Raw genomic sequence first — 113,798 nt, forward strand, 5'->3', positions numbered from 1 at the left:
CCTTTCAGTTGCATATTCTGGTCTAAAGTGACCCGGTGATTCTGGATCAAAGTGTCCCGATAGAGGCCTGGGACCCGCTTTGCGATCCTAAAAAGTTTGGAATTCTGATCGAAAGTGACCCAACTTAGCGCCTCGATCCTGCTGACATTCCGGCACAAAGTGACCCACCCGGGTGCGTACATTTTTAACCTTCCAGAGCTTTGGGACCTAAATCCAGAGCTATGGCCAATCGAGTTAAAGAGATGCAAACGGTACGCGCCATTCTTCAGTTGATGCACCGGCAGGTGTCGCTGAACAACATTTCCAAGCAATTACATCTTGCCCGGCGGACAGTGAGAAAATATGCGAAGATCGCCCGGCATTCTTCCTATCCGCTGGATGAGCTACTGGCATTGGATGATCCGTCTTTATGCGCGGTCATGTACCCGCCTGCGGCGCCGGTAGCGCCGGACATCAGCAGCCGGTGTGCCTATTTTCTATCCCGAATGCAGTATTATGCCGAAGAGCTGAAGCGAAGGGAGTGACCCGGCAGTTGCTGTGGAAGGAATACCAGCAGGATTATCCCGTGGGCTATTCTTATTCTCAGTTTTGCCATCTGCTGGCGCAGCATCAGCGGATTAAACAGGCTACGATGCATTTTGAGCACCAGCCGGCAGATAAGACCCTGCTGGATTTTGCCGGTGGCAAAATGCATTATACAGACTCCGGAAACCGGGGAAGTGAAGGCTGTTCCTGTATTGATCTGCGTGCTGCCATTCGAAGTGGTTATAGTTATGCCATAGCGTTGGCCGATGCCACCTTACACCGCTTGGCGGCAAAGGCCTGAACAAATGTGTCGCATGGTTCGGCGGCGTCACCCGGTATGCCAAGTTCGATAACCTGCGCGCAGGTGGTCAAAAGGAGTTGCCGGTATGAGCCCATTTTTACCGAGATGATCCAACAATGGGCCATGTACTATGGGATCAGGGCTATTGGCTGCGCGCGTTCGCAAGCCCAGAGATAAGCCACACGTGGAGAATGAGGTAAAACTGGTCTACCAGCAGGATCTATGCACCGCTGCGGGACAGGGTGTTCTTTTAGCCTGGCTGAACTCAATGCTGCTATTGAAGGGCAGCTTCACCAGCATCATAACGAACCCTTCCGGCAAGAGACCTTTAACCGTCGGCAATTGTTCGAGTCACAGGAGAAGCCGTTGCTGGCCGCACTTTCCCGCCACCTTGTACATGAGTTGAAGCACAAGGTCCAGGCGAAAGTATGCCAGGACTACCACGTCATTCTGGGAGAAGACTGGCATCACTATAGCGTTCCCTATCAATACATCGGCAAGCAGCTGGATGTTATCTACGACACCGATACGGTTGAAATTTATCATCTTCACCAGCGAGTGGCACTACATCGCAGGAGCTTTAAGCGACGGGGATGGACGACCCTGAAAGAACATATGCCGGAAGCCCATCAGAAAATACACGAGCAGCGTGGCTGGAACAAAGATGATTTTTGAAAAAAGCAGCCACCATCGGCCCGGATACCCACGCCTTCCTGGAAGCTCTTTTTCAATCACGCACCTTTACCGAACAATGCTTCCAGGCTTCCCTGGGCGTTATGCGCCTGGCTAAGATCTATGGCCCCAAGCGGCTGGAAGCCGCCTGCAGAAGAGCTATTGCTTTTGGTACGTATACCTACCGGATCATCCACACCATCTTGCATAACAACGTGGATAAGGAAGAGCTGCCAACTGTTCAAGGCAATCTTTTCCAGATACCGGAGCATGAAAATGTTCGGGGAAGTGATGCTTACGGATAGCCGTTACATGCAATGCAGCCAGGATCAGCAAGCTTTATTTATTTATCAATTAATCAATTTTTATGAACACCCAACACACGGTAGATCAGCTCCAGGAGCTTAAACTACATGGCATGGCCAGGGCTTATGAAGCCATCACCAGCCAACCCGTTCACCTGCATCCGGAAGCCCACGAAATGGTGGCCATGCTGACGGAAGCAGAACTGCAATCGAAACTACATTACCGGACCCAGCTGTTCCTGCGGCTGGCCCGTCTGCGATACGCCGTCTTGCCGGAACAGATCCAATGTTCTGTCGGACGTAATCTAACCAGGGGAACAGTTGCTGCTGCTCTGCGAAGGTGCTTTTATCCGCAGTGGAGAAACGGTCCTGATTACGCGGCGCCACCGGCTCCGGCAAAGAGCTATCTGGCCTGCGCCCTGGGACGACAAGCCTGCATCCTGGGCTATAAAACGCTCTACTACTCAATGAGCCGCTTTCTGGAAACGCTGGCTACCTCCCGAGTGGAAGGCTCCTACGTCAAGCTATTAAACTTGCTGGCCCGAATGCCGGTATTGATCTTCGACGACTTTGGTCTGCAAGAGCTTGATCACCCCGCCAAACTGGCCCTCTTACAGATATTGGAAGACCGGTACAGTAAAGGAGCGACGATCATTACCTCCCAATTGCCGATCAAAAAATGGTATGATTACCTCAATGACGCTACCCTGGCCGACGCTATCATGGACAGATTGTCAGCCGGGGTCCATAAAATAGATTTGAAAGGAGAATCACTACGAAAAGACAAAACGAATTAACTTTATCATCTACGCACCCACCGGTGGGACACTTTGATCCAGAACAACCGGGTCACTTTACTTCAGAATCTGCATTCAGTCGATATTTCGATAAGGAAGCGCTTCTATTCGCTGTCGGACGTCGAACAGGCAAAATGGCTAAATGAGAGCGAGTTGGTTCGAAGGTGTATAATTTATAAATTGCCATGGGAGGGAATTACTTGGGTGATGGACTTGCTTCCCGATCGTCCGACAAAAGCCGTCGAAACGATAACGAATTATATTGATGCGCATCGGCAATTCTTACCTGAAGAGCTTATCGACGGGATGGAGGATGCCAAGGATATTGTAGAGGCGAGATATTGCGATCGCGCACACCCGAGACAAGTCCTTGGCAATCTAAACTTGACCGAATTTGGATGCCTTGTCGCTGAGCTATATGAGAAAATGGGATTCGAAATTGCGTTGAATAAGGCATCAGATAAAGGTGACGTGTTAATCATAGCATCAAGAGATAATCCCGGCGATAAGCAGGTTATTGGAGTATTTTGTAATAACCGCAGAACTAGCGTCGGCGTTGACATATTTCAAAGAGCCAGCGACAAAATTGACGAATTGAAAGCTACAAAGGGTGTAATTGCTACTTCTTCCGGTTTTTCAAAGAAAGTTAGAGAACGAGTAGTTTCTAGGAATAATATTGAATTGTTTGACAACGAGGCGCTTGCAAAATTGCTCAATGAAAATTTAGGCTCAAATTGGCCGGAAAAGACGATCTACCTTCTTCGAAAATGGACGAGGGGAGGATGTCGGTTCTGACTTTAAAAACACTTCTTGCGTCGCCATAACTATGTAGGACTTTTTTGTTCATTTTAAGAGGCTAAAAAAGTTAGCAATGATGTCACTTTTTCCTACCTTTGGCAAAGATGGGTTACAAGCCTTTCAGCTAGCTGCAGAGGTTTTGGGTCGGATAGCGATCGATTATGTTGCTGTGCAAGAGGTGTCGGCTTCGAATCCTGGGGTGGTGGCATTAATACTTGATGAACTGAAGAGAAGCGAGCCGGTTCCTAGAACGATGGGGTTCATCCGAAACTGGATATCGTTCGACGGGATGTTCAAGCGCTTGCTGGAAGTGGGCGTCAAAGTCGGATGACAGGTTAGACTTTTATTCAACTTTCTCGACTAAAGTTGATAGGGCAGTAGAAATGCTGCCTTGATTGTTTGAGTCATCCTCTGATATGCTGTTCAGTAACATTACTGCGGCTTGTACATTTTTTTACCTAATTCCGTTAATTCGTATGAATATGGGATTGTCTTTTTCCCTTTTTGTTTCGTTTAACCAATCCCTTTTTTAGGTCCAGCATTTTGTTTTTTTGGCCGATCGATTGAGAGGACATATCAAGCTCCTCCGCAATCTCCCTTGCAACCATAGCATTTTCGCGACTTGCTAACTCCATAATGATGTCAATATCCTCAGGAGCTAATAGGTCCTTCGTTTCAATCTGCTTTAATTGATTTTGAATTTCGGTAGAAATGCTTTCAATTACAACTGGGCTGCTACACTTATTACACCGAAAATTGGCAAACTCAAGAAATTTTATTTGGTCTTGAGTAAATTTCTGATTGCATTCAATATTGCTGCAGTGAATAACTTTTGTTACTGCTAAGAATTCCTTTATTAGCGCACTAAAATTAAAAGGCCTTGCGATGAAGTATTTTCTATATTTTTTACCCTTCGCCTTACCCCATAATAAGTTGCTTTTAGTGGCTAATCCATAGTTTATGCAATAGATTGAAACTTGTACACCATCTTTATCACTCATTTCTCCATATTTACTGATAAAATAGTTAAGTTCCAGAGTTCTTATAAAATTTTCTAAATCTGGTAAAAAATGAAAATGGCTTGCATAAGGTTGTCCTGACAAATATGATTCTCCATAAAGCTCATTTGTAGATATCTTCCTTTTGTTTTCGTTTAGCTTATTCACGATTTTAAATAATAACTCCCGTAATTGAAGTATATCAATTTTTTCGTTCAGCGACAAAAGGGAATAGGTCGTCTTATGGAAAAATGGCTCAATCTTATCTTCGTAATATTTCTGAGCAGCAGACTCTATGTCTACCTTTAATATCTTTTTATCATAAATTATTTTACTTTGGTAGCAATAGGATAAAATGTAACCTATAATTCGAGGAACGTTCATTGAGCTTTGAAAAAGAAGCTCGTAATATTCTTCGATAGTCGATTTGGATAGATCAAAAAACTCCCCAGGGGCTTTTTTGTGAAATAGGAAATTCTTTTTTCGAGAAGTCTTTTTGTAAAGTCGATTGCGCCTTCCTCCATTCTATTTCTGTCAAAATCAGAGTAAAGGCTATAGAAATCTAAATTAATAGTGTCAATTTTTGTCGGATCGATCTTTCCATAGTAGACTCGATTAGGATACGCCGCCACTTTAAATTTTATGAATTCATCAGACCAATTGTTTAAGGGAGCCAAAAGTACCTCTACAAACGTCTCTATCGCTTGATCTTCAATTTCTGAAAAATCATCCAACAATACCACTATGTGCTTAACTTTTAGATCCTGTAAAATCTCCTTAATGTCAGATATGAAAGATTTGATTTGAAAGACTTGCAAAAATATTGAAGAGAAATTTTGTTCGTTCTCAATAGAATTAGACGTAGTCTCTTTGTCTAAATGTTTGGTTTCGTTTTTAAGAGAAACCGTCACCCCTTTCTTAGATATATTTCCTTTCAACTCTGATTTGGATTCATCCCCTCCCTTCACCTTCTTCCTAATATTGGCATTTCGTTCAATGTTTGAGATGCTTTTTATAATTGGAATTTCAATTTCTTTTAAAATTTCATTGTCCTCAATCTTTTGCTTCAATACAGATAATTTATTTTTAGCCTTCCGTTCTTTATCTCTTCCCAATGCCTTAAGTAACTTTTCGTAAAATCCCGCATATTTTAATTCAACTTCTTCAATTAATCGCTTAAGAACACTTTGCAAGAAGCTTCTTTCAATCAAGTATTTTTGCAGTGATTTCGGCTCCAAGTAATCAGATAGATAATCTAGATTTAGATACTCAGTTTGAGCTGATTCATAGACTGTCTTAACGTCAATATAACATGGCAAATATTGACTTGATTTTCTTAATTCTTGCTCTATTCTTAGAAAGATTGTTGACTTGCCAGTACCTTTTCTTCCGACCAAATAAGTAGTATGGTCCTTCAGTGATTTCTTAAGGATATAATCATCTGGTAGGAGATCAGTGTAAAGCTTCTCTAATAAATTTCTTCCTTTTTCATCGACCAAGTCTGCTCTTCGATATTTCTTTAGCGACTCTACCGCGTTAAAAAAACCTTCTTTATCAGTTTCTGAATACATAGAGTTAATGGTTAAGGGGAATTATTTAATATAAATTTCACAAGTAATACAAAATATCAATGAAAAGAAATAGTCGGTCAGAAAAATAAGTGTTTACACTTATTTTTTCTTTTTTACAATCTATAAGTCAAAATCGAATTTGTTCGTGGTCTCAATCATATGTAAACGTGGTCGCTATGAAAGATAAAAAGTTACAAGCGATTGTTCCTTCGATATTTTCTGATTTGCGAGAAGAACGAAAAGTGACAGTAGAAGCTGTATTATCTCCAGGGTATATGCCTGCCGGGATGGAACTATTTTTCAGCCGGCGACGAATCCCAACTCTTAGTTATAAATAGATGGATTGGCGAGTCAGACGTATATTTATTAATACTTTGGGGGCGAAATGTGGGGGAGCTGACAATGACAATTGGTGAAAAATCTCCTAGTATTTTCATTATTTCTATGTGGATAACGATTAAATAAAGTGCAAAACTATTTATTGTGATTTCCGGTAAAAAGCGTAAACAACCCAATTTTTATATTGATATTTGCAAAAAAGCTTGACAATGGTACTAATTTTATTAGTATTTTTGCGTAGGCATGCAATCCGAATGGACGATTAGTCTGATTTTTGCATTAAACCTGTGTACGTAAGTCCTTAAATTAATTTTTATATGGAGAATCCGCTCGCCATTGCCAATTATTTCATCCGTAAATCGATTGATAGCGGAGAAGAATTGACTTCCATGAAATTAATAAAGCTGGTGTATATCTCTCATGGGTTTTATTTAGCGTTGACGGGCAATTCGTTGCTTAACGAAGCGGTTCAGGCGTGGAAATACGGCCCGGTCGTGAAAAGCGTTTATCAGGAGACTAAAAAATACGGCAGCGGCCCCGTTACAGCATATTTTGTAGATTCTGCAAATAATGTCCCCTTTCCGGCAGACAAAACCATATATCCTTTTTTAGATAAGATTTGGGAGATATATGGGAAATTTAATGGTTTGCAGCTTTCGGCGCTTACGCACGAAAGCTGGTACTCCGTGGTTTATTACATGGAATGAAAAAGGGGTAGCAAATATAACTCAGTAGTAATTGGAAATGACCTAATTAAGGAGCATTATAAAACTAAACTCAACCCGGCTGTCAATGGAGCAACATCCAATTGATGTTTCAAGAATTAGCAACCCCCGCAACCACAAACCGGTAAAAAAGAAGAAAAGGAACAGCAGGCGCTTTTATCCGAAATGGATAGAGCGAATAAAATGAATGCCACTATTCATGCCTGCAAAAGAGTGCTTCTCGTGGTTAGTTTTGCCATTATTATTATCATAATTCTTATACGGGTATATGCTTTAGTCACGCCTCATTGCTGGCAATGGTTAACCGAAGAGCAAAATACCAAGATCGACGAGTTCTTCGTACATGGAACCATTGGGGCCATAATAGCTGGATACCTTGGCAAATATTTCAAAGAAAAAGAATAGTGCAGATTCTGAAGTAAAGTGACCCGGTTGTTCTGAAGCAAAGTGTCCCACCGGTGGGTGCGTAGATGATAAAGTTAATTCGTTTTGTCTTTTCGTAGTGATTCTCCTTTCAAATCTATTTTATGGACCCTGGCTGACAATCTGTCCATGATAGCGTCGGCCAGGGTAGCGTCATTGAGGTAATCATACCATTTTTTGATCGGCAATTGGGAGGTAATGATCGTCGCTCCTTTACTGTACCGGTCTTCCAATATCTGTAAGAGGGCCAGTTTGGCGGGGTGATCAAGCTCTTGCAGACCAAAGTCGTCGAAGATCAATACCGGCATTCGGGCCAGCAAGTTTAATAGCTTGACGTAGGAGCCTTCCACTCGGGAGGTAGCCAGCGTTTCCAGAAAGCGGCTCATTGAGTAGTAGAGCGTTTTATAGCCCAGGATGCAGGCTTGTCGTCCCAGGGCGCAGGCCAGATAGCTCTTGCCGGAGCCGGTGGCGCCGGTAATCAGGACCGTTTCTCCATTGCGGATAAAAGCACCTTCGCAGAGCAGCAGCAACTGTTCCCTGGTTAGATTGCGTCCGACAGAACATTGGATCTGTTCCGGCAAGACGGCGTATCGCAGACGGGCCAGCCGCAGGAACAGCTGGGTCCGGTAATGTAGTTTCGATTGCAGTTCTGCTTCCGTCAGCATGGCCACCATTTCGTGGGCTTCCGGATGCAGGTGAACGGGTTGGCTGGTGATGGCTTCATAAGCCCTGGCCATGCCATGTAGTTTAAGCTCCTGGAGCTGATCTACCGTGTGTTGGGTGTTCATAAAAATTGATTAATTGATAAATAAATAAAGCTTGCTGATCCTGGCTGCATTGTATGTAACGGCTATCCGTAAGCATCACTTCCCCGAACATTTTCATGCTCCGGTATCTGGAAAAGATTGCCTTGAACAGTTGGCAGCTCTTCCTTATCCACGTTGTTATGCAAGATGGTGTGGATGATCCGGTAGGTATACGTACCAAAAGCAATAGCTCTTCTGCAGGCGGCTTCCAGCCGCTTGGGGCCATAGATCTTAGCCAGGCGCATAACGCCCAGGGAAGCTTGGAAGCATTGTTCGGTAAAGGTGCGTGATTGAAAAAGAGCTTCCAGGAAGGCGTGGGTATCCGGGCCGATGGTGGCTGCTTTTTTCAAAAAATCATCTTTGTTCCAGCCACGCTGCTCGTGTATTTTCTGATGGGCTTCCGGCATATGTTCTTTCAGGGTCGTCCATCCCCGTCGCTTAAAGCTCCTGCGATGTAGTGCCACTCGCTGGTGAAGATGATAAATTTCAACCGTATCGGTGTCGTAGATAACATCCAGCTGCTTGCCGATGTATTGATAGGGAACGCTATAGTGATGCCAGTCTTCTCCCAGAATGACGTGGTAGTCCTGGCATACTTTCGCCTGGACCTTGTGCTTCAACTCGTACAAGGTGGCAGGAAGTGCGGCCAGCAATGGCTTCTCCTGTGACTCGAACAATTGCCGACGGTTAAAGGTCTCTTGCCGGAAGGGTTCGTTATGATGCTGGTGAAGCTGCCCTTCAATAGCAGCATTGAGTTCAGCCAGGCTAAAGAACACCCTGTCCCGCAGCGGTGCATAGATCCGCTGGTAGACCAGTTTTACCTCATTCTCCACGTGTGGCTTATCTCTGGGCTTGCGAACGCGCGCAGCCAATAGCCCGATCCCATAGTACATGGCCCATTGTTGGATCATCTCGGTAAAAATGGGCTCATACCGGCAACTCCTTTTGACCACCTGCGCCAGGTTATCGAACTTGGCATACCGGGTGACGCCGCCGAACCATGCGACACATTTGTTCAGGCCTTTTGCCGAGCTGCGGTAAGGTGGCATCGGCCAACGCTATGGCATAACTATAACCACTGAATGGCAGCACGCAGATCAATACAGGAACAGCCTTCACTTCCCCGGTTTCCGGGTCCGTATAATGCATTTTGCCACCGGCAAAATCCAGCAGGGTCTTATCTGCCGGCTGGTGCTCAAAATGCATCGTAGCCTGTTTAATCCGCTGATGCTGCGCCAGCAGATGGCAAAACTGAGAATAAGAATAGCCCACGGGATAATCCTGCTGGTATTCCTTCCACAGCAACTGCCGGGTCACTCCCCTTCGCTTCAGCTCTTCGGCATAATACTGCATTCGGGATAGAAAATAGGCACACCGGCTGTTGATGTCCGGCGCTACCGGCGCCGCAGGCGGATACATGACCGCGCATAAAGACGGATCATCCAATGCCAGTAGCTCATCAAGCGGATAGGAAGAATGCCGGGCGATCTTCGCATATTTTCTCACTGTCCGCCGGGCAAGATGTAATTGCTTGGAAATGTTGTTCAGCGACACCTGCCGGTGCATCAACTGAAGAATGGCGCGTACCGTTTGCATCTCTTTAACTCGATTGGCCATAGCTCTGGATTTAAGTCCCAAAGCTCTGGAAGGTTAAAAATGTACGCACCCGGGTGGGTCACTTTGTGCCGGAATGTCAGCAGGATCGAGGCGCTAAGGTGGGTCACTTTCGATCAGAATTCCAAACTTTTTAGGATCGCAAAGCGGGTCCCGGGCCTCTACCGGGACACTTTGATCCAGAATCACCGGGTCACTTTAGACCAGAATATGCAGAATAGCGCTATCATCAAATCACCGGCTTATATTTTCTGCCCTCCCGCGTGTAAATCGGTATAGTTGCCTTTAATTGTCCTTGAACTTCGTTTTGTATACACAAAACGGGCAAAGTACTCACTTTTACGACACAGCGGACAATCATTGGTCTTATCTAAGTTTTGGCAAAGTAATGGATCAGGTATTTTGAAGTTTATGAATGAGCGGCCGTTAGAGCAACACTTCCTCGTTATTCGGCTAACGGATAAACGTTCTTGGACGAATGCTTCCGTTAAACAGATACAAGCGGTGGCGGTATTTCTACAACTCCGCAGTAGGCGGGTTGCAATTAGTTGAGGATATCCTTTGCTGGGGCCTTCCGTTGGTATTTCGGAAGATATTCAGGACTGTTTTGTTCAGCATTATTGGCCGGTATTGTCAAAGAAGTGAACGTAAAATTCGAAGCCCTCGAGCGGGGCGACGATCGGCTCTTTGCCAATACTTTCTCTTCATTTATCAGAACTAAGGTCACCCGCCATTTTTCACCTTCACAATTAGTATTCTTGATAAGAGAGGCAACTGTCAGTCCTTGACTATTTAGAATGTTATATCGGTTGTCTCTTATTCTTGACATAACGTATTCCATCCAACAAGTGTCGGTAACAATTCTTATTGGAAAATTTCAGCTTTCATTGGCTGGTTAGCTATCATAGGAATTCAAAAAAATGCATGATCGTTGAAGGCAGCGAGTCTTCGACATGACGGGCCAGGTGCACGGATGGAAGGACAGCGGGGCAGTATGTCGGTGGGGCAAGTTATATCTGGATGGCTGCCGGGCCTGACTAATTAGGTGAGCCTTATACCGGGTAAGGGAATTACGGTGTATTGCATAAGTGTCTAGGCCGTGCCGTCCCTGAGATGGCTATTTTTTACTTTTCGCCCGCGGAGAGGAGATCGCCGGGATCGGGACGTTTGGGGTGAGCAGGAGGCTCCCACGCCAGGCCGGAACGGTGTAAATGGATAAAAAAGCCTATTTTGACATAATATTGCTGATAGAGAACTTGTCGGTTACTTGGGTGGATAGGCGGGGATAGCGAACCGGTACCGGTACCCCTTTTTTCAGAAATGCCGGATCCCTATTTCATTTATCATTGATAAATTTATTGGAGGAAATTCTTGCCATATGGTGAACGAATTAGTGATTCAATGTTATCGGGGCTTATTCCTGGAGATGTTTCCATTATCCAAATTCCAACCCCTTGTTGGAGATAGGAAGCGTGTTTATGCAGATCTAAAATCTATATTTACGCGCTTGTATCCATTTAAAAAATTAGTTGATAACGGAGCGATTATTAAGAAAGATAAGTTCATGCCCCTGCAAACGGAACTCTTTAATGTAGTGACAAGGCATTTTTCCTCCGGAATAATTAACCGTTTATTCCCCAAAGCCGAACGTATAGATCTTGATACTCCTGCTGGGAGGGGTACTTTTGTGGCACAGCTTCTTGGAGATGTATTGCAGGTTTTAACCGGTAAACAGATCCAAGATTTCGAAGAACAATACCAAGTGTTACATCAGTTGCTTCATTGCACCAGGACAATGGGCTTACACCCGGACATATTTAAGAGAGAAAGGAATGAATGGTTATATAATGTCGTATTCGAATTCCAGCATAACAACAAGACCGAAAGGGATCATAGGAGCGGATTGAGGGAAGAGGAGTTGTGTAACCTTGTTATAGGAATGCATCAAGATCAGAAACCAATCGTCTTCAACGGGCGAAACCTGGTTGTCTCCAAAATAGACCGGATGATCATTACGACGACGCCGTTGAAAGAGGAAGAAATCGTATTGTATAAGCAGAAAAAGAAAATTTGGACGGATCTTGCCTTCGTTATGCAATGTGATAATGTGACCAACCAAATATTGCATAAATATGAATCAGAGCGGCGTCAACGTGAAGATAAGAAGCCGCAGGTACCGAGAGAGCAAGTTCCTTTTATAGGAACCTTGATAAGCCAGCACCCTAATATAAGCAGGGTTGTGCTGGATGCCTATTATAACATGGTCCCACAGCCAAAATCAAAGGATGAAATTCCCGAAAATTACATTGGTCCCTTGCATTGGTATAATGCACCTTTTCGCATACGCATTCATGAAGCTTTTCCGCTGATGCCCTATTGGGAATTGCTGGATTATAACATCCAATCTGGCTATTTTCGAGAGAAAGGCATTAGTGATGAGGATATATGGCAGATTCATTTGAAACGATATTCAGATGGCTTCGAAGAAGGTTATTATTCCTTCGAAGAGGAATATCTCTCTCAGAAAACTGTGCTTTTTGGTGCCGCTGAAGATAAACAACGGTTTATCTATGATTTTGTAGTCAGTCCTTTTTTGGGGATTAGTGGTTTTCCAGAGACACACGGTACTGACAAAGGGTTGTTATCGGGTTATTTAGAGGCAGGAAAGATGGCAGGTTGGTTCTACCGGGCTTGGTATTTAATTATTGAGAATTCGCATCGATTCGAGCCGATGTTTAAGCCGGAGGAGAACCATACGTCCGAATTTATTCCTCGCCTGGCTCAAGCCATCGAAACATTGCAACGAAAATCCGATCAGCACAAGTTTATCCGGGAGTTAAAATCAAAAGTGTCAAAGGATGAATCTGAATTTCGCAACTTTATTCATAATAATTTCGACGGCGGCGAGTTCCACTTTATAGAGGCGGAAGGAGCGCATGGGTTGAAGCGGACCGATTTGAGAGTGAGGGATAAAAAGGGGCGGACGTATATTATTGAATTCAAGGGATGGTGGAATACGAAAGATCGGAAATGGGTGACCAGCCAAGTAGCGGATTACCTAACCGATTTTGAAAGTACCGGGTATGTTTTTATGGTCAACGATCTCAAAAAGGATATTTTATCCGATTATAAAAAGAATGTCGAAAATTCGGAAAACGGATATATAGTAGGCTCTTGGCAAGTAAAAAAAGTTGGGCATTCAGACTACGAATATTATGTTTCCCAACACAAACGTGGTAATAAGATTAAAACTATTTATCATTTTATCTATAGGGTATATCCCTAGTTTATATTTCATCTGTTATCAACTAGGCGATGACCGTTTTTGCTAAAGTGCAAGGCCGGGGAGTTATGTAAATCTTTCTATTGGTTCGTTAAGCGGCAACGGCGACAAATTGTCAGTCCATCCTCTTTCGAATAGTAATGGTGTAGTCAGTACCTTCGATTGCTAAAATTTAAACTGTATGCCCATCAGCGGTTCCGCATTGGGCATAGGAAGTCAAATACAAGACGCTCGAATTCTCGAATTATATGCCGAACAATTAAAGATACTATTTTGTGGCTATACCAAGTTATGTTAAGCAGGTGTCGGAGGAGGAAAAGTACTTTTTAGCTGCACCTGAATATATCACATTTGTAAAGGAGACTAATCCCTGGAAAATTGATACACGGAAGGACGAGATTTTACAGGCGACTAAAAGCTTTCTTTCATGGTATATTGGTTATAGTAGTGAAATATTGAAAGGAAAAGAGTACAAAATGGAGGGGTTGTTGCTGCAATTTTTAGATTAGAATTTAAGAAAAACGCTCACGTTACAGAATTTATACGTAAAAGTGTAAATTCCGGCGAACTTAACCCCCGTATTCCGGGCGATGTTGACCCCCACTTTGGAAGGTCTTCAGAGCAGCTAGGCAAAGAGCGTTTATTGCAGATCAAAAATAAGGTTTCAGATTTTACTTCGCTTTGCTTTTTCTTCTCAGAGACTCCCCCTTTAATTCGATCCGGTGAGCGCCGGCTGTCAATCTGTCCAGAATGGCATCGGCGATAGTAGGTTCATTGATGTACTCATGCCATGCGCCTACGGGTAGTTGAGAAGTAACGAGGGTGGCTTTTCGTCCGTGCCGTTCTTCGAGGATCTGCAGGAGTGCCAGTTTTACGTCCTGTTGCATGGGTTGCAGACCGAAGTCGTCCAGGATGATCAGGGACTGGCGTTCCAGGTGGTTGAGCAGTTTCAGATAACTGCCTTCTAATTTGGACAGCGTGATCTTCTCGATAAACCGGTTCATGCTGAAGTAGGTTGTTTTTCTGCCCTGCAGGCAGGCTTGGTGCCCGAGTGCACAGGCGAGATAGCTTTTTCCACATCCGGTTGCACCGGTGACCAGTACGTTCTCTCCCTGATCCAGGTAATTGCCTTCCAAAAGTGTACCGAGCTGTTCTTTGGTCAGGTTCCTTGCCGCTGAGCAGTTTACTTGTTGTGGTATCGCCGGCAGGCGGAGTTTGGCGAGTTTAAGGTAATAGGTCGTTTTTTCCTGGCTTCGGCTTAACTGTTCGGTTTGCACCAGGTGACCGATGAGATGATGGGCTTCCAGTTGCTGGTGCAGGGGAAGTTCCAGTTGCTGCTGGTAAGCATGGGCCATTCCGGAGAGCCGCAGCTCTTTCATTTGTTCTAACGTGGCGTTGGTGTTCATATGTGTGCTATAAATGATTACTGGTACTGTTGAGGGCCGCGGATGTTGGCATGGGTCGGCAGGGGACTTTGATGGGATGCAGGGATTTGCCTGTCGGTGCCGGCATGCAGGATATTCTTTATGAGGGTATAGTTGATCCGCATGCCCGTCAGGGCAAGGGAACAGGCGGTTTCCAGCCGATCTTTTCCGAAGCGCTTTTCCAACATAAGCATTCCAAAACAGGACTTGTAGTTTTGCTCCATGTAGATGCTATTGCCTAATATCTTCTCGGCCACTTGCGCGGTAGCCGGTCCAAGCCGGGCCGCTTTGATCAGTAACTCCTCCCGGGTCCAGCCTTTCATCTCCCGGGCTTGCTGATGATTGGGAGGCATATGTTCAAACAATGTAGTATAGGCCTGCCCGATGCGGCTGCGGGGATGCACAGCGATACGCTCATGATCGCAATACACCTCCACCGTTTTGGCATCATACCATACCTTGACCTTCTTGCCTACATATTGCCAGGGTACACTATAATACCGGCCTTCTTCCCGTAATTGGATGTGGTAGTTGCGTTGGACAGTCAGCACGACGCCTTTTTTGAGTAACAAAGGCGTCGTGGGAAGTTCCCGCAGTAAGGGCTGTTCGTAGGTGGCGAACAGGGATCTCCTGCTGAAGGAAGAGCCCTTGTAAGGCTGCAAATTCAATTTATTGACTTGGGTCAGGAAGGCCTGCGCGATCTCCTCGATGGAGCCGAAGACGCGCCGGCGAAGCGGAGCATAAACATTCCTATAGACCAGGCTCACCGCTTTTTCCACCATGGCCTTGTCCCGCGGTTTGGCAGGCCGGGTAGCGCTAAAGGTCGTGCCATAATGTTCGCTCAGCTTGATAACACAGGTCGGTAAAGCCGGGCTCATAACGGTCGGTCTTAGTGACAGCTGTCCGCAGATTATCGCAGAGGATGGTCTGCGTAAGCCCACCCACATAATGAACCATGCGGTTGGAGGCGTCCAGGAAGTCGGCGGTTTTCTGCGAAGCAACGGGATAACAAAAGATCAGCCCGCTATAAGGCAGCGTTGCAACAAAAACTTCACACATAAGCAATTCACCTGTTTGCTTATCCACGTAAGGATACTTTTTTCCGGCAAAGTCCACCATGGTCTGCTCTCCCGGCTGATATTCCAGGTGCATCGTCACATCCTTTTTCGCCAGCAGTTGTTGCAAGTAATAGCAGTATTGGCTATAGCCATAGCCATCCGGATGCTGCTCCAGGTACTCCCGCCAAAGCAATTGCCGGGTCACGCCTGTTTTCACCAGCTCCCTATCGACGTCCTCCAGGTATTGTAGCAGTTGCTGATAGCGGATGCTCTTAAAAACGGACGTATCCTGGTCATATAGTTGAGCAGCGAGCTCTACATCCGTATGGATCACAGGATCGCTTCCCTGCTCCATTCCACGGGCAAGATAGGTTCTGACCGTATTGCGGGCAAGACCCGTCAACCGGGCTATCCCCTTTATCGACTGCCCTTCCTGGGCCAGACGCAAGACCTGCTTTAATTGCTCCATCGCGATCGCTTTAGCTGCCATCCTCAAAAGATTTAAGGAGGCAAGTGTACAAACGGGGCAATAAACGGCCTTGATCGCTCTACTCTCGACCCAAAAGGGGGGTCAACATGCGCCGGAATGTCAGTGGATAATTCGGCGGCGAGGGGTCAAATTGATCCGGAAAAACTCGGCCTTATACCGGTTAAAAACCCGGATCTAGTTCCAATATCCGATTGGGGTCAACATCGCCCGGAATACGGGGGTTAAGTTCGTCCGGAATGAGGGGGTCAAGATGGTCCGGAATCTACATAAAAGCATATATGTCTCAAAAAAATATGTAGAGCTCCTTTTGTCGAGCATATCGGATGTTAATATTCATAGATACCAGCACTCATTGGTTATGTTGGGGATTGACCTAGAGGAATTGATTTTGGAATATGAAGTTATTATTCGGAAGTCTATTCCGGAAGGGAAAAGACAGTCAGGACGACGAAAGGATTTGAGCACTATGGATCTTTGGTCGGCCGTGAGAACGATGTTTTGGATTGAGGAGCGGAATGGCGTTGAAGAGTTGTCCCTGAGGGATGTCAAGCCATTGGTGATTTTTCAAATACGGCAGCTCATAGAGATTTATGGTAAAAATTGTTTAGGGTTTTATGAGATACGGAACAGTAATGGATCGGTTAACAAACGGGTGACACAGGAAGCATGGAAATTTATTACTGATGAAGTGAAGCGTGCCGATTCTAGGATTTTGTTACCGTTCAACGTAGACATGATAAATCACGTCAATGACTGGGCCAATAACTTTGTCCATACGACCTCTCTATACAGTTCTTACATTCAATTCTATGCTTTGGAAGTTATATCATTGCTGTTTAAGACCCCTGATGTTGCAATACGGACGTATGACGGGAAGCTAAAGTATAAGGGGGGAATCGCCGGAATAGAAATTAGAAATTATAACTCATTAAAACGAGACTTTGAACGCTCTTTGTCAGAGAAGCTAACTAGCGAAGTTGTTGTCGATTGGCTTGATGTTGAAAAGGTTGGCGCTTATATAATCGACTTAGGCGCGCCAATATCTTCAAAGGAAAGTTGGGTAAAAAGGCTGGCTGCCAGAGCAAGGCGGTGGGCGATTGGTTTATATCGTGCAGCAGTAGGACGAATTAGGGCATATTGAACCGGCCCGCGGATTAATGGTTGTTATATCGTCTACGGCTTCCGATCAAATGTGAGCTCAACTGCACTTAGAATTAAAAGCGTAGAAGCTTTTTGGAAAGCATTTAATGTTCATGTCTTTAGGTTTAAAGCTGCGGATTACTTAGTAGGGTGGTAATCCTTTGTTTTCTCTGTTTAATGGACAAGCAGGTCAAGAAAGAGCAATCAATAGCGCTTTGATAAAGGCAATTAAAGTTGGCTGTTTGGATGAACAGGAGATTACCGGTTGAGACTACGAAAAGGATACACCGCAGTATTTGTAAACTTGTTTGGTTCTGGGTACGCAAATTAGTCCATACTCAAAAGATCGGTTTTACCGATCTCAGCCATTTTGATTTCTTGATTTTTTAAATATACCCTTCTTTTTATGCGGTCGGCTATTTTCGATTGAGACAATAGTGGACATCGGATAGGCAGTGGAACTTTTGATAGCAGAATTGTAAACGAATGCATATTTAGAGGTGTTTCCGATATAGTAAATATTTTCGTCTGAGACAATTGGGTCGGCGCCGTCTTTGAATACTATCTTTGTGCCTTTCGAAACGTGCTGGTTCTTGAGCTCATGCACGGTGTATTGGCAAAGAGATTTTGAATATAGCCATGAGAAAGAAAGGATCATTCCGATCATCAATAGTTGTTTGTCCATCTTGGGGTGCTGTTTCGCTATCCAAAATGCAAACAAACAAATGCCGGAATAAATTATCCCGGATATTATTACGTGAGACCAAAATGAGGTTATGCGCTTGCTCCAGTATAATAGGCCTACAATTGCTGCCATCGCAGACACTATACATAGGAGATTGCAACTCCACCCATTCAAAACCTCTTTAAGCCAATCCTTACAAAGGTAGGCGGAAATGGATGCGAACATAAACCAAGTCAGCCCATAAAGTTCATGTGCGATATTCACGGTAAGGTCAGTTAACTCCAGATAGTTGAATATATGACAGTTGAATTTCTCATAGACCAGGAAGAATCTGGCAACTGCAATAAAGACGATGACGCTTACGGCATAAGGAAAGAAAAGTTGAACGATCTCCATCGTTTTTGCATTTTTTAATTGTTAAAAGAAGCAGATTAGTCCGGCAGTCAGTGTTTCATCAGTGTTCAAATTTGAAATTGTTGGCTTCTATGCGCGAAAGGACTTTTGTCAACCCAAGCCGAAATACCGGTCCATATACATATGCATATACGCTCATTGCCATACTATGGTAATTTCCCGCGTTGATCCGAATTCCTGGATGGCTTGCATTTAGAAGTAGGCCAATTCTTACAAGATGATCCTCCCAGTGCTTCTTGGTCACGCTGCTAACATCTGGAGAAAACTTAGTATTTCTTAGGCCGAAGTTCTGGAGTTTGAAATATTTTATGGCGTGCTCATATTTTTGGTCGATTAACATCGGATGGTACAAATGATTGAAGAGGAAGATCAGATACAACTCAGTGTCCCTTTCACCAGCGAGGTACATTTTTTTGAGATCTTTGGCAATGTGCTTTGAATATACTCCTTCAAACGTTGGGCCGGAGTGAGCTTTTAATTCAATAAGGTATTTCGGGTGGTTCGCCACGTCAGTAACGGCAATATCGGTCCAGCCTCCTTTTTGGCTATTCCATTCCCGATGGACGAAAAAATCTTTTTTGATTTGACTATGCAGACCAAAAGCGATCCGGTCCCTGATCGGACCCTCTATTTTCCCTGTCGCTGCCAGGTAGGCCAACTCGTCGGGATGAAAAGTCCGTTCTAGCTCGGCCAGTATCTTGAGCAGATATTTGCTAAAAGTCATGCAAAGGAAGATACGTACTTTGTCCTCGACATTCGGCATTTTTCGACGTAATCGACCAAAAATGGGTGTTTTAACGGGGGCAATTGTTTCCCTTATTTGCGCGGAGTTCTCGGGACCAATCAGCAGCTAAACTGAGCCCGATAACGGTACTTTTCGCGGATTAGGGGAAGATAGGGAAAGGCTTCCTAGAATATGTCACGAAACTGTTCAATTTCAAAAGCCATTTTTGGGTTGAGGCCCAACCAGACGGCTTGGGTTGCGGATGTATTAATAATAATGATAATATTTTAGCAACTTCCGGACAGTGAAAGGCAAGAAAGTCTTCGCATGGATATGTGACATATGGACACTTTGTTATTCCTGCTATAATTCTTCATTCAATTTTCCCTGGGTGATATCTCCTAACCTTAAAAGTTCAGTCATTGGATCAAGTGGAAGCTTTTTTTCGAGATTTTTAACCATAATGGAATGAAAAATATCGTCGAAACTGGCAAGAGAGCCTAGAAGATCGCTAGGTAGACCTGATTTGCGATGTTTGCGGATACGGCCGTGGATAATGTTCCAATACCGGATAATACAATCCTTGATTTCTCCAAAGTTAGATTTGCGTATTGAGAGATAGAAAAGTATGTCCAGATTGATGAGGGTAACCGGCATGATGTCGAAGGCGCACCTGGCATCATCGCTCAATTTTTCCTGAAAAATGTTATTAAGGTATTGGTTAATGCCGGGCATGGTGAAATAATAGTCATCAAAACTCAGCACAGGAAAAAGCCTCTCTTTTTTCCACCCTTTGTTGGCTGGGTAGACCGATACCAGGACGTCTTCCCTTTTGCCATTAAATCGATCAGATGCGCCAATTGGGCCACACCCTTTCTTTCGCCATTGCTGTTTTGGACGAATCGTTCGTCGATATACCCCTTGAAACTATCAAAACTGGGTTTTTCCACCAATTTGTCGGGCATCATATAACCTTTGAATTCCCAGAGCATGCTTTGACGCTTGTGACAAGTGGAATGCATCTGGGGAGTTATCAGTTTTGTCGTCGAAATGGAGTTGTTCTATGGCGGTAGTTTTAAAGGTGCTCAGGATAGATTTGAAGCATCTTTTTCCAGAACATATTCGGCTATATCGCTATTGTATGCGCCGCCATCTATGGATGCCAGATCGCTTTTCGACCGAAGGTCAAATTGGGTACCTCGGTATATTTTCTTAAAATAAAATCCCTGATCGATCACTATATAGCCTTTTCCGGGCGAGAAAAACATCGGAAATTTCCGTAAATCCGAAATTTTTACGCCCTCTAAGACATTCAGATTGATGGCGGACGCCTTAAGATGAGTATCGTCAACCCCAGGTAAAGGATGATAGTATTTGAGGGAACGGAAAATCGGATCTTCGCCTGGCTGAATGGCACCTGTGGCGATTTGGGCAAAGCTCCCCATGAGTTGCCCGATGGTCTTCATTCCCATTTCGTTCAGGTATTGTTTTAGCTGCGGTCTAAATTTATCACAGGCGAATAGTAAAATGGACGCTAGCTTGTAAAACTCATAGGCGGGATCGGTTCTTTCCTGAAATTGGAATTGGTAAAGGAGCCCGGTCCAGACCATTCTGTATGCAAAAAGGTCGTCCTTAGTAGATTGGGCGGTCGCCAGCACTAAATTGCCTTGTTTTCCATTGACCTCTTCAATAATGAGGCTATATGCCATTAGAATGTTATATTCCTGCTGCGGGCCCAAATCGACCGGTTCAAAGACAGCATTGCGATTTAATTCGCGAACGACCATTTCCAAGAGGTACCAGCGCTCAAAAAAATTGTTATGATATTTTCCCTGTGTACGTGCTCTATATTGTTGAAAGGCATTAGAGATAGTTGTCCGCTGCTCATGAGTAAACCGCCAGGCGATTTTTTGGATTAGATTAGCTTGGACATGAGCGTCATGGCTTATGTCCAGTTCTCTGTTAAAAGTGATGGCTATAAGGGCTCCTAATGGGGACGGTATATTCTGCAGCCATTCTTCGTAAGATTGGATTGGCTCTCCAAAGAGGTCCCGGTATCCAGGTATTAACGCCATCTCCATACAGATCAATTGATTTCTGAATCTCAATTTACGATATTCTGCTTGTTTGCGCTTTTTAAGCTCTTACTCCTTCGGCCGGGCTATATAGCCCCGGAAATTCGACGAATGTGGCCGGTTTACGGATGCGGCCTGATACCCGGCATATCGTTCTCTTTATACTCGTCTCCCGAGTGGCCAATCCATTCGAAGTTTTTGCCATTGTAAGCGCCCATTAAAAGCGAGGCCAACGCACGGGTTTTGCATTTGACTGGGTGGAAAAGAATGGATATTAGAAGGAGCGATACTCATTGACAATTACAAGGAATTTAGTAACTTCACTAGAGTTCTTTGGGGAAGCCAGCTTTGATCAGCGAATGAACTATAAGTGACCTGAAAAATATATAGGAGCGGAAACGCCTATTTTAGGGGGTTTTTGGAGTAAGGTTCGAATCTCTTACTCTCCGCAAACTCAAATCCAAAAATGCCCAGCCTTTGGCTGGGCATTTTTTATAACCCTACCGCGGGCTTGCCCGGGTGAGGGGGAGTATACGGGACCGGTCCTATTTAGTCGTTTAGTCCGAGAAATGCTTTTACCGCAGTATAATCTGACCATTTTACATTACTACCCGTACTTGCCTTGGTATTGCCGGGCACGATCATATACCGATATTGCTGGATCTTCTTCCCATTGCTGGTTACAGTACTCACCTGCCCATTGGAATACAGCTGAATATTCTGCGCGTAGGCGGAAAGCTCTATATTAAGCCCCGATGTACCGGAATAAGGCAACGGGTAAATGAGCGGATTAGTTATATCACTGGTATTGATATATACTTTTACATCTGAATTACTCAACATCGCCGTAGTGAGTTTGGGCACGCTAATAATGGCATAGTAGCCAATCGTGTCGATCTTGCCCGCAGTATGAACGGTATCAGGCAGAAAGTTAACATCCATCCAATCGGAATAGATCACAGATCCCGATGCGGAATCGCCTTTGGGCCCGGCAGGCCCGGCAGGACCGGCGGGACCAGTGGCACCGGTTGCACCGGCAGGACCAGTGCCACCTTGTTTTCCGCAGGATACAATAAAAATAACAAGAAAAAGTCCGGACAGGACTAACGGGGATAGACAAAGTCTCTTCATAAATTGAGTCAGGTTTGACGTGTGAATGGTTAATGATTTCACACACGCTTCTGAGTTAGGGCGCGAAAGTACAGAATGCTGCCTGAATTAGCCGTCGAGCTGCCGAGCTTTTCCTCTTCGGGGCCGGCCAGCGAATCGTTGATCTCCTTCCTGTAAAAAGAAGGCGTCTTGCCGGTGATCTCTTTGAAGAATTTATTAAAATTCGTCATATTCTGGTAGCCGGACTGATAGCCCACGTCGGAAATGGACAGCTCATGGTTTTGCAGGAGCTTGCAGGCATGTCCCACCCTCAATTCGTTGAGGAAGCGGGAAAAGGATTTTTGCGTCCGCTTCTTAAAAAAGTTGCAAAAGGCGGGGGCGGAAAGGTTGGCAACCGCCGCGATCTCCGCCAATGTGATGGGTTCCGTGAAGTTTTGGATCAGGTACTGATAGACCGTGCTCATCCGCCGGGTATCCTTTTCATTGAATGAATGCTGATAGCCGATGGAAGCCAGACATTCGTATTCTGTGGCATCGAGGAAGAGATTGATGATATCGAGGAATTCGATCACCTTTTCGAGACCTTTTTTGTGAACGATGTTCTGTAGTCTGCGGATGGCATGCTGCTGTGTTTCTCCAAGGAACCGGATGCCCCTGCGTGCCTTGTCCAGGAGATGGGTGATCTTCGTCTTATACTGTTCTTCGTGGGTGAGATGTATAAGGAAACTGGGGTTGAAATAGGTGACGATCGCCTTTGCTGTGCTCCGGGAGGGATCTTTCAGGTAGTCGGGATCGTTATACCAGATATGGGGCAGGTTGGAGCTCATCAACACCAGATCGCCCGAGGAAAAGTTCGAGATATTGTCGCCGACGATCCTTTTGCCGGAGCTTTCCAAAACGAAATTCAGCTCACAAAGTTCATGAAAATGGAAAGGGGTGCTGAAATGATCGCAATCGAGCTGTTTGATAAAGAACGTCTGCTCTTTCTGCAATCCCACTTCTATCAGTTGCGCCTTCATGACAGTCAGGTTTGAATATGTAAAGTAACATTATTCCTGAGCCTGTAAAAGTATTTTCTTCATTTGGCTCCCCAGTCAGGTATAAAACATTAAAATAATTGCAATAGCTGTTAATGGAGTTGTAGATATGGCCTGGCGGCGAGTCTATCTTCGTATCGTTGATTGCTTCATTCTAACCTCTATCCAGTCGCCTGACTCCTATATTTTGTAACAATATTTTTTAAACGACCAACTGCTATTATGAAAAGAGAATTCAGGTTCTTCCTACCTCTTATTAAAGCGATCTGCTTTTAAGTCTCCTGTTCATCTGTGTCCAGCCCGCATCCGGCCAGGAGCCCGCGAGTACGGTGAACGGTGTTATTACGGACAGTGCCGGAGCCCCGATCCGGGGGCGAGCGTTCAGCTCCTGGGCAGCCAGAAGGGGACTGTCAGTGATGAGCGCGGCGGGTTTCAGATCAAGGTAGCCAACGGGGCAACCCTTGTATTTTCGATGTCAGGATACCGGACGGAAAAGATAGAAGCACGGACGGGCAAAGAAATGCGCGTTGTGCTGCTCCTGCAGGCGGGTGTACTCAACGACGTGGTAGTCATCGGGTATGGTACGCAGAAGAAGGCCGACGTGACGGGCGCCGTCGCCTCCGTGAAAGCCGCCGATATGGCTGACAGGATCACTTCCAATCCGCTGGAAGCGTTGTCCGGAAAGGTTCCCGGGCTCAGCGTGTATAGCAATTCGGGCCGTCCGGGAGGCGGGGTGAGCGTGAACCTTCGTGGTTTCAATTCCATATCCGCCTCCAATGCTCCCCTCTTTGTGATCGACGGGGTCGTGGGCGCAGATTTTCAATCCCTCAATCCGAGCGACATCGAAGCCGTGGATGTATTGAAGGATGCCTCTTCTACTGCCATTTATGGTAGCCGCGGGGCCAATGGAGTTATCATCGTGACTACCAGGAAGGCGAAGAACGGTGATTTCGGTATTGCTTACAACGGCAGCGTCAGCGTCAACCAACTGGCCAGACGTATGGACATGCTGGATGCCAAAGGCTGGACGGAGTGGTTCAAGCGCGCCTGGGTCTATGATCCCAAACGCGGGCCATTGCCTGATCTGCATGCGGACTACCCCGATCTGTTCGACACAAACGGCAACCCTCTTTACAATACAGACTGGCAAAAGGAGGCGACCCGTACGGCGACGTCGCATCGTCACTATATTTCCATGACGCAGGGCACCGCGAAGTCGAAGAACGGGCTGTATGTGGGTTATCAGGACGACCAGGGTATCCTGCGCAATACGTATTACAAGAAATTTTCGGCCCGTTACAATACGGAGATGAACTTGCGTTCGTGGTTGACGGTCGGGGGGGACATCGGCTATAATCAGATCAAGACTAACAGGGTGGACGATTTTGCCGTGGGGGCGGAGAATGCCACCCGTATGATGGTGGAGTTCCTGCCTATCTTTCCGGTGAAATATCCCAACGGGGACTGGAGCCGGCTGGATCAGTTCGGGTATAATTTCGATGGGGCCGGCGGCCACAGCAAGGCCGGGATCTATCCGGCGGAGAACCCCGTAAGACAGCTGGATCAGATGGTCAATCTTTATCTGACGGACCAGGTGCTGGCCAACTTTTACGGGAATGTGCGTCTGGCTCCCGGGCTTACGTTCAAGACCACGTATTCCACTCAAATACTTTCGACGAAGAACAATCTCTATGTCGGCAAAGACCTGGAGGATATCGGGCTTCCCACCAGCGGGGCTGCCAGCGTAGGTAATTCCAGAACGGTCTACTGGCAGGCGGAGAATTATCTTACCTACGACAGGAACTTCGGATCGCACCATCATCTGAATGCCGTGCTGGGGGCGAGCTGGATGGAATCGACACAGGAGACATCCTCGGCCAGCGCCACCGGCTTTTCCACGGACTATTATCAATTCAATAATCTTAGCGCCGGCGCCGTGCTGGGTACGCCTCAGTCCGGATATAGCAACTACAAGCTGAATTCCTACTACGGTCGGGTCAACTATGCCTACCTGGACAAGTACCTGGTGACCTTTACCGGACGTTATGACGGATCGTCCAAGTTCGGGGATGCCACCAAGTTCGCCTTTTTCCGTCCGGCGCCGTCGGCTGGATCGTCTCCAAGGAGAATTTCCTGGCCGATAATAATTTCATCTCCTTCCTGAAACTGCGCGGCAGCTACGGGATCACCGGCAACTCCGAGATAGCCCCCTATTCCTCGCTCGGCAATGTGGGTGTATACACGATCAGTCTGAACGACCAGATCGTAAAGGGCACGGGGCCCGTCAGTGTTCCGAATCCCAATCTGAAATGGGAGCAGACGGCGCAGACCGACATCGGCGTGGATCTGCGGGTATTGGACAACCGGCTCAACCTGACGGCGGATTATTATAAGAAGAAGACCACCAACCTGCTGCTGAATGTGCCCATTTCATCCGTCACCGGCTATACTGCTGTGACGACCAATATCGGCAGCCTGCAGAATACGGGTTTCGAACTGGCGGTCAGCGGCGACATCATACGCGGTCATGATCTTGGCTGGAGCGTAGGAGCGCAGCTGTCCAGCAATACCAACAAGATACTTGCACTCGGCACCACGAATGCCGATATTTTTCCCGGGCCCAATTTCCTGGGACAGACCAATATCCTGCAGGTGGGAAAGCCCATCGGCAATTTCTGGGGATTCCAGCGGATCGGCACCTGGGTGACAAAGAGGCCGCGCAGGCGGCGCTGTATGGCAAGAAGCCCGGTGATATCAAGCGGCTGGATGTGAACAATGACCATGTATTCGATAACAGCGATGCGATGGTGCTGGGCAATATGTTCCCGAAGTATGAACTGAACCTTACCACCACCGTACGTTACAAGAATTGGACGCTGAGTGCGGATGTGCAGGTGCGGCACGGCAATAAGGTGATGAATATTACAACGCTGACGGTGGAAGACAGACAATATTACGCCAACAGCTATGGTACTATTCTCAAGGATGCCTGGACGCCCGATCATCAGAATACAATGGTGCCTTCGCTGCGGCTTGCCAACATCGATCCCTGGGGTACGGACCTGCCGTTCTTTATGGACAGCCGGTGGGTGGAAGACGGATCATTCGTGCGGGGGAAGAGCATCAATCTTGGCTATGCCTTCCCTGCCAAACAGGCTGTTCGGCTTGGACTTGCGGGTCTGCGACTGTATGCGAATGTCCAGAACTTCTTCCTTATCTCGAAGTACAGAGGTTTCGATCCCGAGGTCAGCACCTTTGGCGGGTCGTTCGCACAGGGCATCGAATTCTATGGATCACCCCGGCCACGTACCTATACGATCGGGCTTACTGCTAATTTCTAAACATATTGCATATGAAAAATATTATTCCATTCCTTTTGATCGCACTTGGTCTTTCCGGATGTAAGAGTGGCTGGAAGAATCACCCAGGTCCGTCATTACAACGAATCAGTATTACAAGACGCAGCAGGATGCGCAATCGGCTGTCAACGGCATCTATTATTTCCTTTATCCGCCTTTTACCGGGGGCGGCAGGAATTATTCGTATGCCATGCTGGAGCATGGTGACCGGCGAGTTCCGGACCGTGTCCGAGGGCAATGATCTCACGAATGTGTACAGTCTGCGCCAGAACTCGGCCAGCCCCTTGTTGCAACAATGGTTCACAGCGGCATACCAGGGCATAGAGGCGGCGAATCTGGTCATTGCCAATGTGCCCAATATCTCCATGGACGATGCCGTCAAGAAGTCGATGATTGGCGAGGCGAAGTTCCTCCGCGCCTATTACTATTATACGCTCGTGAATATTTTTGGGGACGTGCCGCTGAAGTTGAAGCCTACGGGCCAGGCCTCGGATGGTCTGATCGCCAGGTCGCCTGTAAAGACTGTCTACGAGCAGGCTATTGTGCCCGACCTGAAAGACGCCGAAGCCAGCGGACTTCCGGCTACGCCGGACGGCAACGGCAGGGTTTCCACCGGTGCCGCGAAGGCCTTGCTGGCAAAAGTGTATCTCAGCATGGCCGGATTCCCCGTCAACGAGACGGATAAGTTTGCGCTCGCCCGCGACAAGGCAAAGGAGGTCATTACCGGCGGGAGTTTTCATCTTTTCCAGACAGATGGGACGCTGACATGGTTCAACAAGCTGAACAATCCCGATTTCGACAATAAGGAAGAGAATATCTTCAGCATCAATTTTGGCCTTGACATCGTCAACAACATATTGCCGATCGAGCTGTACCCCAAGGGCGTTTCGTTCAACCGGAATGGATATGTCAATAACGATATGGGGTTGTTGTATCCGGAGACCAGCTTTCTCGCGTCGTATGATCCCGCGGATCTGCGGAGGCAGGAGAATGGATTCTTCTACGACACCATCAACGTGGACGGGGTTAAATATAGCTTTCCCTGGAGCCTGTATAAGTTCTTCGATAAGAATCTCCTGAACCGTGCGCCGAGGTCCGGCAAGGACTTCCCGCTGGTGAGGTATGCAGATGTGCTGCTGACCTTTGCGGAGGCGCAGAATGCAGCGGATGGCAGCGCGAACTCCGATGCTTATGCGGCTGTGAATGCTGTTCGCGGTCGTGCGGGGCTGCCGCCCTTGTCGGGTCTGAGCCAGGCCGATTTTCAGACCGCGGTGTGGAAAGAGCGGGTGTGGGAACTTTGCGCCGAGAACAAGGCTTGGTATGACATCGTGCGCACGCATAAGATATTCGACGCCGCGCATGGCAATTTTGTGGATGCCGTGGGTTTTGTGTTGCCGTCCGGTGCAACATTCCAGACTGCCAACCTCCAGTTTCCCATTCCACTGGCCGAAGTACAAGTCAATCCCCTATTGAAATGAAGATGTATGTAAAGACCCTGCTTTGCATTGCTGCCGTGCTGGGGATCCGTGCCGGCCGCGGCCAGGGTTTGTCTCCTAATTATTTTACCGGCGGCACGATACATGTCGTGCCGTCCTCTCATCAGGATATTGCCTGGATGGACACTCCCGACAGCTGCAGGAGATTTCGCGACCTGCATGTCATTACACCGGCGTTGCAGCGCCTCAGGGAAAGCAGGGATTTCCGATTCTCTGTGGAAAATGCCCTGAATCTTTATGAATACCTGGACAGGCATCCGGACAGACTGGGAGAGATCGCCAGATACACGCGCGAGGGGAGGCTGGAATGGGGCGCCACCTACAACCAGCCTTATGAAGGGCTTTATGACGGAGAGGCGCTGATCCGTGAGGTGTATTATGGCAAGAAGAAGCTGCAGAAGCTGATACCTGGCGGCCGTTTTGTATGTGCGTGGTCCGAGGATGTACCGGGCAGGTCGATGCAGACGGCACAGATCTTTTCAAAAGCAGGGATCAAATATCTGCAGTTCAGCAGGTTTCGGCCGGGGGTATACAAATGGTTCAGTCCTGATGGAAGCTATATTACCTGCTGGACGCCGGGGCAGTACGAGGAGTCGGGTCGTGTGATCAGGAATGCGGCCAATGAGGATAAGCGTACGGCTGCCTTTGCCGGGAAGCTGGCTGCGTTCAATACGTATTACAGGTCGAGGTCGCTGAAGCCCGATCTTATCTATATCAGTTCTGAGGATTTCTCCGAGCCGCTGGATTATGACGCGTATTTTACGAAGTGGAATAAGGAGGTGGGTGAAGGGAGGTCGGACCTGCCGGGGATCTCCTATGCCACCGGAGCTGATGCACTGGCTGCGCTGAGTGACGGGCATGGCAAGATCGACAGTGTTGCAGGGGAGTATCCCAATCTATGGCTTTATATCCATGGGCCGACCCATGAAAAGGCCGTCCGGGCCGGGCGCCTGGCGTCAAGGCTGCTGACGGCCGCCGAGAAATTCTCAGCCGTGGCAGCGGCGATGAAGGGGAGTTTTACGGACTATCCGCAGCACCTCTTCGATGAAGCCTGGCAGCGTGCCATTTATCCGGATCATGGATGGGGCGGGGTGCATGGCGATAGCACCGACCAGATATTCGCGAACAGCTATGTAATGGCGGCACATACGGGCGATTCCATATTGCGCAGCCAGCTGCGCCTGATAGCGCATTCCATAAAGTACAGGGGGAAGGGAAGCCCATTGTCGTCTTCAATCCGTTGTCCTGGACGCGTAGCGACCCGGTGGAGGCGACTGTAAGCACCGAGGGTATCTATGACAACGCATTCCGGCTGGTAGACGAGACGGGCCGGCAGGTGGAGTACCAGGTAGTCTCCTCGCCAGTGGGCGGGACAAATGCCATGATGACGATCAGCTTTATTGCGCGGGATATCCCTTCCATCGGATATGCCACGTATTACCTTGTACCAGGCAGGACAGGCGATGCGGACAAGCTACGTATCAATATAACGGGTGATGTGGTGGATACGAGATTTTATAAGGTAGAGCTTGGCAGCGGTGGTATTAAGTCTATATTTGACAAAGAGCAGCAGCGGGAGCTGATAGCCCCCGGCAGGCTGCTTGCCGGTGAGGTCTTCTCTCTTCAGTCCGTCGGCAACGGCGCGGGGGAGTTCACCAGTGTTCAGCAGCCGACTATGGAGGGCTTCGAGAAAATGGGCCAGTACGGCTCAAGATGGTCGCTGCTGGAGAACGGTCCTGTACGAACGGTGCTGGAAACGGTGCATCCCTGGCGAAATTGTACGGTCAGGCAGCGGGTGACCTTTTACACGATGGCCAGGCGGATCGATTTTCAGGCGGACATCCTCGGATTCAACGGTGAGCGGAGCCGGGAGTTCCGTATGGCTTTTCCGGTGGCTATGGACAGTGCACGGGTGTCCTATGAGGTACCGATGGGTGTGGTCGAGGTGGGCAGGACGGAGCTGCCTTTTGCACCCGGGTTCTCGAAGCCCGAGCAGATATATAATACGCCCTGCAGGGACATCCATCCAAGGGAGGTCCAGGACTGGTTCGGGGCGGCCGATGACAAGGGTTCTGTCACCATCAGCAGTGACGTCGCCGTTTTTGACTGGGTGGACCCGACCGGACCCAACGCAAGAGCGGTCTTGCAGCCATTGCTGTTAGCGACCCGAAGAAGCTGCAATGAAAGCCCGCTGGCCAACTGGTATCTGCAACGGGGCGACCATCATTTTACCTTTTCCTTTTTTCCAATGCCGGCAAGGCGCATCGCAGCTGGCAGGACGGCAAGCAGGCGGCGCAACCACTGCTTGTAGTGGACCATATCCCTGACAGCAGAAGCCGAAAGGAATTTTTGGGCGCTGCAATGCCGGAGCGTTATTCATTCGCGGGGGTAGACAAGGATAATATCGTTATTTCTACCATAAAGAAAAGTGATGACCAGGACAAGTTCATTTTGCGCTGCTACGACGTGGAAGGGAAGGATATGGAGGCAGGGCTCCGCTGGTTCAAGGGGATCCGTCACTTATCGAAAACGAGTATCATCGAGGATGGCCCCGGGCCTGCCGGAACGGATGACCGGGTATTGGTAAAAAAATTCAGCATCGAGACCTTGCAGTTCGACGGAACCCAGGGCTTAAAATAATCGTATATGAAGTACTTAGGTGAAAAGACAGTTGTATTGGGATTCGTGTTTTGTTGTGTCATATACCCGGCGATGGGTCAGGCGCCGCCGGATCAGGTATTGAAGGTCAGCAATGCGGCATTCGCGCTGCTGAAGGAGGCCAGCGATCTTTCGGCTGGTAAGGCTTCAATATATCTGACCGTGACCACGCACGAGGACCTTGCCTGGATCAATTCGATCGAGAGATGCAAGATCATGCGGGATTCGCTGTGGCTGACGCCGTATATCGCCCGGTTGCGGCAGATGCCGGGGTTCCAGATGGACATCGAGCAGTCGTCCATTGTCATGGAATATATTCAGCGGCATCCGGAGATGAAGGATACGATGGCCATGTATATGAAGGAGGGGAGGATGCTGGTGGGCGCTGCCTATACGCAGGTGTATGAGGAGATGTATGCGTCCGAATCGCTGGCGCGTCAATTCTACTTTGGGAAAAAATGGCTTAGGGACAATTTTGGATATGATGCGCGGACTTATTACAACTCTGACGTGCCGGCACGCAGTCTTCAGATGCCGCAGCTGATGGCGAAGGCGGGCGTCACCGGTATGTTCTTCAGCAGATTTGGGCTGGGGCTTTACAACTGGCAAAGCCCGGATGGTTCCGGCATCACGGCCTATTCACCCGGCCATTATATCGACTTCTACAATATCCTGGCCAAAGGGGACACTGCGGGGATTGCCGCCATGGCGTCCCAGGTGGTGTACTGGTTAAAGGGATTCAATGACAGGGATGTCGCCAAAGCCGTGCCGGCTGTGCTGAATTACGAGTTCGGGTGGGATCAGAAACCCGTGCGGCAGCTGTATACATTCGTCAGCCGGTGGAATGGTATCGGTGTGATCGAGAACGAGGCTGGTGAGAGGCTGACGGTGGCGCTGCCCAAATTTCAGGGCGCCACATTCGATAAATTTCTCAGCACCGTGAAAGCGTCTTCTTCGCATATTCCCGTGATCAGCGGGGAGCGGCCGAACGTATGGGTCTATATACATGGGCCGACCCATCACTGGGCGCTTGCGGCCAGCAGGGAGGCTGATAAGCTGCTACCGGCGGCGGAGGCGTTCTGGACGGGGCTGAGGATGGTGGACGCCAATGTGGGTTATCCGAGGCGCGAGCTGACGGATGCCTGGATGGCGAAAGTGTATCCCGACCATGGATGGGGAGGATTGGAGGGGCAGTCGACGGATGATATCTTTTTGTCAAAATATGTTTATGCCGGGGCCGGGGGCGGCGAGCTGCTGCAGGATGCGATGCGGCGCATAGCCGGGAGAGTGAGTGTGTCTGCTACCAGAGGGATACCTGTCGTGGTTTTCAACAGTCTCAGCTGGCGGCGTAACGGTCCGGTAACGTGCCGGCTGCCGGATTCGTTGTCCGGGCGAAACGTCCGGGTTTATGATGCGGCCGGCAGGGTGGCGGCGTCTCAACGGAGACGCGACACAGGCGAGTCGGGTGTGCCGGTGGAGGAGCTGACATTTGTTGCGCAGGATGTTCCATCGATGGGATATGGCACCTGGTATCTGAAGGCGGATGGGAAGGCCGCGGGCGGAGCTGTTGCCGGGGGTGGGGCCGTTGCCGCGGGCGGAGCCGTTGCCGCCAGGGCAGGGGACAGCTATGATGGCCGGTACTATAGTGTACAGCTGGGCAGGGGTGGTATCACCCGTCTGGTGGACAAGACTACCGGGAAGGCGTATGTCGATGGAGGGGGATTGGCGGCGGGCGAGATATTTACGGTAAAGTCCGTCGGCACCGATGCGGGGGAATTCGGCAGCATCGAGCAGCCTACCATGGAGGGTTTTGACCGGACGGGCAACTATGACACCCGGTGGAGCATGACGGAGGATGGCGAGGTCTATACGAGCTTCCATTCGAAGCAGCCGCTGCGCAATGTGGTGGTGGAGGAGGATATCAGGATCTACAAGACATTAAAGCGGATAGATATTGCCGTGGCACTGAAGAATTGGGATGGCACCATGTACCGCGAATACAGGATGGCCGTGCCCGTGAATGTGTCCGGTGGAAAGGTAGGGTATGAAGTGCCATTCGGCATGGTGGAGGTGGGCAGGGATGAGCTGAAGGATCCTGCAGGGAATGTTTATCCTGACCCGCCCAGGGATATCCATCCCCGTGCGGTACAGGACTGGATCGGCGTATCCGGCGCGGGGGCGGGCCTGACGCTGAGTACTTCGGCAGCGGCGTTCGACTACGTGGATATGACGGGATTGTCACCTAAGGGAGTGCTGTTGCAGCCAATACTGCTGGCTTCCCGGAGGAGCTGTCATGGCCATGGGCCCGACTATCCGCAGACCGGGGACCATTACTATAATTTTTCTTTGACGACGCACGAGGCGGGATGGGAGCATGGCGCCCGCAGCGGCAGCGAGGCTAATACGCCCCTGAAGGCGGTGGTCGGTGCGGATAGGATTGCCGGGGCCGGCATCCCGGAAAGGGATAGCTTTCTGGCGGTGGACAAACCGAATGTGGTGATCACGGCCATGAAGAAGGCGGAAGATGACAACGGCACCGTGCTACGGCTGTATGAGACGGATGGGAAAGACACAGAGGTAAAGCTGACCTTTAGGAAAACGATCCGAAAAGCTGTCGTCACTTCTCTCATCGAGGAGGGCGTCAGAGAGATACCCGTATCCGGCCGTACGCTTACTTATAAGCTGGGGCACCATGCAATCGAGACACTGAAAATTTACTGGTAAAAGAATGGAATAACGTATGAAACGAGTTTGGTTATCAGCGGCCGTTTTGCTGGCTGGGATGGCGGCCGGCGCGCAGCAGGCGAAGCTGGTGTATCCGCATCCTATGAGGTATGAAAAGAAGAATGGACAGATGCAGGCGGGTGCAGTCATCGTCTATAAAGGAAAGAAGAACGGCCTTACCGTAGAGCTGTCCGGCAAACGGCTGGAATTTGCCGCGGACGGCGATTCTTTGAGGCTGCAACTACCGCTGACGGGAGACAGGGGCCTGCTTGTTTTCAAACAGAACGGGCGGGAAGTTCTTGTACAGGAGTTCGAACCTTATGTGCCCCGCGACTGGAGCTATTTTGCCAATGGAACGATCGATATCATTTCGTCGTCTCACCAGGATATTGCGTGGATGAACACGCCCGACTCGTGCCGGATGGAGCGAATCGAAAAGATCATCGTGCCCGCCATGGGGATTATAAGGAAGGACAGCGCATTCCGATTTGGCATGGAGCAGACGCTGAATCTTATGGAGCTTGTTAAGGAAAACCCTGCCTATGCGGATGAAGCCGTCCGCTGCTATCAGCAGGGGCAGTTCGGCTGGGGTGCCACTTTTAATCAGCCGTATGAGGGCATGGAGTCGGGCGAGCAAGCTGGTGCGTCAGCTGTATCTCGGACGGAGCTGGATGAAGGAATATTTCAAGGGACGTATCGATGCCCGGACGGCGTTCAATGTGGATGTGCCGGGCCGGACGCCACAGTTGCCGCAGATACTGGCGCGCGGGGGAGTAAAGCATCTGTTTATCAGCCGGTTCAAAGAGGGATTTTTCAACTGGTATAGTCCCGATGGGTCGAAGATATTTACCTATAGCCCCGGCAACTACGGATGGGCAGTTATGTTCTATAAATATTTCGATGTCGATGCACCTACGGCGATGCACAAGCTGCACGAGGTGCTGAAGAACTGGAACGGCTATTACGCGTCACGAAATATACCGCCGCATTATGCCGTCGTCATCAGCAATGACGCGTCGGGCCCGGTATACTATGACCGTGTACTTAAGGAATGGAACAGGCTGGTGGAAGACATGGGGATCTCCGTACCGCGGCTCCGGTATACTACTGCAGACCAGTTCCTGGATGCCGTGGATGTGCCGCAGGCTCGCATCGACTCTATCTCGGGGGAAAGGCCGGATCTGTGGCTTTATATTCACGGGCCGGCGCATTATGAAGCGATCGCTGCCAAGCGGGCGGCTGCTGTTGATCTGCCCGCATCCGAGTGCTTCAATTCCATAGCCGGGCTGCTGGACGGCCAGTGGTCGGTCTACCCCAGGAGCTTGTTCGACACCGCCTGGTATAAATCCATCTACCCGGACCATGGTTGGGGTGGCAAGCACGGCGATATCACAGATAGCATTTATCGGTCGTATCTGGAGACGGGTGACAGCATTGCGCTGGCCACTTTATATCCCGCCCTCCGCCGTATTGCGGCGAAGGTGGCAGTCAAGGGTCCGGCCTCTGTGGTGGTATTCAATGACCTCAGCTGGCAGCGGGATGCGCTCGCCGTGCTGCCCGTGAAGGACAGTCTGAAGCAGTATGTGGTGCGTGATTCGGAGGGGAATACCGTGCCTTCTCAATCCATCATGACAGAGGAGGGGCGGGGTATCGCTATTCTGGCGAAGAAGGTCCCTGCTGTGGGGTATGACACCTACTATCTTTCGACCGCGCCGGAGCCCGGTTCGCCGATCGGTACGGGGGAGCCGGTCAATGGATATGAGAATGCGTGGTATCGGATATCCTTTGGCAACGGGGGTATCAGGAGTCTTTATGACAAGGAGCTTGGGCAGGAACTTTTAAACACTACCCGCTACGCCGGGGGCGACGTCCTCGATCTGGGCTATGATGGGCTGGATGCAGGAGAGTTTACCGAAATAACGCCTCCCAACATGCGTAATTTCGATAAGCTGAGCAACCATGAGGCCAACTGGCGAAGGACCAGCGATGGGCCTGTGCTTACTATATTCGAGAACAGGAACAGGCTTGGCAGCGACGACATTATCGAGCGGATCATCGTATACCGCCAGTGGAAGAAAATTGACTTCGAATACGAGCTGCCCAACTGGAAGGGTATCCGGAGCAGGCAGCTGAGTTTTGCGTTGCCTCTTAACATGTCTGCCGCGGACATCCGCTACGATGTGCCGATGGGTATGGCCGCGGTTCACGGAACGGAGCTCTCTATGCGGCCCGGCGGATGGGCGTGGGATGGCACCTACCGGCAAAAGCCGGAGGAGATACACCCCGGGAATCACAGAATTTTGTGACGGCTACGGCCGGGAATATCGGGATCACGATGGCCTCGAGGATGGCCGTGTTCGACTATATCGATCCGGCGAGGGATGCCGTATCCTATCCGGTACTGCAGGCGGTGATGCTGACGACGCAGAAGAGCTGTCATGGAGAGGGGCCCTGGTACGAGCAGCGGGGGCGGCATATATTCCGGCTCAGTATCAGCTCGCACTTACCGGACTGGAAGCGGGCATTTGTTTTTGGCCTGGGAAACAATCACCCCTTGTATGCCGTTTACTCCGTCCGGGGTAAGGGTGCGTCTTTGCCGGAGCGGATGAGCTTCTTCGGATCATCTGCGCCGGGTACGATGATCACGGCCGTCAAGAAAGCCGATAATAATGAAGAGATCATCCTGCGCGTTGTGAACATGGACAGGGCCCCGCTGCAGAACGAGATCCATTTGTTCAGGGCGGCGAAGACGTTGAAAAGAGTAAGTCTCATAGAAGAGGAAGAACAAACATTGGATCAGCAGGGCGATAGTATACGCGGTACTATTGATGGAAGCAGGATCGAGACGTATTCCATTGGATTTAAAAAATAACGATGATCAAAGGCAAAATATATCTGACGGGGATCTGCGCCACCGCCGGAATGGGAGGTTTCCTTTTCGGATTTGACACGGCTGTCATATCGGGCGCTGTGAATTTTCTGCGGATACAGTTCAGGCTGAGTCCTGCGATGGAGGGGTGGGTCATGAGCTCGGCGCTGGTAGGATGCGTGGCGGGTGCGGCGATTGCCGGCTATCTTTCGGACAAGTATGGGCGGAAGAGGCTGTTGGTGGCTTCGGCGTTGCTGTTTATTGTTTCGGCGGTGGGCTGTATGACGGCGGGTGGGCCGGCCGTGCTGGTGGGGGCGCGGATCGTCGGGGGTGTCGGGGTAGGTTTTGCTGCCATGGTAGCGCCGATGTTCATCGCCGAGCTGGCGCCTGCGAATTTAAGGGGGAGGCTGGTGTCCATCTATCAGCTGGCCATCACTTTGGGCATTTTGTGTTCTTACCTGTCAAATTCATTATTGCTTTCATACGCTGCCGCGCATGCCGGCCGCGAGGGTGGGTTGCTGCATTATTATCTGGCCGGACAGGTGTGGCGTGGCATGCTGGGGTCCAATATGATCCCGGCGCTATTATTTCTTCTGATGCTGCTCTTTGTACCGGAGAGCCCACGATGGCTGGTAAAGGAAGGACGGGGCAGTCAGGCCTACGGGATATTGTGTCGTATCAGCGGTCAGCAGCAGGCTGCCGCCGAACTGCAAGAGATATCGCTGGTCATTGCCGAGGAGGGTCAGGGCAGTTTCCGCCAATTGCTGGCGCCGGGGATCAGAAAAGCACTGGTTATCGGGATCGTATTGCCCTTCCTCAGCCAGCTGACGGGCATTACTACCGTCATGTACTATGCGCCAGCCATTTTCGAACAGGCCGGTTTCCGGTCGGGGTCGGCCATGGGGAGCGCATCCGTTATCGGATTTTTCAACATGATCTTTACGTTCGTAGCCATCTGGAAGATCGACCATTGGGGAAGGAAGCCCGTGCTTATCTGGGGCTTTGCCGGATTGTGCGTGGCGCTGTTGTCGATTGGTCTGCTCTTTCTGGGTGACGGAGGAAAGGGGTTGATGCTGGGTTCTTTTGTCTTTTATATCGCGGTATTTGCGGCAACCATCGGCCCTGGCGTATGGGTCGTCATTGCGGAGATCTATCCAACCCATATCCGGGGAGGGCCATGTCGATCGGTACCTTGTCGCTTTTTTGGGATCTACTTTCGTGACGCAGACCTATCCATTGCTGCGGGAGGAGGTGGGCATCGGCGTCGCTTTTGTGCTGTACGGCGTATCGATGGTCCCGGCGATATTCTTTGTCAGGAGCACGGTGCCGGAGACGAAGGGTCGTACCCTGGAGGAGATCGAACGACAGTGGACGAAAGGAGAACATAAAATGATCAACGACAGACTATGAGAATAAAAGGGATCACTTGGGACCATCCCCGCGGCTATCAGCCTTTAAGGGCTGTGGCGACGGAATGGGGCCGCAGCAGCGGAATAGTATTGGACTGGGATGTGCGGACGTTGAAGGAATTCGGGGACATGCCTGTAGAAAAGCTGGTGGACCTTTATGACCTGATCGTTATCGATCATCCCTATATGGGAGAGGCGGCCTCGAAATCGTTGCTGCTGCCGCTGGAAGACTATCTTCCGAAAAGTTTTTTTGCGGTGCAGGCCGCGGAGAGCGTAGGGCCATCCTATGATAGTTATGAATGGAAGGGCCGGCATTATGCGTTGCCGGTGGATGCCGCCGCACAGGTGGCGGTGATCCGTAAGGACCTGGCGGGTGGTATCGGATGGGAGCCGCCGGTGGAGACGCAAGGACTGAGGGCGGCGGCGCATCGGCTCCCGGAAGGTAAATTTATCGCGGTCCCGCTATGTCCTACTGACATCTGGTGCGTCTTTCTCACGTTGTGTGTTCAGTATAAGGGAGGAGAGATCTTTACACGGTCCGGCATCGATGAGGCTGCCGGCTGCTATGCGTTGGCGCAGCTGCAGGAATGGCGGGCATTCCTGCATCCGGACTCTTTTCGGATGAATCCGATCCAGATGCTGGACCGCATGGCGGCAGGGAATGAGATCGTGTATTGCCCATTTAGTTTTGGCTACACGAACTATTCAAGGAGGAACGCTACGGGAAGGCGGCTCGTTTTTATGGATGCGCCGCGACGCAGCGGGTCGGATGTCTCAACGTTGCTGGGCGGCGCCGGCATCGCCGTCTCGGGCCGCAGTGTCAACAGGGACGTTTGTATGGATTTTATCCGATATGTGCTGGACCCCGTGGTCCAGCGGACAACCTATTATATCAATGGCGGCCAGCCCGGGCATTTGTCGGCCTGGCGGGACGCGGCGTGCAACTCGGACAGCGGAGGGTTTTTTATCAACACATTGGATACGATGCGGAAGGCTTACAGGCGAACCGGCGTGCCGGGGTTCAACCGGTTCCAGGAGGAGGCCGCCGATCTCGTACACGCGTGGGCGAAACAGGGGGCGGATGGGGCTGCTGTGATGCCCCTATTGAATAAGCACTATCAATTGATATGTCATGACAAGATATGAGACGATCACCTGCGACATCGACAAGGGCATAGCCCGGTTGACTTTCAACAGACCGGAGACGCTGAACGCCATGGACAGACGTATGATGGACGAGATCATCGATGCGCTGGAGGTCATTACCCGTCCGGGGACGGCCTCGGTAGGGATCATAGCGGGAAGGGGGCGGGCCTTTATGGCCGGGGCGGATATAAAGGAATACAGCCGGCAGACGCCGGAGCAGTTCAATCTATTCCAGGAGAAGGGGAGGCGGTTGTATGCATTGATCGAGCAGGCTGAGATCCCTTTTATTGCTGCCGTGAATGGATTTGCGTTGGGAGGCGGATTTGAGATCGCGCTGGCTTGTGATCTGATTGTAGCGGCTGCCTCGGCGAAGATGGGGTTGCCGGAGGTGCACCTTGGGTTGATACCGGGAGGTGGCGGCGCGCAACGCCTATTGCAAAGAATAGGGATTGGAAGGGTGAAAGAGATGCTCTTGCTGGGGCAGTCCTATACGGCCTCCCGGATGGAAGAGTGGGGGATAGTGCATGCGGTGGCCGAAGACGGGATGCTGGATGACGTAGTTGGCGCGCTTGCGGAGAAGCTACAGCGGAGGCCGGCTCTGGCGGTGAAGGCGATCAAGGCGATGCTGGAACCGTCCGGGACGGAGGCGCCATTTGAGACCCGGCTGGACAGGGAAGGGGTGTCCGTGGCTGCGTTGTTCCATACGCCTGAGGCGGCCAGGCTCATCAAACAATTCACAGAGAAAAGTAAATAACAGATGGATAGCCAACGAAAGGAGATGGTTGGAGAGCTGATGCGGCGAAACGGGCTGGCGGCGCTGCTGTTCTGGAGACCGGACGAACTGGTGATGATGCTGGGTTATATGCCCTTATGGGGTGTGTCGGTGTTGTTATACCCGGCGGATGGGGAGGCGGTGCTTTTTGTGCCTGAGCTGGAGCCGGAGGACATCCTGCCGAAGGGCGTCATTGTAAAGAGATATCCGTGGGGTGTTCCCGACGGGAACGATCCGTGGGAGGTGTTGTACAGCGCTATAAAGAAAGAGCTTTTCAAAAGAGGGCTTGCAGATGGCGCTGTCTCGTTCACGAAAAGTATCGGCGGCAGCGCGCCCTGCCGGATGTCGGGGGAGCAGCCGCCGTTGCCGGGCGACCTGGTCCAGCGGCTGGAAGGAGTCTGTGCCGGGGGATGGAGGGAGACAGACGGTGAGCTGCTGCGGCTATATGATCAAAAGACGCCGACGGATATCGCCGGATTGGAAAAAACGCATCGGGTGGCGGCCCGCGCCGTGGAGGTATTTTACCGCGAGGTGGGCGGGGGACATACGGAGGCTATGCTGGCGGCGATGATAGAAATGGCGGTGCAGGAAACGAATGGCCGGGGGGAGTCGGCTTTGCTAAGGCGTGGCCAATGGTGCAATCCGGTCCGCATTCCGCGGATGCAGGCCGGTTCAACAGAAGCACCGGTAAGGTGATCGTGCGGGGCGAGCTGGTCGTGCTGGAGATGGGGGTTTGTGTGGACGGTTATTGGGCTGATATAACGAGAACGGCAGTCGTGGGAGATGCGGTGAACCGGCAGCAGCGTATGTACGAGGCGGTTGCAGGCGCCCAGAAGGCCGCATTTGCCTGTTTGCGGCCGGGCGCTTTGATGCGGGAGGTCGACAGTGCTGCGCGCAGCGTGATCTCCGCGGCGGGATTCGGTTCTTTTTTCCCCACGCGCTGGGCCACCAGACGGGCTTTCGGTACCATGATCCCGGGGACATTCTGTCGCCATACAGCAAGGGCAGCTTGCGGGAGGGTATGGTTATCACCATAGAACCGGGCGTGTATGGCGAGGCGTTGGGCGGCGGGCTGCGAATAGAAGACAATGTATTGATCACTGCCGGCGGCTACCGGATACTTTCCGGGAGCCCACGGGATTTAAATGGAGGCAATCCTATTTATGGAAAATAATAGCAGAGGCGCGTTAACGGGTTTGCGGGTAGCGGACTTCACGCAGCTGGTCCAGGGACCCTGGGCTACTCAAATGCTCGGCGATATGGGGGCCGACATCATCAAGATCGAACCGCCGGGCGGGGATTGGATGCGGCACTATGCTTATGGCAACCTTTATCCGGCAGGGGAAAGCATTTCATTTTTAGGTTTCAACAGGAACAAGCGAAGCATTGCCCTGGACCTGAAGAGTCCGGAGGGGTTGCAGGCGGCGCGGGATATTATTTCCAGGAGCGATATCGTGATAGAGAATTTCAGGCCGGGTGTAATGGACCGGCTCGGCATCGGGTATGAAGCCTTGCAGGCGGAACAGCCGGGACTGATCTATTGTGCGAGTTCAGGATACGGCAAAGATGGACCATACAGGACCCGCCCGGGGCAGGATCTGCTGGCGCAGTCGCTGGCGGGCGGCGCGTGGTTGAATGGCCGCAGCGGAGATATCCCCGTTGTAACGGCGGTGGGGCAGGCAGACCTGCTGACGAGTCTGTTTATCGTTCAGTCCGTGCTGGCGGCATTGTATTATCGCGGGCAGACAGGCAAGGGCCAGCGCATCGACGCCAGCCTCCTGAATTCCATCATAGCCTTTCATACGCAGGAGATCACCGCGTATCTGTACAAGGGTGAGAACCCCGAGCGCAGCGCGACCGGCATTCCTAATCCCTGGCTGGGTGCGCCATATGGGCTGTATCCTACGAAGGACAGCTATATTGCCATCGGCATGAATTCTGTCCGCAGGCTGGCTGGTATCATGGGCATGGCCGGCTATGACCGGGAGGCATTCGACGGCAATAACATCATCGAGTCGAGGGACGCTATCTACGCGGATTTTGCCGCAGTATTCCGGACAAAGACCACCGCCGATTGGCTGGAGCTGCTGCTGCCGCATGATGTCTGGTGCTCGCAGGTGAACACATTCAGGGAAATGGCTGTTGACCCACAGGTGCGGCACAATTCCATGATCGTGGAATACGATCATCCCACTGCCGGCAAGGTGACCACCACGGGTATACCGGTGCAGTTCAGCGTGACACCGGCGGGCATCCGGCGACCGGCGCCACTGCTTGGCGAACATACGGCGGAGGTGCTGAAAGAGGTCTGCGGGTATACAGAGGGGCAGGTGCAGGCTGTAATACAGTCTCCGGATAAAACTTCATAAAAGAGAAGAACTATGGATACAAGCATCGATCTGAAAGACCGGCGGGTGTTGATCACAGGTGCGAGCCGCGGGATCGGGGCGGCCATCGCCCGGACCATGGCGGCTTGCGGAGCGCGCGTACTTATCAATCATTTGCGGGATGAGGCTCCTGCGCAGGCGCTGGCCGGTGAGCTGCGGCGCCAATACAAAACGGAGGCATTGGTATATGAGGCCAATATATCTGTTGCGCAGGAAGTAACAGGGCTTTTCGGGTTCGCCGACGAGCATTGGGGCGGTATCGATGTATTGGTGAACAATGCGGGATGCGAGACCATCGATCATGCCGTTGACCTCGACCTGGAAGACTGGGACAGGGTGTTCAATGTGAATCTTCGTGGTGCTTTCATCTGCGCGCAGGCAGCAGGGAGGAGGATGATGGCGCAGAAGAGCGGCGTCATCCTGAATATATCCTCCATCCACGACAAGGTACCCCGGAAAGGATTGATACATTACTGTTCAGCCAAGGCCGGGCTGAATATGATGACCAAATGTCTTGCGCTGGAGCTGGCGTCTCATCGTGTGCGTGTTGTCGCCGTGTCGCCCGGGGCGATCGAGACGGAAATGAACAGGGAGGAGATAGATAAATTCGGTCGGGAAAAGTTCAATGGGTGGATACCGGCCGGCCGTATCGGGACGGTAGACGATGTGGCATGGACCTGCGCGTTCCTTGCGAGCGATAAGGCGGCTTATCTGACGGCTACCGAGATCTATATAGACGGAGGTTATAAGGAAAGCACCATCCCTTATGATCCCAGACCAAATAAATGACGAAGCTATGATCGAGACATACGAATTTAAAGGCGAAGGCTATGATCCCTTTCTGATCAGGGAGGGATGGCAGGTAGCGCAGCTGAACCATATGGAAGCGCAGGACCTGGAAGGGATCGTGAAAATAGACAAGCATTTGCTGACGGATGAAGTGTTTGTCCTGGTGAGGGGAACGGCTGTGCTGATCGCCGCGACGGCGAATGAGGCGGGTGCTGTAGCGTTCACGTGCGTCAGGATGCAGCAGGGGATCACTTATAATATACCCGCGAACACCTGGCACAATATCGCCATGGACCGGGATGCCTCCGTGATCATCGTAGAGCGAAATGACACGCATCTGGGCGATTATGTCCATATGCCGCTGACAGCCGGGGAACAAGGCCGGTTGAAGAAGGCAATCATGACCGTATTGGAGGCATGAATGACTGTATTGGAGGCATGACTCCGGACCCGATAATGATTATACCATTTTTAAATAGTAACACTAATGTCAACAGAAAGAGAGCCCGCACAGCCGACGGTATGGCAGAATGACGAATCGCTGTTCGAGTTGTACAGGAACGAGCTGTATACGCCTGTAGTGGGAGATATATTGGATGAGCTGGGCTGCTATCACCAATTCCTGCCTCAGCCGATACAACCCGCGCAAATGCACTTCAAAGTCGCAGGCAGGGCGATGCCCGTATTGATGATCGATGTCTATGGTCCGCAGGGGCAGCCGTTCGGGAAACTCACCGAAGCGCTCGACCAGCTGCAGAAGAACGAAGTGTATATAGCCAGCGGCGGGGATATGCGTTGTGCCTATTGGGGAGAGATATTGACGGCGACGGCGAAGGCGCGCGGGGCTTGCGGGGCTGTGATCAACGGGTATTACCGGGATACGGCACGAGTGCTCGAGCAGGACTGGCCTGTCTTCAGCCGGGGGCGGTATGCGCAGGATTCCTGTGTCCGTACCCGGTGGCGGATTACCGTTGCCGGATCGAAATAGGCAGGGTAATCGTAATGCCGGGTGATCTTGTCTTCGGGGACATAGATGGCGTGGTTGTCATTCCCCGTCAGCATGAAAATGAGGTGACCATCAGGGCTTTGGAAAAGGCGAGGGGAGAAAAACTTGTGAGGAAGGAGATCGAAGCGGGAATGTCGAGTACGATGGCTTTTAAGAAGTACGGAATTTTATAATCGCAAACACAAGGATCATGAAGCTGGGACTGGGTCTTTACAGGCATATGCTGGATCGGCAACATTTCGATTTCGCAAGGCAATGCGGGTGTACTCATATCGTGGTGCACCTGGTAGACTATTTCAATAAGGGGAATCAAAGCAATAAGAACAACCAGCCTATCGGTGATGACAGCGGCTGGGGCTATGCCGGCGACCCGGACAGGCTGTGGACGCTGGACGAGCTGCTGGCGCTGAAAAAGGCGATCAATGAGGCGGGCCTGGAGCTGGAAGCTATCGAAAACTTTGATCCGGCCCATTGGTACGATATTTTATTGGACGGGCCGAAGAAGGCGCGGCAGATGGAAGGACTCAAGCAGATGATCCGGAATGTCGGCGCGGCGGGTATCCCGGTCATGGGTTATAATTTTAGTCTGGCCGGTGTAAGCAGCAGGATCGTGGGCAATTTTGCGCGTGGCAGTGCACAGTCTGTGGGTATGGACTCCGTGGACGAGCGACCCATTCCAAACGGGATGGTGTGGAATATGGTTTATGATCCGGCTGCGCCGCCGGGATATCTGCCCGATATCAGTCACGAAGAGCTCTGGAGCCGGCTGGAATATTTCTTACGGGAACTGGTGCCGGTGGCTGAGGAAGCAGGGGTAAAGCTGGCGGCCCATCCCGATGACCCGCCAATGCCGAGAATACGGCGAACGCCGAGACTCGTCTACCAGCCGCAGCTTTACCGAAAGCTGCTGGATATCTATCCCAGCAGGAGCAACGCCCTCGAATTTTGCCTGGGCTCCATAGCCGAGATGACAGAGGGGGACGTCTATGCCGCCACGCAGGAATATGCAAAGGATATTGCCTATGTCCATTTCCGTAATGTCAGGGGAAAGGTGCCGCGATACAGGGAGGTTTTTGTAGATGAGGGCGACATCGATATGGTCCAGATCCTCGGAATATTGAAAGGTTCGGGATTCAAGGGGGTATTGATCCCTGATCATACGCCCCAGATGAGCTGCGGGCAGCCGTGGTATGCAGGGATGGCGTATGCGCTGGGGTATATGAATGCCTGTTTGAAGATGCTGCGCTGAGTCCGCGTGCGCGGTTCTTCCACGGCATTACAGGTCGCCTTTCTTTAATTCACTCACCGCATGGTCACAGGCTCTTGCGGTGAGCGCCATATAGGTGAGGGAGGGGTTTTGGCAGGCCGATGATGTCATGCAGGCACCGTCTGTTACAAAGACATTGTTGACGGCGTGGAGCTGGTTCCATTTGTTTAGCATGGAGTCTTTGGGGTCATTGCCCATTCTGCAGCCACCCATTTCGTGTATGTCCCTTCCAGGCGCCTGGTGATTATCGTGGGTCCGGATGTTCTTAAGACCGGCTTTGTCAAGCATCTCCTGCATCTGTTCCGCCGCGTCTCCGGCCATCCTGTCCTCATTTTCATGCCAGCTTACATCGGTATGAAGCAAAGGAATGCCCAGGAGTCTTTTGCATTTTTATCAAGCCATACGCGATTGTCTTTATAAGGAAGCATTTCTCCCATTGCTACTCCATAGAAGGCCCATGGCCCGGGTTCTGTCAGCTGGTCTTTGAAGGCGGCGCCGATGCCTTCCGTATTATTTCCCATACCCCATCCCTGCCGGTAGGTCGAACAGGCCATTGCATAGCCTCTTTTAAAATCATTCCCTTTTGTCGTTACCAAAATTCCTGAACCTTGGTATATAGACGCCGGTTGGCCTTCTGCCATAATAGTAGCTATCGGTCATGCCTTCATAGGTGGCAGTTGCGCTGACGCGGTAATTATGGGTCATGATATACTGCCCGAGAACCCCGCTGTCGTTGCCCAGGCCGTTGGGGAAGCGGTGAGAGGTGGAGTTCAGCAGCAGCAGGTTGGAATTTATAGAACCTGCATTCAGAAAAATGATGCGGGCATGGTATTTCGGTCATTGTTTTTGATGTAGAGTCTATCACCCGAACGCCGGTGGCCTTTTGCTTTTGTTCATCATAAATAATGGAATGTACTACGGCGTTCGCTTGTAAGGTGAGATTCTTTGTTTTCATGGCTGCCGGCAGTGTGGCGGATTGTGCTGCTGAAGTAGGCGCCAAAGGGGCATCCGCGGCTACATAGATTTCTTGCCTGGCAATGATTGCGGCCGAGGGAAGTATGGGATATCTTTTGCAATCGAGAGATTCGCTGTTCTGCTGATGATCAGGTTGCGTCCCGGAAAATTGGTTTCTATGCTTTGTTTTAAATACAGCTCGAGCTTTGTCATCTCAAAAGGGGGAGAAATTCGCCGTCGGGAACTTGTGCCAGTCCATCCTTGTTGCCTGAGATACCTGCAAATTTTTCTACATAACTATACCAGGGTGCAATATCCTTGTAGCGAATGGGCCAGTCGATACCGATGCCCTCTTTGCGTTAGCTTCGAAATCCGCCGTCCCCCATCGCTGTGTCCATCTTGCCCCACATGAGGCTCCTGCCGCCGACGTGGTAGCCACGTATCCAGTCGAAGGGCTTATCCTGTATATATGGGTGGACGTTGTCGTTCAGGAACATTTTTGTGGTGAATTCATCCACTACGCCGGCCCGGGAAAGAATAGGATTTTCAGTAAGTGAACGTTCTCGTAAGGCTGCCCCGGTGAGGCATATCCCATGGGTTCATCGATGCTGTATCATAATCTTTTATATGTTCTAATCGTTGCCGCCGCGTTCGAGGGCCAGGACCTTTAGCCCTTTTTCGGTCAATTCTTTCATGGCCCAGCCGCCGCTGATGCCTGTTCCGATAACGATGGCATCGTATGTGTTCTGTTCTTTGGCTTTGTTATTTAGTGAAGGAGACTCCTGTGGCATGTGATGTGTTTTAAATTGGGGCGAGGTTGTGCAAAATAGACTATTGGCATTGGTTGGGCCAGATCGATTTTAAGGTAGTTGGACACTATATTAACGATCCAAAGGAATAAAATAATTGTAATGCCTGTTAACCTGGTTGTAGGGGGCGCTGGGGGTGGATCCTATCTTCGGATGCATGAAGACAATATTTTTGATCTTTTCGCTGGCGCTGGCCGGCATCACGGTTCGGGCACAGGGAGACACGACGGCTTTATTGGGGCGATGGGATATCACGGTGCATGCGCCGGGGAGGGATTTTGCGAGCTGGCTGGAGGTCTGCAGGTCCGGTTCGCGTTTTATGGTGGGACGGTTTGTGGGGGGGCGGGGGTAGTTCGCGGCCGATCTCGCGGGTGAACCTCGGAGAACGGGACGATGCGGTTTTCGATACCGCCGCAGTGGGAGAACGAGGACAGGAATTTGGATGTAGAGGGTAGTGTGCGGGGGGATAGCCTCGAGGGTACGATGGTGATGCCGGATGGCGAAACGCCTAGCTGGGTAGGTTACCCGCGCGCCAGTGTTGCAGCGCGGAGGGTGTGCCGGTATGGGGTAAGCCGGATCACCCTGTTCAATGGAAAGGATCTTTCGGGGTGGCATGTTATGGGGAAGACCAATCAATGGGTGGTGGAAGGTGGTATTCTGCGCAGTCCGCGACCGGGGTCGAATATCGTCACCGATCAAAAGTTCACCGATTTCCGGCTGCATGTCGAATTCCGTTATCCCAAAGGCGGCAACAGCGGCGTCTATCTGCGTGGACGTTATGAGGTGCAGATCGAGGATGAAGAAGGAGGAGGTGTAGCGCCGAACGAGGTGATCGGCGGGGTGTATGGATTTCTGCCGCCTGTGCAGCGGGCTTCGAAGGGGCCCGGCGTATGGCAAACGTGTCGATATAACGCTGGTGGGGAGGCTGGTGACCATCGTTTTTAACGGGAAGACTGTGACCTGCCGTTCTGAGATACCGGGGATCACCGGCGGCGCGTTGGACAGTCATGAGGGGAGAGCCGGGACCGATATTTCTGCAGGGGGACCACCGGGCGATCGAGTACAGGAATATCGTACTGACACCTGCCAGATAGGGATAGGGGCGTATATCTCGCATAACGGCCCAGCCTGTTGGCATATGCGTTTGCAACTATACAATATCACTCCGTCTCTGCAGCCTTACATCAGGCTGATATGCACTATGGACTGCGACGCGGATGCAGACACAGATCATATCCGCGTTCTGCCGGATACTTGTGTCGAACTGTTTGTTAACTTCACCAGCACACCTGTAGCCATCATCGGCGACCAGTTGTACAAACGCAGCATTGTTTCTTCCGAATGAGCCGGCCCATCGACGTGCAGATGCGAAAAGGGGCCGGTTGCCTCGCCATATGTTTTCATCCCGGTATGGCATACGCGTTCTTCCGGGTTCCGATGCATGCATTCACCGACACTACCGCGGACCTGTCTGATATATGGCGTGGCATGGCCGAAGAGATGGAGGACAGACTCTCCGGCGCCCGCACCAACGAGGCGCGCGTGGACATGGCGCAAAAATATCTGTTACGGCAATTGGCCGGTGACCAGCAGGATTTGCAGATGGTCTACTGTTTGAGGCAGGCGCAGCTGTCCGGTGGTCTGATACCGGTAAGCCAGCTTACTGATGGTACCGGCCTCAGCCAGCGCCATCTTGCAAGAAAGTTTCAGCAACAGGTAGGCCTGTCACCAAAAGAGTATCTACGTGCCTGCAGGTTTATAAGATCATTGCACCACCTGAAAAAATACCCCATGCTCTCGCTTACCGAAGTGGCCTATGAAAGCGGCTATTATGACCAGGCCCATTTTAACCGCGACTATAAGGCATACACCGGCCATACCCCCGGCGAGGTGGCGCATGCACGGGACATTTTATACTGATGTCCGTTTCGTACAATTTTAGCCACGCTGGACTCCGTAATTTTGCTGTAGAAAAACGATATTACCATGAGACGACTGATACTGGGTCTGGCTGTAACCCTGGACGGATACATCGAAGGACCCAACGGCGAATATGACTGGTGCCTTACAGACCAGGACTATGGTTTGAAAGAATTCTTTTCCCGTATCGACGCGATCTTCATTGGGCGTAAGAGCTATGCAAATGATGCAGCAACACTCCGATGGCGATAATAATGCAACGATACCCGGTATGCCGCCAATGACGGAATATGTATTTTCCAGAACGCTGACATCGGTGAAAAAGGGCGCTGTACTTGTATCGGGCGATAGTATTGCCGGAAGCCCGCAGAATAAAGGAGCAGCCCGGCAGGGACATCTGGTTGTTTGGCGGCGCTTCCCTTACCGACGCTCTTATGAAGGAAGGTTTGGTGGATCAGCTCGTGGATGTCGGTACATCCTTTGCTGCTCGGCAGCGGCAAGCCCTTGTTCCACGAGCAGAACAGCCGCACCAAATTGACCCTGCTGGAAACCAAAACTTACGAAACCGGCCTTGTGTCGCTCAGCTACAGCATCGATAAATAGCGCAGCTACCTCGAGCACCTCCCGCTGATACTCCAGCGGACTCTTGCCCATTACATCCCTGAAGCATTTGTGGAAATTGGAGAAAGAGTTGAAACCGCTGTCGCTGCAGATCCTTTTTGCGCAGTACCTGCTGCCCGCCAGCATACTACAGGCGTGTCGAACGCGCAGCTCGATAAGATACCGGGAGAAGGTCTTGTTCGTTCGCATCTTGAACCACCTGCAAAAGGAGTTCGGACTCACGTAGGCGACGGCCGCGATCTCTTCCAGACCAATCCTTCTTGAAAAATGTTCGCGCGAGAATTGGTGCACACGCTCGAGCCTGATGGCTTCGTCGGGGTGCATACCCCTGCGGCCCGTGGTCAGATAACGCAGTTCGCCGGAGGTGGACATGGTTGAAAGTATCTCCAGCAAAAGAATGATCCTGCCGGCGCCTTCCGCGCGAAGCATCCGCATCATCAGGTCCTGTATGACCACGCGGTTCGCCGCATCCGGCATGATGCCCCTGTCGGCGTTCCTCAGCAGCAGTCTGATTTGTCCATTCTCGAGCAGGTTGAGGAAGGTTTCGCCCAGGAAGTCCGGCATGAAACGGATCACATACACCCGCACACGATCCCGCATCTCCCGGACGTATTGAACATCCAGGCTGTACTGGCGATTCAGCTGTGCTCCGGTCATGATGATATCTCCCGATCCTAAAAACAGTCCGCTCGTCGCCCGATATAAAAATGCCGGAGCCCTCTTCGATATATACGATCTCGATTCCCGAATGGCCGGAGCCCCCTCGGAAAAAAAAGAATAGTCCTCCTCCGTGATACGCATAAACTACCATTATTGGTTGATCAATATTAATGCACAAAGCCGATTGAAAAAGCAGGCAACCGGTTGCCCAAAAAAAAATCACGCATCCGGTTGCATGAATTTTTATACATTTGAAACAGGCAACGATGCAAAACAAGATCCCTACCATACAGGAAATAGCCCGCATACTGAAGCTCTCAAAGTCAACCGTGTCGCGGGCTTTGAGGGATCACCCGGCCATCGGCCTGCGTACGACACAGCGGGTGCAACAGCTCGGCCAAAGAACTCAACTACGAGCCCAACCAGATGGCGATCAGCTTTTCGAAAAAGAAAACCATGTCCATCGGGGTCATCGTTTCATCACTGGACGCGTATTTCTATAGCGCAGTCACGGGCATCGAAGACTGCGCCTACGCCAACAACTACAACGTCCTCATCAGCCAGACCCGCGACGAATATGATATCGAGGTCAAGGTCCTGGAAACCATGCGCAAACAGCGGGTCGACGGAATCGTTGCCTCCATTTCAAGGAACGCCCCCGACATCGCCCAGCTTCGAAAAGTGCAGGCAGTACAATATCCCCGTCGTGTTCTTCGACAGGGTCCCCGACGTTCCAAACATCAACTCGGTGTGGTGCCGCCTGGACATCTCCACGGTGGAACTCGTCGGCTACCTCGTATCCAAAGGCCACGAACATATCGCCCTGATCAACGGGCCGGTCAACCTGCCGATCAGGAACGAACGGCTGAAGGGCTATCTTGAAGGCCTCGGAAAAAACAACCTTCCAGTCTACGAACATTTTATAAAGACGGCCGACCTCTCCACCGTCGGCACCTACGAGGCGATGGATGCGCTGCTTTCCCACCGGATAAAGCCTACGGCCATCATTACTTTCAACGACTACATGTCGCTGGACGCCATGCACTATCTCCGAAAAGTAAAGCCGGGCAGGTATCACGACATCGATTTCGTCACCTATTCCAGTCTCCCCACGACGCGCTACCTCGACAGACCTCCGCTGGCGTACATCGACCAGTTCCCCTATGAACAGGGAAACTCGCTACAGAAGTGCTTTTCAGACAGCTCAACGGCCTCGGGCACACGGAAATGACGCCCCCCGAGAACATGATCATCGAAAGCAAGTTGGTGGTTTATTGATTTCAGGCAACCGGTTGCGGGTGCGTTTTTTGAATTGGATTGGTTATGTTTGGCAACCTAAAGCTCACAAACCATCTGATTATGTACGCGAGTCCCGCACTCAAAGAGTCCTGTCAATTCTATGCTTCCTCGGCTGCACAACGGCCCGGTGTCAACAGGATATCAGGAAAATAAAGGTCCCGTCAGGCGGTTCCCTGCAGGCGGCCATAACAAAGGCCGACAAGCTCGCAATGACGCCTCATCCGCCCGCCGGAATAGAAATAGAACTCGCTCCAGGCACCTACTTCGTCGACAGCACCATCCAACTTGTGCAGGGCGGCAACTGGCACACCACGATACCACTGACTATCCGAACATCGGGGCAGGCGCACGCCGTCATTCACGGCGGCAGGTCTATTCCTCTGGAAAAAGTACAGCCCATCACGGACCGCAATTTCCTCGCGGGGCTTGAACCGCGGGTCCGCAGCCGGGTACGCATGCTCGACCTGAAGGGGCTCGGCATCACCGACCTGGGACATCTGCGGCCGATGGGCTTTTCAAGACCCTTCGGCGTCGCCTGGCTGGAACCGTTCTTCAACGGCATCCCCGGCACCGTCGCCCGCTGGCCGAACGACAGCATGATGCTTATCGGCAGGCTCATCGACTCGGGCTCGGTGCCGCGATGGGGCGACACTTCACACCGGGGCGGCGTCTTCACCTATGAAGGTACGGACAGGCCCTCACGCTGGCGCAACGCAGCCGACGCCTGGATCGCGGGTTACTTCATGTGGGGATATGCGGACGACGCGGTGCCCCTGAAGTCTATCGACACTACGGAGAGAAAGATCACCACGGCCATGTCGACGGTATACGGCTTTGGTACCGGCAAAGCCTATCGCGCCTTCTATGCATACAATATCCCTGAGGAGATCGACACGCCGGGTGAATACTATCTGGACCACGCGCGGCAGATACTCTACTTCCTTCCGCCGGCCCGGCTAAAAACGCTGGAACTGTCCATTCTCGAAACGCCCCTTATGGCGATGGAAGGCGTCTCGAATATAAGGGTGGAAGGCCTCGATTTCACCTGCAGCCGCGGAATGGGGCTGTACATGGAGAGGACAACGCATGTCCGCATCGACCACTGCGACTTTTACAATCTTGGGATGATGGCGGTCAGCATGGGCAAAGGCGTCACTCCCACGGACGATATGGTGCACCCGGGCAATGGCACACCAGCCTCCCGCATCGTCGGCAGCATCGTCCCCTACGTATACGAACATAGCACCTTCGACCGTCAGGGCGGTACGGACAACGGATTCCAGAATTGCCGCGTCTTCCGGACGGGAGCGGGTGGTATATTCTTTACCGGAGGCAACCGCCTGACGCTGGAACCCGGCAACAGCTATGTACGCAATTGCTATGTCAGCGACTACAACCGGATCGAAAAGTCCTACCGGCCCGGCATATGGGTATCGGGTGTGGGTAACCGGATCTCCAATTGCGAAGTTGCCAACGGACCCGCCATGGGTATCCTCCTCCACGGAAACGACCATATCGTGGAATACAACAACGTTCACGACATGGCGCTCGCCGTCGACGATATGGGCGCTTTCTATCATGGCCGCGACCCCTCCGAAAGAGGCAATATCGTCCGCTACAACTATTTCCACCATATCGGAGGCAAACACAAGACGGAGGCGGTGTACCACGACGACGGCGAATGCGGGACGACGGTGTACGGGAATGTATTCTACAAGGCGGGTACGGTGGCGGGATTCATCGGTGGAGGCCGGGACAACCACTACGCGAATAATATTTTTATTTCCACGAAATACGCCTCACACATCGACAACAGGCTTGCCAACTGGGCAAAGGCCATGCTGGACTCCAACGGCCTTTTCCGCAAAAGACTGAATGCCGTCGGATACAACAAACCCCCGTACTCGGTTCGTTATCCGCACCTGAAGGACTATTTCGAGGACGAACCGGCGGTGCCCAAACGGGATACGTTCACCAACAATATTCTGGTCAGGATCCGGCAGATCACGGAAGGAAAAAAGAATGGCTACCTTTTACGGACGAGAACCTCGTCGTAGACTACGACCCGGGCTTCGTCGACAGCGCAAAAGAGAACTTTCGGATAAAGGAAGATTCGGAAGTTTGGAAAAAACTACCGAATTTCAGGCAAATCCCTGGGAGAAGATAGGGTATGATGCAAAAAAATGACGATAACGAAAGGCTCCTGCTCCAACAGGTAGCCGAAGGCCATAGACCCTCGTTCACGGTCCTGTATGACAGGTACTGGAAAAGGATCTATGCCACGTCCCTGCACTATCTCAAATCCTCCGAATGGGCGCAGGACCTCGTCCAGGACATTTTTGAAGATATGGATCAGGCGGTCGATTCTGCCCGAAATAGACAATTTCGAATCATTTCTCTTCATCGTCGCCAGGAACGAGCTGGTGTCCGCCATCCGCAAACAGGTGGCGGCTGCCCCCTTGCAGGACACGGGTGAAATGACGGCAGCCGCCGAACTCCCCGACAACACCCTTCAGCTCAAACAGACGGAACAACTCATCGAAGACGCCATTGCACAGCTGCCCCCCAGCAAAAACTCGTCTTTCTGCTCACGCGCCGGGCCGGCCTCAGCCACGAGGCCATCGCCCGCCGGCTGGGGTTGAACACGCGCACCGTCAACAACCACGCCACCCGCGCGCTCCTCCATATCCGGCAATACCTCCGCAAACAGGGCTATTTCGGCGCCCGCTGAATGGCTTCCCGCGACGACCGCTAAACGACTTCCCGCGGCAAATCCGCCAACCCGGGCCTTGCCGCCATCCTCCCCAAAAAATATTTTACACGCCGCTGTGCGTTGGACCTCCCACCTGCGTCTTTAACTTAACAACAGACTCAAAAATGAATTCTGAGCTTAAAAACCTTATCGACAAACATTTGCGCAACAGCCTGACGCCGGAGGAGACCACCCGCCTGCAACAGATGCTGCAGAACAGGGAGTACCTCGACAGCATGGAGGAAATGGTCCCGGCCCAGCTGCAGGTCGAACGTCCGGAAGAGTCCGGTGACGCAGCCATGCGCTCCACCATACTGGCAGGCCTGGACGAAAAGATCGACCTGCTCGAAAGCAGCCGCAAGGCGGATACCATCCCGATGCGACAACGGCGGACCGCAAGATGGAAAATGCTGGCGGCGGCATCCGTCCTTCTCTTCGTGCTCGCCGGCGGATGGTTCCGCTACCACCATGCCACACCTGTCCCGACGCAGCTGGTCACCACCGGCCCTGCCGCCCCGGCGAAAAAGATCGTCCCCGGCTCGAACAAAGCAACCCTTACCCTGGCCGACGGTTCGGAGATCACGCTGGACGACAGCAACAAGGGCGATATCGCGGTACAGGGCGGTATCAAGGTCGTCAAGATGGACAACGGTGTCATTGCCTACAACGGTAAAAATGCCGGCAGCGCGAATATGTTCAATACCATCCGCACTCCCCGCGGAGGGCAGTACGAGTGGTTCTGCCCGACGGCACCCACGCCCGGCTCAACTCCGCCTCGTCCCTCCGGTATCCCGCGTCTTTCTCAGGACCCAGACGCGAAGTGACCCTCGACGGACAGGGCTATTTCGACGTGGCCCCCAATAAGGATCACCCCTTCGTTGTCCATACAAGCCGCACCGATATCGATGTACTGGGAACGAGTTTCGACGTCATGGCCTATGGCGACGAGCCGGAAACCAACACCACCCTGATAGCAGGGGCGGTCATCGTAAACCATGCCGGGAAAAAGCAGCGGCTGAGCCCCGGCGAACAGGCTCATCTCGACCTGGCCTCCGAATCCATGACAGTACGCAAACCCGATGTGGAAGAGGTCATCGCCTGGGTGAACGGCAAATTCCAGTTCGGACGCAGCGACATCAGGAGCATCATGCGCCAGATCTCCAGGTGGTATGACGTGGAGGTCGAATACAGAGGCGACCTCTCCGACCTGCGCCTGTCCGGCGTCCTGTCACGCAAAGACGACGTCTCGGTGCTGCTCGACGCCCTGCAGGAAACAGGCGACGTCCGGTTCAGGATGGAAAACAACAAGATCATCGTAACCCCTGTTACAACGAAATAAATATGTTCACCCAAAAACCATATGAAATGTCAGATTGAACAAAAGGGAAAGAGGAAAAAACCGGAAGTGATTGCGACTCACCCCCGGCGTAAGTCCTGGCCATTCCTGTAACGATGCTTGAATCTCTACATTCTTAACCAAAACTGTTCAAAAGTATGAATCTACAAGTTATCGGCAAAGCCGTGCCCAGGCTTTTGCCCTCAAAACTGCTGTTTATCATGAACCTTTGCGCCATATTGCTACTCACGACTGCTCTTCAGGTCAGCGCTTCGGCCTTCTCCCAGAATGTGACCATATCGGAAAAAAGATCAGGCTGGAAAAGGTCTTCCGCCTCATCAGCAAACAGACTGGTTACGAGTTCATTGTCAACGAGAAATTATTGGATAATACGGCGCCGGTAAGCCTCGATGTAAAAATGCATCCGTCGAAGAGGTCCTTACCCACTGCCTGAAAGACCAGCAGCTGGCTTTCATCATCCGCAACAGGATCATTGTCATCCGGAAGGCGGAAGACCCCGCAGCCATCGCCGCGGAGGAACCGCCCGTGCCCCTCGCCACCATCCATGGAAAGATCACCGACGCCAAAGGCACCCCCTCGTTGGCATCAGCATCACGGTCTCCGGCGGCAAGGGCGGTACGAGTACGGATAACAATGGTGAGTTCAACATCACAGCCAAAAAAGGCGACAGGCTCACGATCAGCGGGGTCGGATATTCCGCCCAGACCATCGTCGTCGGCGAGCAGTCGGCCATCACCATCGTCCTGTCGGAAGTCCCCAGCCAGTTGTCGGACATGGTGGTCGTGGGTTACGGCACCCAGAAAAGGAAAGACGTTACCGGCGCTGTCACCAGCGTGAAAATAGAGAACTCACCCAAATCCACGATACCCAATATCAATGCGCTGGAAGCCATCCAGGGCTCACCCGGCATCAACGTCGGCCCCAGCACCAGCGCGGGCGCCGACCCCAATATCGTCGTTCGTGGACAGAACTCCATCTCGGCGAGCACGGCACCCCTTATCGTCCTCGACGGCGTGATCTTCAACGGCAGTATCAATGAGATCAACATGAACGACATCGCCTCCTTCGACATCCTCAAGGACGCCAGCTCCGCCGCCATCTACGGCAGCCGCTCCGCAAACGGCGTGGTCATGATCACTACCAAACGCGGCAAATCCGAAACGCCGGTGATCAATTTCAACACCTACTACGGCAAACAATACTGGACACGCCGCCCCGATATGCGCAAAGGCGAGAATTATATCCAATGGAGAAAGGATACCAGAGCCACCACCGGCCAGCAGGACCTCAGTCTCCCCGCTATTCTGGCCCCGCTGGAACTAAAGGCCTACAACGAAGGCCACCAGATGGACTGGTACGACGAGGTCACCCAGGACGCCCCGCTGCAGAGCTACCAGCTCAGCATCTCGGGACGCAGCAAGAACACGAACTATTACGTCTCCGGCGGCTGGCTCAAACAGAACGGCGTACTGACCAACGACAACTACAAAAAACCAAACGTGACCGTCAAGCTGGAGAACAATGTCACCAGCTGGCTCTCGTTCGGCATCAACGGATACTTCTCCTCCAGGGATTATTCCGGCACCTCTCCCGATATGTATCTGGCGACCTATATGCCGCCCTACACCTACATGTACACGGACAGCACGAATAAGATACTCCAGCGCTATCCCACCGGTACGGCCGGTCTGAACAATCCCTACTGGGGCAATCCGAACCTGTCACAGCCGGGCTACTACGACGACGACCTCGAAAAATATTCGAGCCTCCGCGGTACGGGCTTCGTCAACGTGAAAGTCCCCCAGATACCCGGACTGAGCTACCGGCTCAACGTAACCGCCAGCAAGAACACGGCGGAACGCGCCTACTTCCACCACGAGTTCAGTGAAGTCAATACGCTGGTGGCATCGGAACTGGCCAACCCTTCGCAGTTCCTGAACAAGGCCAGCGGCTACAAGCAGACCTCGATCATCAACTCCTATGTACTGGACAATATCCTGAGCTATACCCATTCATTCGGCGACCACCATCTCGATCTGATGGCTGGTTACACGCGCGACCAGAGCATCACCGACCTGGTGCGGCTTACGGGAAGCGACTTCTCCGCCATCGGAACGACGTCGCTCAGCTACAACGGCCTGCCATCCGCCGTCACCAGGACGGGCATCACCAACAACTCCACCTATGCCAACGTGGGATATATCGGCCGGTTGAATTACAACTACCTCGGCCGTTATTACTTTACCGCCAATTTCCGAAGGGACGGCTCTTCCGTATTCAGCGACGGTCATAAATTCGGCAATTTCCCCGGCGCCTCGGTCGCCTGGGCCATCAGCGAAGAGGACTTTATGAAGAAGGTCAAATGGCTCAATTATCTCAAGGCCAGAGTCTCCTATGGCCGAACGGGTAATCAGGCCATCGCACCGTACTCCACCCAGTTCACGGTCAATTCGACCAACCTGTATACCGTATTCGGAAGCGTCTCTACTCCCTTCACGGTCCCCGGCCAGCTGGGCAATACCAACCTTTCCTGGGAACAGACGACATCGGCTAATTTTGGCGTGGACTTCGCCCTGCTGGACAACAGGCTCACGGGTTCCATCGACCTCTACAAGGGCTCGACGAAGAATCAGCTGCTGACCCAGTCCATTCCCATCATCTCGGGATTCTCGTCCGTAAAGAATAACCTCGGACAGGTAGACAATAAGGGTATCGAGATCTCACTGAATTCGGTCAACATCAGGACGCCTTCGGGATTCACCTGGCAGACGGGCGTCAGCTGGTGGCTCAACAGGAACAAAGTAGTGCACCTGACGGGCATCGATGGCGACCACAATGGTAAAGAGGATGACGACGTGGCGAACAGTCTGTTTATCGGCAAATCCCTCGGCGCCATCTACGACTATACTTTCGACGGCATCGTACAGGCCACGGATGTGGACTATATGGCGAGTACAGGGTTCAAGCCGGGCGACGTGAAGTTCAAAGATATCAGCGGACCGAATGGCAAGCCGGACGGCAAGATCACTACGCTCGACCGCTCGGTCATCGGCTATGCAAAGGAGAATTACAACATCAATGTCACCAACACCTTCACCTATAAGAACTTCTCCCTTTATTTTGCGGTCAATGCCATCGTCGGCGGAGGGAAGAACCACTATTTCATGTCCACAAATCTGCGCAGTCTCGACCCCGGTGCAGTACTGCCCACCAGCGCCAACTGGATCAACCAGGAATACTGGATGCCCGACAGACCCAGCAACAAGATCCCCCGCACCAACTATACGAACCCGTTGGGTTATGGGTTCTATCAATCCCGGACATTCGCAAGACTGCAGGACCTCGGATTTAGCTATAGCCTGGGCAAAGCCGGCCTGGAAAAACTGAAGATCAGCGACCTGAAATTCTTTGTCAGCGGTAAGAACCTGCTCACCTTCACCGGCTGGACCGGCCTCGACCCGGCCAATGGCGCGCAGATCGGCGGCAACGGCGGTTCCACCAACAGCGCCGTCAATCAGTCACCACCCCTGATGAAGTCCATTACCGCCGGCTTTAACCTGTCATTCTAACCCGAAAAATGAAAAAAATGAGATCATATAAAAATATACTGACCGTCGCGGCGCTTGCGGCGATGGCGCTAAGCTCCTGTCAGAAGGATAGCGACTTCCTGAAGGAAACGCAGAGGGACGCACTCAATACGAGCAACGCGCTCCTCAACAAGGCCCAGTTCGTAGAATTGATGGGATCCATGTATCAGGGCGTACAAAAAATGTACAATTCGGCGGACGGCGTGCAGGACGCATTCATCCTCGGCCTCGGTACGGACGTCTGCTTCGACCCCCGCGACGACGCCAACTCCTACAACAACTGGTCGCTGGTCAATACGGTAGAGCCCTATTCGGCCAACTGGTTCAATCTCCAGTACGGGACCTTTCTGAAAGTAGCCAATACAGTTATCACAGGCGCGAATAATCCGGCCGTCACATGGGCGAGCGACGCCGAAAAGAACGCGATCGTGGGTGAAGCCCGATTCTTCCGGGCGTTTGCCTACCGCAACCTGGCCAACGTCTATGGCGGCGTACCCATCGTGGATAAACCCACTACCACGCCCGTTTTCAATTATACCAGGTCCACGCGCGACCAGGTATGGAAATTCGCCAAGGACGACCTGGAATTCGCCCGCACATGGCTGCCGGCGACGACATCCAGCCCCGGCCGTGTGGTAAAGGCCGCCGCTGACCACCTACTGGCCGAGATCGATATCTCCCTGAAAGACTACGACGGCGCCATCGCAGCCGCAACGCGCGTCATCGACGGAACGGATGGTACCTACTCCCTGGTAAAAGCGCGCTTCGGCGCCCGCGCAACGGAAACGAACAAAGACTACTACTGGGACCTTTTCGTCATGGGCAACCAGAACACACAGGCCGGCAACAACGAAGGCATCTGGGTCGCCCAGTTCGAACCGGTGATCCCAGGTGGCACGGTCAACTTCAACCGTCCCCTGATCGAGCGGATGATGTGGTGTTCCTACTGGTCGATGGCCAAGTTCGGATATAAAGCGCTGGCGGTGGATTCCACGGGCCGCGGCGTAGCCTTCGTACGCGGCACCAACTATGTCAACTACGATATCTGGAACAACGATCCGGGCGACATCCGCAACAACGAGACGAATATCAAACGCAATTATTATTTCGGCCCGACCAGCCCCGCCGCGCCTTACCACCCGGGCGACCTCATCCCCAGATCATTCCTGACGCTGCGCGAAGACACAATGTCCTATATCTACCCCAACTGGCAGAAGTTCGGTACGGACAAACACATCAATGCACAGCCGGACAACGGCTATATCCGCGACTTCTACGTCATGCGCCTCCCGGAGACCTATCTCCTCCGAGCGGAGGCTCACCTGGGCAAAGGAGAGACGCAACTGGCGGCCTCCGACATCAACGTAGTGCGCGAGCGCGCCAGGCGCAGGACGTTGCCGCCGCCGACGTCACGCTGGACTATATCCTCGACGAGCGGGCCCGCGAACTGTTTGGCGAAGAGTTCCGCATGCTCACACTCGGCCGCCTCGGCCTGATCTACCAGCGTACAAAAGACCACGGATACAAAGCTTCGGCGGCATCGATACAGTCGTTCAACAACCTGCTTCCGATACCCCAGACCGTCATCGATCTGAATTCCCAGGCGCCGATGGACCAAAATCCAGGATACACAAAATAGTACCCATGCCTATCCATACCTTCAAAGTGAGGACAGCTTTGCTGTCCTTCACTTTTTCTTTTTAGCGTAACGACCCTGTCCGCGCAGACGAAACGGGCACCTTATTTTAGCGTGAGCGCCGCGGACAAAAAGAAGATCGACCATCTGCTCGCGACAATGACCGTCGAAGAGAAAGCGGCACAGCTGGCCTCCTTCTATCCCAACGGCAATACCCGGCTGAACATCCCGCATATGCAGGCAGGCGAATGCCTGCATGGCGTGGTCGCCGACGGCGCCACTTCCTTTCCCTCCGCCATCGCCCTGGGCAGCACCGGGACCCCGAACTGGCCGAACGGGAAGCCACCGTCATCGCAAAAGAAGCCCGGGCGCTGGGTATCCAGCACTGTTATACCCCATGCTGGGCGTAGTACGCGACGCGCGCTGGGGAAGATTTGAAGAGGCCTACGGAGAAGACCCCTGGCTGGTAAGCCGCATGGGCGTGGGCTTTATCAACGGACTGCAGGGCAGGGGAGCATATCGCTTCGACAGGGACCACGTGCTGGCGACAGCCAAACACTTCGTCGCCGACGGCGAACCCCTCGACGGGGCCAATGGCGCCGCGGTAGAGATCTCCCTCCGCGCCCTTCACGAGATACACCTCGCCCCCTTCCGCGCTGCCGTCGAAGAAGCACACGTGGGGGCCATCATGCCGGCGCACCATAGCCTAAACGGCGTACCCTGTCACGTCAACACCTACGCGCTGGATACGGTGCTCCGTGCCGCATATGGCTTTGACGGTCTCGTCGTATCCGACAACAACGATATCCGCTGGGTACAGGACAGATTCCACGTAGCAGGCAGCCGCGAGCAGCTGATGAGACTGTCGCTGGCGGCGGGCGTCCACACCGAGCTGGCATTCAAGGAGGCCTGGACGGAAAGAAGGATCTATGGAGCCGCCCTGGTGACGGCTGTAAAGAATGGCGCCGTACCCATCAAGTTGCTCGACAACGCCGTCCGCAAGGTCCTCGAAGTAAAATTTATGATGCACCTGCAGGACGACGAGACCACCTCCCCCAAAGATATCGTCCTTGAAAAAAGGAAAGACGGCCGACGAGTCCGACGTCTTCTTCAAGGATATCAGCGGCTCGTTCGCGCATCCCCGGAAGGACTATAAGACAGTACTCGACGAAAACAGCCACGACGACCTGGCGCTGGAAGTGGCGCGCAAGGCCATCATCCTTCTCAAAAATGAAGGCCCGGCACTCCCGCTGAAAAGGGACGGGTTGTCCATCGCACTGATCGGCCCCAACGCGGACACGACACGCCTGGGTACGTACTCGACCCAAAAGCCAAAATATTTCATCACCGTACGGAAAGGCCTGGAGACGCTGAAAGGCGCCGGGACCAGCATCGCTTATGCAAAAGGCTGTGATATACAATCAACTTCCACGGACAAAATAGCCGCAGCGGTCAACCTGGCAAAAAGGTCCGATGTGGCCGTGGTCGTCCTCGGCGACGACGAAAAGACGGTGATGGAGAACGTCGACAGGGATGATATTACCCTGCCCGGCGTGCAGCAGCAGTTGCTCGAACAGGTGACCGCGACAGGCAAGCCGGTGATACTGGTACTACTGCACGGACGGCCCGTGGCGATCCAGTGGGCAAAGGAGCATGTAAATGCCATTCTGGACGGATGGTTCCTGGGACAGGCTACGGGAACAGCCGTCGCGGAAGCCATTTTTGGCCTCGTCAACCCCGGCGGTAAGCTAACAGTCACCTACCCACGCAATGTTGGGCAGGTGCCGTCTTTCTACAATATGCTCCCCCGGCCGCCCAAGGACGCTGTGGAACGCCGCTTCCGGCCCCACGTATTGCTTCGGGTACGGGCTCAGCTATACGAGCTTCGGCTATTCCAATATCAGCCTGTCCAGCCCCTCGATGACGCGGAAGGACACGGTCTACGCCTCCGTCACGATCACCAACACGGGCAGGGTCAAGGGCGACGAGATCGTCCAGCTCTATATTCACGAGGACGTCTGCAGCCTGGTCAGGCCCGACAAAGAGCTGAAAGGCTTTTACAGAATAAGTCTGGAACCCGGCGCCTCGGAGACCGTACGCTTTCCCATCAGCGCCCGCAGCCTCGAATTCTGGAAAGACGGACACTGGACAACAGAATCCGGTATCTTTACGGTCATGGTAGGCCGGTCGTCGGAAAATCCTGGCTCCGTCCATCTGGAATTAAAATAAAAAAATGCTCCAGGTCCCGCCGCTGTCGAAGCAAAAGGCCTCCGGCGAACAATGGTCGCCGATGATGGACGGCCTTCCCCGTCACCGGCTCAGTCATTGCCCACTGGCCTGCCTTCCCGGCCAGGCCTGCCACGCATTTCGCCATCGCCCACACCGGCAGCGCGATCCTGCTGAAGTTCTTCGTCGACGAGGACGATCCAGGATCACCGGCACAAAACCCAATGATCCCGTGTATAAGGACAGCTGTGTCGAGTTCTTTATCTCGTTTGACAATGGGGGTTCCTATTATAATATGGAATGGAATGCCGCCGGCGTCTGTCTGATGATGCACGGACCTTCGCGGGAGGACAGGACGCCATTGCTGCCGGCGCAGATCAGGACCATCGGCTTTGCCGCCGCAGGGACCGGCACGCCGGCTGTCGGGGGACTGGCTGGTCGCTCGCGCTGTATATTCCCACCTCACTATTTATTCACGACAAGCTCCCGACCCTCTCGGGCATACACGCGACGGCCAATTTTTATAAGTGCGGGGATGAATGCCCCGAGCCGCACTACCTCGCCTGGAACAATATCGGGACACCGGCCCCCGACTTTCATCAGCCCCGATATTTCGGAGAGCTAGTTTTTCTTTAACACGATCATATAGCCTTTCGCCGCCGGCAATTCCAACGGCTTGCCCAGATCGACAACCCGCTGCTCCTGGAAATCTCTGAGATAGGGGATAGTTGCGGTGACGGCGCCGGGGGTTAACCCCAGCCTGCGCCAGTCGATATCGAGGCGGCAGGTCTGCACCGTATCCGTCCAGTTGGCAACGGCGATGATCGCCTCGTCCGAGCCCTGGAAAATAGAGGCCACGGCATTCGGATTGTCCGTCTTCACCGCTATATCCTTATCCCAGAAGCCGGTCATACGCTTGTTCCGGAAGTCGTGCTCGTCCCAAAACTTCCAGATATACTCGGGCGTGATACTGCGATACCAGCCAAAGCGGTCGGTGATACCAAACACCATCCCTCTCCATGCATTGCCGCCCTTGTTCAGCATCTGTGAAGTCAGCCCGAACGGAATGCCGCTGACCTCTACGAGCCAGTAATCGGCGGGCTTGTCATAGTCCCTGGCCTCCCCGACCCACAATTGATCCATATAGGGAAGCAGGTCCATATACAGGTAGAGCGAGTTGGCCCATTTGCCGAACTGGTTATAGTGATTCCAGGTGTGAAGATCGATGCGCGCCCACGGCCGCTGGCGGTCAAGGATCTTCCGCGCACGCCGCAGCGTCTCCCTGTCCAGCGCCAGGTCGTCGAGATAAAGACCGTCGATCTTCAGGTGTTTACACATCCAGTCCAGTCCGCCGAGATAAAAATTGTTCATTCGGCTGTCGGGCCTCGTCAGTATTGCCAGATCCTGCTTCCCTTTAAAACGCCCGTGCTGAAAGGTCGCCACCCAGCCCGGAATAAAATCCGTTTTGAAATTGGCGCCGAACCACGGATGTACGCCATTGGGGTTTACGAGGGTGCGGGCAGACATCCCCGGGCCAGGATAGATGATCTCGTTGTCGAGGCTTCGCAATGCCCATATCTCCGGCGTCTTCACCGACAGCTCGCGGGTGGTATAGTAGATCTTCATCTTCAGTCCCGCCTCGTGCGCCTTGTCGATAAAAGCCTTCAGGCTATCCACATTCTCCGGCGAGAAGGGATAGTCGATATAGGGGTAGATGTCTTTTTTATGATGCACGACAACCACGTTGGCGCCGTGCTCTTTTGCTATGGCTATGAAATTCGTGCTGGTATCGATGTCGGAATGAAAATACCGGTCGCCGTACTGGATGCTCCTGTCGATGAGCCTGAATGGCGTCACCAGCAGCTCGAAAATAAAATGATAGCTGCTGTCTTTTCTCAACATGCGGCCGCCCGAGAAGGCCCTGATCACCGCGCCGGCGCCCTCTGTATTCACCGTCACGCCTCCTTTCCCGCTGTTGCCCCATGATTCCGGCTCGTTCAACGGCCCGAAAGGATAGTAGATGTTCACCAGCTGGCTGTGGAAATTGGCGCCCTTCAGCCTGACCCGCAAACCGCCGTTGATACCACCCACCCAGACCCCGTCCTGGTTCTTGTTTACGACATCCCATTTCCACGACCAGCTTGTCTTCGGTCCGGAGCCCGCCTTCATGATCCAGACCCATGATATATTCCGACTTGCTCTTTTCCATCGGGATCTCCAGCCGGAGGTCTTTTATGGCTAAATCTTTCAATGGGCGCAACGTCACTTCATAACCGATAAAGCCGTCGTACTCGGCGCGTCCGTGTACGTCCAGCAAGAGGGAGGGATTCTCCAGCCTGGTCTCCCAGCTGGTGCCTCCGGGAAAATGGTCCGTATAACGGATAGGCCCCGCCCTGAAATGCAGGGTTTGCTCACCCTCACGCTCCGCGACGAATTTCACGGGTCCGGAAAGGATAGGGGAGCCCTGGTCGGCGAGGGCCAGGTTATCCTTATCGAAATAGCTGAGTATTTCCGCGGGCAGCCCGTCATCCCCCAGCCGGATCTTCCGGCCCAGTATCGAGATGGTGTGGTTCTCCCTCTTCAACGGAATGTACCGGTTGGTAATACTGTCATCCAGTGCCATCCTGTTGTTGAGCCAGGAAAGCCTCGAGAGTCTGCCGGCATCGTCCACACCATTGTCTTCTACTACTGCACCGCCCACCTTTAGTGTGACGTTCACGGTCGCGGGAGACATCCCCGCCGGGGCTATCGTCACCTTACCGCTGTACACACCCTGGCGGCTTTGGGTATCCGGACCCCGAACCACAACGGCAATACCCCGCCCTGACGAAGATCCAGCCTTTTCGTGAATGGCTTCCCCAAATAGGAGACACCTCCGGCATTGAAACAGGTGACGTCGGTCAGTACACCGGCGCCCTGCAGGGACGACAGTTTCACTTTGATATCGGACAACGCTGCCCGCGCCGCAAACACCCCGACCTGGAAAACATAGTATTCTCCCGGCTGCGGCTCGCCGGAAAAGGCGCTCATCGCCGCCGCATTGCGGGTCAGCCATATTTCCGGCACGGAATCCAGCATCCGGATAGAGTGTTCGCGCGATTCGGGGAAGGTAAAGAATGGCCTGCCCGGATGGCTGGACAGAAAAGCTTCCAGATGTTCCGGACTGGCGGATTTGTTCATCTCTGTCGGCGGCAGCCCGATATCCCCGGTCAGCTGCGTTTGCCGTATGGCGTCGACGTCGATGGGGTGCTTCTTGTCCTTTTCCTGTCCCAGTGCAAGGCCTGCTGTCAGCAGGAGGGTAATGGATAGCAGCGTGTTCTTCATATTTTCGATTGTCTTTTTCCTAAAAAATAATAGTATAGCGTAAAGAGATAGCAGGGTATCAGGAGCCAGTAGGCGGATTGATTGTTGCTGCCCTTCGCCACCCAGCCATAGACCAGCGGCATGATCGCGCCTCCCGCGATGCCCATGATCAGTATGGCAGAACCACTGGCTCAGCGCCTTTCCACTGAGGCCCTTCAGCGCCTGGGGCCAGATCGCGGGCCACAGCAGCGCATTGGACAGACCCAGCGCGGCCACACATCCCACGGAATACCTGCCCGGCGAGAACAGAACCGCCAGCGATATGACGACGCCCAGCACGGACGATAGGAGGAAGGCCCGCTCCTGCGTGACGAGCCGCGGGATCGCCAGCGCTCCGAAAAGATAGCCGGCCACGGTGAACGCCAGTGTATAGGAGGTAAGGTGCTTCGCGATGCTGAGGGGCATCCCGTGATAGAGTCCGTAGTTGCCGATGGTATCTCCGGCCATGACCTCGAGACCGACGCAGGAGAACGTAGCCAGGAATCCCAGAAAGAACGCGCGTCCGTGTCCGCGGTCTTCCCCTCCTGTTATGTCAGGCGTTTTTGCCACATCCGGAAAATGCGCATAGCCGATACCGGCAGCTATCGACAGCAATATGCCCGCAAGAATAAGATACGGGACGATGACGTCGCGGGCCAGTTCGTCCAGACGAAGCGCCCTGGCAGGCGGCGGCAGGGTCCGCAACTCCTGCAACAGGCTGTCGGAGTTGCTCAGGATGATAGCGCCCAGCACCAGCGGCGCCAGCACACCCGCGGACTTGTTGCAGATACCCATGATGCTCATGCGCTGCGCCGCCTTGTCGGCCGGACCCAATAAGGTGATATACGGATTCACGGCGGTCTGCAGCAGCGTGGTGCCCGTGCCTATGACGAACAATCCCAGAAGGAACAACGGATAGCTGCGAAACAGCGCGGCCGGTACGAAGAGGATACAGCCGGCGCTCATGATCACCAGACCGGCCCGCATTCCCTTTACCATCCCCGTCCTCGCCAGCACGGTGCTGGAAGGAATGGCCATGACGGTATACGAAATGTAAAAGGCAAACGTGACGAGATAGGCCTTCCACTCCTTTAGCTCGCAGGCGATCCTCAGATAGGGGATCAGGGTCCCGTTGACCCAGGTGATGAAACCGAAAATAAAAAAGAACACTCCGACGAGGAGGATCTGTGCCCTGTAACCGTTATTCGCCATATCTGTTCATTAAAATAGTTCGCATACGGGGCTCACACGTAATGCCCAGTTCAGACCCCTGCAGGCTGCGGTGCCTTTCGACGACCCTGTCCCATTGTTCCAGGTAGCGCTCCAGGTCGTCCAGCTCGCCGACCCTTGCCTGAATATGCGCGGTACGCGACAGGGCCAGCTGCACGGCTTCGGCCTGGTCTTCCAGATAATTACCCGCGACGGTGTACCACTGCGACAGATCCAGATCGAGCCGCAGGGACGGCATCGCCTGCAGGTACTGCCGGGTCACGTGGACGGCGAAGGAGAACCTTCCCCGCTGTGTCTCCTGCAGAATGGTGACCTTGCTCTCGTGCGCGATCCGCTTGCTCGTCAGCAACAGCTGCGTATTCTGGTCGAAACTGAAATGGTCCTTGCCCGTCTGCAAACTAATGAGAAAAGGCTTCGAGTCCAGCAACACCTGCAAAGCATTATCCAGTTGCCGCGCGTGCTGCGAAAAGTCGGGTGTCATAGCGCCGCCGCCCCATACCGCTTTTAGCCGAAGGCCGGCCAGCCCCGCAGCAGAGCCTCGCGCTCGTCAGCGCCGGAGGGCAGGCCGGTCTCTACACCATCATAACCGTCCTTCCGGGCCGCCGCCAAAAAATCGTCCCAGGCAGTCTCCCCGTGGCCCCGGCGGCTACAGTAATACGATATCTTCATGTGAGTTTTCTATCGATGATCAGCGGGAAGAATTGTCCGCCGACCGGCTCTCCTTTTGGAATGGCCGGCGTCCCGGGCATCAATGTCTCGTCACTGCCGGAGACGGTGCCTTCGGCGAAGACGTTCAGGACGAACGCGCGGCGGGGCCGGTCGCTCCTGTTCTCATAAGAACCATGCACCAGCAGCGGATGGTGAAAACTGCCATAGCCCTTCTTTAGTTCGATGGGGATTGGATTGAAACCGGCCTTTTGCTCCTCCGTCAATACCGACAAAAGCCCTTCCATATCGCCGGTGAGATTGGGTTTTTCCAGCAAACCCCAGCGATGACTGTTAGGGACATAGTACATACAGCCATTCTCCGTGGTCGCGTCGTCCAGCCCCACCCAGCAGGTCAGATGCTGCATCGGTGTAGTCCGGGTCCAGTAGGAATAGTCCTGGTGCCAGGCCACCACGCCCCCGTGTTTGGCCGGCTTGCAGAACAGCTGGTCGTGCCAGAACCGGATATTCTGGTCATTCAGCAGCTGGCTGGCCGCCATGGCGAACGCCGGGTTCCATAAGATGTCGTGAAATCCGGGTTTGATCCGCCACGCTCCCAGCGCATGGAACAACACCGATCCGGGGTCCGTGGAAGAATTGGAAAAGAACTGATAGAACAACGAATTGTCGGGATGCGCGGGGTCGATGATCTCGGCCAGCTCTTCGTTCAGCAAGTCTACCTGCCATTCCTCCAATAGTTTTATATTACTGATATAGCCGTGGTCGGCGAAGAATTTCAGTTGCTCGTCATTCAGCCGGTAGGGCTCCCACTCCCCGGGCGTCGCGGGCCATTTGAACATATCGGACACCAGCTGGTGAAATACAGAAAGGTCTCTGGGTATGTGCTCGCTCATATTCATTCGGATGTTGTTAATAAACCTTTTTCGTACATTGTCCGGATCAGTTCGAACGCCCTGTCCTCATAGGGCGTTTCATAGGGCAACACAACGGGAGGCGGGGTGTTTTCTCCTGCCAGACTTTCCAGCGTTGCATGGTCGCCGTCGAGGAAGGCGCGGCTCCAGCGCATGGGCAGACTATCGTCATGGGTCAGGGCGTTGCCCAGGCCGTGCCACCGTCGTCGGTCACGCTGGTCCCCTCGTATCCGCCGCGAAGGCGCAACATCATCAGCGACACCAGGTCGCCGCTGCCGGCCGGCCGCTGCGGATATCTATTGCGGAACGCGATGATGCTTTCCTCGTAACTTTCTCCGTCCTTGCCCTGCGCCCTTTCGCAGTACCAGGCCAAAAGATCCTCCAGGCGCTCGTCCACATCATAGGGCCTTCCCACGCCGATGTTCTCCGGCCAGTCCCTGGCTGACCGGATATATTCCGCCGCTGTTGCGTAGTCTTCGATTTCCAGCGCGTCGATGGCCGCATACAGATGGGTCTCCCGCCAGACATTCCTGCCCTGCGAAGCGCCCTCGTTGGGCAGCACGCGCAGCGCTTTCATCAGTCCGATGGCCGCCTCGTATTGTCCGTGGTGCATATAGCAGTCCGCCAGCCGAAGACCAAGATAGTAGTTGCCGGGATGCCGGAGATATCCTTTCGCCGCCGCACCCACGGCCGCCCCCACTGCTGCTTCTCTGCATAATGCTTCGACAGGCGAAGCGCAGGCCTCCAGGCGTCGGGTGCTATGTCCACCGCCTTCAGCAGATCGGCGCCGCCATCCCCGCTGATCCCCGACCGCACGAGATAAAAAGGATACCAGCCGGGCTCGTCGCCGCAGCTGGTCAGCAGGACCCGCGCTTCTTCCTCCTGCATCAGCTGGATCAGCCCCAGCGACAGAAAATACTTTAGCTTCCATCCTTCTGAATGCGTTACCGCCCATCGCAGGATCGTCAATTCTTCCTGCCGGTGCGGGAATACCCCTTCGGGGGACATTTGCTGTACCTTCTCCAGTGCGACGGCGTCGACATTGCCGCTCGTCTTGAAATAGATCCATGCCTTCCACAACTCCACCATGGGATGTTCGGGCGACTGTTGCAATGATTCGGAGGCCTCCTTCCATTCTTCAATACCGGCATAGAACGCCGCTATTTCCAGCCAGGTCTGGTGGGGCCATTCACTGGTGATGCAAATGCCGGATCGCATGCCGGACGCATATCGCAGGACGTGATCGAGCGGATCAGCCAGCAGCCGCCCGGCCGCCAGATCGCGCGCTTCGGCTGTCCTGCCCAGCCGGATCAATGCCACTACCTGTAGCCGAAGGGCACCGCAGTTGCCGGGATTGCCGGCCAGCGCCGCCGCGACATATTCAAGCGCCCGCGCGTGCTGCCCCTGTTGCATCGACGTCCTGGCCAGTTCGGTCATCGCGGCAGACCTGTATGCCGGGTCCTGTCCGGCCACCGAAAAGCCGTCTTTCGCATCGTAGATATTGCCCAGCCGTGCATGCGCGAGGCCGTACAGATAATTGGCCTCGCCGTCATAAGTATCGATGGACAAGGCCTTCGAAAGAAAGCCCAGACTGTCTTCGTATTCCATATGGCGCTGCTTCAACCGCGCCATTCCCACCAGCGCGCGGAGATGCCAGGGATCGGCCAGTAAACACGCAACATAACAGGGAAGCGCACGGGACGGGAACCGCTGACGCTCCCACTCCCTGGCCTGCAGATAAACGCCCTCCACGGATTCGTAGTCATATCCCTCCGCGATCGCCAGCGGCCTCTTCAGCCGGTGCTGTTCCCCGCCACTATCGTAGATCAATACGCTATCCAGCCAAACCCGAAGACTCCTTTCATCCGGCGGTGCCGGAAGGGTCAGGTCGAGACGCCCGAGCGTTTGCATATGCACGGGAGTTGCGGCAAGCGTTCCGTGATCGTCCTCCACCTTCAGCATCCCATGCAGGGGCTGGTTGGCGCATAGCCGCAGCTGCACCCCTCCACAAAAAAGGATAATTCCTTAGACGCATACCGGAGACCGCCGAGTCCAGGTACAGGCATCCAGTATTCGTCGTGGCTGTCGAAGGCGCAGGGCAGGAATGCCCGGTGCTTAAAAGGCGTCGCGGAACTTGCGGAAATGCTTTGGTTGAACAGTCTGCCCGACTGCACTTCGCTGTATTGGCCATCCCCGTCGGTCAGCAGGTCCTCCCAGATCATACCATAGCGGGACAAACCCCATATCCAGATCTTCTTCCCCGGCCGCTGGTCGTAGGCGGTATAGTGCGCCATACCGAGGTCTTCCTCCCTCCAGTAACAGCCCCAGAAGTCGGACACCGAGCCAATGACATGATAGGATTTATAGTGGCCGAAGTCATTTTGCGCATATTTCGAAAGGTCGTGTCCCTCTCCGTCAACGGGCCACTGATGGGCCCTCCCGTCATGGCCAAGATAAGCATGGCCGGGAAAAATATATTCCAGTCCACCGGAGGCCCTGACGCCCGCGTTGCTCCAGGCGTAATAGGACGTATCGGCGCTGCTGTCGTTGTACCAGCAGGTGCGGGTTCGGAACCACGCGGCATCCGCGGGCAGGCAGATATCCACCCACCAGCGGGTACCCGAAGACCAGTCGGTGGTCCCGACAAAACAACTGACGCTGCCATCCGCGTTGTCCTGCGTATGGTGATCGACGCCAGCGGCACAGGACAACGAATGTCCCAGCAGGCCCACATTGAATTCGATACCGCCCGATGTCCAGGGGACCCCGCATCGCCACGTCCCTGAATTTGGCCGCGTGGTTGAAATAGATGAATTCCCGCCCGGAGTTCTTTTCGATAGCTCCCCATACTTTCCCACCGGCAGCAGGACTGATCCAGACCTTTATATGGGCATTCTCCAATACCACCATTTCCCATTCAGCGGGCGCTCCCTGCGGGTCATATCCATCCCACCGGTGGTACGGATAGATCCGCCCGAACTCGGGCACGGGTGACGGGTCCCCATAGGGATAGGTGTTCAGCACAATGCGTTCTTTGTTGACCAGGGCCTTCATTATCCAAATATAAAACGCGGCGCCTGCCTTCCAACATCCCGAAACACGATTGCCAAAATCCTGGAATGGAATGCCAATCCAGACCATCGTCGATTCCATAAATGGCCCTATTTTCACCCATGAATCGTATTTTCCTTCTGTCCTTTTTCCTTCTTGGCTTGCTTCCGGCCATGACACACGGCCAGTCTCCCGTCACGTCAAACGCCCAACCTCCTGGCGTTACCGGCCTGTTATGCGAATACGCTACCAACCCCATCGGCCTTTCCCCCACAGCACCGGTGCGTCTTTGCTGGCAGATAGTCTCGGACGAAAAAGATGTTCTTCAGACGGATTATGAGATCAGGGTCTTTACGGGTAGGGACCATCCGGTGTGGAACTCTTCCATGGTCGGCTCAGGTCAGTCCGTCCATGTACCCTACAGGGGGCCGGCCCTGTCGCCCCGCACGAGGTATTACTGGCAGGTGCGCATCAGGGACAACCATGGGCACAGTTCCAAATGGAGCCAGGTCAGCTACTGGGAGACGGGACTCGGCGAGAACGACTGGTCTGCGAAATGGATCACACCCACCACGCCCGACAGCACGGAAGGCCCCGTCCCCATGCTGAGGAAGGGATTCAGGGTCAACGGGAAGATACGACAGGCCCGGCTATATATCACTGCGCACGGCTTATATGAAGCGTCGCTCAATGGTCACCGTGTGGGCGACGGATGGTTCACTCCCGGCTGGACCAACTACCACCAGCGCCTCCAGTACCAGGTATACGACGTCACTTCCCTGCTGACAACAGGCGCCAATGCAGCCGCCGCCATCGTGGGTGAGGGATGGTATCGCGGACCCACCTACCGCGGCAGAAAGAATATCTATGGAGATACACCCGGTCTCCTCTTCCAGCTGGAAATAACTTTGGAGGATGGTTCGCGGCAGACGGTGCTTTCGGACGACTCCTGGCGCAGTTCTGACGGCCCGATACGCTATTCCGAATTCTTCAATGGCGAATGGTACGACGCACGAAAAGAAAAAGCCGGATGGCAGACGGCGGCATACGACGACGCGGCCTGGGCGCCTGTAAAAATAGAAAGGCCGGACCCGTCGTCAAAGCTCATTGCCACCGATGCCCCCTGGTCAAAAAGCACGAAGTATTCAAGCCGCGGTCTATCCTCAGGACACCAAAGGGCGAGACGGTCATCGACTTTGGCCAGAACCTGGTAGGCTGGGTGCATTTCCGCAGCAAGGGGCATGCGGGCGACACCATCGTTCTCCATCACGGAGAAGTGCTGGACCCCGAAGGCAATTTCTATACCGCCAACCTGCGCTCGGCGCTGCAAACCATTACCTATATCTCAAAGGGCGCAGCGGACGAATGGTATGAACCGCATTTCACGTTTCAGGGCTTCCGGTATGTTAAAGTCGAGGGACCGCTGGACCTTCACAACGTCGAAGCCGTCGCGCTCTATTCGGATATGGCTCCGACGGGTGATTTTTCTACATCGGACACACTGATCAATCAACTGCAGCATAATATCCAATGGGGGCAAAAGGGCAACTTCGTGGATATCCCCACGGACTGCCCGCAGCGGGACGAGCGGCTGGGTTGGACAGGCGATGCACAGGCCTTCTCCGCCACGGCGACTTTCAACATGGACGTAGCCACCTTCTATGCCAAATGGCTGGCGGACCTGCGCTCCGAACAGCTGCCCGACGGCGCGGTCCCCTATGTCATCCCCAACGTGTTACGCCCAAAAGACAACGCCAGCGCGGGATGGAGCGACGTAGCCACCATCGCTCCATGGAATATCTATCTGGCATACGGCGATACCACGATCCTCAGGGATCAGTACAGCAGTATGAAGGCCTGGGTCGACTATATCCGTGCGCATGCTGTCGGCGATCTTTGGAATACCGGCGACCATTTCGGCGACTGGCTCTTTTATACGCCGGGTGACGCCGACGACGACGGACGCGCCGCCATCACGGACAAACACCTTATCGCACAGACGTTCTACGCCCACTCGACCCAGCTGCTCATCGACGCGGCGAAGGTATTGGGCAAACGGGCGGATGTCAGCGAATACAGCGCCCTGCTGAAGAAGATCAAAGAAGTCTTCGTGGATGAATATACGACGCGGCGGGGCCGGCTGGTCTCCGGCAGCCAGACGGCCTATGTACTGGCGCTACGGTTTGACATGCTGCCCGACAGCCTTCGCCCACAGGCGGCCGCCCGGCTGGTGCAGAATATAAAGGACTACGACAATCATCTGACGACGGGCTTTCTCGGCACCCCGCATCTTTGTCATGTGCTGACTCGTTTTGGCTATAACGACGTAGCATACACGCTATTGATGCAGCAGACCTACCCCTCATGGCTATACCCCGTCAAAAAGGAGCCACCACCATCTGGGAAAGGTGGGACGGCATACGGCCAAATGGCAGTCTCCAGCAGGCGAATATGAACTCCTTCAACCACTACGCCTACGGCGCCATCGGCGACTGGATGTACAAGACCATCGCGGGTATCAATCCCGTGGACAGCGCGCCGGGCTATAAGAAGATCCTGTTTCAACCCAGACCGGGCGGGGGTTTGACCCGTGCCGCGGCGCGGCTTAGGACGCTGTTTGGGGCGGTATCGTCCTCGTGGACCCTGAGCAACGGACGATTCACCCTCGATGTGACTGTCCCGCCCAATACGACGGCGGAACTCGACCTGCCGGGAAAAAAGGACAGGCTACAGCCGGGCTCCGGCGCCTGGCACTATGACTATGCGTTGTGAGGACGCTTTTTGTGGGTGACACGCACTCTGTCGCAATCCACCCTTTCTTTGTCGTGTTACCGTATTTTCAAAATGCGGAACCCGCCATAGCTTTGTATCAGCAATCAACGCTAATACAAACAATACAAAAAGACATTTTATGAAAAAGACAATCATCACCCACCGCATTCTCACCGGCCTGCTGGTCGTATTCTTTGGTCTCGGCGCGATCCCCGACATCCTCAAAGTACCCGACGCCATCACGCTCTTCAAACACCTCAGCCTCCCCGCCTATCTGCTTCCCTTTCTCGGAACCGCCAAGCTGCTCGGCTGTATCGTTCTTTTGTTACCAGGATATGCGCGGATCAAGGAGTGGGTCTATGCAGGCCTTGTCTTCGACCTGGCAGGCGCCACCTACTGCGCCCTTTCCTCCGGAGATTCTCCGGTAATGGTATCGCCCATGCTCATCGGGTTCGCGCTGATCGCGGCCTCTTATATCTTTTTTCACAAAGGTCTCGCTGGAAAACACGCAGCGACGCGCGACACGCTAACCACGCGACTGGCCGCATAGTACTACCGGCGTAAAAAGGGGATCGCCGGTAACAGGCGATCCCCTATGCAATGGGACGCGTCCATCAACGCATCCCTTTTACTCATGTGACCGATCAACGCGCTATGAACACCGGCACCCGGTGATCCCGTAATATCTCTTCCGCAAAACTCCGGCGCGCAATATTCGAAAGCGCCGACCGGCCAAATGCACCGGTTATCAGTAACGCATTCTTCTTCTCGCCGATCCATGTCGGAAAATACGTGGCTGCATCGAAATGGAGTTTGGCGTATCCAAGGTTATTGAATTTCGTCATCGCAAGACGTTTCAGGTCTTCCAGCCCGGGTATGTTGTCGGCCTCTTCGTTCCTGACATAAACGATCTCCGCAGGCAAATTCAGCAAATGCGGAAAAACATAACAGAACTGTTTCAACGCGCTCACGCTTTTCGCCGTGCCGTCATACGCAATGAAGAGGTGATCGATGGCCTCAAAATGTTCGGGAACCACCATGACGGGGCATTCCGCCGCGCGCAGCGCCTGCCTTAGATAGGCGTTGGGCTGGTGGTCGTCGATGCCCGCGAAGAACAGATCGCCGCTGACAAGGACCAGGTCTGCGAACCTCGTTTCCGCAGAGAACAGATCCCTGTCCCAGACACTATAGTTGTGCGGAATATCGTATGCGATCTGGTGTTGATTGCATTGTTCAACGAAGTCCGCTTTCTGTTCCGCAACCAATTCATTCTGTTCTGCATCCATATTTATAGATGGCGACATCACGGCCGTCCCGTACATGGCCGCCACGGTAGGGTAGTCGACCGGGCCGAAGAAAAGAGCCCGGACCCGCAGCCTTTCCTGCTGCTGCAATTCGCACAGGCAGCGGAACATGCCCTCGGTCGATCTGTGCCCGGCGTGTATGAAAAGTACCTGTTTCATAAAATAGACGTTTTGGGGAAATACATATCGAAGTTAGTCCGGCGCAACCCCGGGTAACATGATCGCGATCATGCCTGGGGATGATCTGCGTCCCGGACGCTGACAACTCGTTTGAAATGGGGTCTCCCGCCTATAGCGCAACTAGCTGGTCGCCGGCCTTCAACTCATAGTCCTTCCCCTTCCAAACCAGTCTCCCCGTCGTCCCCGCGGGCAGGCTTATGCTGATCCTCCACTTACCTTGGTCGAGCCGGTACCTGACCCCGACCTTACCCCGCGGATGCGGGATCTCTCCGGCTGCGTTGGTCAGTTTGCCCAGATGCGGTTCGATCTTTATCTTCTTAAACCCGGGCGCGTCGCTGTCGATACCGAGCACCGTCCGGAAGAACTCGATATTCGGACTGCTGCTCCAGGCATGGCAGTCGGATCTCGTGTATTCGACATTCGAGTCTTCGGCCCAGGTCGTGAGGCCCATCGCCATGTCCTTGCGCCATATCCCGAGCCAGTCCATATATCCGTCCCCGAGGCCGGCTTTGGTCAGCGCCTGGTGCAGATAGTATTTGAAATAGATGGAGCACTGCGTAAGCGTGCTGTCCGTCAGGAGGCGTTGTCCGGCTTTTGCCAGGTCGGCGCTGGCTACCAGGCCGGTGAGTATGGCGAGCGAGTTGGCGTGCTGGGAGAACAAAGTCTTCTCTTCGGTGTCGGCGAAGAGCCTGCGGCTGGCGCTCCAATACTTTCGCCGGATGACCTGCTTTAGCTGTTCGGCTTTTTGATGATACAGACCGGCAAAATAGGGCAGTCCCAGCCGGCCTTCCATTTCTCCGGCCCACTGATAAGCCCACAGCAGTTGCAGGTCGAGGATCGCGGAGCCGCCGTCGGCCCCTTTGGGCGGCGACCCGACCGACCAGTCCTTGCCGTTGGCCCAGTCGACAAAGGTCCAGTACGGGGTATTCTTTAGCGATCCGTCCGAGCCCTGGTAGCCGCTGAAGAATTTGAGTATGTCTCTGGCGCCGTTTAATTTGTCCCTGATAAAATCGTCGTCGCCGCGGTACATCCAGTAGTCATGCAGCATACCGATATACCACAGCGAGAACGGCGATATGATCTGCGTGCTCCGCGTCGGATAGCGGCTGAAGGTAACGCCGTCGGTCAGACGCCGAATGATCCATCAGTTCGATCGCATTGCGCGGCAGCCGGTCGTCGCTGCTGTTGTAGTAGGTGATAACGGCCTGCACACGGGTATCGCCGATATACTGCAGTTGTTCGTAATAGGGACAGTCGGTATACGTCTCCCAGGCGTTCAGCCGGGCCGTACGCCATCCGATGTCCAGTATCTTTTTGATCTCGGGGTTATCGGTCACGAACTCCGACGGTTGTTTGAAGGGGTATCCCGTGAACTCGCCGTATATATCGTCGATGACCAGCGGTTCGTCGTGCGTTTGCACCAACAGCTGAATATACCGGAAAGTCCGGAAATTGAGGTTGGTATAGGACTGCCCGTCGCTGCCGTCGGATATCAGGCTGTCCTCCCTTCCGGAGAAGAGCTTGCCTTCGACATCGTTGCGGTTGCCCTTCCGCGCGCCATAGGGGTAAATTCCGCGACCAGCGATTCCGCATACCGGATGGAGATGCCGGCGCGTCTGCCCTTGCTGAAGTTCAGGGTCAGATAGGCGTTGGTCAGAAAGGTCTGGTCCAGCAGGAGGGTTGCCGTCGTATTGGCCGGTATGGTCACAGCGGTTTTTGCCGCGGGAAATTCTTTAGGAACGGTGATCCCGACAGCCTTGCGACATTCCGGAATACGCTGGTAGGTCATTTCCCTTGCAGGGAGTTTGGAAGGGACGAGCATCCACCCGAGCCCGTCGGACTGCCCTTTCGGCTGTCCGCCGAACAGACTGGCCGCGGCGGTCCAGGCGCCGTCGTCGAAGGAAGCGGTCATCCAGTGATTCACGGTTTTGGTCCGGTCTACAAATTCTCCGGTGCTGGCCGCGAAGAATCCCGCCAGCGGATGGTAGGCCATGTCGCGGTATACCTTCCAGCTGTTGTTGGTGTTGAGTACTTCTTCCGCGCGCGAGTCCCCCTGTATAATAAAAGCCGTACGAACGCTGATCTGCGCCTCCGGCCGGTGATCCGCCTCATTCCAAACCACAGCGGCAACCACGTTTTTGCCCGCGGCCAGATAGGGGCGAGGTCCACCGTCTCATAATTCCAGTGGTAGGTGTCGTTCCTTGCCGGCCCCAGCGAGACCAGCGTGCCGTTGACAAATAACTTGTAGCGGTTGTCCGCCGAAACATGGACAATAAAATGGTCCGGCTTTGCGCCGAGTTCGATGCTTTTTCTGAAATAGTAGACGCCGTAGTCACGGCCGTCTTCACCCGGCATCGCGATCCAATTGGCGTGCCATTCCGCGGGCGGGTTGGCACCGGTATGGGTGCGGGCATTCACGAGCGGGCTGGAAAATAGAAGGGCAAGCAACGCAGTTAAGATTCTCATGTACCGAAGATATCCAAAAGGAGTCTTCAACTGTCCTGTACTGTAGGCCGGTCGTGCTGTGGCGGGTCTCACTATCCTCCATAAACCGAAGTTTTAGCAACATTAGCAGGATTTGCTATTGCTTCAAAACGGTCCATTTGCCTGAATTGGTCTGAGTTGATCGTTTTACGGGAGCTTCATAACTTCTTCGCGTTATAACAAATCTCCACGCTATACTTATCACATTTGATATCGTAACACGCCTTCTTCTCATCCGAGCAGGTCTTGAAAGATACGTCCGTCCGGCATTTGAGAACTCCACCGTGGTTCTCTCCCGTCTCATAGGACTTGAACACGTGGCCGTAGTCGTCGGGATCGCATAGCACCACCTGCACGATCTCTTTGTTGATGACGGTCTGGCTGACCTCGGCGATCACAAATCCCCAGTGCCTTCAGCGTATCGAGCAGGCTGCACCGGCGTCACCTGGCTCCCGGCCCTGCAGGGCAGATTGAAATCGCCATTCTCCATAAAGAAATCGATGAGCTTGGCCGTGGTTCCATACAGCACCATATGGCTGATCTTCTGTCCCCAGAAGATGAGGGCGTGGCCGCGGAAGGGGCTGAGGCTAAGGCCGATGATCCTTATGTCGTTGAGGTTTTTGGGAATGCTCTGCTGTGCATTCAGCGGCATTGCGCAGGTGAGGGCGAAGGCGATCACCAATAATTTATTTCTCATAGAAGGTTTTGGGGGTCTTAGCTTGAAGTTACCGAAATCTTTACTACCCAATGACCGTATTAACATCTAATTTTTTTCGTCACCTTTTGTAAACCCCTTGCTGGTACTGGCATTGCAGGCCCGGGGTGCCAAAAATTTCACCGCATTATCAGTGCAGTAAATAACCCGGAAAAAGTTTTGTCACAGTCCCTGCCACCACGCGTCCAACTAAAAAAAGGTTATGAAAAATACATTCACAGGAAAGCGGGCCCTCATACTCGGCGGCTCCAGCGGGATGGGCAAAGCCACCGCGCAGTTGTTGTTATCCAATGGCGTAAAAGTCGTTATCGCCAGTAAATCTTCTGACAGCGTCTCCAACGCCGTGGCCGAACTAAAGGCATACGGCGACGTATCGGGCCTGAACGTCGATCTAAGATCTGTCCAACAGGTCGATGAGTTTATTAAAAAACTCGGAGACCTGCCGACCTTCAATTACCTTCGTCAACGCTTCCGGCGTCTTCGCACCGAAGGCCTTTGTAGATTCGACCCCGGACGACTACGCGGATTTTTGGATATCAATCGCGGATTTTTCTTTATCACACAGGCGGTAGTGCGGGGGATGGGATCAGGGTCAACGCCATTGCCCCCGGCGTAGTGGAAACAGGTGTTTTGGACGAGCTGGCCGGTTCCCCCCAGGCCGCTAAAGAGGTGTACAAAAGCCTCAACGCGATACATCCGCTGGGCAGAAATGGTCAGCCTTCGGAGATTGCGTCCGCGATCTCGTGGCTATTGTCCGACGAGGTCGCCTAGGTGACGGGCGCTATTTGGAATATTGACGGAGGAATGAGCGCCGGAAGAAGCTAACTTTGAGTATGTTCCCGTTCAGCGAGCAATACGACGAAGACAAAGACCGCGTCCTGTCCACGAGGCCTGCGCCGGCAACAGGCAGGCGTTTGAGCGGCTGATCCGCACGCACCAGCGTTTTACCTAATGTGGCCTGATCAATCCGGCAAATCGCTGCCGTTGTTATAAGAAGACGAAGGGGTTTATAAAGGAAGGCAAGGTGGACGCCTCGACGGGAACATTCACTCCCGGGGCGCTTGAGACGATCGGCGCGGTCGCCGGTATAAAAAATCATCAGCTCGATCTGCTGATGGAGGGGAAGTATCTTCAATTGTTTACGGAGCAGCCGTATGAGGATACCGATGCCGGCGACCGGCTGATCAGCCTGTTGTTGCTCGACAAAGACATTCAGGGCCTGTTCGAGCTCAATTGAGCCCGTGGCGTCGCAGTGAATCCACCGACCAGTGCCCCCGCGCCGGTGATCATCAGGGACAACAACCCCGTTATATACCATTTCGAACATTGGTGATTTTTCCCGATCAATTGTCCAAATTGCCCCCGCAAACAGTCCAGGACTACCATCCCGGGTAATCTTTATTGGTCATACTTTTGAAAAAACAAACAGCCATGAGTAATAAAGACTTTACCACTACGATTTTGGTAGACCAGACAGCGAAGGAGGCATCTCGACGCCGTCAATAATGTACGCGGATGGTGGTTCGGGGATATCGAGGGGGAAACGAAAAAGCTCAACGACGAGTTCACCTACCAGTTCAAACAGTTTCACTACAGCAAACAGCGGCTGATAGAACTTGTTCCCGACAAAAAGGTCGTTTGGCTCGTTACAGACAGCAACCTGAGTTTTGTCGAAGATACAGACGAATGGACCGGTACAAAGATCAGTTTTGAGATCTCGACGAAGGGCGATAAGACGGAGGTCCGTTTCACGCACGAGGGATTGGTCCCGGAACAGGAGTGTTTCGACGCCTGTTCGGGCGCCTGGGGCGACTATATCCGGAAAAGCCTCCGCAGTCTGATCACCACGGGAAAAGGGGAGCCCATATTTTAGGTCGGGGGGCAGGAGGCCGATGGGCGGCCAGATCGCCTATTTTTTGGTCCGTCGGTCAACCCTCCTGACATACTGCTGTCACTACCGTCCTCTACCTTGCCTGTATAAAACGGGAAATTTTATGCAGACCTCAACGGCAACAACGATAGAACGCTTCAACAAGGCCTTCCAAACAAAGGACGCCTCCATTTTAGCTGGCTTAATATCAGAGGATTGCGTTATGGAAGGGGCATACCCCCGCCGGATGGCTCAAGAATAGTCGGCCGCAGCGAATGCCTCAACTTCTGGGAGGAGCTCATCAATACTCCTGACACCCAGTTCACCCCCGAACTGGTCTCTGTCACCGGGGAGAACGCGGTCATTTTATGGCGTTTTGAGTGGGGGCGGAAAAGAAAAACGCATATCCGCGGTGTCAATCTGATGACGGTCAGAGAAGGTTTGATCACGGAAGCTTTGGGATATGTAAAAGGTAGTTTATCTTAGGGTTCCATACCCCGAAGTATGAAAAACCGTCTCTTTGCCATTTCCGGCCACAAGGTGAGCACTCTCCTGCTGACCGACGACGCTATCCGCATGTCCAGCGGCCAGTTCTTATCGGTAGAAGAATTCGAAAATGCCTGGGAGAAGAAACTGACCCTCCGGACAAAGCTACAGATCAGCTACGACTCCATCCGGTCGATCACAAAGGAACACCAGGAGACAAAATTCCTGATCACCTACAGGACTTATGCCGGGTTCCCCAGCGAGAGCGAATTTAGTTTTCTCGCCGCGGATGACTATGCGACCTTTTATAGGTTCCCTGGAGAAAGAACTTTACTTCGTCAAAACAGACGGTCCCATGCGGCCATTCAGTGCCGTCTCCCGCCATCTGATTGGATTGCTGCTGGTGGTCCTGCTGACTGCCGCGGCCGCTTATGTCGCAATGGACGACCACGGGGAACCCTCCGGCGATGTAAAGGGTCGGGCCTTTGAATATGTTGTCGGCCTGCTCGGCGTAAAAGGCGTGCTGGCGATCGGCGGCGCCATTTGCTGTTATATCTTATACATTATGTGGAAGAGATTGAATGATCCCCCCAGCCGGATAAAGTTTGCAAGACAGTAGGTCTGCCGAAGTTGTCTTACTTTTATCCCAATGAGAAGGAAGACGAATTTTGTCGCCCCGCTATTTCGGAACCAGGTGAAGGAACACGGGGTGCACATTTTCAGGGCGGTCGGTCCTGGATCTGACCCCGACCCGGCCTGGCCGGCCAACATCGCCCACCGCGACGAGAACTATCTGTTCGTCTTCCAGAAGAAGGGAAAGAGCACGCTGATGCTCGACTTCAAAACTGTTGATCTGACCGGACCCTCTCTTCTTCATCCTCCCCGGCCAGATACACCAACCCGTTGCCTCCAACACGGAGTTGCACGTACTCGTTGTCGAGCCTTCTCTCGTACAGGCGACCTATAAGGAAGTCCTGGATCAGTATTTCCTGGTCCACGATCCGGTCAGCATGAACGCAAAAAAGTTGAGAACGCTCGACCACTGTCTTTTATTCCTCACCGAAACGCTGAGCCACGACGCCCTAAACCCCTGCGGCCGTCACATCACCCGCGGTCTGGTCGACGCCATTCTCGGATTTTTCACACAGGAATACTTCATGCCGGAAGCCCGGGCCGGCAAAAAAGAAGGCAGGAATATCGTCATTACCCGGCAGTTCAAGTCGCTGCTGTTCAAACACTACAAACAATTTAAGAAGCCCTCCGACTATGCCGTCCTCATGCGGCTGTCCACGCCCTATCTCAACGAGGCCGTGAAGGAAATATCGGGCAACACCGTCAGCTACTGGATCCAGAAGATGATCATTACCGAGGCGAAGAGGCTGCTGTATTTTACCGACTGGACCGTCAAGGAGATCGCGATCGATCTGGGATACGATGATCACGCGTATTTCTCGAGGCTCTTCACGCTGGCCGAAGAGGTGTCGCCTATCGGCTATAGAAAAAGGCACCGCTAAAAATCCAAACTTTCCTGCTCTTTCTGTCTTGTCTGCCGCCAGGCCGCCGCATTACTTTGTGGCATGAAAAATCTATTCTTTTCAGCAGCGCTGCTGCTCGCAACGATTGGCGTGGCCAACGCCCAGCCGATCAAAAACATCGTATTAGTCCACGGAGCATTTGCAGACGGCTCCGGCTGGCGGAGCCTCTATGATATCCTTACGAAAAAGGGATATCATGTGACGGTCGTACAGAATCCGCTGTCATCGCTGGAAGACGACGTAGCTGCTACCAAGTTGGTTCTCGACAAGCAGGACGGTCCCACCGTTCTCGTAGGTCATTCATGGGGTGGGGTGGTGATCACGCAGGCGGGGGATCATCCGAAGGTGGCGGCACTAGTCTATGTCGCGGCCTTCCAGCCCGACCAGGGGGAATCCGCGCTGTCCTGGTTCCAGAAGGCGCCGCCAGCCCCGGAGAACGGCATTATTGCTCCGGACGCCAACGGGATCGTATACTATGACAAGGAAAAGTTCCACGGCGGCTTCTGCGCCGATATCCCGAAGGCGGACGCGGACTTCATGTATGCATCACAGGGAGCTTTCGCCGCCAAAGGCTTTGGCACTCCGGTCAGCCACGCGGCGTGGCACGACAAGCCGACCTGGGCCATCGTCGCGACGGAGGACAAGAGCATCAACCCCGATATAGAACGCGCGATGTACAAAAGATCCAACTCGAAGGTTACTGAAATAAAAGGAAGTCATGTAGTATTTATGTCCCAGCCTGAGGCGGTGTCGAAAGTGGTTATTGCCGCTGCGGCGGGTCAGTAATGTTTGTCGCATCGTTGATATCAATGCTTGAAGAGCATTATGCCCGTTAGTTTGGTGAAGACCAAATAGGCGACGATAAATGCAAGGGCCAGGTAAAAATATCTCTGATTTCTTGCATATTCCGGAAGGTTCTTGCTTCGACGCATCTCGATGGATAGCCAGAGCAGCGACGCGGTCACCGGGATACCGCAGAGAACGACGATTATTTTGTTGTCCAAAGCGGCTACAGCCAGAAGCATGACATAGACGAGGACAATCAACGGTATTTTAAGCAAGCTGGATACGGTTGTTTTTTTCTGCGTAATATTAGTGCCCAGGGCCTGTAGCCGCTTTTCCAGATCAGCAGGATTGCCGATCCAGCGGGGGATATGGATGACCTCGTATCTGGTGAGGCCCCGGACCTGATAGCTGCCTTTTTCTGTTTTTGTGGCCTCCTTAATTTCTGTATGGTCGATTGTAAGGGAAGGGGTGTCCAGTTGCTCGCGCTTGATCCAGTTGTCGGAAATAGTGATCGAATAGCTCTGCAGAAGTTGTCGATTCCTCCTGAATGCTTTGGGAATCTTTAGGCTAAAGATCAGGAATATAAATGGTGCAATGTAATACGACACCTTTTCTGCTCTAACGCCGTTGATGTATATCGGGCTAAACAAAAAAGCTACCATAACCCCGTAGAGGGCCATGTAGAGAATAGTAAGAGCCAGCCATTTTCCTGCCAGCTTTTTGCAACCTTCTTCCGTTATTTTGAATTGTTCCATAGTTCAGGAGCTTATTCCCGGGGTCGCCCGACTCCCCGCCGGGATCATCGGTCGACAGGGCGCCGGGTATCATCGAGCCTGGCAGATCGCTCTTCGTTTTTACGCCGAGGTCCTTTAGCTTGACCGCCTGTGCGACGAGGTTGTCCCGGCCCGTACTCAGCTGTTTGTACGCGTCATCGTACGAAGCCCTGGCCGAGTCCAGCGCGACGCCTACATTCTGGAGGTTGCTGACGAAGCCGACGAACTTGTCGTAGAGTTTGCTTCCGCGGTCGGCGATGGCCTGGGCATTCTGGTTCTGATATTCCCTTTTCCAAAGGTCTACGATCAGTTTGAGCGATATGATGAGGTTGCTGGGGCTGATCAGCAGGATCCGCCGGTCGTAGGCGAAATTCCAGAGGTTGGGATCGACCTGCAACGCTGCGATGTAGGCCGCTTCGCTGGGGATGAACAGCATTACGAAGTCGAGGGTCTTGTCATAGTCGTCATAGGCCCGCGAGCCCGGCTGCTGGATATGCACCTTGATCGCCTGAACGTGCGCCGCCAGTTCCGCCTGCTGTGCCGCGGCATCCGCCTCTTCCGTAGCCCGCACGAAGGCATTCAGCGAAACCTTTGCGTCGATGATCACGTGGCGGTTGTCGGGGTATTTTACGATGGAGTCGGGGCGCATCTTCGTGCCCTTTGCCTCATTGCGCAGCGCGCGGCCGTCGGCGTCGAAGAGCTGGTATTCCATAAAGTATTCTTCGCCCTTTCGGAGGCCCGACTTCTCGAGGATCGACTCGAGAATGACCTCACCCCAGCGGCCCTGTGTCTTGGCTTCGGACTTTAGTGCGCGGGTAAGATTGCGGGCCTCCTGGCTGAGTTGCTGGTTGAGCTCCGCCAGCTCTTTCACCTTCTCTCCCAGACTAAAGCGTTCCTTTGACTCTTTGTCATAGACCGAGCCGACCTGCTCTTTAAATTCTGATATGGTCTTGCCCAGTGGTTCCAGTATCGCGCCAAGATTTACCTTGTTCAGTTGCGTGAATTTTTCCGACTTGGTCTCTAGTATTCTGTTGGCGATGTTCTCGAACTCCGTCGTGAACTTTTGATTCAGCCGCTCCATCTCCCTGGTCTGGTCGGTCATGCTTTGTAACAGGTACTTGCTTTCGGCCTCAGCCTTTGCTTTGTAGGCGATATATTCCTCCTTCAGCGCGCCGGTCTTTGCCTCGGCAATACGGACCGCGTCGGCTATCTGCGCCTTTGCCCGGAGCCATCCGATGAGCCAGCCGATGGCGATACCGGCCAGTAATATGAGGATTACGGTAATATTCATTGCCTGTAATATAATGGTTTTACCCCGGGTAAAGCCAAAACTTCGAGACAACCTCAAACACCACGACAATGGCAATCAGCGTATAGACGACCATCGACCGCCGCTTCGCATTGACGGTGACGTTCTTATTGACCCGAAGCTCGTTTAGCCCCCAGATGATCAGCCCGATCAGCACGGCGCCTAAAATCGTCACGACGGCCTTGTCGTTGACCGTGCTGATGGCAATCAGCATACCCAGAGCCGCAAGTCGTATCGCCAGCACTCCATACTGCCTGAGCATAAAACTCTTTGCGGTTGTTACAGTCGAGAAGGTTTGCAGCTGTTGCTCAATTCCGTCAAGATCGTCAACCCAATAAGGTATCTGGATCAGGTCGGTCCTGCTAACACCTCTGACGAGAAAACTGCCCTTTCGCGTTTTCATGATCTCTTTGACTTCCATGAAGTTGATAGTCAGCGCGGGCGTGTTCATTTGTTCCCGCACGATCTCGTTCTCCGTGATGGTCAGACGATAGCTCTCGAGCATCTTCTTTTGCTTTTTGAATATCCTGGTCACACTAAAGCCCAGATAGACAGCCATCGCGCCGAAGACGATCCATGGCGTGTATCCGTCGGATGCGTGAATGGACATCAAATTGATCGTCAAAGGAATGGCGGCACCGATGGCCACGACGGGGAGAAAGATATTGTAATAGCGCTTCCTGAATTTTTTGATTCCTTCTTCGCCGATAAAATACTGTTTCATAGTTGGGGTCTGCCGCAGGGGTTAGTGCGGGATAACAAGATAAAAAATTAATGCGGCCCTTCATAAATAAAAATGTCTTGCACGGTTATCCCGCCAAACGACACGCTTATGCGCTAAATCGACACGCATAAAATCTTTTTATATTAATTTTAGGAAATCTATAAGAGTTTGCTCTATCTTCGCTACGTATAATCCTGTCCCGCCTTAACCACATTTACCCAAACCGTAAAAATCTCTGACATGACCTTTACTGCAAGTCGTACGCGGCATCTTGCGTACGCGACATAGAAGTATAATTTTTACTTCTGTTCATTCCCAACAATTTTTATTGTTTTTATTAACTCAGCAGTCTTCTACTGCTCTGATCTGTAGCTGTTTTTCAAAAGTTGGCCGATAGCCGGCATGGCCTTGCTTTGCCCGGACTGTCCGAACACTGAAGGTTCGGGAGTAGCCATACCTGTTGCCCTATAAATTTGGATCGAGATTTTTTTAAACAAGATAATAACTGACCGAAATGACGCTAAAGAAAGCATTGGGCCTATTGCTCATAAGTTTGTCCATTGTTGTGGGAAGACTGCAGGCGCAGAGCGCCAGCTTCAACTTTTCCTCGGGCCCTCAACCCGTATCGGGATGGACGAACGTATACGGTAACCCCGCGGGGGCTGTGTGCACCGGATCCAGCAACGGTATCACGTTGACCTCAGTGGCCACGGCCAACTGGGTTCCTTACAGCAACGGCCTCAGCGCCGTGGATGGAGGTGGTCAGGCGAACGGAACTTTTTTCCCTGCAGCCGTCATGGCCAATTTCTGGTTTCAGTGCAATGGCAGCCTGGCCGGATACAACGCTCTTGTCCCTCAGCTCAAACTGTCGGGCCTCAGCAAGGACAGCCTGTACACGATCAAAATGACGACCAGCTATTCACAGAACATCGGGACCATTTTCGAACTGAATCCCATGCACTACACCGTGACCGGCGCCGTCGTCTACAACTATATCGAAGTCAACGGCGACTACAATACGGCCAACGGTGCAGTATTTACGAGCATTGCGCCCGACGCCAACGGCGTCGTCCAGGTCTATGTGAATACGTACGGAGCTTCGAACGTGGCAGGTATTTCCGGTATTCAGGTCACCGCCCAGCACGCCGCTACAGGGACGCCCGTGGTCACTATCACACAACCCACCAACAATAGCGCCATCGCAGAGGGCGCCAGCGTCACGATCAACGCAACGGCGACTGAGACGGGCGGCACAATTTCGAAAGTCGAATTCTTCATAGATACGACAAAAATAGGGGAGGACGCCACGTCTCCTTATAGCCAGGCATGGACCGCCAATAACCCCGGCGCCTTCCAGATAAAGGCAAAAGCTACCGACGCCGGCGGCGTTACCACCACAGCCACGATCAATGTTACGGTACAGTCCGGAAACTATTTCTGGTCCACGACCGGGCAAATCGCGACGGGAGCCGACAGCAATTTTGTCGGTACGGTTGATACGAATGACCTGGCATTCCGGACGAATAATATCGAGCGGATGAGGATACTGAAAGATGGTACGATCAACGTTCCCGGCACGGGTAGCGATCCTGCAGATCACCCGGCCTTCCGGCTATACGGAAATGGAGACCTGACGATGAGTACGACGATGGACAAGAGCTTTGACACCGACGGAGAGCAGGGGCTGCGGTATTATTCTAAACACGGTTATATGCAAATTGGCGCATCGGATCGCGTAGATACCACCCAGCCGGTCGATATATACCCGGGAGTGCCGTCCTCAGGTCTGATCGTCAACAGCGATGCGAAGAATACGATCAAGGGCAGAATGGCCAACACTGTCTTTGTCGGTGATATCAATACAATGGATTCGCTCACCTGGTTTGAGAATTGTCTGATCGCTACTGAAGGTTCCCATTTTGCCGCCAGCATGGTCGAAATGGACAAGACTATCATGTACGGGTTTGGTAATCAGATTTCCGGTAGCATAAGCAGCAGCCTGGTTGGCGGCAGCGGGAACTACGTGACCAAACCGATGGACATTTCCCTGATCAATGGCTTTCAGAATGTCACGATGGACACCACCCGGGGAGCGATCATTGGCGGAGCAAATAATCAATATGGTGGCCTGAGCCAGCTCGCGGCCGGGCAATTTCTGGTCAACCGGACGCCTTACGGTACGGCACTTGGCAACGGCAACGTCGATTTCGCCGCGCTGCCTTATACAGGCATCCGGGGAACCACGGTGCCTAATATCGGTTCTTACCCATTGTTGGCCGTTGGCAACTCAAAAGATAACAACGGGGCCACCCGGTCGAATGCCTTCACGATTCTTTACAATGGCCGGACGCAGATCAACACGACAGGCTTCGCCAATGCCCTGAACCAGTCGGCTGTCACGCCAAAGGCCGCCCTCGACGTAGTGAGCACCAACACCGGCGTACTCCTGCCCAGGCTGACCACCGCCCAGCGCAACGCCATCGTCAGCGGCGACCTCCAGAACGGTCTGCTGCTCTACAACACCGACAGCAGCGCCTTCCAGTATTACAACGGAGCCGCATGGAATTCTGTGGGCAGCGGAGCTGCTGGCTCATCATCCGGTCACTGGACGTATAACAACGGTCTGCAATACGACAGCGTCAACAGCGTGGCGATCGGAACGAACAGCGTTCCCACCGGCTATATGCTTGCCGTAAAGGGCTCGGGTATCTTCACCCACCTGCAGGTTAAGTCTGTGGCGAACTGGCCGGACTACGTCTTCGAAAAGAAATACCAGCTCAGGACACTCGAAGACCTGGAGACCTACATCGGCCGGTACAAACACCTGCCTGACGTTGCCTCCGTCGCAAAAGTCAATGCGGAGGGTATCGACCTCGGCGCCAACCAGGCCACGATCCTTAAGAACGTAGAAGAGCTGACGCTGCACCTGATCGAAGAGAACAAACAGCTGAAGGCCCAGGGCGCCAAAGCCACAGAATTGGAAAAGAAAGTGGCTGATCAGGATGCGCGTTTTGTCGAGCTGCAGCGGCAGATCGATGCACTGAAAGCGCTGATAAATAAAACAAATAACTAGCATATGCGCAAGAAGACGGTTGTTTGGGGGTTTGTGATGCTTTGCCTTGTCCAGACGTTCGTGGACGCACAAACATCCGTGGATTCGCTGGCCGACAAGGCGATTGGTTTTCCATCGCGGCTGCTCGGCAAGCTGCAGGCGCGAACCAATAAGCTGAACAGCGACCTGACCCAGCAGTCAACCCGCTGGCTGGAGAAGATGCAGCGACGGGAGGCGAAGCTGCAAAAAAAGATGAGCGCTACCGACAGCGTGGGTGCACAAAGGCTCTTTGCTGGTTCCCAGCAGCAGTACGCGGCCTTGATCCAAAAGTTAAAAACAGATACTGGCAGTGCAGTCGGGGGACTAAAAGGAGCCTATATGCCATACATGGACTCCTTGCAGGGCATGATGAAATACCTGAAAGCTCCCCGGCCAGGTGCAGGCACTCCAAGCAAAGATGGCCGATGCCGACATGGCTCAGGCCTTTATCCAACAGCGCAAGCAGCAGATCAGCCAGTATATCAGCCAGCATACCGACCTGCAGAGGATGTTGAACAAACAGCTCAGCGGAATCAACCAGGACCTGTACTACTATTCGCAACAGCTAAGGCAATACCGTGAAATGTGGAACAATCCCGACCAACTGCAACAGAAGGCGCTGGGGATTCTTAACAAACTGCCAGCATTTCAGCAGTTCATGAAGAATAACTCCCAACTGGCGGGGCTTTTCCATCTGCCGGGCAACTATGGCTCTTCATCAACGGCGGGGCTGGCCGGCCTCCAGACCAAAGACCAGTGTGACCCAGCAGATCCAGAACCGGGTATCAGCGGCGGGGCCCAACGGAGCCTCCGCCCTGCAATCGAATCTGGAGTCGGCTCAGTCGCAGTTGGACGGCTATAAGGACAAATTGTCAAAGCTTGGAGAAGGCAACGGAAATGTGGACATGCCGGACTTCAAGCCCAACGACCAGAAGACAAAGACCTTTCTGAAAAGGCTCGAGTATGGGTTCAACTTTCAGACGACGCATAACAGCACCTATTTCCCGACGGTGACCGACTTGGGTCTCTCTCTGGGGTACCGGTTGGGCCATTCCAATATCGTCGGTATCGGAGCGAGTTATAAGTTAGGGTGGGGGAACGGAATACAACATGTCGCCCTATCCAACCAGGGCGTCGGACTGAGGTCCTTCCTGGAGATTAAGATCAAGAAGACCTGGTCCGCAGCGGGCGGTTTTGAATACAACTATACAACTCCACTCTCTTCCTTTCAGGATTTGAGAGCGATCGAGTACTGGACGAAGAGAGGCCTGATCGGCATCAGTAAGCAGGTGTCGGCAAAGGGCAAGTTCATCAAGAAAACTAAGCTGCAGTTATTGTGGGATTTCCTGAGCTATCAACAGGTGCCGAAGACGCAGCCGGTAATATTTCGAATAGCATATAATTTTTAGCAACTACACAATATTCATCGATGAAGAGGAAGCTTAATTGGACAGGTAGAATTTATATGGTCATTTTATGGCTGTTTGGGTCCACTTTAGTCTACAGTCAATCCAATCCTTCAAGTGATCTAAAAAATAGTTTTGCCGTCACCCACGGCGTCGGCGCTGGGACAATACGGCAATACACCGGTTGGGCTTTACACCGGTAGCAGCCAAATAAACATACCGCTTTATGAGATAGAGGAAGGGTCACTCAAGCTGCCCATTTCACTGAGTTACCATGCCGGCGGTTTCAAACTCGCTGAAATGGCTTCATGGGTCGGTCTCTGGGTGGTCGTTGAATGCGGGGGAGCTATTACGCGTACTGTATATGGACAAGCAGATGAAAATAGCATAAACAGTCTCTTTACTTTAACAGACAATGCGCCATCACGCACCGACATAAAGAAAGCGTTGCTTGGACAAATAGACACGCAGCCAGACGTGTTCTACTTCAATTTCAACGGAAAATCCGGCAAATTTTTTATCGGTAAGACGGGCGTAATACCGGTAGCCCCGCATCAAAACTTTAAGATCCAGGCGTACCAGGGCAACGATTATGTTATGGACCCGCCATTTATTGGTCTGGGCGCCCCCCTTCAATTTAAAATAACCGATGAGGATGGGATTGTTTACGAATTCAGGGACTACGAGACAAACAGAACCGTAACTTTTGCCGGTGATGGGAACGAACCGGACGTCAATCAGCCGGGAACCCCACTGGCAAGTATTACGGCCTGGTATCTGACAAGGATGTATTCGCCAAGCGGCGATACCATTCGCTTTGTCTACACGGACTACTCGTTGTACTATGACGCTGCCAGTTCCGTGCAACGCTATGTTCACCTGGATGAGGCCAGCGCAGATCCTGCTCAGGCTCCTCTTGTTATTAATATAACCAAGAATCAAAATCGGAATAAGCGACTTTCTCAGATATTGTTTTCTAATGGGTCGTTGAAGTTCATGGTGAATTCACCCCGATTGGACCTGGTGGGGGACTCCGTACTCGACGAAGTTAGGCTACTGGATCAAAACGGGTCGGCGATCAGGCGTTTCGACTTGCACTACAACGAAACCGGGCAGCCAGCGGGCACCGACGACAACAATTACAATACATATACTGCCGGGGTCTCCGCGATCTCTACCCACCGGCTGATGCTGGTAGAGGTCGATGAAATGGATGGTACGGGGGTAGCTTTTGGTAAGAAATATAAGTTTGAGTACAATGGATCGACTATGCCTTCCAGGTTTTCAAGAGCGACTGACTATTGGGGATACTGGAATGGCGGTCCTGACGATATAGCCCACGTTCTTGACTATCAGATCATCGGAAATGATCCGGATAATTACGGCAATTATCAGTTGACAAATAAAGAGCCAAAAATCGACTATTGTCAGGCAAATTCTCTTTCTAAAATAACCTGGCCTACGGGCGGATATACACAATTCAACTATGAATTACACGATGCATATGTTGGAAGGTTCATTCTGCCTCCATTATTGACACCGCAAAACGTCTCAATGACCGTTAACTTTTTGGATTATAGTACTCTTGCTTACGTTGATACCGTGATCAACGGGCGGGATTGCAAATACAAGCCGTTCACGGTACATACAACTTCCGGGGCAACGCCTACGATAACAATAGCCGGTATGCTGTATCAGTCTCCTCAGATCGTCATGAAGTTCGATATTTATACTTCCGACAATCAGCTGGTCCTTTCCATGCGGGACATCGTGGATGACCCGTTGACCCAACCTACGATCAATCAAACCAATCAAACGGTTCAGTATGTGCTTGCTCCATTTTTTCCCTGATGGTGATTACAAAATATTGTTTACTCCTATTGCGTCGTTTATTGGGAGCAGCAATTACTTGAATCAGTTCGGGGCCTTTCCAAGCTGCACGCTCTCTTCCTGGAGTAATGTTTTAGTTAGCAGTGACTCCGTGGATGTTTCAAGAAACATCGGAGGGTTACGCATAAAGTCGACGGTCGACTATGATCCGGTAGCGAATAAGACTGTGGAGAATGACTACGGGTATACGCTTTCCGGAAGTTCACACTCGTCTGGTCAAATAGTGTGGGCGCCAAATTATATTAACTCCAAAGTAACTTCACGGGACGTTGCCGTGTATGGTTACGCTCTTATCACAGGCGAATCGAATGTCCCTCTTAGCACGACCCAGGGGAGTAACGTCGGTTATTCCCGGGTAACTGTTTCCAAAACCGATGTGAATACCAAAATTCCTGCCGGGATGACTGAGTATTTTTATACTTCTGCAAAGGAATTTCCTGATTCCTATGGTTTAAAATCATATCCGCCAACTATATATCCGCAGCTCCCAACGCCGTCGGCAGTCGTTGATATTTACGGAAGCTGGTACACGCGGTGCCGTCAATCCTTATCCTTACGTCCCGGCCGACGATAGAGACTGGCAAAGGGGCCTGCTCCTCCGGCAAGTGGACTATAGATCATCTGCAGATGGCTTTATGCCGGTTCGCGATGAGGTGCATACCTATTACCCCCCGGTTTATCTGGATACGGTGATCGGAATGACTGCAAGATATGACGAGGAGGCACTCCCAACTATCACTGATACAGTAAATCTATCTGTTCCTATTGGGGCAGGTGTGACCTTTGGGCCACAGGAAAAATACGCGATCGCGCCGTATGGCTATACCGAAGGCTATATATTGCCGGCTTCTAAATCGGTAACCCTTATCGGAAATAATGGTGTTAGCACTACGACTACCGAAACATATACCTATGGAGACGCCCCTAGCAATCTCTTGCCAACATCCACAACAGTGACCAATAGCAAGGGAGAGATCACGACGACCCACATCACCTATCCTTTTGACTACACAGTGGGCGCTACTCCGGCTACAAGCCAGGCGCAAGGTATAGCGGACCTGCAGCAGCGGCATATGATCTCCCCGCCCGTCGAAAGCTTCGTTCAGCGCAGCAACGCCGACGGCTCATCCATTCGAACGATCTCGGGGACATATATGTCGTATAAGCCTGACAGGCCTCTGCCGGATGCGGTATTCCGGCTCGACATAAGTCAACCCCTTTCCACTTATACGCCAGTAAACGTAGTATCGTCGGGGACAACGATGAACTCCGCATTCGAGCCCCGGCTTGTATTTGGCAGCTATGATTCAAGGGGAAACCTTTTGCAGCAAAATAAGGTCAATGACGTGCTGCATTCTTATATCTGGGATTACAATGGCTACTATCCGATCGCTGAAGCCATAAATGCCGGCACAGCGGATATTTCCTACACCAGTTTTGAAGCAGACGGTTCGGGCGGATGGAACTTCGATTATTCTAAACGTAGTACCTCGGAAGGCATTACAGGGACATGTTCATATTTGTTGTCGGGCAGTATCACGCGTGTGGGACTGTCGCCTTCGTCTACTTATATCGTATCATATTGGTCCAAAAATTCCGGTAGTTCATACTCAATTCCGGGTACGATGTCAGGCTATCCCCTGAAAGGCAAGACGGTTTCGATCGATGGCGTCAGCTGGACATACTATGAACACAAGATCACGGGACAATCAACTATTACGATCAACGGGACGGGCAGCATCGATGAATTGCGACTATACCCGGAGAAGGCGACAATGACGACCTCTTGTTTTATTCCATTAGTTGGTATGACAAGTCAGTGTGATATAAACAACAGGGTCACTTACTATGGATATGACGGCCTGAATCGCCTCCAGACGATCAAAGACCAGGACGGAAACGTAATCAAAACCATCGACTACCACTACAAAGGACAATAATGAAGAAGTTCTTATCCCTGCTGACCTGCTTATTGTGTCTTTTTGCCTCTGGACGTGCCGGAAATCGCGGTCCCTGTGTAAGTTGTACGATTGCCGGAGTCGATAGCGTGCAGCCTGGGCAAACGCAGAGATTTACCATCAATAACCCCAGCTTCTGTAATGTCACCAATTGGGGAGTAAGTTGTGGCACTGTGCAGACCTCAACATCCGGGTATGCCGACATCTATTTCAATGCGCTCAGTTGTACAAGCGCAGTTATCACGGCATACAGCAACGGCACACCGGTTGCGACCAAAACGGTGACGATCAATAACCCTCCGCCGCTCGAGCCGGGTACCATCAGCAATCCGTCCCAAACCATCAACTACAATACTGTTCCTGGTCAGATAAACGCTTCGGCGGCCGCGAACGGTAGTTGTGGTGGTGCGTATACCTATCAAGTGGGAGTCGTCTACAGACAACAGTCTTTTTAATCCCATTTCCGGGGCTAATGGGCAGAACTACCAGCCACAGGCGCTGAATGTCACGACTTATTTCAGACGGCTTACGAGTTGTGGTATTGAGGACTACGCTACCTGGAACACCGCGGTAGTAAATGTCTATCCGCAGGTAGTGGCAGGCAGCATTTCACCAGGCGACCAGACGATCAACTATAACACCGCGCCAACCGGTCTGTCCTTATCCGGCAACAGCGGAGGCAATGGCACTTACGCGATCACCTGGCAGAGTTCATCCGATCCTGGATTTCCAAGCCCGACGAACGTAGGCGCAGGAACAACCTATTCGCCGGGTCAACAGATTAACACGACATGGTTTCGGGCGATGGTAAACAGCAATGGAGCAATTGCCTATAGTTCTGCGATTGCCGTCAATGTGCTTCCTCAGCTGATTACCGGTGCTATCAGCCCTTCGGGGCAATGGGTGAATTACCAGACCAGTGCTTTGCTTGGGGTTGTCGGCACAACGGGCGGCGATGGGTACTATAACTACCAATGGTATTCTGATGCTTCCGGCAGTTTTCAGCTGCTGGCCGGCGCGAATGGAAGCAGTTATAGCTCCGGCCCACTGACGGAGGTTACTCACTTTTACGTGATCACTGGCAGCAACGGCGTCTACGTGACCTCAGGGCAGGCAACAGTAAATGCTTACCCGCAGCTGGTCAGTGGGACGGTCAGCGCCATCAGTCAGAAGATCGACTACAATACTACTCCGGCTGCGATGAACATATCCGGCGCCAGCGGCGGAAATGGAACTTATACATATCAATGGTACTCAGATGGCGGAGGCAGCTTTCAGCCCATTAGCGGCGCAACGAATACCTCTTACACGTCCGGGGCTTTGACGACAACGACGCACTTTTATGTGTTGACCAGTAGCAACGGAGCTCAGATCACTTCCGCGACGGCGACTGTAGAGGTCGGTCCTGCGCCAATCCCTGGTGTGATAACGCCTTCATATATCACTATTGCCGCGGGAAGCAACCCGGGTAATTTTGCATGCACACCCGCCCAAAGCGGAACGGGCGGGATTTTCCTATCGCTGGCAGTATTCTGCTGATGGGACTAGCTGGAACTATTTTTCACAGGATGTAAATGGCCTCGTTTTGTCGCCGGGCGTCATTTCTGCTTCGATCTATTACCGCGTCGAGGTTAGTTCCGGCGCGACCCGGGTGTATACGGCGCCTGCCCACGTAGTTGTTGGCACGGCAGATCAGGACCTCAATTATATCAGGACCAGGAACGTCAATAAACCGGGCGTTTTCGACAAATTGACAGCAGATGCTCTGACCGGTCGATACGCTGTACAGGAAGCGACGACTTATTTCGACGGGCTGGGACGCTCTGTTCAAACCGTCTCCAGGCAGCAAAGCCCAATGGGCTACGATATAGTTACAGTACAGGAGTACGATGGTTTTGGTCGCGAAATGAATCACTATCTGCCCTATGTTTCCACTTGCAAACAATGGATTTTACAAACCCTATGGTCTGTCCGAACAAAATAATTTCAATAACAGTCACTATCCCGGTGAAAATTATTATTATGGTAAGATCGTCTATGAAGCTTCGCCATTAAACCGTCCGCAGGTGACATACAGCCCCGGGTCGAGCTGGATGGGCGGGGACAGGGGCGTTTCGTTAGACTATCTCGGCAATACAGAAAGTGACACTGTGCAAATATGGAATATAGGATTTGCTTTAGGTAGTCTGCCTGTGAATGCCGGTGTTTACGCTGAGGGCGAGCTTTTTAAAAATACGACTACAGACGAGCAGGGCCATCAGACTGTTGAGTACAAGGATAAGGAAGGCCATGTCGTATTAAAGAAAGTCCAACTGTGGGATGTTCCGGCGGAAGGTTCCAGCGGCTGGCTTTGTACTTACTACGTATACGACGATCTTAACAACCTGCGATTTGTGATTTCTCCAAAGGCTGTGGAATGGCTGTCCTCCAACGGCTGGAATTTTGCGACATCCGGTGGCGACCAGGTAGCGTCAGAGCTTTGCTTTAGCTACAGAGTTTGACGCGCGGGGAAGGATGGTAATTAAAAAGTGCCGGGGAAAGGAGAGGACTGGACGGTCTATGACGTTCGGGACCGCCAAGTATTTAGCCGAGGATGCGACTCAACGGAACTTGAACCAGTGGATAAATACACAATTTGACGACCTCAACAGGACGGTCCTTGTGGGTCAAATGAATTATCAGGCAAGTCGTCAGGATTTGCAACAGACAGTAACATCACTGTCGACCACAGGTACGATCTCCCCTCTTCTGCCGGCGGATCTAACGATCTCTGTGCCGGACCAGCAGGGCGATGTTGTTGCTACCGATGCTATCGACATGGGAGATGGATTCTCCACCCTGATGAACGGAACATTTTCTGCATCAATAGTGCCCTCCGGCTCTGGCGGCGGCGGGTATCCTTCCGGCTCGTTACCGGTAACGCTCAATCCTGTGCCAACCGGAGCAACTGTTCTGCCGCTGATAATCAACTATTACGATAATTATGACTGGGTTGCAGCCACCGGCTCGGGACTGGGGACGAATCTCGCAACATTCAATTCCGGGGGCTTTGTCACAGGATATAATACATCGCCTGAGTATGCGGTTCAGGTGGTTTCGAACCCGATTGTTCGTGGACAGGTCACGGGAACTATGCATCTGGTCCTGGCTGAAAATCGTCCGCTGTATTCGGTTAATTTTTATGATGATCGATACAGGCCGATTCAAAATCGTACGATAAACTATACAGGTGGTGTCGATACGCTTACCACGCAATACGATTTCAGCGGTAAGTCCCTTCGCAGCCTGTTGAGCCATTACAAAGCAGGCACAGGAGCTCAATACCATACCGTGCTGACGAAGATGGACTATGACCCCAGTTTCCGTATCTCCCATATCTGGAAGAATATTGATGGTGCTTCCACCGATCAGTTGATCAGCAGTCAGCAGTACAATGAAATTGGCCAACTGACTTCTAAAGAACTTGGCAACTCACTGGATAACCTCAATTATGACTATAACATAAGGGGCTGGCTTAACTCGATCAACCGAGGACTATATTTCCAGTACCAGCTCGACTCCCGTGCACTACTTTGGATTGCAACTGGGCTATGATAAAAGTCAGGCGGGTTCAACAGGCACCAGCTTTAAAGGTTTGCAGTACTCCGGAAATATTTCGGGGTGGATTTGGAGAAGCGCCGGCGACGGAGTTAACAGACAATATGACTTTACCTACGATAATGTAAACCGCCTGACGGGTGCAGACTTTAACCAGCAATATGCAGGCGGATGGGGAAAATCAGACCCATCCAACTCTGGCGCGGCGATGGATTATAGCGTAAGCAACCTCAGTTATGACGCGAATGGTAATATCCTGCAAATGAAACAAAAGGATTCCAAATTGGTAAACCGGCAGGTCTGATCGATGACCTTGCTTACCAATATCAGGCGAACAGCAACAAACTGGCCGGCGTGACCGATGCGGTCAATGATCCAGGTTCGAAGCTTGGCGACTTTCACTACAATGCCGGAACGAAAGGGGCTGCTGATTATTCTTACGATCCAAACGGGAACCTCATATCCGATCAAAATAAGGACATTACCGGGATAGTATACAATTATCTGAACTTGCCGCAGCAGATAACTATAAATGGGAAGGGGACGATCACTTATACTTATGACGCCTCAGGAGACAAATTGAAAAAGACGACGATAGACAATACCGTTACCCCGACCAAAACAACGGTCACTTTGTACATAAATACTATACAATATCAAAATGACTCCATACAATTCATCGGGCACGAAGAAGGCCGGGCCAGGTGGGCATTGCACAATTACACGACGGGTACTTCGGCTTATGGCTGGGAATATGACCTGTTCGAGAAGGATCATTTGGGCAATACCCGAATCGTGCTGACACAGCAAAAGGATACCGCGCAGTACGAGGCCACTATGGAGGATGCCTTCAGGGATAAGGAAAAGGCACTTTTCAGCAATATTGACGAAACCAGTGTTTCGGCAAGCACGGTGCCCGGCGGGTATCCGGACGATAATACGCCCCCGCAGCCCAACAAAAATGTCGCGAGAGTCAGCGGAAGCGTCGGTAGCCAAAAGGTAGGACCGGCCCTCCTGCTAAAAGTCATGAGCGGAGATGGGTTCGACATAGGAACCAAATCGTTCTATAGATCCGGAGGGGCTGTGGGTACCCCCAACAGCTCAGTCCCCGATCTGCTGAATTCCTCGGCGCAGGGCCTGATCTCTATTGCCGGCCCGGGTCACGGCGCGGCGGCAGATCTGAACAATACGTCGGGCAGTCCGGTATACGCAGCGCTGAACAGCTTTATGGCTACAAACGACTCAACTCCTTCGGACAGGCCCAGAGCCTATCTCAACTGGATGCTGTTGGACAACCAGTTCAACTATGTGGCGGACGGTAGCGGCGCAAAGCAGGTTCAGTCGCCGGATGCTGTCAGGACGCTCGCGCAGCACGTGGACATTCATCACAGCGGATATTTGTATATTTGGGTGAGTAATGAGACACCCAACTGGGATGTGTTCTTTGATAATCTAAGTGTAAATCACTATTCCGGGCCGTTAGTTGAAGAGACCCATTACTATCCGTTTGGATTGACGATGGCTGGGATTAGCGATCATACATTATTGTCCAATTATGCGACTAACAAATATCGATATAATGGAAAGGAGTTGGGGGACCGGGAATTTTCAGATGGGAGTGGCCTGGAGGAATATGACTATGGCGCAAGGAGTTATGAACCACAAATTGGACGGTGGATTGTGCCGGATCCGTCAACAGATAAATATTATGGGATGTCTCCATATACTTACGTAAATAATGATCCCCTAAACAACATCGATCTGGAAGGACGTGACGTTATTGTTGTGAGAGAGCATAAAGTATATGAAATAAATGAAATAGCAAAAACGAGATTGAATTCCAAAGATGATGTTCTGAGATTTCCGCCTAAATCGGTACATGATTTTGGTGTTACAGGCGTCGTAAATGGATTACCGGGTGGGGTGACTTATGTTAAAAATGAAAAGACGGGTAAATATGATGTTAAGCTTACTGTCGTCGAATTTGTGAATTCGGAATTGCGACCTGGCGGCCAATTGGATTCCGGGAACCCGGGATTGTCAAAAGAAGTCGCGGCTCACGAGGAGGGACATGGTGATCAGTTTGAAGAAGCATTCAAATCCACAATTACTGTGAATAGCGGATGGAAGGGTGGTAAATTCACCGGAAGGATAGACGAAGTGTTGAATCAGGCAGGCACCTTATATGATGAAATTGCAAAACAAGACCCTGCCGCCGCAAAAAAATATTCTAAAAAAGATTATATTAATACTATATTTTTAAACGCTATTTATAGTATATATACTGCTATGAAATCCAAAGACGAAGAAGCCGACGCAAATAAAAGAGCATCCAAAAAGCTTGCTGGCAGTATGCCTTATACAATTGGATTACAACCCATTGGTGGACTTTAACAAAAAAAGATATGTATCTGAAAAACGTTTTCATATTGCTATCACTGCTAGTCTGTTTTTTGCCCATGGTCAAAGCAAGACAAAGCCGTCTAAAAAGAGTCAGCATGCTACCGGTCAGTGGGATAGCTCCTTTGTTGCCAGTGTAGGAAAATCATCGGTGGAAATGTTTATAGACAAATTTGCCGATTCTTTGAATAAAATGCCCCTGACAAAACTGTTCCCTTCTTTTCTGGAGGATGCTGATTTTGATTATAATCACGCCGGATTAGCGCCTAGCCATAATCCGCATCCGTCGCGTTATATGATTATTAGCAAGGTTCATGATTGCCGGGCATTAAGGATGATTCTCGATAGCGAGAATGAAAAGTATAAAAAGAAGCCGGAAAAAATTGAAAGGATAGAGGTTGAATATTCTGAATTGTCTTTTTACGATCTTGTTAAAAGAAGGTGGGAAGAGATGGATTGTCCTTTAATGTATTAGCGGCAATGTGCACATTACAATCAAGTGATTCCTTGTTTCAAGTTTCATTAAACCAAGATCACCATATTGCAAAGGATAATTGCAGGCCTGTCAGAGAAAGATTATTGAACAGTTGCAGCCTGCGTAAATTTAAGGAATGCATTAAATTCCTAATTAGTCGCGAATGCGCCCATTTTGGAAGAATAGGATTCGCGGGGCGATCTATTTTTGAGGGTCTAAAACCCATTTCAGGGGATCGGTGATCGGTTTGTAGGGAATTGAATCCTCCGAGAATTTCTTCATCTGGTCAAGGTGATGTTTGAAGATCTGGCCGTCCATGATGTGCTTGTTAGCTGGTCGTCCAAAAATTTGATGTGGCCCATAGGAAGGTTTTTTAATGGTGAGGAGTGAAGATTAGCTCTGCTAAATTACTTGCTAAAACGCCAATGGGGTAGAATTAAAACAAGGTATCTGGTACCCCGGGAGACTGGGAGTTACGCTGGGCGTTACTGTAATGCCCCTCCCCGAGATAATTTTGTTAATACCTCGTAAACGTTTGCGTAAATAAATACCACTATATGTTAAAGCAATCCCAGTTATTTTAACAAGATTTGGATGCTACTTAACTCCAAAACGGATTGCTTATGCTTTTACACATGGTCCCTATAAAGGGGAAAAGTTCCTGCCTTCGAGTGGTATTCCTATTTTCATTAATCTGTATCTCGCTGTTCGCCAGTGCACAGGCACAAAAGGTCACAGGCGTCGTCTCCGACTCCACCGGAGCACCCTTCCAGGGCGTCACCGTCATGGTCGAACACGGTAAGTCCGGAACCACTACCGACGCCAACGGCCGATTTACCATCGCCGCCCCCAAAGGCGCCGTCCTCGTCTTCACCTACGCCAACAAAGAGGGCGCCCGCATGACGGTCGGCGACGAGCTGGAATACCGGGTAAGAATGGCACATGTAGCGACGGCCCTCAATGACGTCATAGTCGTCGGCTACGGCCGCCAGAAAAAGGTCAACCTCGTCGGCGCCGTCGGCACCGTCAACGTCGACGAAAAACTCAACGGCCGCGCTATCCCCAATATCTCCGAAGGCCTCACCGGCCTCGTCCCCGGCCTCCAGGCGACCCAGTCCTCCGGCATGGCCGGCCGCAACGGCGCCGCCCTCCTCATCCGCGGCACTGGGAACACCCAATAACAGCAACCCCCTGATCGTCGTCGACGGTATCCCCGACGTAGATATCAACCGCGTCAACGTCAACGACATCGAGACGGTCTCCGTCCTCAAGGACGCCTCCTCCGCCTCGGTCTATGGATCGCGCGCGGCCAACGGAGTCATCCTCATCACCACCCGCACGGGCCGCGGGATGAATAAAACGGTCTTTACGTTCAGCGCCAACGCCGCCCTCGAAAAACCGACCAAGGGCATCGACTTCCTCGCCAACTACCCCTGGCCCTGACGATGGAACAACGCCGCGCCTCGACCAATACGCTCCCCGCCAACCAGGTGTACAAGAACGGTACCGTAGACCAGTGGATGGCGCTCGGCATGATCAACCCCGTCCAGTACCCGAACACCGACTGGTGGAATATCATCATGCGCGACGGCAAACTCCAGAACTACAACGTATCCGCAACCGGCGGCACCGACAAAAGCAATTTCTTCTTTTCCGTCGGCGAGAAAATAGACAACGGCCTCCAGATCAACAACGACTACAAGCAATACAACGCCCGATTCAATTTCGACTACAAGCTGAAGAGCAATATGAATACCGGCGTCAAATTCAACGCCAACTGGTCGAACTTCACCTACGCCCTCGAAGAAGGCTTCACCGACCCGGCCTCCACCAACACCGCCGGCTTCGACATGCAGTACGCCATCGCGGGTATCACACCCTATGACCCAAGCACCGGCTACTTCGGCGGCGTCACTGGCCTACGGCGAAGACCCCCAGGCCTATAACCCCTACCAGCTATATATCAACGGCCTCCAGCACCAGACCCGCCGAGGAGGTCAACGGAACGGCCTACTGGGACTGGACCCCGATAAAGGGACTGACCGGCGGCATCGACTACAACATGATCTACTACAACCAGTTCAACAATAGCGCCCCCACTCCGGCTCAGGCCTACAACTTCCAGACACAGGCCTACGGCAGCCGCGTCTACTACGGCCCCAACGCCGCCGTGAGCCAGACCAACCTCAACGGCTACAAGACGCTGATGAACGCCCGCCTCAACTACCACACGACGATCGCCTCCAACCACGACATCTCCGCGCTCGCCGTCTATAGCGAGGAATACTGGTACGATCGCTCACTCGGCGCCTCCCGCAACGACCGGTATTCGTCAGGCATCCAGGAGATAGACGGCGCACTGAACAACGTCTACTCCAACAGCGGCGGCCTCACCACAGAAGGCCTGCGCTCTTATATCGGCCGCGTCAACTATACCGCCTACGGCAAATACCTGCTGGAAGGCAATGTTCGCGTGGACGGATCTTCGAAATTCGCCCCCGGCCAGCGCTATGGCACGTTCGGCAGCGGCGCCGTCGGCTGGCGCTTCTCCGAAGAAAAATTCCTGCAGCCCTTCCTCGACAAATGGCTCAGCAGCGGCAAACTCCGCGCCTCCTACGGCTCGCTCGGTAACAACAGCGGCGTAGGCCGGGACGAACAGCAGTACACGCTGTCCGCCAGCAACTATATGATCAACGGCGCACCCGTCATCGGCCTCGTCAGCAACAAACTCGTCAATAAGAACCTGTCATGGGAATCCACCATCGTCGCCAATATCGGCCTCGAACTCGGCTTCCTCAATAGCCGGCTTACCGCCGAAGCCGACGCCTATGACCGCCTTACCAAAGGCATCATCCAGGGATCGCAGCTGTCGAACCTGCTGTCGGGTGCTTTCGGTGCGCCCAATACGAATATCGGCAACATGCGCAACCGCGGACTCGAACTGACCGTCAACTGGCGCGACCGCATCGGCAGCGTCACCTACGGCGTCAGCGTCAACGGGTCGTACAACAAGACCCGCCTCGAGAAGTGGAGCCAGCTGCTCACCCGGGGCGCGACCTATACAGGCTCCAACGGTATCAGCAGCACGGTCTTCCTCAACATGCCCTACAACTACGTATATACCTACGTCGACCACGGCCTGGCCCAGACCTGGCAGAACGTCTACAACAGCACGCCCCAGGGCTCACAACCCGGCGACATCATCCGCCAGGACCTCAACGGCGACGGCAGAATCGACGGCAACGACGAAATCGCCCTCCAGTCTTCCAAAGACCGGCCGACGACCAGCTATACGCTCAACGCCTACGCGTCTTATAAAGGTTTCGACGTCGGAATGCTCTGGACGGGCACAGCCGGTAGAAAGGACTTCTGGCTGAACGCCTTCAACAGCCCCAACTTCAGCGCCACGCGCTATGCCGTCAACGAGAACGACGTCGTCCTCCCCTGGTCCGTCGAGAACCGCGGCGGATGGTGGCCCCGCATCGGCGGCAGCGGCAACAATACGGCCCAGACGAACTTCTGGCTGTATGACATGAGCTATCTGCGCCTCAAGAACGTCCAGCTCGGCTATACCTTCCCGAAGAAATGGTTCCGCATGGCGGGCGTATCCAACTTCCGCATCGCGGCCCTCGCCGAGAACCTGTGGACGCTCACCCACTACCCCGGCCTCGACCCCGAGAAGGCAGGTAATAACAACAACCTGTATCCGCTAAATAAATCGTATTCCGTCAGCGCACAGCTGAGCTTCTAAACTTGCTACTAATATGAAAAGATATAAATTCATTTCCCCGCTGTTAACGTTTATCGCACTGGCGATCTGCAGCATCATGGCAACGTCCTGCCACAAGAACCTGCTGGACCAGCCCTCGGCGACCAAGCCCTCACCGGCGACTTTCTGGAAGACCGAACAGGACGCGACAGAAGCGCTCCAGGGTCTTTATGCATCCATCCGGCCCTGCTTCGATCGCGACTACTATATGGACGGTCAGGGCGAATTCACCCGCTGCCGCGGCGTGAGCGCCACCTCGGGTAACCTCCGGCTGGGCGACGCCTACCAGAGCTCCAGCACCGGAACCATGTATAACCCCACCGGTTATGGCCAGTACTTCGACAAGATGTACCAGTACCTGTACGGCGCCATCGACAACGCCAACTACGTCATCGCCAACACCCAGAAACTGCAGACCAGCAGCGCCACGCTCGGCAGTTCGCAGATACTCGCGACCATCATCGCCGAATCCAAACTGCTGCGCGGCACTGGCCTATTTCAAGCTGATCTCCATGTGGGGCGACGTTCCGTACTATACCTTCGCACCCACCACCAACGACCAGGTGCAGACGCTGTCCCGTATGCCGATCAAGCAGATAAAGGACTCGATCCTCGCCGACTATACCTATGCCTACAATAACCTGCCCGACCCCAGCGTCACCAAACCCGCCCTCGGACGGGCTTCGAAAGTAGCGGCCCTCGCGCTGCGTGGCAAACTCTACCTGTACTGGGCTTCCTGGAACAAGAATGGCTGGCCCGAGCTGGACGGCTTCACGCCAAGCGCAGGCGAGGCAACAGCCGGATTCACCGCCGCCGCCGCCGACTTCAAGGCCGTCAGCACCTGGCCCGGCGTAACGCTTTATCTTAACGGCGATCCCGGTCAGACCGACTCCCTGGGCCAGGCCAACAACCTCCCCAACTACTTCAATCTCTTTATGCCCAAGGCCAACGGCAACCCCGAGATGCTGATGGTGTTCACCCACGGCGGCACGGGCACCAGCCAGGGCGAAGAACTGATGCGCGATTTCTCCGGCCGTACGATCGAAGGCTCACAGTGCTGGGAATCGCCCCGCTATGAGATCGCCGACCGCTATCAGCTGATCTCGACCGGCGATTTCGCTCCCAAGCTGATCCCGATGAATCCAACAGTGCCCGCCACCGGCAACGTTGCGCGTACCACGCTCAACTCCGCCACCAACCCCCAGAGTTATGCCGGCCGCGACTACCGCATGAAGGGGACCATCGTGTGGGACTACGAGGTCGAACTGGGCAGCGCTTCACAGGTATCGACGGGCTTTGCTCCCTTTATCTATCAGACCTGGGCCGGCACCGTCACCGTCGGCGGCACCAAGTATATCACCTACAACACGGACGGCTGCAACTCGGGCTTCGTCTTCCGCAAATTCGTCCGCAACTACGCCGGACAGGGACGCAGCGACGGCGACTTCGCCTGGCCCGTCATCCGCCTTGCCGACGTATACCTCATGTATGCCGAGGCTACCAATGAAATTGCCGGACCGCAGGCCGACGCCATCGCCCTGGTCAACGCAGTCCGCCACCGCGGCAACCTGCCGCCACTGGGAGCCACAAAGACAGACAACTACCAGGACTTCTTCAACGCGATCGAACAGGAACGTATAGTCGAACTGATCGCCGAAGGCGAGCGCGGATTTGACCTCCGCCGCTGGAGGGCGATCGAAAGGGTATGGGGCCCTCCCGGAAGCGCAGGTGTATGGCGCATCGATACCTGGGGCGCCAACCAGCAGCGCTATTTTCAGAATACCTCGGACCTCGAATACCACCAGGACTATATCTTCCGCATACCTCCCGGCGAACGCGACAAGAACCCCAATCTGACACAGAACATCCCCTGGAGATAATCAAAAAACTAACTACGATGAAAAGAAATTTGTCAATAGCCATAGCCGCCATCATCGCCCTGTCCACCTGGTCGTGCAGCAAGAATACGCCGGTAGACAGCGACGGCCTGCTGATCACGACGCGGCGAGAATGTTCAGTCAGTAGTTTTGAGCTGCTGGGTACCGACTTCGTCAGCGTCCGCGTCGGCGCCGCCGTTATCGATACCGTTGCACAAACGGTAAAATGCACCGTCCAGTTCGGCACCGACCTGCGCAACCTCTACCCCCAATTCAGTCTCGCGCAGGACTGCAAGCTGACACCCAAGATCACCGGTCTTACGGATTTCTCCGACCTGGCTCACCCCAGACAGTGGACTGTCATCTCCGGCGACCGCAAGATCCAGAAAACGTATACCGTGACCCTTACCGTACAACCGCGATAACGAATGCTCAACTCAAAATCAACAATGATGCGAAACACAATATTTCTGATAGGTGGTCTGGCGCTGTTTGCCGTCTCCTGCAAGAAGAATGACTATGCGCTGCCCACGCCTTCGACCAAACTTCAGAACCAGGCCATCAAAAGGACCACTGGGCCCAAATATCGTCGGACAGACGATCGAGTTCGCCTATGCGGGAGCCATCCTCAAAGGCAAGCTCACCTCCTTCCAGGCCGACGCCACCATTGCAGGTGCGGCCGGCACCTATATGGAGTACAGGTCCTTCTACACTGCCTCGACAGGCGCCGATGTCGGCGTTCCCGTCGGAAACCCCTCCGTCACTAAGGCGACGAACACGACGGTTACCTTTAATGTAGATACCAATGCCGCTACTCTCCGCTACTACTACGTGATCCCCGAAGAAGCCCGCGGCAAGGCGGTAACGATCACGTTTACGGCGAAGAGCGGTGACGGCGAAAGCATCTCCACCGTCATGGGTCCCTATACTATCGCAAAAATGGACATGAAGCTGAACATGAAGCTCACCGACAACAACGCGATGTATATCTCTATCGCAGACACTGCCGTCTATAACGCCACCGATGCCGCGGCCCATGCGGGCAGCATCGACCTGGTGTACCTCTACCGTAATCTGACTACGAGTGCGTTCGGTCATGCGCTGGTGTCGCCTGCCGCAGACCCCGTCTATCTGCCTGGAGTGACCCTGCCGGCCGGTGTCAACCGGAGTACGAAGGAACTGAAAGCCTTTAACCTGCAGGACCACAACCTGGCGCCGACGGAACAGTATGGTGGTATCTTTATCGACGATATCGACTTCCAGACGATCGACCTTTCGAACAGCCCGAACTACGCCATCAATATGAAGGGCGACGCAGGCATCTGGTGCCAGACGGCCGACGGGACGTATAAGGCATATATATTCTTTAATTCTGTGGCCACCAGTGGAACGGCTACTGTAAGCATGAAACGATATAAGCTAAAGTAAAGAATGAGAAGACTATATTATTTGGCCTCCCTGCTCGTACTCGCAGGACTGGCCGGCTGCCTGCCATCGGTGACGATGGCTCAGGCATTTAGCCCGGCAAGGGACGGGGCCCGGTCGCAGGCCTTCATCCACCCCGGCATGGATCAGTCCGCCGAAGACCTCGCCACCATGAAGAAAAAGGTCCTCGCGGGCGAGCAGCCGTGGAAAGACGCATATGACCGGCTAAAAGCAGCCGCAGATACCGAATTTGTCGCCCGGGCACATACGCATGTGCTGAGGGGACCTTATGGAAAACCCAACATCGGAGGAGATGACCTGTCGAAGTCGGCCAACATGGCGTATAACGACGCGCTGGTCTGGTATGTCACCAAAGACAGAAAGTACGCGGACAAGGCTATCGAAATTCTGAGAACCTGGTCTGCCACTCTCTGGGACCTCGACTACAACGACGCCAAGTTGCTGGCGGCCTGGACGGGTCACCTCCTTTGTAACGCCGCGGAGATCCTCCGCTACACAGGCGCGGGCTGGCAGCAGAAGGATATGGACGCGTTCGCCAATATGCTGAATACGGTGTATGTCCCGCTGATGCGCCCGTACTATCCGACGGCGAACGGCAACTGGGACGGGGCGATCATTCACTCGCTGATAGCGATCGCCGTCTTTACGGATAACAGAGCCCTATTCGACAACGCGGTTGACCATTTCCGTCATGGCCCCGTCAACGGATCGATCCTGAAATATATCTATCCCTCCGGCCAGTGCCAGGAGAGCCCGCGCGACCAGGGACACGTCCAACTGGGCATCGGCGAATTCGCGGGTGCGGCGCAGGTAGCGTATACACAGGGCGTCGACCTGTTCGTGATGGCGGGGAATAGGATCGCGCAGGGCTTCGAATACGAGGCGCGGTTTATCCTCGGCGAGACGCCCCAGTGCTACTGCACGATCTCCGAGCGCGCGAAGACATTGCGCGACGACTACGAGTACGTTTATCGTCACTATACGGCCCGCGGACTCGACCTCCCTTTTGTTCGGCGGGCCGCCGACTCGGTGAGGCCAAAGGCATCGAGAAGCGTGTTGGCGGCGGTTCGCGCCTCCTTTTTAACCCCTAAACCCAAAAACACGACCTGGCTTGGGCGCGTTCCCCCGTCACAGGGGCTATGACGCGGCACCAGGCACCATCCGAAGCGATTGTCGTCAACCCCGGCGAATCCATCCAGAAGGCGCTGGACGCCGCAACATCCACGACCGGGAAGTATGTGTTGGTTAAGGCTGGTCTCCATACCTTTCCCGCTACGCTTCGGATACCCTCCGGCGTTACATTGGCCGGCGAAGGGCTGTCGACGGTGCTATTTCTCGATCCTTCGTCGGGTGCACGGGAAGCGATGATCAACGCGGACGCCGACGCGCACGATATTACCATCCGCGATCTGGTGATCGAGGCTTCCAGCAAGACGGAAATTCCCCAGGACCCCAACTCCAGCCGCAGCTATCGGGGCGGGTACAACCGTGGCGGCATCCTGTTTCGGGCGGAACTGGAGGGTCAGATGAAGCGGATCAGCCTGATCAATCTCACCATCAGGAATGCTACCTATTCCGGTGTGTGTATCAGCGGCGCCGCCGGTGTCACCGTTACCGGTTGCGATCTTAGCGAGAACGGCGCCAATCCGCCTCCCGGTCCCAAACTCGTACACAATCTTCTGCTGACCCATTGTTCGGGGGTGAAGGTCACCGCCAGCCGGCTCGTCAATTCGCCTTTTGGATGCGGCCTCGCACTGGATCACTGCACAGATGCGAATATTGCCAACTGTGAGATCTCCCGCAACGGATATTATGGTATATTGGTGACCGAAAGCTCGGCCGTCTCCGCGCAGGGATGTCTCATCGAGGCCAACGACTTCAGCGGTATCATGGCGGAGTTCCTGTCGAAAGGAAATGAGGGCCTGCAGTTCACGGGCAATCGGATACAGTATAACAACGGATTTGGAGTGGAGGCCTATGCGGTTAAGGGGTTGAAGGCATCCGGCAATGCGTACGAAGGCAACGGCCGCGGGCCCGCGCAGGAGAAGATCAGTCCCGAAAAAATTTATGTTACTGGATAAATAGTCTTGCTATATGAAAAAACTCGTCTTTCCTCTGTTACTGGTATGTCAGTCGTTGCTGGCCCAGACCCCACTGACCCCGACCGATTATATTGGCAGTACAACTCCTCCTGGTCATCCGCGAATTCTATTATTAAAAGGGGAGGAGGACGCCATTGTCAAGGCTGTCGGTGGGGACAGGGTGTGGGGTAAGGTGCAGCAGGGGATAATAGAGGAATCGGACAGGATCATCGCCCTCCCGCCGGTCGAGCATATAAAGATCGGCCGCCGGCTGCTGGACAAGTCGCGGGAAGCACTGCGACGGATCTTCTTTCTTTCCTACGCTTATCGCACTACGCATGATGCAAAATATTTCCAGCGGGCCGAAAAGGAGATGTTGCATATCGCAGCGTTTGACGACTGGAACCCGCCGCATTTTCTCGACGTGGCCGAGATGACGATGGCGATGTCCATCGGCTATGACTGGCTATTTGACCAGCTCTCGCCACAGTCGCGTGCCGCGATAAAGGAAGCTATTATCAGGAAAGGCCTCGTGCCTTCTCTTGATCCGGCCAACAGCGGCTGGCTCAAGGTGGAGCACAACTGGAACCAGGTCTGTAATGCGGGCATGACCTATGGGGCGCTGGCCGTCTATGAGGACAGCGCGGCCTTTTCCAAACAGATCGTCAACCGGGCCATCGAATATGTGGTCAACGCGATGAAGGATATGGGTCCCGACGGCAACTATCCCGAGGGTTATGGCTACTGGGGCTACGGCACTTCCTTTAACGTGCTACTGATCAGCGCGATCGACCGCGCCTTCGGTCAGGACTACGGGCTCGCCAACCAACCGGGTTTCCTGAAGACCGGCGGCTTCCTCGAGAATATGACGGGGCCGACTAACCGCCCGTTCAACTACTCCGACGCGGGCAGCAATGGCGGTATCGAGCCGGCGATGTTCTGGTTCGCGCAGAAGAACAACGATCCTTCCTTATTATGGGTGGAGAAAAGCCGGTTGGTCGGAGAAGACGTACACAGACATATGAATGACCGCCTCATCCCGGCGATGATGATCTGGGGGCGCGGTATCAGTATGGACAATATACACCCGCCTGCTTCGCTGATGTGGACCGGCCGCGGTAAAAATCCGGTGGCGCTGATGCGTACGTCCTGGACAGACAGCTCGGCGATATACGTGGCTATGAAGGGCGGTTCCGGCAACGTCAACCACGCCCATATGGACGTGGGCTCTTTTGTCATGGACGCGGGCGGCGTAAGATGGGCGATGGATTTTGGCGCGCAGGACTACGAATCGCTCGAGTCCAAGGGCATGCAGATCTTTGGCCGGACGCAGGACGCACAGCGCTGGACGATCTTCCGATACGTCAATCAGGCGCATAACACGCTGACGATAAACGACCAGCACCAGCTGGTCAAGGGCTTTGCGCCGATAACGGGGCATTCCGCGGACAAGAACTTTATGAGTGCCGTGGTCGATCTCGGCGAAGTATACGCAGGAAGCCTCGTTTCAGCCCGCCGCGGGATTGCCATTGTCGACCGGAAATATGTGGTGGTGAGGGACGAGGTCGAGGCGCCAAATTCCGCGACTGTGCTGCGCTGGACGCTGCTGACCCCGGCGGAGGTAAAGATCACCGGGAAGAATACGGCGGAGTTGACCCAGGGGAGGGAAGAAGTTGATAATGAAGGTTGATGCAACGCTGGGCGGCGGTGGCTCGGCTGTGGCGGAAATCCACATGAAAACCTGGACTACCAACCCGCCGCCGAACAGCTATGACGCGCCCAATCCGGGGACGATAAGGACTGGTTTTGAACTGAATATACCGGCGAAGAGCCGGGTGGCGATCGTCGTATCGCTCGTGCCGGAGGGTGCGGGTTCCGCCAGCCGGAAGATCGGTCCCCTGGCGGACTGGAAGAAAGACTAGGCCGTTGCTCCTACTTATATCACCGAACAGAGACCCGGCACACGCCGGGTTTTTGCATTTTTCCGGAGTTTTTTCTAGTTTCCGGTTACCGGGTGGAATGAATGTCGGTCCAATCTATAAACACCATTACAATGCAATCAGATCAACTTGTTGGATTAATCATCGCGGCTTCGTCCGTCATCGGCGGACTGGCCATCGGGGCCATCGCGATCATCATTTCGGTACCCTGGTCGTTTAAGGAAAAGCTGGCGAAGCTCGAGGCCAGCAGTAAGGAGCGGTTGGCCCTGATCGAGAAAGGGGTGGACCCGGCGCTGCTGATGAAGCCGAAGAATCCCATCGGCAATGACCCGCTGTTCTGGGGTCTGCTATGCGTGGGGCTGGGCGGCGGCAGCGTCCTGGGCATTTTTGTCAGCGACGTGATGGGGCGCAAGCCGCAGACCTATAGCAGCGGGATGGCGGTATTGTTCACGGGTATCGCTCTGGTCATTTATTTCGTCTACCGCAAGCGGTCGCTCGACCGGAAAGCCGCCTAGGTGGATCAGGAAACGATATACATTCAGCAGGTGCTGGCCGGTGACACCAACCGATTTGGCTACTTTGTTGAAAAATATCAGAAGATGGCATTTGCTACGGCGATGGGTATATTGGGTAATGAGGCCGACGCGGAAGAAGCCGTTCAGGATGCGTTCCTGAAGGCTTTTCGCGGATTGAGTTCTTTCAGGGGGGTGTCG

At 52.9% G+C, this 113,798-nt stretch carries 125 protein-coding genes and 10 pseudogenes (1 of these 135 running past the window's edge); 92 read left to right on the forward strand and 43 right to left on the reverse strand.

Annotated elements, in window-relative coordinates:
• Positions 1-221: 221 nt before the first annotated feature.
• The 7 genes from ACQ86N_RS00005 (at position 222) to ACQ86N_RS00035 (ending at position 3,729) form a co-directional block, all read left to right on the forward strand.
• Positions 222-524, forward strand: a complete 303-nt coding sequence (locus ACQ86N_RS00005) for a hypothetical protein (RefSeq protein WP_431213371.1) — start codon at positions 222-224, stop codon at positions 522-524.
• Positions 525-532: 8 nt separating this feature from the next.
• Complete coding sequence (locus tag ACQ86N_RS00010) at positions 533-826, forward strand: hypothetical protein (protein WP_431213372.1); 294 nt, start codon at positions 533-535, stop codon at positions 824-826.
• A gap of 222 nt (positions 827-1,048) precedes the next feature.
• Positions 1,049-1,501: a Mu transposase domain-containing protein gene (locus tag ACQ86N_RS00015; protein ID WP_431213373.1), complete on the forward strand. Its 453-nt coding sequence runs from the start codon at positions 1,049-1,051 to the stop codon at positions 1,499-1,501.
• A complete protein-coding gene (locus tag ACQ86N_RS00020; protein WP_431213374.1) occupies positions 1,498-1,803 on the forward strand; it encodes a hypothetical protein in 306 nt (101 codons plus the stop codon). The genes ACQ86N_RS00015 and ACQ86N_RS00020 overlap by 4 nt, the downstream gene beginning before the upstream one ends.
• A gap of 62 nt (positions 1,804-1,865) precedes the next feature.
• Entirely contained in the window at positions 1,866-2,600 is a 735-nt protein-coding gene (locus ACQ86N_RS00025) for an ATP-binding protein (RefSeq protein WP_431213375.1), read from the forward strand.
• Positions 2,601-2,807: 207 nt separating this feature from the next.
• Positions 2,808-3,395 (forward strand): restriction endonuclease, encoded by a 588-nt coding sequence (locus tag ACQ86N_RS00030; RefSeq protein ID WP_431217914.1) that lies wholly within the window; start codon positions 2,808-2,810, stop codon positions 3,393-3,395.
• 76 nt (positions 3,396-3,471) lie between these two features.
• Positions 3,472-3,729 (forward strand): hypothetical protein, encoded by a 258-nt coding sequence (locus ACQ86N_RS00035; RefSeq protein ID WP_431213376.1) that lies wholly within the window; start codon positions 3,472-3,474, stop codon positions 3,727-3,729.
• A 136-nt stretch (positions 3,730-3,865) separates the two neighbouring features.
• Here ACQ86N_RS00035 and ACQ86N_RS00040 read toward each other — a convergent pair whose 3' ends face one another.
• On the reverse strand, positions 3,866-4,564 hold the full coding sequence (locus ACQ86N_RS00040) for a helix-turn-helix domain-containing protein (protein WP_431213377.1): 699 nt from the start codon (positions 4,562-4,564) through the stop codon (positions 3,866-3,868).
• A 212-nt stretch (positions 4,565-4,776) separates the two neighbouring features.
• The gene (locus ACQ86N_RS00045; RefSeq protein WP_431213378.1) at positions 4,777-5,967 is read right to left on the reverse strand and encodes a hypothetical protein; all 1,191 of its coding nucleotides are present in this window, start codon (positions 5,965-5,967) and stop codon (positions 4,777-4,779) included.
• 176 nt (positions 5,968-6,143) lie between these two features.
• On the opposite strand from ACQ86N_RS00045, the gene ACQ86N_RS00050 reads away from it, so the two are divergent.
• Positions 6,144-6,305: a hypothetical protein gene (locus tag ACQ86N_RS00050; RefSeq protein WP_431213379.1), complete on the forward strand. Its 162-nt coding sequence runs from the start codon at positions 6,144-6,146 to the stop codon at positions 6,303-6,305.
• A gap of 318 nt (positions 6,306-6,623) precedes the next feature.
• Positions 6,624-7,013 carry a Panacea domain-containing protein gene (locus tag ACQ86N_RS00055; RefSeq protein ID WP_431213380.1) on the forward strand — a complete coding sequence of 130 codons (390 nt, stop codon included), beginning with the start codon at positions 6,624-6,626 and terminating at the stop codon, positions 7,011-7,013.
• 497 nt (positions 7,014-7,510) lie between these two features.
• Here ACQ86N_RS00055 and istB (ACQ86N_RS00060) read toward each other — a convergent pair whose 3' ends face one another.
• The 3 genes from istB (ACQ86N_RS00060) to ACQ86N_RS00070 form a co-directional block, all read right to left on the reverse strand.
• Entirely contained in the window at positions 7,511-8,242 is a 732-nt protein-coding gene (istB, locus tag ACQ86N_RS00060) for an IS21-like element helper ATPase IstB (RefSeq protein WP_431213381.1), read from the reverse strand.
• A gap of 62 nt (positions 8,243-8,304) precedes the next feature.
• Positions 8,305-9,309: a Mu transposase domain-containing protein gene (locus ACQ86N_RS00065; RefSeq protein WP_431213382.1), complete on the reverse strand. Its 1,005-nt coding sequence runs from the start codon at positions 9,307-9,309 to the stop codon at positions 8,305-8,307.
• Positions 9,224-9,877 (reverse strand): hypothetical protein, encoded by a 654-nt coding sequence (locus ACQ86N_RS00070; protein WP_431213383.1) that lies wholly within the window; start codon positions 9,875-9,877, stop codon positions 9,224-9,226. The genes ACQ86N_RS00065 and ACQ86N_RS00070 overlap by 86 nt, the downstream gene beginning before the upstream one ends.
• Before the next feature lie 1,375 nt (positions 9,878-11,252).
• Here ACQ86N_RS00070 and ACQ86N_RS00075 point away from each other — a divergent pair.
• Complete coding sequence (locus tag ACQ86N_RS00075) at positions 11,253-13,160, forward strand: hypothetical protein (RefSeq protein WP_431213384.1); 1,908 nt, start codon at positions 11,253-11,255, stop codon at positions 13,158-13,160.
• 668 nt (positions 13,161-13,828) lie between these two features.
• On the opposite strand, the gene istB (ACQ86N_RS00080) is transcribed toward ACQ86N_RS00075, so the two are convergent.
• The 3 genes from istB (ACQ86N_RS00080) to ACQ86N_RS00090 are packed head-to-tail and all read right to left on the reverse strand — an operon-like array spanning position 13,829 to position 16,129.
• Positions 13,829-14,536, reverse strand: coding sequence for an IS21-like element helper ATPase IstB (gene istB, locus ACQ86N_RS00080; RefSeq protein ID WP_431213385.1), 708 nt, complete (start codon positions 14,534-14,536; stop codon positions 13,829-13,831).
• Positions 14,537-14,580: 44 nt separating this feature from the next.
• Positions 14,581-15,459 (reverse strand): Mu transposase domain-containing protein, encoded by an 879-nt coding sequence (locus tag ACQ86N_RS00085; RefSeq protein WP_431213386.1) that lies wholly within the window; start codon positions 15,457-15,459, stop codon positions 14,581-14,583.
• Entirely contained in the window at positions 15,398-16,129 is a 732-nt protein-coding gene (locus tag ACQ86N_RS00090; RefSeq protein ID WP_431213387.1) for a helix-turn-helix domain-containing protein, read from the reverse strand. Before ACQ86N_RS00090 ends, ACQ86N_RS00085 begins: the two co-directional genes overlap by 62 nt.
• A gap of 358 nt (positions 16,130-16,487) precedes the next feature.
• On the opposite strand from ACQ86N_RS00090, the gene ACQ86N_RS00095 reads away from it, so the two are divergent.
• Positions 16,488-17,270, forward strand: coding sequence for a hypothetical protein (locus ACQ86N_RS00095; protein WP_431213388.1), 783 nt, complete (start codon positions 16,488-16,490; stop codon positions 17,268-17,270).
• Positions 17,271-17,630: 360 nt separating this feature from the next.
• Here ACQ86N_RS00095 and ACQ86N_RS00100 read toward each other — a convergent pair whose 3' ends face one another.
• The 7 genes from ACQ86N_RS00100 to ACQ86N_RS00130 all read right to left on the reverse strand — a co-directional run bounded on the left by ACQ86N_RS00100 (position 17,631) and on the right by ACQ86N_RS00130 (position 23,296).
• Positions 17,631-18,350: a hypothetical protein gene (locus ACQ86N_RS00100; protein ID WP_431213389.1), complete on the reverse strand. Its 720-nt coding sequence runs from the start codon at positions 18,348-18,350 to the stop codon at positions 17,631-17,633.
• Between the two features lie 58 nt (positions 18,351-18,408).
• A complete protein-coding gene (locus ACQ86N_RS00105; protein ID WP_431213390.1) occupies positions 18,409-19,131 on the reverse strand; it encodes a hypothetical protein in 723 nt (240 codons plus the stop codon).
• 324 nt (positions 19,132-19,455) lie between these two features.
• Entirely contained in the window at positions 19,456-19,857 is a 402-nt protein-coding gene (locus ACQ86N_RS00110; RefSeq protein ID WP_431213391.1) for a hypothetical protein, read from the reverse strand.
• Positions 19,851-20,084, reverse strand: coding sequence for a hypothetical protein (locus tag ACQ86N_RS00115; protein WP_431213392.1), 234 nt, complete (start codon positions 20,082-20,084; stop codon positions 19,851-19,853). Before ACQ86N_RS00115 ends, ACQ86N_RS00110 begins: the two co-directional genes overlap by 7 nt.
• 93 nt (positions 20,085-20,177) lie before the next feature.
• A complete protein-coding gene (locus ACQ86N_RS00120) occupies positions 20,178-21,173 on the reverse strand; it encodes a hypothetical protein (protein ID WP_431213393.1) in 996 nt (331 codons plus the stop codon).
• 543 nt (positions 21,174-21,716) lie between these two features.
• A complete protein-coding gene (locus ACQ86N_RS00125; protein ID WP_431213394.1) occupies positions 21,717-22,340 on the reverse strand; it encodes a hypothetical protein in 624 nt (207 codons plus the stop codon).
• Positions 22,337-23,296 carry an AraC family transcriptional regulator gene (locus tag ACQ86N_RS00130; RefSeq protein ID WP_431213395.1) on the reverse strand — a complete coding sequence of 320 codons (960 nt, stop codon included), beginning with the start codon at positions 23,294-23,296 and terminating at the stop codon, positions 22,337-22,339. The genes ACQ86N_RS00125 and ACQ86N_RS00130 overlap by 4 nt, the downstream gene beginning before the upstream one ends.
• Positions 23,297-23,618: 322 nt before the next feature.
• On the opposite strand from ACQ86N_RS00130, the gene ACQ86N_RS00135 reads away from it, so the two are divergent.
• The 22 genes and pseudogenes from ACQ86N_RS00135 (at position 23,619) to ACQ86N_RS00240 (ending at position 45,178) form a co-directional block, all read left to right on the forward strand.
• Positions 23,619-25,478 (forward strand): SusC/RagA family TonB-linked outer membrane protein, encoded by a 1,860-nt coding sequence (locus tag ACQ86N_RS00135; protein ID WP_431217915.1) that lies wholly within the window; start codon positions 23,619-23,621, stop codon positions 25,476-25,478.
• Positions 25,448-26,086 (forward strand): TonB-dependent receptor domain-containing protein, encoded by a 639-nt coding sequence (locus tag ACQ86N_RS00140; protein ID WP_431217916.1) that lies wholly within the window; start codon positions 25,448-25,450, stop codon positions 26,084-26,086. The genes ACQ86N_RS00135 and ACQ86N_RS00140 overlap by 31 nt, the downstream gene beginning before the upstream one ends.
• Positions 26,083-26,655: a hypothetical protein gene (locus tag ACQ86N_RS00145; protein ID WP_431213396.1), complete on the forward strand. Its 573-nt coding sequence runs from the start codon at positions 26,083-26,085 to the stop codon at positions 26,653-26,655. The genes ACQ86N_RS00140 and ACQ86N_RS00145 overlap by 4 nt, the downstream gene beginning before the upstream one ends.
• 203 nt (positions 26,656-26,858) lie before the next feature.
• The gene (locus ACQ86N_RS00150; protein WP_431213397.1) at positions 26,859-28,151 is read left to right on the forward strand and encodes a RagB/SusD family nutrient uptake outer membrane protein; all 1,293 of its coding nucleotides are present in this window, start codon (positions 26,859-26,861) and stop codon (positions 28,149-28,151) included.
• Complete coding sequence (locus ACQ86N_RS00155) at positions 28,148-29,449, forward strand: hypothetical protein (protein ID WP_431213398.1); 1,302 nt, start codon at positions 28,148-28,150, stop codon at positions 29,447-29,449. Before ACQ86N_RS00150 ends, ACQ86N_RS00155 begins: the two co-directional genes overlap by 4 nt.
• On the forward strand, positions 29,410-30,480 hold the full coding sequence (locus ACQ86N_RS00160; RefSeq protein ID WP_431213399.1) for a glycoside hydrolase family 38 C-terminal domain-containing protein: 1,071 nt from the start codon (positions 29,410-29,412) through the stop codon (positions 30,478-30,480). Before ACQ86N_RS00155 ends, ACQ86N_RS00160 begins: the two co-directional genes overlap by 40 nt.
• The gene (locus tag ACQ86N_RS00165) at positions 30,480-30,809 is read left to right on the forward strand and encodes a glycosyl hydrolase-related protein (RefSeq protein WP_431213400.1); all 330 of its coding nucleotides are present in this window, start codon (positions 30,480-30,482) and stop codon (positions 30,807-30,809) included. Before ACQ86N_RS00160 ends, ACQ86N_RS00165 begins: the two co-directional genes overlap by 1 nt.
• A gap of 6 nt (positions 30,810-30,815) precedes the next feature.
• The gene (locus ACQ86N_RS00170; RefSeq protein WP_431213401.1) at positions 30,816-33,551 is read left to right on the forward strand and encodes a glycosyl hydrolase-related protein; all 2,736 of its coding nucleotides are present in this window, start codon (positions 30,816-30,818) and stop codon (positions 33,549-33,551) included.
• 671 nt (positions 33,552-34,222) lie between these two features.
• Positions 34,223-35,857 carry a hypothetical protein gene (locus tag ACQ86N_RS00175; RefSeq protein ID WP_431213402.1) on the forward strand — a complete coding sequence of 545 codons (1,635 nt, stop codon included), beginning with the start codon at positions 34,223-34,225 and terminating at the stop codon, positions 35,855-35,857.
• The gene (locus tag ACQ86N_RS00180; protein ID WP_431213403.1) at positions 35,854-36,423 is read left to right on the forward strand and encodes a glycosyl hydrolase-related protein; all 570 of its coding nucleotides are present in this window, start codon (positions 35,854-35,856) and stop codon (positions 36,421-36,423) included. The genes ACQ86N_RS00175 and ACQ86N_RS00180 overlap by 4 nt, the downstream gene beginning before the upstream one ends.
• Positions 36,424-36,425: 2 nt before the next feature.
• A pseudogene (locus ACQ86N_RS00185) lies at positions 36,426-37,580 on the forward strand (sugar porter family MFS transporter); the annotation flags it as partial.
• A 91-nt stretch (positions 37,581-37,671) separates the two neighbouring features.
• Positions 37,672-37,830 (forward strand): MFS transporter, encoded by a 159-nt coding sequence (locus tag ACQ86N_RS00190; RefSeq protein WP_431213404.1) that lies wholly within the window; start codon positions 37,672-37,674, stop codon positions 37,828-37,830.
• The gene (locus tag ACQ86N_RS00195; protein ID WP_431213405.1) at positions 37,827-38,975 is read left to right on the forward strand and encodes an ABC transporter substrate-binding protein; all 1,149 of its coding nucleotides are present in this window, start codon (positions 37,827-37,829) and stop codon (positions 38,973-38,975) included. The genes ACQ86N_RS00190 and ACQ86N_RS00195 overlap by 4 nt, the downstream gene beginning before the upstream one ends.
• On the forward strand, positions 38,962-39,729 hold the full coding sequence (locus ACQ86N_RS00200; RefSeq protein WP_431213406.1) for an enoyl-CoA hydratase/isomerase family protein: 768 nt from the start codon (positions 38,962-38,964) through the stop codon (positions 39,727-39,729). Before ACQ86N_RS00195 ends, ACQ86N_RS00200 begins: the two co-directional genes overlap by 14 nt.
• A 3-nt stretch (positions 39,730-39,732) precedes the next feature.
• Positions 39,733-40,443 (forward strand): hypothetical protein, encoded by a 711-nt coding sequence (locus ACQ86N_RS00205; RefSeq protein WP_431213407.1) that lies wholly within the window; start codon positions 39,733-39,735, stop codon positions 40,441-40,443.
• A pseudogene (locus ACQ86N_RS00210) lies at positions 40,380-40,921 on the forward strand (M24 family metallopeptidase). The gene ACQ86N_RS00205 and the pseudogene ACQ86N_RS00210 overlap by 64 nt, the downstream one beginning before the upstream one ends.
• Positions 40,911-42,116 carry a CaiB/BaiF CoA transferase family protein gene (locus ACQ86N_RS00215; RefSeq protein ID WP_431213408.1) on the forward strand — a complete coding sequence of 402 codons (1,206 nt, stop codon included), beginning with the start codon at positions 40,911-40,913 and terminating at the stop codon, positions 42,114-42,116. The pseudogene ACQ86N_RS00210 and the gene ACQ86N_RS00215 overlap by 11 nt, the downstream one beginning before the upstream one ends.
• Positions 42,117-42,128: 12 nt before the next feature.
• Positions 42,129-42,923: an SDR family NAD(P)-dependent oxidoreductase gene (locus ACQ86N_RS00220; protein ID WP_431213409.1), complete on the forward strand. Its 795-nt coding sequence runs from the start codon at positions 42,129-42,131 to the stop codon at positions 42,921-42,923.
• Between the two features lie 7 nt (positions 42,924-42,930).
• Entirely contained in the window at positions 42,931-43,344 is a 414-nt protein-coding gene (locus ACQ86N_RS00225) for a hypothetical protein (protein WP_431213410.1), read from the forward strand.
• Between the two features lie 66 nt (positions 43,345-43,410).
• Positions 43,411-43,911, forward strand: a complete 501-nt coding sequence (locus ACQ86N_RS00230; protein WP_431213411.1) for an RraA family protein — start codon at positions 43,411-43,413, stop codon at positions 43,909-43,911.
• A 14-nt stretch (positions 43,912-43,925) separates the two neighbouring features.
• On the forward strand, positions 43,926-44,102 hold the full coding sequence (locus ACQ86N_RS00235) for a hypothetical protein (protein ID WP_431213412.1): 177 nt from the start codon (positions 43,926-43,928) through the stop codon (positions 44,100-44,102).
• A 17-nt stretch (positions 44,103-44,119) separates the two neighbouring features.
• Positions 44,120-45,178 carry a mannonate dehydratase gene (locus ACQ86N_RS00240; protein ID WP_431213413.1) on the forward strand — a complete coding sequence of 353 codons (1,059 nt, stop codon included), beginning with the start codon at positions 44,120-44,122 and terminating at the stop codon, positions 45,176-45,178.
• A 27-nt stretch (positions 45,179-45,205) separates the two neighbouring features.
• On the opposite strand, the gene ACQ86N_RS00245 is transcribed toward ACQ86N_RS00240, so the two are convergent.
• From ACQ86N_RS00245 to ACQ86N_RS00265, 5 genes are all read right to left on the reverse strand, one after another.
• Complete coding sequence (locus ACQ86N_RS00245; RefSeq protein WP_431213414.1) at positions 45,206-45,559, reverse strand: GMC family oxidoreductase; 354 nt, start codon at positions 45,557-45,559, stop codon at positions 45,206-45,208.
• A complete protein-coding gene (locus tag ACQ86N_RS00250; protein ID WP_431213415.1) occupies positions 45,541-45,792 on the reverse strand; it encodes a hypothetical protein in 252 nt (83 codons plus the stop codon). The genes ACQ86N_RS00245 and ACQ86N_RS00250 overlap by 19 nt, the downstream gene beginning before the upstream one ends.
• Positions 45,770-45,901, reverse strand: coding sequence for a hypothetical protein (locus tag ACQ86N_RS00255; protein ID WP_431213416.1), 132 nt, complete (start codon positions 45,899-45,901; stop codon positions 45,770-45,772). The genes ACQ86N_RS00250 and ACQ86N_RS00255 overlap by 23 nt, the downstream gene beginning before the upstream one ends.
• Positions 45,902-46,509: 608 nt before the next feature.
• Positions 46,510-46,668 (reverse strand): hypothetical protein, encoded by a 159-nt coding sequence (locus tag ACQ86N_RS00260; protein ID WP_431213417.1) that lies wholly within the window; start codon positions 46,666-46,668, stop codon positions 46,510-46,512.
• Between the two features lie 114 nt (positions 46,669-46,782).
• Positions 46,783-46,941, reverse strand: a complete 159-nt coding sequence (locus ACQ86N_RS00265; protein WP_431213418.1) for a hypothetical protein — start codon at positions 46,939-46,941, stop codon at positions 46,783-46,785.
• 175 nt (positions 46,942-47,116) lie between these two features.
• On the opposite strand from ACQ86N_RS00265, the gene ACQ86N_RS00270 reads away from it, so the two are divergent.
• From ACQ86N_RS00270 to ACQ86N_RS00290, 5 genes are all read left to right on the forward strand, one after another.
• Positions 47,117-47,311 carry a hypothetical protein gene (locus tag ACQ86N_RS00270; RefSeq protein ID WP_431213419.1) on the forward strand — a complete coding sequence of 65 codons (195 nt, stop codon included), beginning with the start codon at positions 47,117-47,119 and terminating at the stop codon, positions 47,309-47,311.
• Between the two features lie 41 nt (positions 47,312-47,352).
• On the forward strand, positions 47,353-47,904 hold the full coding sequence (locus ACQ86N_RS00275; protein ID WP_431213420.1) for a 3-keto-disaccharide hydrolase: 552 nt from the start codon (positions 47,353-47,355) through the stop codon (positions 47,902-47,904).
• A gap of 10 nt (positions 47,905-47,914) precedes the next feature.
• Entirely contained in the window at positions 47,915-48,304 is a 390-nt protein-coding gene (locus ACQ86N_RS00280; protein ID WP_431213421.1) for a hypothetical protein, read from the forward strand.
• A 65-nt stretch (positions 48,305-48,369) separates the two neighbouring features.
• Positions 48,370-48,879 (forward strand): helix-turn-helix domain-containing protein, encoded by a 510-nt coding sequence (locus ACQ86N_RS00285; protein WP_431213422.1) that lies wholly within the window; start codon positions 48,370-48,372, stop codon positions 48,877-48,879.
• Positions 48,880-48,945: 66 nt separating this feature from the next.
• Positions 48,946-49,131 (forward strand): hypothetical protein, encoded by a 186-nt coding sequence (locus tag ACQ86N_RS00290; RefSeq protein ID WP_431213423.1) that lies wholly within the window; start codon positions 48,946-48,948, stop codon positions 49,129-49,131.
• A gap of 180 nt (positions 49,132-49,311) precedes the next feature.
• Here the strand turns inward: ACQ86N_RS00290 and ACQ86N_RS00295 are convergent, their stop codons facing one another.
• Positions 49,312-50,301, reverse strand: coding sequence for a helix-turn-helix domain-containing protein (locus ACQ86N_RS00295; protein ID WP_431213424.1), 990 nt, complete (start codon positions 50,299-50,301; stop codon positions 49,312-49,314).
• A gap of 125 nt (positions 50,302-50,426) precedes the next feature.
• On the opposite strand from ACQ86N_RS00295, the gene ACQ86N_RS00300 reads away from it, so the two are divergent.
• The 7 genes and pseudogenes from ACQ86N_RS00300 to ACQ86N_RS00330 all read left to right on the forward strand — a co-directional run bounded on the left by ACQ86N_RS00300 (position 50,427) and on the right by ACQ86N_RS00330 (position 55,550).
• Positions 50,427-50,663 (forward strand): LacI family DNA-binding transcriptional regulator, encoded by a 237-nt coding sequence (locus tag ACQ86N_RS00300; protein WP_431213425.1) that lies wholly within the window; start codon positions 50,427-50,429, stop codon positions 50,661-50,663.
• A pseudogene (locus ACQ86N_RS00305) lies at positions 50,617-50,775 on the forward strand (hypothetical protein); the annotation flags it as partial. The gene ACQ86N_RS00300 and the pseudogene ACQ86N_RS00305, both read left to right, overlap by 47 nt.
• 91 nt (positions 50,776-50,866) lie before the next feature.
• The gene (locus ACQ86N_RS00310; protein ID WP_431213426.1) at positions 50,867-51,391 is read left to right on the forward strand and encodes a substrate-binding domain-containing protein; all 525 of its coding nucleotides are present in this window, start codon (positions 50,867-50,869) and stop codon (positions 51,389-51,391) included.
• 277 nt (positions 51,392-51,668) lie between these two features.
• On the forward strand, positions 51,669-53,516 hold the full coding sequence (locus tag ACQ86N_RS00315) for a right-handed parallel beta-helix repeat-containing protein (protein WP_431213427.1): 1,848 nt from the start codon (positions 51,669-51,671) through the stop codon (positions 53,514-53,516).
• A 116-nt stretch (positions 53,517-53,632) separates the two neighbouring features.
• Entirely contained in the window at positions 53,633-53,935 is a 303-nt protein-coding gene (locus ACQ86N_RS00320; protein ID WP_431217917.1) for an RNA polymerase sigma factor, read from the forward strand.
• Positions 53,936-54,336: 401 nt separating this feature from the next.
• Positions 54,337-55,035: a hypothetical protein gene (locus ACQ86N_RS00325; RefSeq protein ID WP_431213428.1), complete on the forward strand. Its 699-nt coding sequence runs from the start codon at positions 54,337-54,339 to the stop codon at positions 55,033-55,035.
• Positions 54,945-55,550 (forward strand): FecR family protein, encoded by a 606-nt coding sequence (locus tag ACQ86N_RS00330; protein ID WP_431213429.1) that lies wholly within the window; start codon positions 54,945-54,947, stop codon positions 55,548-55,550. The genes ACQ86N_RS00325 and ACQ86N_RS00330 overlap by 91 nt, the downstream gene beginning before the upstream one ends.
• A 351-nt stretch (positions 55,551-55,901) precedes the next feature.
• Here ACQ86N_RS00330 and ACQ86N_RS00335 read toward each other — a convergent pair whose 3' ends face one another.
• A complete protein-coding gene (locus ACQ86N_RS00335) occupies positions 55,902-56,114 on the reverse strand; it encodes a hypothetical protein (RefSeq protein ID WP_431213430.1) in 213 nt (70 codons plus the stop codon).
• A gap of 44 nt (positions 56,115-56,158) precedes the next feature.
• On the opposite strand from ACQ86N_RS00335, the gene ACQ86N_RS00340 reads away from it, so the two are divergent.
• From ACQ86N_RS00340 to ACQ86N_RS00375, 8 genes and pseudogenes are all read left to right on the forward strand, one after another.
• On the forward strand, positions 56,159-59,137 hold the full coding sequence (locus ACQ86N_RS00340) for a SusC/RagA family TonB-linked outer membrane protein (RefSeq protein WP_431217918.1): 2,979 nt from the start codon (positions 56,159-56,161) through the stop codon (positions 59,135-59,137).
• 200 nt (positions 59,138-59,337) lie between these two features.
• Positions 59,338-60,794, forward strand: a pseudogene (locus ACQ86N_RS00345) (RagB/SusD family nutrient uptake outer membrane protein).
• Positions 60,795-60,905: 111 nt separating this feature from the next.
• Entirely contained in the window at positions 60,906-61,229 is a 324-nt protein-coding gene (locus ACQ86N_RS00350) for a hypothetical protein (protein ID WP_431213431.1), read from the forward strand.
• Positions 61,189-61,947 carry a glycoside hydrolase family 3 protein gene (locus ACQ86N_RS00355; protein ID WP_431213432.1) on the forward strand — a complete coding sequence of 253 codons (759 nt, stop codon included), beginning with the start codon at positions 61,189-61,191 and terminating at the stop codon, positions 61,945-61,947. Before ACQ86N_RS00350 ends, ACQ86N_RS00355 begins: the two co-directional genes overlap by 41 nt.
• A gap of 43 nt (positions 61,948-61,990) precedes the next feature.
• Positions 61,991-62,581, forward strand: a pseudogene (locus ACQ86N_RS00360) (glycoside hydrolase family 3 protein); the annotation flags it as partial.
• Positions 62,582-62,711: 130 nt separating this feature from the next.
• On the forward strand, positions 62,712-63,020 hold the full coding sequence (locus ACQ86N_RS00365) for a fibronectin type III-like domain-contianing protein (RefSeq protein WP_431217919.1): 309 nt from the start codon (positions 62,712-62,714) through the stop codon (positions 63,018-63,020).
• Between the two features lie 64 nt (positions 63,021-63,084).
• A pseudogene (locus ACQ86N_RS00370) lies at positions 63,085-63,369 on the forward strand (carbohydrate-binding family 9-like protein); the annotation flags it as partial.
• On the forward strand, positions 63,318-63,653 hold the full coding sequence (locus ACQ86N_RS00375) for a carbohydrate-binding family 9-like protein (RefSeq protein ID WP_431217920.1): 336 nt from the start codon (positions 63,318-63,320) through the stop codon (positions 63,651-63,653). The pseudogene ACQ86N_RS00370 and the gene ACQ86N_RS00375, both read left to right, overlap by 52 nt.
• On the opposite strand, the gene ACQ86N_RS00380 is transcribed toward ACQ86N_RS00375, so the two are convergent.
• From ACQ86N_RS00380 to ACQ86N_RS00425, 10 genes and pseudogenes are all read right to left on the reverse strand, one after another.
• On the reverse strand, positions 63,639-65,186 hold the full coding sequence (locus ACQ86N_RS00380) for a glycoside hydrolase domain-containing protein (protein ID WP_431213433.1): 1,548 nt from the start codon (positions 65,184-65,186) through the stop codon (positions 63,639-63,641). The two genes, ACQ86N_RS00375 and ACQ86N_RS00380, sit on opposite strands and share 15 nt — an antisense overlap.
• Positions 65,187-65,223: 37 nt before the next feature.
• Positions 65,224-67,571 (reverse strand): annotated as a pseudogene (locus tag ACQ86N_RS00385) (glycoside hydrolase domain-containing protein); the annotation flags it as partial.
• On the reverse strand, positions 67,561-68,070 hold the full coding sequence (locus ACQ86N_RS00390; RefSeq protein WP_431213434.1) for a hypothetical protein: 510 nt from the start codon (positions 68,068-68,070) through the stop codon (positions 67,561-67,563). The gene ACQ86N_RS00390 and the pseudogene ACQ86N_RS00385, both read right to left, overlap by 11 nt.
• 23 nt (positions 68,071-68,093) lie before the next feature.
• Entirely contained in the window at positions 68,094-68,258 is a 165-nt protein-coding gene (locus tag ACQ86N_RS00395) for a hypothetical protein (protein WP_431213435.1), read from the reverse strand.
• Positions 68,255-69,148 (reverse strand): phytanoyl-CoA dioxygenase family protein, encoded by an 894-nt coding sequence (locus ACQ86N_RS00400; protein ID WP_431213436.1) that lies wholly within the window; start codon positions 69,146-69,148, stop codon positions 68,255-68,257. The genes ACQ86N_RS00395 and ACQ86N_RS00400 overlap by 4 nt, the downstream gene beginning before the upstream one ends.
• Positions 69,149-69,150: 2 nt before the next feature.
• Entirely contained in the window at positions 69,151-69,321 is a 171-nt protein-coding gene (locus ACQ86N_RS00405; protein WP_431213437.1) for a hypothetical protein, read from the reverse strand.
• Positions 69,322-69,341: 20 nt separating this feature from the next.
• Positions 69,342-69,779 (reverse strand): hypothetical protein, encoded by a 438-nt coding sequence (locus tag ACQ86N_RS00410; protein WP_431213438.1) that lies wholly within the window; start codon positions 69,777-69,779, stop codon positions 69,342-69,344.
• Positions 69,743-71,167, reverse strand: coding sequence for a tetratricopeptide repeat protein (locus tag ACQ86N_RS00415; RefSeq protein WP_431213439.1), 1,425 nt, complete (start codon positions 71,165-71,167; stop codon positions 69,743-69,745). The genes ACQ86N_RS00410 and ACQ86N_RS00415 overlap by 37 nt, the downstream gene beginning before the upstream one ends.
• Positions 71,122-72,024, reverse strand: coding sequence for a DUF5107 domain-containing protein (locus tag ACQ86N_RS00420; protein ID WP_431213440.1), 903 nt, complete (start codon positions 72,022-72,024; stop codon positions 71,122-71,124). The genes ACQ86N_RS00415 and ACQ86N_RS00420 overlap by 46 nt, the downstream gene beginning before the upstream one ends.
• Positions 71,927-72,319: pseudogene (locus tag ACQ86N_RS00425) on the reverse strand (DUF5107 domain-containing protein); the annotation flags it as partial. The pseudogene ACQ86N_RS00425 and the gene ACQ86N_RS00420, both read right to left, overlap by 98 nt.
• 20 nt (positions 72,320-72,339) lie before the next feature.
• On the opposite strand from ACQ86N_RS00425, the gene ACQ86N_RS00430 reads away from it, so the two are divergent.
• The 4 genes and pseudogenes from ACQ86N_RS00430 to ACQ86N_RS00445 all read left to right on the forward strand — a co-directional run bounded on the left by ACQ86N_RS00430 (position 72,340) and on the right by ACQ86N_RS00445 (position 75,539).
• Positions 72,340-73,431 carry an alpha-L-rhamnosidase N-terminal domain-containing protein gene (locus ACQ86N_RS00430; RefSeq protein ID WP_431213441.1) on the forward strand — a complete coding sequence of 364 codons (1,092 nt, stop codon included), beginning with the start codon at positions 72,340-72,342 and terminating at the stop codon, positions 73,429-73,431.
• 5 nt (positions 73,432-73,436) lie between these two features.
• Positions 73,437-74,668 (forward strand): annotated as a pseudogene (locus tag ACQ86N_RS00435) (family 78 glycoside hydrolase catalytic domain); the annotation flags it as partial.
• Positions 74,669-74,989: an alpha-L-rhamnosidase C-terminal domain-containing protein gene (locus tag ACQ86N_RS00440; protein WP_431217921.1), complete on the forward strand. Its 321-nt coding sequence runs from the start codon at positions 74,669-74,671 to the stop codon at positions 74,987-74,989.
• Between the two features lie 139 nt (positions 74,990-75,128).
• A complete protein-coding gene (locus ACQ86N_RS00445) occupies positions 75,129-75,539 on the forward strand; it encodes a DoxX family protein (RefSeq protein WP_431213442.1) in 411 nt (136 codons plus the stop codon).
• A gap of 94 nt (positions 75,540-75,633) precedes the next feature.
• Here the strand turns inward: ACQ86N_RS00445 and ACQ86N_RS00450 are convergent, their stop codons facing one another.
• From ACQ86N_RS00450 to ACQ86N_RS00480, 7 genes are all read right to left on the reverse strand, one after another.
• On the reverse strand, positions 75,634-76,452 hold the full coding sequence (locus ACQ86N_RS00450) for a hypothetical protein (protein ID WP_431213443.1): 819 nt from the start codon (positions 76,450-76,452) through the stop codon (positions 75,634-75,636).
• A 130-nt stretch (positions 76,453-76,582) separates the two neighbouring features.
• Complete coding sequence (locus ACQ86N_RS00455) at positions 76,583-77,521, reverse strand: alpha-L-rhamnosidase C-terminal domain-containing protein (protein WP_431213444.1); 939 nt, start codon at positions 77,519-77,521, stop codon at positions 76,583-76,585.
• Entirely contained in the window at positions 77,511-77,894 is a 384-nt protein-coding gene (locus ACQ86N_RS00460) for a hypothetical protein (RefSeq protein ID WP_431217922.1), read from the reverse strand. Before ACQ86N_RS00460 ends, ACQ86N_RS00455 begins: the two co-directional genes overlap by 11 nt.
• Positions 77,895-77,965: 71 nt before the next feature.
• On the reverse strand, positions 77,966-78,466 hold the full coding sequence (locus tag ACQ86N_RS00465; RefSeq protein WP_431213445.1) for a hypothetical protein: 501 nt from the start codon (positions 78,464-78,466) through the stop codon (positions 77,966-77,968).
• Positions 78,412-78,939 (reverse strand): hypothetical protein, encoded by a 528-nt coding sequence (locus ACQ86N_RS00470; RefSeq protein WP_431213446.1) that lies wholly within the window; start codon positions 78,937-78,939, stop codon positions 78,412-78,414. Before ACQ86N_RS00470 ends, ACQ86N_RS00465 begins: the two co-directional genes overlap by 55 nt.
• Before the next feature lie 176 nt (positions 78,940-79,115).
• Positions 79,116-79,355: a hypothetical protein gene (locus tag ACQ86N_RS00475; protein ID WP_431213447.1), complete on the reverse strand. Its 240-nt coding sequence runs from the start codon at positions 79,353-79,355 to the stop codon at positions 79,116-79,118.
• On the reverse strand, positions 79,352-79,654 hold the full coding sequence (locus ACQ86N_RS00480) for a hypothetical protein (protein ID WP_431213448.1): 303 nt from the start codon (positions 79,652-79,654) through the stop codon (positions 79,352-79,354). Before ACQ86N_RS00480 ends, ACQ86N_RS00475 begins: the two co-directional genes overlap by 4 nt.
• 220 nt (positions 79,655-79,874) lie before the next feature.
• Between ACQ86N_RS00480 and ACQ86N_RS00485 the strand changes: the two genes are divergently transcribed.
• From ACQ86N_RS00485 to ACQ86N_RS00510, 6 genes are all read left to right on the forward strand, one after another.
• Positions 79,875-80,288: an SDR family NAD(P)-dependent oxidoreductase gene (locus tag ACQ86N_RS00485; protein ID WP_431213449.1), complete on the forward strand. Its 414-nt coding sequence runs from the start codon at positions 79,875-79,877 to the stop codon at positions 80,286-80,288.
• A gap of 14 nt (positions 80,289-80,302) precedes the next feature.
• Positions 80,303-80,443 (forward strand): SDR family oxidoreductase, encoded by a 141-nt coding sequence (locus tag ACQ86N_RS00490; RefSeq protein ID WP_431213450.1) that lies wholly within the window; start codon positions 80,303-80,305, stop codon positions 80,441-80,443.
• A 253-nt stretch (positions 80,444-80,696) separates the two neighbouring features.
• Positions 80,697-80,909 carry a hypothetical protein gene (locus ACQ86N_RS00495; RefSeq protein ID WP_431213451.1) on the forward strand — a complete coding sequence of 71 codons (213 nt, stop codon included), beginning with the start codon at positions 80,697-80,699 and terminating at the stop codon, positions 80,907-80,909.
• 372 nt (positions 80,910-81,281) lie between these two features.
• A complete protein-coding gene (locus tag ACQ86N_RS00500; protein WP_431217923.1) occupies positions 81,282-81,545 on the forward strand; it encodes an SRPBCC family protein in 264 nt (87 codons plus the stop codon).
• Between the two features lie 213 nt (positions 81,546-81,758).
• Positions 81,759-82,028, forward strand: coding sequence for a nuclear transport factor 2 family protein (locus ACQ86N_RS00505; RefSeq protein ID WP_431213452.1), 270 nt, complete (start codon positions 81,759-81,761; stop codon positions 82,026-82,028).
• 18 nt (positions 82,029-82,046) lie between these two features.
• Positions 82,047-82,517: a hypothetical protein gene (locus ACQ86N_RS00510; RefSeq protein WP_431213453.1), complete on the forward strand. Its 471-nt coding sequence runs from the start codon at positions 82,047-82,049 to the stop codon at positions 82,515-82,517.
• A 190-nt stretch (positions 82,518-82,707) separates the two neighbouring features.
• Here the strand turns inward: ACQ86N_RS00510 and ACQ86N_RS00515 are convergent, their stop codons facing one another.
• Entirely contained in the window at positions 82,708-82,905 is a 198-nt protein-coding gene (locus tag ACQ86N_RS00515) for a hypothetical protein (protein ID WP_431213454.1), read from the reverse strand.
• Positions 82,906-82,948: 43 nt separating this feature from the next.
• On the opposite strand from ACQ86N_RS00515, the gene ACQ86N_RS00520 reads away from it, so the two are divergent.
• Positions 82,949-83,542 carry a helix-turn-helix domain-containing protein gene (locus tag ACQ86N_RS00520; protein ID WP_431213455.1) on the forward strand — a complete coding sequence of 198 codons (594 nt, stop codon included), beginning with the start codon at positions 82,949-82,951 and terminating at the stop codon, positions 83,540-83,542.
• A gap of 63 nt (positions 83,543-83,605) precedes the next feature.
• Positions 83,606-84,349, forward strand: a complete 744-nt coding sequence (locus ACQ86N_RS00525; protein ID WP_431213456.1) for an alpha/beta fold hydrolase — start codon at positions 83,606-83,608, stop codon at positions 84,347-84,349.
• 20 nt (positions 84,350-84,369) lie between these two features.
• On the opposite strand, the gene ACQ86N_RS00530 is transcribed toward ACQ86N_RS00525, so the two are convergent.
• Genes ACQ86N_RS00530 through ACQ86N_RS00540 form a run of 3 tightly spaced genes read right to left on the reverse strand, consistent with a single transcriptional unit; the run spans position 84,370 to position 87,155 of the window.
• Positions 84,370-85,104: a hypothetical protein gene (locus tag ACQ86N_RS00530; RefSeq protein WP_431218054.1), complete on the reverse strand. Its 735-nt coding sequence runs from the start codon at positions 85,102-85,104 to the stop codon at positions 84,370-84,372.
• Positions 84,992-86,413 (reverse strand): DNA recombination protein RmuC, encoded by a 1,422-nt coding sequence (locus tag ACQ86N_RS00535; RefSeq protein ID WP_431213457.1) that lies wholly within the window; start codon positions 86,411-86,413, stop codon positions 84,992-84,994. The genes ACQ86N_RS00530 and ACQ86N_RS00535 overlap by 113 nt, the downstream gene beginning before the upstream one ends.
• Positions 86,414-86,432: 19 nt before the next feature.
• The gene (locus ACQ86N_RS00540; protein ID WP_431213458.1) at positions 86,433-87,155 is read right to left on the reverse strand and encodes a hypothetical protein; all 723 of its coding nucleotides are present in this window, start codon (positions 87,153-87,155) and stop codon (positions 86,433-86,435) included.
• Positions 87,156-87,669: 514 nt separating this feature from the next.
• Between ACQ86N_RS00540 and ACQ86N_RS00545 the strand changes: the two genes are divergently transcribed.
• The 27 genes and pseudogenes from ACQ86N_RS00545 to ACQ86N_RS00675 form a co-directional block, all read left to right on the forward strand.
• On the forward strand, positions 87,670-90,228 hold the full coding sequence (locus tag ACQ86N_RS00545; RefSeq protein WP_431213459.1) for an Ig-like domain-containing protein: 2,559 nt from the start codon (positions 87,670-87,672) through the stop codon (positions 90,226-90,228).
• Positions 90,229-90,231: 3 nt separating this feature from the next.
• Positions 90,232-90,828, forward strand: a complete 597-nt coding sequence (locus ACQ86N_RS00550; RefSeq protein ID WP_431213460.1) for a hypothetical protein — start codon at positions 90,232-90,234, stop codon at positions 90,826-90,828.
• A 1-nt stretch (position 90,829) separates the two neighbouring features.
• Positions 90,830-91,108 (forward strand): hypothetical protein, encoded by a 279-nt coding sequence (locus ACQ86N_RS00555; RefSeq protein ID WP_431213461.1) that lies wholly within the window; start codon positions 90,830-90,832, stop codon positions 91,106-91,108.
• Positions 91,109-91,115: 7 nt separating this feature from the next.
• A complete protein-coding gene (locus ACQ86N_RS00560; protein WP_431213462.1) occupies positions 91,116-91,655 on the forward strand; it encodes a hypothetical protein in 540 nt (179 codons plus the stop codon).
• A 132-nt stretch (positions 91,656-91,787) separates the two neighbouring features.
• A complete protein-coding gene (locus ACQ86N_RS00565; protein WP_431213463.1) occupies positions 91,788-93,503 on the forward strand; it encodes a hypothetical protein in 1,716 nt (571 codons plus the stop codon).
• A gap of 992 nt (positions 93,504-94,495) precedes the next feature.
• Complete coding sequence (locus ACQ86N_RS00570; protein WP_431213464.1) at positions 94,496-95,482, forward strand: hypothetical protein; 987 nt, start codon at positions 94,496-94,498, stop codon at positions 95,480-95,482.
• Between the two features lie 191 nt (positions 95,483-95,673).
• Complete coding sequence (locus tag ACQ86N_RS00575; RefSeq protein ID WP_431213465.1) at positions 95,674-95,955, forward strand: hypothetical protein; 282 nt, start codon at positions 95,674-95,676, stop codon at positions 95,953-95,955.
• On the forward strand, positions 95,906-97,039 hold the full coding sequence (locus tag ACQ86N_RS00580; protein ID WP_431213466.1) for a hypothetical protein: 1,134 nt from the start codon (positions 95,906-95,908) through the stop codon (positions 97,037-97,039). The genes ACQ86N_RS00575 and ACQ86N_RS00580 overlap by 50 nt, the downstream gene beginning before the upstream one ends.
• A gap of 46 nt (positions 97,040-97,085) precedes the next feature.
• Positions 97,086-97,484 (forward strand): DUF6443 domain-containing protein, encoded by a 399-nt coding sequence (locus ACQ86N_RS00585; protein WP_431213467.1) that lies wholly within the window; start codon positions 97,086-97,088, stop codon positions 97,482-97,484.
• On the forward strand, positions 97,426-98,001 hold the full coding sequence (locus ACQ86N_RS00590) for a hypothetical protein (RefSeq protein ID WP_431213468.1): 576 nt from the start codon (positions 97,426-97,428) through the stop codon (positions 97,999-98,001). Before ACQ86N_RS00585 ends, ACQ86N_RS00590 begins: the two co-directional genes overlap by 59 nt.
• 58 nt (positions 98,002-98,059) lie before the next feature.
• Positions 98,060-99,094 (forward strand): hypothetical protein, encoded by a 1,035-nt coding sequence (locus ACQ86N_RS00595; RefSeq protein ID WP_431213469.1) that lies wholly within the window; start codon positions 98,060-98,062, stop codon positions 99,092-99,094.
• On the forward strand, positions 99,078-99,401 hold the full coding sequence (locus ACQ86N_RS00600) for a hypothetical protein (RefSeq protein ID WP_431213470.1): 324 nt from the start codon (positions 99,078-99,080) through the stop codon (positions 99,399-99,401). Before ACQ86N_RS00595 ends, ACQ86N_RS00600 begins: the two co-directional genes overlap by 17 nt.
• 50 nt (positions 99,402-99,451) lie before the next feature.
• A complete protein-coding gene (locus tag ACQ86N_RS00605) occupies positions 99,452-101,491 on the forward strand; it encodes an RHS repeat-associated core domain-containing protein (protein WP_431213471.1) in 2,040 nt (679 codons plus the stop codon).
• Positions 101,481-101,972 carry a hypothetical protein gene (locus ACQ86N_RS00610; RefSeq protein ID WP_431213472.1) on the forward strand — a complete coding sequence of 164 codons (492 nt, stop codon included), beginning with the start codon at positions 101,481-101,483 and terminating at the stop codon, positions 101,970-101,972. The genes ACQ86N_RS00605 and ACQ86N_RS00610 overlap by 11 nt, the downstream gene beginning before the upstream one ends.
• Positions 101,973-102,643: 671 nt before the next feature.
• Positions 102,644-103,153: a carboxypeptidase-like regulatory domain-containing protein gene (locus ACQ86N_RS00615; protein WP_431213473.1), complete on the forward strand. Its 510-nt coding sequence runs from the start codon at positions 102,644-102,646 to the stop codon at positions 103,151-103,153.
• Positions 103,154-103,196: 43 nt separating this feature from the next.
• A pseudogene (locus tag ACQ86N_RS00620) lies at positions 103,197-103,268 on the forward strand (hypothetical protein); the annotation flags it as partial.
• Positions 103,269-103,417: 149 nt separating this feature from the next.
• Entirely contained in the window at positions 103,418-103,918 is a 501-nt protein-coding gene (locus ACQ86N_RS00625) for a hypothetical protein (protein WP_431213474.1), read from the forward strand.
• Positions 103,919-103,932: 14 nt separating this feature from the next.
• A complete protein-coding gene (locus ACQ86N_RS00630; protein WP_431217924.1) occupies positions 103,933-105,723 on the forward strand; it encodes a SusC/RagA family TonB-linked outer membrane protein in 1,791 nt (596 codons plus the stop codon).
• A gap of 530 nt (positions 105,724-106,253) precedes the next feature.
• Positions 106,254-107,621, forward strand: a complete 1,368-nt coding sequence (locus ACQ86N_RS00635; protein WP_431213475.1) for a RagB/SusD family nutrient uptake outer membrane protein — start codon at positions 106,254-106,256, stop codon at positions 107,619-107,621.
• Between the two features lie 17 nt (positions 107,622-107,638).
• A complete protein-coding gene (locus ACQ86N_RS00640) occupies positions 107,639-108,043 on the forward strand; it encodes a hypothetical protein (protein WP_431213476.1) in 405 nt (134 codons plus the stop codon).
• Positions 108,044-108,137: 94 nt separating this feature from the next.
• The gene (locus ACQ86N_RS00645) at positions 108,138-109,046 is read left to right on the forward strand and encodes a DUF4466 family protein (protein ID WP_431213477.1); all 909 of its coding nucleotides are present in this window, start codon (positions 108,138-108,140) and stop codon (positions 109,044-109,046) included.
• A gap of 3 nt (positions 109,047-109,049) precedes the next feature.
• Positions 109,050-110,207, forward strand: a complete 1,158-nt coding sequence (locus ACQ86N_RS00650; protein WP_431213478.1) for an alginate lyase family protein — start codon at positions 109,050-109,052, stop codon at positions 110,205-110,207.
• Positions 110,204-111,145 (forward strand): right-handed parallel beta-helix repeat-containing protein, encoded by a 942-nt coding sequence (locus ACQ86N_RS00655; RefSeq protein ID WP_431213479.1) that lies wholly within the window; start codon positions 110,204-110,206, stop codon positions 111,143-111,145. Before ACQ86N_RS00650 ends, ACQ86N_RS00655 begins: the two co-directional genes overlap by 4 nt.
• A gap of 13 nt (positions 111,146-111,158) precedes the next feature.
• On the forward strand, positions 111,159-112,835 hold the full coding sequence (locus ACQ86N_RS00660; RefSeq protein ID WP_431213480.1) for a heparinase II/III domain-containing protein: 1,677 nt from the start codon (positions 111,159-111,161) through the stop codon (positions 112,833-112,835).
• Complete coding sequence (locus ACQ86N_RS00665) at positions 112,825-113,067, forward strand: hypothetical protein (RefSeq protein WP_431213481.1); 243 nt, start codon at positions 112,825-112,827, stop codon at positions 113,065-113,067. The genes ACQ86N_RS00660 and ACQ86N_RS00665 overlap by 11 nt, the downstream gene beginning before the upstream one ends.
• Before the next feature lie 131 nt (positions 113,068-113,198).
• A complete protein-coding gene (locus ACQ86N_RS00670; RefSeq protein ID WP_431213482.1) occupies positions 113,199-113,600 on the forward strand; it encodes a DUF6249 domain-containing protein in 402 nt (133 codons plus the stop codon).
• On the forward strand, positions 113,601-113,798 hold the 5' end (the start) of the coding sequence (locus tag ACQ86N_RS00675; protein WP_431213483.1) for an RNA polymerase sigma factor. 474 nt of this gene lie beyond the right edge of the window; 198 of the gene's 672 nt are visible here — the first part of the coding sequence; the start codon lies at positions 113,601-113,603; its stop codon lies beyond the right edge, outside the window. It abuts the gene before it with no gap.

Origin of the sequence: Puia sp. P3 (genome assembly GCF_050632245.1) — a bacterium.
Taxonomy (GTDB): domain Bacteria; phylum Bacteroidota; class Bacteroidia; order Chitinophagales; family Chitinophagaceae; genus Puia.

Bases quoted from the DNA above. Each gene is read 5' to 3' on its own strand.
- ACQ86N_RS00320 (WP_431217917.1), top strand. From the start codon at position 53,633: ATGCAAAAAAATGACGATAACGAAAGGCTCCTGCTCCAACAGGTAGCC.
- ACQ86N_RS00015 (WP_431213373.1), top strand. From the start codon at position 1,049: ATGCACCGCTGCGGGACAGGGTGTTCTTTTAGCCTGGCTGAACTCAAT.
- ACQ86N_RS00155 (WP_431213398.1), top strand. From the start codon at position 28,148: ATGAAGATGTATGTAAAGACCCTGCTTTGCATTGCTGCCGTGCTGGGG.
- ACQ86N_RS00295 (WP_431213424.1), bottom strand. From the start codon at position 50,301: ATGCGTATCACGGAGGAGGACTATTCTTTTTTTTCCGAGGGGGCTCCG.
- ACQ86N_RS00640 (WP_431213476.1), top strand. From the start codon at position 107,639: ATGAAAAGAAATTTGTCAATAGCCATAGCCGCCATCATCGCCCTGTCC.
- ACQ86N_RS00465 (WP_431213445.1), bottom strand. From the start codon at position 78,466: ATGGCCTACCATCCGCTGGCGGGATTCTTCGCGGCCAGCACCGGAGAA.
- ACQ86N_RS00100 (WP_431213389.1), bottom strand. From the start codon at position 18,350: ATGGAGATCGTTCAACTTTTCTTTCCTTATGCCGTAAGCGTCATCGTC.
- ACQ86N_RS00300 (WP_431213425.1), top strand. From the start codon at position 50,427: ATGCAAAACAAGATCCCTACCATACAGGAAATAGCCCGCATACTGAAG.
- ACQ86N_RS00230 (WP_431213411.1), top strand. From the start codon at position 43,411: ATGTCAACAGAAAGAGAGCCCGCACAGCCGACGGTATGGCAGAATGAC.
- ACQ86N_RS00075 (WP_431213384.1), top strand. From the start codon at position 11,253: ATGGTGAACGAATTAGTGATTCAATGTTATCGGGGCTTATTCCTGGAG.
- ACQ86N_RS00540 (WP_431213458.1), bottom strand. From the start codon at position 87,155: ATGAAACAGTATTTTATCGGCGAAGAAGGAATCAAAAAATTCAGGAAG.
- ACQ86N_RS00470 (WP_431213446.1), bottom strand. From the start codon at position 78,939: ATGAGAATCTTAACTGCGTTGCTTGCCCTTCTATTTTCCAGCCCGCTC.
- ACQ86N_RS00485 (WP_431213449.1), top strand. From the start codon at position 79,875: ATGAAAAATACATTCACAGGAAAGCGGGCCCTCATACTCGGCGGCTCC.
- ACQ86N_RS00065 (WP_431213382.1), bottom strand. From the start codon at position 9,309: ATGCCACCTTACCGCAGCTCGGCAAAAGGCCTGAACAAATGTGTCGCA.
- ACQ86N_RS00645 (WP_431213477.1), top strand. From the start codon at position 108,138: ATGCGCTGCCCACGCCTTCGACCAAACTTCAGAACCAGGCCATCAAAA.
- ACQ86N_RS00170 (WP_431213401.1), top strand. From the start codon at position 30,816: ATGAAGTACTTAGGTGAAAAGACAGTTGTATTGGGATTCGTGTTTTGT.
- ACQ86N_RS00550 (WP_431213460.1), top strand. From the start codon at position 90,232: ATGCGCAAGAAGACGGTTGTTTGGGGGTTTGTGATGCTTTGCCTTGTC.
- ACQ86N_RS00545 (WP_431213459.1), top strand. From the start codon at position 87,670: ATGACGCTAAAGAAAGCATTGGGCCTATTGCTCATAAGTTTGTCCATT.
- ACQ86N_RS00525 (WP_431213456.1), top strand. From the start codon at position 83,606: ATGAAAAATCTATTCTTTTCAGCAGCGCTGCTGCTCGCAACGATTGGC.
- ACQ86N_RS00175 (WP_431213402.1), top strand. From the start codon at position 34,223: ATGAAGGAATATTTCAAGGGACGTATCGATGCCCGGACGGCGTTCAAT.
- ACQ86N_RS00005 (WP_431213371.1), top strand. From the start codon at position 222: ATGGCCAATCGAGTTAAAGAGATGCAAACGGTACGCGCCATTCTTCAG.
- ACQ86N_RS00480 (WP_431213448.1), bottom strand. From the start codon at position 79,654: ATGAGAAATAAATTATTGGTGATCGCCTTCGCCCTCACCTGCGCAATG.
- ACQ86N_RS00205 (WP_431213407.1), top strand. From the start codon at position 39,733: ATGGATAGCCAACGAAAGGAGATGGTTGGAGAGCTGATGCGGCGAAAC.
- ACQ86N_RS00220 (WP_431213409.1), top strand. From the start codon at position 42,129: ATGGATACAAGCATCGATCTGAAAGACCGGCGGGTGTTGATCACAGGT.
- ACQ86N_RS00045 (WP_431213378.1), bottom strand. From the start codon at position 5,967: ATGTATTCAGAAACTGATAAAGAAGGTTTTTTTAACGCGGTAGAGTCG.
- ACQ86N_RS00510 (WP_431213453.1), top strand. From the start codon at position 82,047: ATGAAAAACCGTCTCTTTGCCATTTCCGGCCACAAGGTGAGCACTCTC.
- ACQ86N_RS00085 (WP_431213386.1), bottom strand. From the start codon at position 15,459: ATGAGCCCGGCTTTACCGACCTGTGTTATCAAGCTGAGCGAACATTAT.
- ACQ86N_RS00395 (WP_431213435.1), bottom strand. From the start codon at position 68,258: ATGAAGATATCGTATTACTGTAGCCGCCGGGGCCACGGGGAGACTGCC.
- ACQ86N_RS00235 (WP_431213412.1), top strand. From the start codon at position 43,926: ATGCCGGGTGATCTTGTCTTCGGGGACATAGATGGCGTGGTTGTCATT.
- ACQ86N_RS00650 (WP_431213478.1), top strand. From the start codon at position 109,050: ATGAGAAGACTATATTATTTGGCCTCCCTGCTCGTACTCGCAGGACTG.
- ACQ86N_RS00665 (WP_431213481.1), top strand. From the start codon at position 112,825: ATGAAGGTTGATGCAACGCTGGGCGGCGGTGGCTCGGCTGTGGCGGAA.
- ACQ86N_RS00355 (WP_431213432.1), top strand. From the start codon at position 61,189: ATGCTGGGCGTAGTACGCGACGCGCGCTGGGGAAGATTTGAAGAGGCC.
- ACQ86N_RS00055 (WP_431213380.1), top strand. From the start codon at position 6,624: ATGGAGAATCCGCTCGCCATTGCCAATTATTTCATCCGTAAATCGATT.
- ACQ86N_RS00655 (WP_431213479.1), top strand. From the start codon at position 110,204: ATGACGCGGCACCAGGCACCATCCGAAGCGATTGTCGTCAACCCCGGC.
- ACQ86N_RS00440 (WP_431217921.1), top strand. From the start codon at position 74,669: ATGAACTCCTTCAACCACTACGCCTACGGCGCCATCGGCGACTGGATG.
- ACQ86N_RS00035 (WP_431213376.1), top strand. From the start codon at position 3,472: ATGATGTCACTTTTTCCTACCTTTGGCAAAGATGGGTTACAAGCCTTT.
- ACQ86N_RS00530 (WP_431218054.1), bottom strand. From the start codon at position 85,104: ATGGAACAATTCAAAATAACGGAAGAAGGTTGCAAAAAGCTGGCAGGA.
- ACQ86N_RS00150 (WP_431213397.1), top strand. From the start codon at position 26,859: ATGCCATGCTGGAGCATGGTGACCGGCGAGTTCCGGACCGTGTCCGAG.
- ACQ86N_RS00410 (WP_431213438.1), bottom strand. From the start codon at position 69,779: ATGCACCACGGACAATACGAGGCGGCCATCGGACTGATGAAAGCGCTG.
- ACQ86N_RS00225 (WP_431213410.1), top strand. From the start codon at position 42,931: ATGATCGAGACATACGAATTTAAAGGCGAAGGCTATGATCCCTTTCTG.
- ACQ86N_RS00090 (WP_431213387.1), bottom strand. From the start codon at position 16,129: ATGGCAGCTAAAGCGATCGCGATGGAGCAATTAAAGCAGGTCTTGCGT.
- ACQ86N_RS00555 (WP_431213461.1), top strand. From the start codon at position 90,830: ATGTGGAACAATCCCGACCAACTGCAACAGAAGGCGCTGGGGATTCTT.
- ACQ86N_RS00450 (WP_431213443.1), bottom strand. From the start codon at position 76,452: ATGAAACAGGTACTTTTCATACACGCCGGGCACAGATCGACCGAGGGC.
- ACQ86N_RS00375 (WP_431217920.1), top strand. From the start codon at position 63,318: ATGGAATGCCGCCGGCGTCTGTCTGATGATGCACGGACCTTCGCGGGA.
- ACQ86N_RS00270 (WP_431213419.1), top strand. From the start codon at position 47,117: ATGAAGACAATATTTTTGATCTTTTCGCTGGCGCTGGCCGGCATCACG.
- ACQ86N_RS00535 (WP_431213457.1), bottom strand. From the start codon at position 86,413: ATGAATATTACCGTAATCCTCATATTACTGGCCGGTATCGCCATCGGC.
- ACQ86N_RS00255 (WP_431213416.1), bottom strand. From the start codon at position 45,901: ATGACCCATAATTACCGCGTCAGCGCAACTGCCACCTATGAAGGCATG.
- ACQ86N_RS00025 (WP_431213375.1), top strand. From the start codon at position 1,866: ATGAACACCCAACACACGGTAGATCAGCTCCAGGAGCTTAAACTACAT.
- ACQ86N_RS00120 (WP_431213393.1), bottom strand. From the start codon at position 21,173: ATGGAGATGGCGTTAATACCTGGATACCGGGACCTCTTTGGAGAGCCA.
- ACQ86N_RS00625 (WP_431213474.1), top strand. From the start codon at position 103,418: ATGGAACAACGCCGCGCCTCGACCAATACGCTCCCCGCCAACCAGGTG.
- ACQ86N_RS00105 (WP_431213390.1), bottom strand. From the start codon at position 19,131: ATGCCGAATGTCGAGGACAAAGTACGTATCTTCCTTTGCATGACTTTT.
- ACQ86N_RS00445 (WP_431213442.1), top strand. From the start codon at position 75,129: ATGAAAAAGACAATCATCACCCACCGCATTCTCACCGGCCTGCTGGTC.
- ACQ86N_RS00070 (WP_431213383.1), bottom strand. From the start codon at position 9,877: ATGGCCAATCGAGTTAAAGAGATGCAAACGGTACGCGCCATTCTTCAG.
- ACQ86N_RS00095 (WP_431213388.1), top strand. From the start codon at position 16,488: ATGTTGGGGATTGACCTAGAGGAATTGATTTTGGAATATGAAGTTATT.
- ACQ86N_RS00285 (WP_431213422.1), top strand. From the start codon at position 48,370: ATGGCATACGCGTTCTTCCGGGTTCCGATGCATGCATTCACCGACACT.
- ACQ86N_RS00335 (WP_431213430.1), bottom strand. From the start codon at position 56,114: ATGGATGGTGGCGAGGGGCACGGGCGGTTCCTCCGCGGCGATGGCTGC.
- ACQ86N_RS00430 (WP_431213441.1), top strand. From the start codon at position 72,340: ATGAATCGTATTTTCCTTCTGTCCTTTTTCCTTCTTGGCTTGCTTCCG.
- ACQ86N_RS00275 (WP_431213420.1), top strand. From the start codon at position 47,353: ATGCGGTTTTCGATACCGCCGCAGTGGGAGAACGAGGACAGGAATTTG.
- istB (WP_431213385.1), bottom strand. From the start codon at position 14,536: ATGAAAGAGCTGCGGCTCTCCGGAATGGCCCATGCTTACCAGCAGCAA.
- ACQ86N_RS00215 (WP_431213408.1), top strand. From the start codon at position 40,911: ATGGAAAATAATAGCAGAGGCGCGTTAACGGGTTTGCGGGTAGCGGAC.
- ACQ86N_RS00240 (WP_431213413.1), top strand. From the start codon at position 44,120: ATGAAGCTGGGACTGGGTCTTTACAGGCATATGCTGGATCGGCAACAT.
- ACQ86N_RS00030 (WP_431217914.1), top strand. From the start codon at position 2,808: ATGGACTTGCTTCCCGATCGTCCGACAAAAGCCGTCGAAACGATAACG.
- ACQ86N_RS00115 (WP_431213392.1), bottom strand. From the start codon at position 20,084: ATGCTCTGGGAATTCAAAGGTTATATGATGCCCGACAAATTGGTGGAA.
- istB (WP_431213381.1), bottom strand. From the start codon at position 8,242: ATGAACACCCAACACACGGTAGATCAGCTCCAGGAGCTTAAACTACAT.
- ACQ86N_RS00405 (WP_431213437.1), bottom strand. From the start codon at position 69,321: ATGCGCTGGAGCCGCGCCTTCCTCGACGGCGACCATGCAACGCTGGAA.
- ACQ86N_RS00380 (WP_431213433.1), bottom strand. From the start codon at position 65,186: ATGAAGGCGGGCTCCGGACCGAAGACAAGCTGGTCGTGGAAATGGGAT.
- ACQ86N_RS00315 (WP_431213427.1), top strand. From the start codon at position 51,669: ATGACGCCTCATCCGCCCGCCGGAATAGAAATAGAACTCGCTCCAGGC.
- ACQ86N_RS00635 (WP_431213475.1), top strand. From the start codon at position 106,254: ATGTGGGGCGACGTTCCGTACTATACCTTCGCACCCACCACCAACGAC.
- ACQ86N_RS00325 (WP_431213428.1), top strand. From the start codon at position 54,337: ATGAATTCTGAGCTTAAAAACCTTATCGACAAACATTTGCGCAACAGC.
- ACQ86N_RS00265 (WP_431213418.1), bottom strand. From the start codon at position 46,941: ATGCCACAGGAGTCTCCTTCACTAAATAACAAAGCCAAAGAACAGAAC.
- ACQ86N_RS00130 (WP_431213395.1), bottom strand. From the start codon at position 23,296: ATGAAGGCGCAACTGATAGAAGTGGGATTGCAGAAAGAGCAGACGTTC.
- ACQ86N_RS00390 (WP_431213434.1), bottom strand. From the start codon at position 68,070: ATGACACCCGACTTTTCGCAGCACGCGCGGCAACTGGATAATGCTTTG.
- ACQ86N_RS00050 (WP_431213379.1), top strand. From the start codon at position 6,144: ATGAAAGATAAAAAGTTACAAGCGATTGTTCCTTCGATATTTTCTGAT.
- ACQ86N_RS00455 (WP_431213444.1), bottom strand. From the start codon at position 77,521: ATGCTGCATGACTACTGGATGTACCGCGGCGACGACGATTTTATCAGG.
- ACQ86N_RS00290 (WP_431213423.1), top strand. From the start codon at position 48,946: ATGAGACGACTGATACTGGGTCTGGCTGTAACCCTGGACGGATACATC.
- ACQ86N_RS00670 (WP_431213482.1), top strand. From the start codon at position 113,199: ATGCAATCAGATCAACTTGTTGGATTAATCATCGCGGCTTCGTCCGTC.
- ACQ86N_RS00515 (WP_431213454.1), bottom strand. From the start codon at position 82,905: ATGAAGAAGAGAGGGTCCGGTCAGATCAACAGTTTTGAAGTCGAGCAT.
- ACQ86N_RS00590 (WP_431213468.1), top strand. From the start codon at position 97,426: ATGTTTCCACTTGCAAACAATGGATTTTACAAACCCTATGGTCTGTCC.
- ACQ86N_RS00365 (WP_431217919.1), top strand. From the start codon at position 62,712: ATGACGCGGAAGGACACGGTCTACGCCTCCGTCACGATCACCAACACG.
- ACQ86N_RS00595 (WP_431213469.1), top strand. From the start codon at position 98,060: ATGACGTTCGGGACCGCCAAGTATTTAGCCGAGGATGCGACTCAACGG.
- ACQ86N_RS00400 (WP_431213436.1), bottom strand. From the start codon at position 69,148: ATGAGCGAGCACATACCCAGAGACCTTTCTGTATTTCACCAGCTGGTG.
- ACQ86N_RS00660 (WP_431213480.1), top strand. From the start codon at position 111,159: ATGAAAAAACTCGTCTTTCCTCTGTTACTGGTATGTCAGTCGTTGCTG.
- ACQ86N_RS00200 (WP_431213406.1), top strand. From the start codon at position 38,962: ATGACAAGATATGAGACGATCACCTGCGACATCGACAAGGGCATAGCC.
- ACQ86N_RS00195 (WP_431213405.1), top strand. From the start codon at position 37,827: ATGAGAATAAAAGGGATCACTTGGGACCATCCCCGCGGCTATCAGCCT.